The organism is Acinetobacter sp. SFB (assembly GCF_001647545.1).
Lineage (GTDB): Bacteria > Pseudomonadota > Gammaproteobacteria > Pseudomonadales > Moraxellaceae > Acinetobacter.
The window spans coordinates 387,157-490,102 of the sequence record NZ_LSZH01000001.1; the positions used below are offsets into that span (position 1 = coordinate 387,157).

The window sequence follows — 102,946 nt, forward strand, 5'->3', positions numbered from 1 at the left end:
TGATCACATCAAAATGATGCGTAGTGTTTAAATTAGACATGTCCATCAGCTAATTCGAAAAAAAAGTTCGCTAATAACACCGCTTTTTTGATCAAAAAACAAGAGCTAATATGCTAATGTATGATGAGAAAAAGTAATAAACCAACAAACTTTTAAGAAATCTTTAAGCTGTTGTTTATACAAATATAATCAAACATCTTATTACACCAGATAGACAAGGTTTATGCTAAAAAATGTCTACACATATTTATAACGAAATGGAGCGAAGGCTTTATATGAATAATCGCTATGTACAAAAAGGAATTTATGCTGTGGTATTTACCATGGCGACAGTGCAAACCCAAGCAGCATCGACAGTCGACTTTTCTAATTTAGTTGAACAGGTCAGTCCTGCAGTGGTCAGTGTAAATGTCGTTAAAAAAATGACAGAGCAAGAATTGCTACAGCAGCAAGTTCCTGAAATATTGAAACGTTTCTTTGGCAATCGAGTGATTATTCCTCAACAACAGGCACCACAAGAAAAAACTGGATATGGTAGTGCATTCTTTATTAGCAAAGATGGTTATTTGTTGACCAATCACCATGTGGTAGAAGATGCATCTAAAGTCACGATCATGCTGAACGATCGCCGTGAAATTGATGCTACTGTGGTTGGAAGTGATGAGCGTACCGATGTTGCACTTTTAAAAGTCAATGGCTCGAATTTTCCTGAATTACGTACCGGCAATGTTGATCGCCTCAGAGTAGGAGAGCCGGTACTGGCGATTGGTTCACCCTTTGGCTTTGATTATTCTGCATCAGCTGGCATTGTCAGTGCGAAAATGCGCAACATGATGGGAGAAACTTCAGTTCCTTTTATCCAAACCGATGTGGCTTTGAATCCAGGGAATTCGGGGGGGCCATTGTTTAACCAAAATGGTGAAGTGGTTGGGGTGAATTCGCGGATCTTTAGTGGGACTGGAGGATATATGGGCTTATCCTTCTCTATTCCGATTGATGTGGCCATGGATGTGGCAGAGCAGCTGAAAAAGAACGGCAAGGTGACACGTTCATACTTAGGCGTAATGCTGCAAGATATCGATCGTACCCTTGCGGAATCTTATAACCTGTCCAAACCTGAAGGTGCGCTGGTGACACAGGTGGCACCAAATTCTCCAGCCGCCAAAGCCGGCTTTAAGTCCGGCGATGTCATTTTGAAATATAATGGGTCACCCATTTCAAGAACTTCGGATTTGCTTAATTACCTAAACCGCACTACACCCAATCAACACATTCAATTGCAAGTTTTACGCGATGATAAAACCCGGAATATCTCCGCAACATTGACCACTGCCCCAGATGATACTCCAGCAAAAGTGGAACAAACTGCTGAACAAAAAGGTCCAGTTATCGGCGTGAGTATTCGTAACCTCACTGCCGCGGAACAAACGCAGCTGAATGTCAAGGGCGGTATTTTGGTCGAGGAAGTGAAGCGAGGGGGAGTTGCTGCACAAGCACGTATGACGGCAGGGGACATCATTACTCAAATCAATAATAAAACCATTTTGAACAGTAATGATTTTATTAAATCTGTGTCTGAGTTGAAAAAAGGCTCAATTGCACGTGTTTCGGTAATTCGTCAAGATCAACGCGCAATTTTGGGCATGCGGATTGAATAGTCTCAATAAATGAACAGCAAAACCACTCTGAAAATGAGTGGTTTTTATATTTTGCAATTTTACTCGATCTTAAAATTACGTAGACTGTGTTTCCTTGAACGAAATTTTTGCAACGAGTACGGGTTTAAAGAATATATGAGCACAGTTTTTGATTTGGAAATGACCGTTCAAGCAGAGCATATTGACAGTTTGGGACATGTCAATAATGTGGTGTATATGCAATGGATACAGGACGTTGCTACTGCCCATATTGACGCTTTGGGTTTGGGACTCAAGGAGTATCTTGAGCTGAAGCATGCGATGGTGGCAATTGAACATCATGTGCAATATCGAAAAGCTGCGTTTGAAGGCGAAAAAATTATCTTGCGCACCTGGTTGAATGATCTCAACGCACTCTATTCTTTTCGCCAGTACGTTTTCTATCGTCCTCAAGACCAAAGTGTTTTATTCACGGGAAATACCAAATGGGCGTGTATTGAAATCGCAACAGGTCGTCCAAAACGCATGTCACCGACGTTTACCCAAGCCTATCAACCGATAGCAGCTGATATTAATCCGCTAGATTTCACCAATATCCATTTAAAAGGTGAAGATTGATAGCTACCTTCCTGTCGAGAAAAGCTTAAAAGATCGGATTAAAGTGCTGTCATTACATTTATATATCAATACTGGGATAAGGCGGATTTATCGCAAAGTTTTGCAGAAGAAAGCGACTATTTTTAAAAGCTCACTGTATTTTTAACTATCTACTGCTTATACTGTGCAACATCTTCGGAATATCCTTTTTTGCACGTCATAAATACTTTGTTCATTCAAGTATGTGATTGTGTGTTTTGATTTAGAGTAGTTTATGGCAGTTGCTAAAAAGTCAGTTAATATCAATAATATACGAAATTTTTCGATTATTGCGCATATCGATCATGGTAAGTCGACACTTGCCGATCGATTTATTCAAACTTGTGGTGGTTTGCAAGCACGCGAAATGCAAGCACAAGTCCTTGACTCTATGGACATTGAACGCGAACGCGGAATTACCATTAAAGCTGCTTCAGTAACCTTGTATTACACTCACCCCAATGGTCAAGAGTATCAACTGAACTTTATTGACACTCCAGGACACGTGGATTTTTCATACGAAGTTTCTCGCTCTCTTGCTGCCTGTGAAGGTGCACTACTGGTTGTCGATGCTGCACAAGGCGTTGAAGCTCAATCAGTTGCGAACTGTTATACCGCTCTTGAACAAGGTCTTGAAGTCCTTCCTGTTTTAAACAAGATTGATTTACCTCAGGCTGAACCTGAGCGTGTCATTCAAGAAATTGAAGATATTATCGGCATTGAGGCGACAGAAGCACCGACCTGTTCTGCAAAAACAGGATTAGGCGTTGAAGGTGTTTTAGAAACACTAGTGAATGTGATTCCACCGCCAGTAGGTGATCGGGATGCTGCTTTACAAGCCTTAATTGTCGATTCTTGGTTCGACAACTATTTGGGCGTTGTCTCGCTGGTTCGCATCAAACATGGTCGTATCCGTAAAGGCGATAAAATGCTGGTCAAATCGACTGGTCAAACCCATATCGTGACCTCAGTCGGTATTTTCAACCCTAAACACACTGAAACAGGTGAGTTAGAAGCGGGTGAAGTGGGCTTTGTCATTGCCGGGATTAAAGATATTTTTGGTGCGCCAGTAGGTGATACCCTTACTTTGTCTACGACCCCTGACGTTGCTGTATTACCTGGTTTTAAAAAGGTTAAACCGCAGGTCTATGCAGGTTTGTTCCCAATTGATGCCAGTGATTTTGAACCATTCCGTGAAGCACTGCATAAATTACAAATTAATGATTCAGCCTTGTTTTTTGAACCAGAAAGTTCTGATGCCTTAGGTTTTGGTTTTCGCTGTGGTTTCTTGGGTATGCTGCACATGGAAATTGTGCAAGAGCGTTTAGAGCGTGAATACGATTTAGACCTCATCAGCTCGGCACCAACGGTAATTTATGAAGCGTTAATGAAAAATGGCGAAACCATTTACATCGACAGTCCATCGAAAATGCCTGATGGTTCAACGGTTGAAGATTTACGTGAACCGATTGCTGAATGCCATATTTTGGTTCCTCAAGAATACTTGGGTAACGTCATGACTTTATGTGTTGAGCGCCGTGGTGTTCAAAAAGAAATGAAGTTCTTGGGTAAGCAAGTCTCCCTGACTTTTGAAATTCCTCTAGCTGAAGTAGTAATGGATTTCTTTGACCGACTCAAATCATGTTCACGTGGGTTTGCCTCGCTCGATTACAACTTTGTCCGTTTTGAAAGCTCATCTCTAGTGAAAGTGGATGTGTTGATTAATGGTGAAAAAGTTGATGCCTTGGCAATGATTGTTCATCGTAATGATGCACGTCATCGTGGTATTGCACTGGTTGAAAAGATGAAAGAACTGATTCCACGTCAAATGTTTGATGTCGCGATTCAGGCTGCAATTGGTGCACAAATTATTGCGCGCTCAACTGTAAAAGCAATGCGTAAAAACGTATTGGCTAAATGTTATGGTGGTGACGTTTCACGTAAGAAGAAACTGTTGTCTAAGCAAAAAGAAGGTAAGAAACGCATGAAGCAAGTGGGTAGTGTTGAAATCCCGCAAGAAGCGTTCCTGGCTGTATTGAAAGTAGAAAGATAATAAAATTGAGGATATATGCCCATGGATTTTGATTTTAATTTAATCCTTGTACCAGCGACACTAATTTTCTTTTTGGTGTGGTTGTTGGATAAGTTTGTCTTTAAACAAAGACAGACTCGAGGCAAGGATAATGAGAATTTCATTATCACCTGGGCGTATGACTTTTGGCCGGTGTTGGCCGTTGTGCTGATCCTACGTTCATTTTTCTTTGAACCTTTTAATATTCCATCCGATTCGATGGTTCCAACCTTGGAAACCGGCGATTTTATTCTGGTCAATAAATTTGATTATGGAATACGTTTACCTATTGTAAATACCAAAGTGATTGACGTGGGTGAACCTGAACGTGGTGATGTAATTGTATTCCGTTATCCACCACAACCGACCATTAGTTATATTAAACGTGTAGTCGGTTTGCCCGGCGATCATATTGTTTATGATCACGGACAACTTTCTATTAACGGTAATAAGGTTGCTAAAGTTCCAGTTGAATTTAGCCGTGAAAAAGATATTTTAGATACGCCTACCTCGATTTATCATCAAGAAACGCTGGGTAAACATACCTTTAAAATGCGCGAGCTTGAAGATGTAAATGTTGCACGCCAAGCACCATTTATTAATTATGTTGAAAATGGTAAATACTCGGCCGAAAATGGTTTATATTGGGAAGTCAAAGTTCCACAAGGTCATTACTTCGCGATGGGGGATAATCGTGATCAAAGTGCTGACAGTCGTTTTTGGGGCTTTGTACCGGAAGAAAACTTAACAGGTCGTGCATTCTATATCTGGATGCATAAAGAACCTGGTTTTAAATTGCCGTCATTTAATCGTAACGGTAAAATTGATTAAGCATGATTGGAAAAATAACAAATGCATAAAAATCAACAAGGGGCATCGTATATTGCAATTTTGATTGCAATTATTGGTTTTGCTTTTTTAGTGAAAATTGCTATTGCAGTGTGGGGACCGTATGTAGATGATCGTCTTATTGATAGTCAGATTACGGAGTTAATGCAAAGCAGTCCAAAAAATATTTCTCCTTCTGAATTTGAAAAACAGATGGGGCAGCGTTTTGATATGAATGGTATTCGTGACCTCAAGTTTAAAGATGTTGCACAAGTCATCAATACCGATGGTCTGCAAGTGAAAAAAGATTATGAGATAAGAAAACCGTTCTTACTCAATATAGATTTAGTGTTAAAGTTCGAGAAAAGTTTTGATCAAAGGTCAGTCCAAACTAAGTGATATGCACTTAGTCAGCCGTATCGGTTATCAGTTCAAGCAGCCTGAATTATTGCAGCTGGCACTGACACACCGCTCGGTGAGTCATAAATCTAATTATGAGCGTCTGGAATTTTTAGGCGATTCGTTATTAGGGATGATCATTGCCCATTATTTGTATCAAGCCTACCCTCATGAAAATGAAGGGCGTTTAACGCGTATGCGTGCCACATTGGTTCGTCAAGAAGCATTAGGCAAAATTGCAAACGATTTGAAACTTGGTCCGTGTTTAATCTTAAGCACAGGTGAGTTGAAATCGGGTGGACATCATCGAGAATCTATTCTTGCTGATACTGTAGAATCGATTATTGGTGCAATTTATGTCGACTGCAATGATTTAAAAGTCTTGCAAGAGATCGTACTGAAATGGTACGTGCCATATTTAGACCATATTGAGCCTACAGACCAACTCAAAGATCCCAAATCACGCTTACAGGAATATTTACAAGCGCGTAAAAAGCCTCTCCCTATTTACGATGTTGTGGATATTCAAGGCGATGCCCCGAATCAGCATTTCAAAGTGGAATGCATTATCGAGGGCTTGCCTGTATTATATGGTGAAGGATCCAGTCGTCGTTTTGCTGAGCAAGCAGTAGCGGCAGATATCTTAAAACAATTGGAGCAGTAATCTGCATGACCACACATTCTGATCACATCGATGCTGATCACGAGCCGCAAAGCAACGGCAATGACCTGATTAATGATTTTTTCAGTTCACAAGGCACTATTATTCCTACAGATTTCAAAAGTGGATTTGTGGCTATTGTTGGACGTCCAAACGTAGGTAAATCTACGTTGATGAATCATATTTTAGGTCAGAAACTTTCCATTACTTCACGTAAACCGCAAACCACTCGTCATAAAATTGTCGGTATTGATACGCGTGAAAAGTCTCAAGCGGTTTTTGTAGATACGCCAGGGATGCACAAAAAAGAAGTCCGTGCCATCAATAAAATGATGAACCGTGCAGCAAGCTCTGCATTACGTGATGTAAATCTGGTGCTGTTCGTTGTTGATGCTCAAAAGTGGACTCAAAATGATGAGCTGGTTTTGGAAAAACTGAAAAATGCTGAAATGCCTGTTATTTTAGTGATCAACAAAATTGACACTTTTGAAAATAAAAATAGTGCTTTGCCATTGATTCAAGAACGAGCGAAATTAATGAATTTCGCAGAAATTGTTCCGGTTTCAGCGTTGCGTGCTTCAAATCTTGATCACTTGCGTGACACCATTGAAAACTATTTGCCATTTCAGCCACCTTTGTATGCATTGGATCAAATTACCGATCGTTCAGAGCGTTTTCTGGCATCTGAAGTGATTCGTGAAAAGATCATGCGTCAGTTAGGTGAAGAACTTCCGTATGATTTAACCGTGCAGATTGAGTCATTTAATACTGAAGAGGCAACGATTAATGAAAAAACTGGTCGTCCAAAACCAGCCTGTACCTATATCGATGCGACGATTTTCGTTGATCGCCAAGGCCAGAAAGCCATTGTAATTGGTGAAAAAGGTGCGAAGCTGAAAAAAATCGGTATGGATGCGCGTGCGGATATGGAAAAAATGTTTGAGCAAAAGATCATGCTGACACTTTGGGTTAAAGTGAAAGGCGGTTGGTCTGATGACGAACGTGCATTGAAAAGTTTAGGTTATAGCGATATCTAAGCATATAGATAAGTAACGCTTTTATAGGGAATGGTGATGATCAAAGTATTGGCAGTTGTAGCATGTATTTTATTTATGCAAGGCTGTATTCATAAACTTGTCACTGTTCCTGTAAAAGTCGCTTATAAAACGACGAAGGGCGTGGTTAAAGGCACTGCAGCTGTCGTAGGTGCCGTCATTCCTGATGGGAATGATGAAGAAACAGACTCTAAAAAGAAAAAAGACTAGATTTGATTATTCATGCGAAATGAAGAGTTGCATGGTTATTTAATCCATCACCGTAAATACCGTGAGCGCAGTCATATCGTGCATTTGTTTACGCAGGAGCATGGGCGCGTTGATGGAATATTGAGACAAACGCCACCTCCACAATATCAACCGATTGGCTTGCAGGCTTCAGGAAAGTCGGATCTTAAAAATTTTACTAAACTTGAAATTGTCAATCAGCCGGTTTTTTTCTTTGGCGATGCCTTCTTTTCTGGTTTCTATTTGAATGAACTTATTCTTCGTTTATGTCCAGTTGAAGTCGAAATGCCTCAGACTTTTGTGCAATATCATCTGACCTTGCAACAACTACAGCAATTGGCACAGCACCAAAATCCTCATATTTTTCTCCGACAAATTTTGCGTCAGTTTGAGCATGCACTGTTAGAAGAGCTCGGCTATGCACTCGATTTTAGTATTGATGCCCAGCAGCATGAAATTCAAGAAGCGCAGCATTATATATTTCAGCTTAATGAGGGCTTTATCCCCACCATCCAACAGTCACGCTCAACTTTAGCGGGACAGCACATTCTGTCGATGCGTGATTATGAAAAGGGTAGGGATTTTAACCCGGAACAGTTACAATTGTTGGCGCAACTGTACCGGCAGATGATTACTTCTCTGTTGGGAGAGCGACCGCTGAAAAGCCGTCAATTGTGGGTTCAAAATACTCAATCTAAATCTTAATTTTTAATCTTGGTTAGGAAATTGTTATGGCTGCTTTGCTTGGGGTAAATATTGACCATGTGGCGACATTGCGACAGGCGCGCGGAACCACTTATCCAGATCCAGTCAATGCTGCATTGATTTGTGAACAAGCTGGCGCAGAAGGGATTACCTTGCATTTGCGCGAAGACCGTCGTCATATTCAAGATGATGATGTGCGTCGTATGCGTCCGTTACTAAAAACGCATATGAATCTGGAAATGGCAGTGACCCCTGAAATGGTTGAATTTGCTAAAGAAATCAAGCCGCATCATGTTTGCTTCGTTCCAGAAAAACGCCAGGAAGTGACCACTGAAGGTGGCCTGGATGTTTTGGGACATTTTGAAGAGGTCAAAGCCGCAACCCAAGCCTTAACTGCCATTTGTTGTGAAGTGTCTTTGTTCATTGATGCCGATATTGCACAAATTGATGCAGCAATTGCCTGCGGTGCACCGACCATTGAAATTCATACCGGTGCTTACGCAGATGCAAAAACACCAGAAGCACAACAGCATGAACTTGAACGTATTGCTCAAGCTGCAGAATATGCGGCATCTAAAGGTTTATTGGTGAATGCAGGACATGGTTTAAATCTTGACAATGTCACACCCATTGCAAAAATCCCACAAATTCATGAACTTAATATTGGTCATTCCATTATTGCCGATGCTGTATTTGTCGGTTTGGCCCAAGCCGTTCAACACATGAAAGCTGTCATTAAATCAGCAAGATAAGTTTTTAGAATTATGTCGTCAATAAATTATGATGATCTCATGAAGCCCGTTTTGGGCTTTTTGGGATGTGAAACCCCACAAGCATGGTTAGATGAAGCAATGAATAACCTCGAGTTACTCATGCAGGATCATGCCAATTGTGAAAAGAAAGCAGCAGGTACAGCCATGAACCTGATGTTTCGCTACACCTTCTTTACCGATTTGCAGATTAAATTGGCACAGTTGGTGCGTGAAGAAATGCTGCACTATGAACAAGTACTTGAACTGATGACCAAACGCGGACAGGAATGGCAATCCATTAGTGCCGGCCGTTATGCCGGTGGATTGCGTAAAGAGGTAAGGACGTATGAGCCTGAAGCTTTAATCGACATTATGATTATTGGTGCGTTTGTAGAAGCACGTTCCTGTGAACGTTTCTATGCACTTTCACCGCTTGTAGATGAAGATTTAGGTAAATACTACCGTTATCTGCTGAAGTCTGAATCTCGTCACTTTGAGGACTATTTGGCACTGGCCTTGGATGTCGCCCAAACCTCAAAGTTAAAAAATCCTAAAGAAGATATTCAGCAGCGTATTGCGCACTTTCGTGAAGTTGAAAAGAATCTGATTTTAACTCCAGATAATTTATTCCGCTTTCATAGTGGTGTGCCAAATAAAGCGGCTTAATTTTTAGTCCTTAGACGTGTTCTTTAAAAAATCCTCTATTTCAAATGGAGGATTTTTTATATGTTATTTTTTAACGTTGAAATAACAATGCCAATCTAAATGGATTAGATTGGCATTGTTAAATTAGACTAAGTTTTTATTTAAAATAAATTAAGCTTCAATGGTTTGAACCGCAATTTTCTTGGCAGGATCGGCTCTACGACGTACAGCCGGAACTGGTTCGCCATAATATTGACGGTCGGCAAAGTAACTTGAACGAACCATCGGTGCAGCCCAGATATTTCTAAAACCCAGCTTATGACCATGTGCGGTATAGCGTTCGAATTCTTCTGGAGTAACGAAGCGGTCAATCGGTGCGTGTTGCTTAGAAGGCTGTAAATACTGGCCAATAGTGATGTAATCCACATCATGTGCGCGTAAATCATCCAGTAGAGCCAACACTTCTTCTTCAGTTTCACCCAGGCCGACCATCAAACCACATTTGGTTGGAACCTCAGGGCAGTACTCTTTAAACATTTTTAGCAGGTCTAATGAATGCTGGTAGTCTGAACCTGGACGCATGGCTTTATACAAGCGTGGCACAGTTTCAATGTTATGGTTAAATACGTCAGGCGGGCATTCCGTCATGATGCGTAACGCCACATCCATACGACCACGGAAATCTGGGACTAGAATTTCAAGTAATGTTTTAGGACTTAAATTACGTGCTTCTTTAATGCAGTCTACAAAGTGCTGAGCACCACCATCACGAAGGTCATCACGGTCAACAGAAGTAATCACTGCATATTTCAGACCAAGATTGGAAATCGTTTCTGCCATATGACGTGGTTCATCAGGATCAAGTGCATTTGGACGACCATGTGCAACATCACAGAACGGGCAACGACGGGTACAGATATCACCCATGATCATAAAGGTTGCTGTACCGCCACCAAAACATTCTGGCAGGTTGGGACAAGCCGCCTCTTCACACACTGTATGCAATTTTTGTGCGCGTAAAGTAGTCTTAATGCGCTGAACTTCATCAGGAGCCGCCATTTTGACGCGAATCCAATCCGGTTTGCGTGGCGTTTCAACCGTAGGAATAACTTTTACAGGAATACGAGCGACCTTCTCTGCGCCACGAAGTTTGACACCCTGTTCTGGTTTACGGTTTTCAGACATATTGAACTTTTCCACTGTTTTGACGGGGGAGATACTAGCCATAATAGCGCTTTTATTATAACGGACTTGAATCTAAATGGGGCAAAAAGGATATTCATTTAATAAATGTTGTCATCATTTAATATATGCAAGGTAAATACAGCAAATTACTCCTAATTACGTCATAATATACTGAAGATAGACTAGGTTTGAAGATAGGAGCGTTGAATGCCACGTAAGAAAGAGGTCGTTAGTGGAACTTTCGTCAAGTATGATGCGGTAGTTCTCGGTTCGGGCCCTGCGGGTGAAGGCGCGGCAATGAAACTTGCCAAATCTGGCAAGCGTGTTGCAATTATTGATATACGTGAGCAGTTAGGTGGTAACTGTACGCATGTAGGAACTATTCCAAGTAAAGCATTACGTCAAACAGTATCGAGTATTTTACGTTACCAGCGTGACCCGATGTTCCAAAAAGTGGGCGACTGGAAACAGTTCACCATGAAGCAAGTGTTGCGTAATGCACATAAAGTGATTCAGCAACAGGTTGAAACACACTCTCGTTTTTATGATCGTAATAAAATTGATATTTATCATGGTCGTGCTTACATTCAAGATAAAAATACCGCACTGATTTTCAGTGAAGACGGTATTAAAGAAACCATTATTTTTCAGCAATTGGTGATCGCGACAGGTTCGCGTCCATACCGTCCAGCGGCGCTTGATTTTAATCATCCACGTGTATTTGATTCAGACAAAATTTTGGATCTTGATTTCTCAATCCAAAAAATCATCATTTACGGGGCTGGGGTTATTGGTTGTGAATATGCCTCGATCTTCATTGGGCTGGATCATAAAGTTGATTTGATCAATACACAGCACAAATTATTAAGCTACCTTGATGACGAAATTTCTGATGCTCTGTCTTACCGTTTGCGTGAACAGGGTGTGTTGATTCGTCATAATGAACAACTGGATCATCTTGAAACATTTGATGATCACGTGGTGATGCATTTACAAAGTGGTAAGAAAATTAAAGCCGATGCCATTTTATGGTGTAACGGCCGTTCGGGTAATACCGATGGTTTGGGTCTTGAAAATGTAGGGATTCAACCAAACAGCCGTGGTCAGTTAACGGTGAATGAGCATTACCAGACTGAAGTAGAAAACATCTATGCTGCCGGCGACGTGATTGGCTGGCCATCACTTGCTTCTGCTGCTTATGACCAAGGTCGTTGTGCAGGTTCAAATATGAGCGGTGAAGATGTTGCACCAGTAACGGATATTCCGACAGGTATTTATACTATTCCGGAAATTTCATCGATTGGTAAGACTGAACAGCAATTGACTGAAGAAAAGATTCCTTACGAAGTCGGGCAAGCGTCTTTTCGTCATTTAGCGCGTGCACAAATTACTGGCGATACTGTGGGTGAATTGAAGATTTTGTTCCATCGCGACACGCTGAAAATTTTGGGTGTGCATTGTTTTGGTAATAATGCTTCAGAAATTATTCACATTGGTCAAGCGGTGATGAACAGTGGTAACAACACGATTAAATATTTTGTTGAAACCACATTTAACTATCCGACTATGGCGGAAGCCTACCGTGTAGCAACTTTAAATGGTATGAACCGTTTGTTCTAAGATGGGTTTAATTCTTAGATTTTAAAACCCGTAAGTGAGCTTGCGGGTTTTTTTATGGAGAATATAAAGCCAAATTTTAACAACTATAAAATGAGTAGGATAAGAGTGAATATATCTACTCTATAAACTGTATGAGTTTTGACCATCAGCAGTGAAATCAACTCAATCTAGTTTGGTTAGTGGATAACAATATGCTTAAATTTTTAGTGTTTTTTGCTCATTTCAGATAATAAATCGAGTTGTATTTCTTGGATCTGAGCCAATCTATCCCACTGGTGCATTAACAGATGATCTAATTTTTCATGCAAATGTTGAATTTCAAGCTCGGCTTTTAAGTTAATTTGATAATCATTTTGTGAACGCAATCGGTCTTTTGCTTCCTGTCTATTTTGGCTCATCATAATCACCGGTGCCTGTATAGCCGCTATACAGGACAGGATTAAATTTAACAGGATAAAAGGATAAGGATCAGCAGGATGTGAAACCATAACCACAGTATTGACAATAATCCACAGGGCTAAAAAAATAGCAAAACAAATCAGAAAAGACCAACTTCCCCCGAAAGACGCAATTTTATCTGCCAGCCTTTCCCCCAATGTCCAGTTTTGATCTAGCTTAGTTTCAACATTTTTCGTGATAAGTTCATGCTGTTGCATACTGTTAATCACTTCATACTCAAGATCAGTCACTTCACCTTTTTCAGACTTTAACAATGAGTGAACATACTGTATTCGATACTTGGTTAAATCTGCCTGGCAAATATAGCTATGAGGTGACCATTCTGGAAAATCATGTGAAATTGCTTCTGTAATGACCTTGCGTACTGTACCCATCGGGATGAGATTTTTTAGAGGGTAATGTTTTCCACAAACCATGCATTTATAGCATTCATTTTTTTCATTCATAAGCGCGCTCTTTTTAATAATCCTGAAATAATTGAATAAATTTTTTATCGATTGTATTTTAACCATCTTTAGGGTTTTACACTGCTTATATTATTAATTTTTTTTATGCCAAATATAGAGTTCAGTAAGTTCTTGATAATGTGACTGAGTCATTTTTGCGGCAAGGGGTAAATTTACCCAAAGCTGAACCATATTTAGTACAGCATTATTTTGAGCAAAATCTTTGCAATATTGAATTGAGCAATTTAAATGCTTAAACGTGCAGAATAATTTTTTTTGAACATCTTGAATCTGTTGTCTGCGCACAAAGGGGTTGTAGGTGATCAGTTGCAACTCATCAATATTTTTTTGAGTATCAATATCTAAAGCTTCATAAGCCTTAATGGTATTAAATCATGATGTTTGAGCACCATCTTCTGGAAGTTCTATGGCATAGAGTAATGAACCGAAAGAAAGTTGTGGGGTCCATTGATGATCGGCATGCGGTGAAAGCTCACCATGCCCAGTATAATCGTCTTGTCCCACTGCATTAGACACAGGAACGACATCAGGTGGAGTACCAGTATCCGATTGTGTTGCCAGTACAGGATTGTCTGCACATAGATGAGTGTTAAACTTTTAATATAAACAGCAAAAGAAAGCAGTTTTTTTGCTGTTTAAGTACTGATTTTTACACATTAATGTGGACAGAACGCTTGATTGAAATATTCAAACAGTTGCGGTGTTTTAAACCACAACAGTATCGCTAAACTGAGTAAACCTACCACTGCTAGGCCAATCAGGCTTTTTAAGCTACGTAAAGAATCAGTCATGTATTACAGCCTCCTCATTGACAAAGAAATGTACCAGCACACCCACTAGACTCAGCACGATCGAAAAGATCCAGACCATATTGTAGTTACCGGTCATGTCGTGATTGAGACCACCGAGCCATCCGCCAAAGAATGAACCGACTTGATGGGTAAAAAAGACCAGACCGCTGAGCATGGAGAGGTATTTAACCCCAAACATATTGGCGACAATACCATTGGTGAGCGGCACCGTAGATAGCCAGAGTAATCCCATAATTACCCCAAAGGCATAAATTGTCCATGTGGTTAAAGGAAGTGCCAAAAAGCCAATAATCGCGATGCCACGAAGGCCATATAATCCCATCAATAATTTTGGCTTGGAATATCTTCCACCCAGCCAACCTGCGCTGTATGTACCGACAATATTAAATAAACCGATTAAAGCCAGGAAAATGGTTCCGGTGGTTGCATTGAATCCGTGATCAATCAGATAGCCGGGTAAATGAATGCCAATAAACACCACTTGGAAACCGCAGACAAAAAAGCCCAAGGCTAAGAACCAAAACGGGGTATGGTTTTTGGCAATCACCAAGATTTGTTTAAAACCTAAAGCGGGTTTATTGACATCTGATGATGCCTGAGGCGCGACATACATCGGTGCTTTTAGCATCCATGCCAAAGGAATAATCAGGGCAATGAAAATGGCGCTCACTACCAAGGCGGCTGACCACCCTATGTTTTGTAAAAGCAGTAAGGTCGATGGCAACATAATAAATTGCCCAAAAGAGCCTGCGGCGCTGGCAATCCCCATTGCGAGGCTACGCTTTTCAGGATGAGCAGCACGTCCCACAGCAGAAAGTAATATCGGGAAAGATGTTGCAGATAAGGCCAAGCCTAAGATTAAACCCACGCTTAAATTTAGCATTAAGCCTGTGGAGCTGACTGCCATGAGCAATAAGCCGATGCTGTATAAAGCGCCGCCTACAGCCACCACAATCTTACTGCCATACTTGTCCGCAAAAGCACCGGTGATGGGTTGTACCGCACCCCAGATTAAGTTCTGCAGCGCAATGGCAAGGCTAAAGACATTATGTCCCCAACCAAACTCATGACTCATGGGTACCAGATATAAACCAAAAGCATGTCGTACACCCAGTGATAACGCCAGAATCAGCGCACTTCCAATTAACATGTAAATAAGAGGTTTGGAAAAACGGGTATCTGACATAACTCATCCATGAAGCAATTGCGGTTGTCGCTATGGTATTAGATTCTCAATAATGAAGCGATTAAATAAAATTTAAACAAAAGATAAAATTAAGTTATAGAACGTTTTATGAAATCAAAAAAAGACGACATAAAGCCGTCATTTTTTCAAAGATAAACTTAGAAGCGAATACCCACACCTGCATAAGCCAAGATTGGGTTTATTTCAATATCGGCTTTAGAGCGGATTAATTCACCGCGGGTCGCATCTGTCACGGTAATTGTGGTTTCATTTTTCATGTGCGCGTAGGAAACTGAACCGACCGCGAACCACTTGTCATTAAAATCATAGGTAAAACCAAGTGTGGCGATAGGCGCAATGGCATCGGTTGCTTCCAGATCAACTTTGGGATTGGCTTTGCTCAGTTTACCCTCTAGAGAAGCACCTGCATTACCTTCTTTAATATTGGCAATCATATGACCTGCCGCAATTAAATCTTGTTCTGTACGCGGATTAATTTCCAGTTCGTTAAAATAAGCATACATGACGCCTAAACCGACATAAGGGCGGAATTTATTCACACCGGTTTTACCAAAATGATATTGCAATTCAAATGCAGGCGTCCATGCACGGGCGGTAGCAGCAGGACCATTGGCTTCTAAATCCGTAATAAAGATATCATTTTGCAGATCGATATTCAGAAATTCCAGAGGTAACTTGCCAATTTGTGGGGTTGCTACTGCAGAAAAAGGTGCATAAATTTTGCCTTTACCTTGCAAGTCGACTTTAGGGGGAATGCCGGCTTTCATTTCGAAGGAAATATTATCGGTAAAGAAATAGTTGGTCAAAATGCCGAGAGTCGTGACATCATCTGCCTCTAAGCCTGTCCCGGGGTTATTCCATTCCTCTAAGCCTTGGATCTTTGCACTACCACTGAGTTCGCTGTCTAATTGACCACCTGTAAGAAAACCTAAACCCTTTAATACGGTCGCCAGTGCTTTTTGGTCTACTGCGGGATTTAGGTTATTTAATACGGTATTGACTTGAATATCGCCATTTTTGGAAACTTCACCATTTTTAACCGCAGTATTGACTTGGAAGGGTTGAGCCTTCCCTTGTGGCATGACATGCAGTGCACCGACAGATACAGAAAAGCGTTTAAATCCATCGCCATCTTTTAAACTAAAATAGGGTGAATCGGCATAACTGATCGCAGGTAGAGCAGCAAGAGACGAGATAATACAAAGTAAAGACTTGTTCATTTAGGGACTCCATGTCCATTTTACATTTTTAAGTTTTTTTCTAATGTCTATTATATGGTTGAAAAATCACCTAAATGTTACTTAAAAATATAATTCTGGTTGTGTTCCTGTAATATTTTTGCTTATTTGTTATCAATAACATAGAGAAGAATAATTTTTTGTAACTTTATTTTTTGCTAATAGGTAAAGTAATAAGCCGTTTGAATGAAAGATAATAATGCGAATATTGGGATATTTTTAAAGCATTTTAATCACTAACTTAAAGCTGATGCGAAGTCAGACCCCACTATTTAGGCCGTTGGTGAAGCATTGAATAAGGCGAGGATATGAAGGATCTAAAATCGTATCTCGCACTTGGAGACATTTTTCCGTACAATATGTCTCAGAAATCCTTGAGTGAATCACATGAGCACCCAAAATACTCCCAAGAAAAAACCATTGGTCAATTTGCCTTTCCCAATTAAAAAAGAGAATGGGCAAAATGCTGATGAAGTATTAGATGACCTGCGTCCACGTCCAGAGCGTTATGCTGATCGTACCTGGATGCCACCTCGCGGTACACGCCGTTCGATGGGAAAGCGCTAAGCTTTCAAATAAGAAAAGCCATGGTTTTTGCCATGGCTTTTCTTATTTAACTAACGCGATACATGTCACTTAATCAAATCTCATTAAATGTTGGTTTTCTTGCTGTTCAGATAGTAATTTCTTTTATTCTGATACATCGCCATGTCAGCACGTTTTAGCATCTCTTCCATACGTTCATCCGCATAATTGGTGGCATAACCGATGGATAGACTGATCTGTTGAGTGGAATAAAACTGGTTGTCTACCAATAAAAGTTCTTGCAGGCTTTGCAAACAGTTTTGTAGCGCGGCTTCATCCGCACCCGGCAACAGAATGACAAACTCGTCGCCGCCAATTCGGCAGGCAGAATACAGGGTTTGCTGAACCACCTGATTCAATACATTGCCCATACGTTGTAATAAACTGTCACCGGCATCATGACCTAAACTGTCATTCAGTTCTTTTAATCCATTTATATCCATAAAAATACAGGATACGGGGCGTTGCATATTACGTTGCAAGCGATTTAATTCAGTTGTATAAAAAGAACGGTTATACAGTTTAGTCAGCACGTCATGCTTACCCAGATATTCCAGATATTTTTCAGCTTTTTTGCGCGCGGTGATATCCGTGAGCGCAACCTGAACCATTGCCCAATTATTCAGGTAATCAGGGAATACCGTAAATTGCAGCAGTACGTGGCGGATGCTGCCATCAAGTGCATAATTCACCGCTTCACGTTGATGATGAATATTGCCATTCCAGAGCTCGATTAATTGCTCTCGAAAGGTTTGGGTCATTTCTTGGGCAAAAACTTTGTGCATATTTTTAAACAAAACGTCTTTGTTGGGCGCACCAAATAATTCAAGCGTGGCCTGATTGACATCAATAATCACAATATCTTTGATACATTCATTGATGAAATCATTATGCACATCCAGAAAAGTACTGAAATCTTCAATGCCTAAATGGCGTAATTGATCTAATTTAATTTTGATGCGGCTGAAATCTTCCACCCAAAGTGAAGTGGGTGAATACGTAAAACGGGCTTCGGCAAGATGTCGGCTTTTCTCTTCAAGACGACAGGCTTCGGTATAAGAGGTAATATCTTCAGTGGTAATTAATAGTAACGATAAATCATGTTCATGTTGCGGCAGGACAATCCCCTTAAGCTGAATATCCAGACGCTCTCCAGCTAGGGTGTAGTTCACTGCAGAATTGGAGAAATGGGTTTCACCATTCCATAAAGCAACCAGCTCCTTGATATGGGTCTTGCTCATATCTTCTTTAAAAATTAAATCAAGATTTTGATGCAAATGTTCAAAGTCTTTGGCTTGATACAGTTCCAGAGTTTTAGAATTTACTTTTAATAATTTAATTTTTCTTGCACATTGCAGAATACGCGATTCATCTTGCTGGAGAAAACCTAACAAATCTTCAACCCCCTGACTGCGCCAGAGATCAAATTGCTTTTTGACTTCACTAAAGTCTTCTAGCCACATGGCAATGGGGGACAGTTCAAAAAAGGGAGAATCCAACATTTCCATTCCAGAAGCTCGACATTTTTATTTAAATTTAATAATGCAGTATAAGGGTAGGAAAATGATTTTAAAATAACGTGATAGGTAAAATAATATTTTTACTAATGATGATTAAGCCACGAAATATTCTATTTCTTTAGTAAAGAAGCCAACTTATAAATTGGCTTCTTTTATGGAAATTAAAAATTAGCGGTTTTTTCTGCGTGCTTTATTTTCAGGTTTTGGGGCAGGAATTTCCCGTTCGCCCAGCCATACATCAATAAAATCTTTTTCATTAATGTTGTATAGTTCAAGTAAGGCTAAAATTACGCCGCCAAACATCATCGAACCTTCAGAGTTACTTTGCCATTCAAATATTTTCCCGTTTAACACATGCAAAATATCTGAAACTTCAAAGCTGCGATCACGACCGTTACTATCGGTTGGGTAAATTTCTGTATTTAAAATAATTCTTGCGGCACTTTTTTCACTTTCTGACAAATCTAGACGAGTAACCACGTCATCATCACGGGTGGAAAAAATCACGTCATCGGTAAAAACCGTTCTTAAGAAATGACGGGTCAGTTTGGGTAAGGCTCTTTCTACAAAAGGGCGGAATGAACTTGGGAAAATCACATTATGGGAAATGCCCTTAAACATCGGCGCAATCTCTTCAGTTTTATAACCGGCAATCCCACAACCCACCGAGGTGATGAAATAAGTGATCTTGGGATGATTTTTGGTATATATCTTGAAATCATCAATATAGTGCTGAATTTGTGACAACGGCATTTGTTGCAAATGCTCATTCATGGTCGGAATAGCATAGCTTTGACCGGACCAACCGCGACCAACGCCGGTAATCGCACCAAAGTGCTCAAGCGCAGTACGTGCAGCTCCACCTGAGTGCAGTCCTGCCATATTGCTGCCAAAAACAAATACCGTATCTTCAGGTAAGCTTTTTATAATATTTTCATCGTGATAGTGATATGACATAGGTGAATACAATCGTGATGGTCTTTCTTCATGTTGCAATTGAAAGAGCAGATGGTCAAGTGAAAGAATCAGTATTTTTAAATTTAGTCTACAGATCATAAATGAAGAGAAAATTTTCAACCTGTTTCAAACATATTTGCTTATAAAAACTGATTTAGGAACCAAACTTTATTCTGGTGGTTTAAAACTGTTAAGAGATAAAAAAGAAAACGGAAAATATAAAACATCTAAAGTGGTGAAATATACAAATATAGATATCCCGATATTGCATGTTGAGCTTTAGCCCTCATATTATTGGAATTGTATTATTGTATAGAAGCTGAAAAACATGTCGGATAGTCAACAACCTTTTGAGTTAGTGACCAGCTATCAACCTGCGGGTGATCAGCCGCAAGCCATTGAAAAACTGGTCAGTGGTATTGAAAAAGGCTATCACGACCAGTTGCTATTAGGGGTAACAGGTTCGGGGAAAACCTATACCATGGCCAATGTCATTGCCCGGACCCAACGTCCCACCATTGTCATGGCGCACAACAAAACCTTGGCTGCACAGTTGTACGGCGAATTTAAGTCATTTTTCCCGAATAATGCGGTTGAATATTTTGTCAGTTATTACGACTACTATCAGCCAGAAGCTTATGTTCCATCTTCCGATACTTTTATTGAAAAAGATTCGGCCATTAATGATCATATTGATCAGATGCGTCTTTCAGCAACGCGGACATTATTAGAACGTCGCGATGCCATTATTGTGGCTTCCGTTTCTGCAATTTATGGTTTGGGTGATCCGAATGCCTATATGAGCATGTTGCTGCATATTGTGCAGGGCGATCGAATTAGTCGTGATGATATTATTCGCCGTCTGGTCGAGATGCAATATACCCGCAATGAACTCGAATTTTTACGTGGTACTTATCGTATTCGCGGTGAAATCATGGATATTTTTCCGGCCGAATCGGATCAGAATGCAATTCGTATCGAACTGTTTGATGATGAAGTTGATTCCATCCGCTGGTTCGATCCCTTAACCGGAAAAATGGTACGTAAAGTACCGCGTGTCACCATTTATCCAAAAAGTCATTATGTGACACCGAAAGATAATTTGCAGCGTGCTATCGGTACGATTCGTGAAGAACTTAAAGAGCGCTTGGTGTTCTTTCGCGAGCATGACAAATTATTAGAAGCACAACGGATTGAACAGCGCACCCGTTATGATCTGGAAATGATGCAGCAGTTGGGCTATACCAACGGGATTGAAAACTATTCACGTCATTTGTCCGGTCGCCCAGCGGGTGAAGCACCGCCGACCTTGTTTGATTATATTCCTGACGATGCTTTACTGATTATTGATGAATCACATGTGACGGTTCCGCAAATTGGCGCGATGTATAAAGGTGACCGTTCACGTAAAGAAAACTTGGTCAATTATGGTTTCCGTTTGCCGAGCGCTTTGGATAACCGTCCAATGCAATTTGAAGAATGGCAGCGCATAGTTCCGACCACCATTTATGTCAGTGCCACGCCGGCAAAATATGAGCTGGAAAGATCTGAGCAAATTGCCGAGCAGGTCGTCCGTCCTACAGGTCTGATCGATCCCGAAATTGAAGTTCGTCCGGTACTGACCCAAGTCGATGACGTGCTTTCAGAAATCAATCTGCGTAAGGATATCGATGAACGTGTCTTGGTTACGACGCTAACCAAGCGTATGGCGGAAGATTTAACTTCGTATTTAAAAGAATATGGAATAAAAGTCGCTTATTTACATTCGGATATCGATACCGTAGAACGGGTAAAGATTATTCATGACTTGCGTTCAGGTGTGCATGATGTACTAGTCGGGATTAACCTGTTACGTGAAGGTCTGGATATGCCGGAAGTATCTTTGGTGGCGATTTTGGATGCCGATAAAGAAGGCTTTTTGCGATCAGAGCGTTCACTGATTCAGACCATTGGTCGGGCCGCGCGTAATGTGAAAGGTAAAGCAATTTTATATGCTGACCGTATTACTGATTCTATGCGAAAAGCGATTGACGAAACCGACCGACGTCGTGCTAAACAAATCGAGTTCAATACGCTACATGGGATTACGCCGCGCAGTACTAAGCGTCAAAACAATAAAGATATCGATACCGGTGAAGTACTGACGGATGATCAGATTGATGCAAATATCTCGGATCAGGCCCGTGCTTTAAGTGCAGATGAGTGTCATATTCTGGCCGATCCTAAGTTGCTGGCGAAGCACATGTCCAAACTGGAAAAAGAGATGCTGAAAGCATCGAAAGAATTACAGTTTGAGCAGGCAGCACGACTCCGTGATGAGATTGTCCGCCTAAAAGCACAGATGCTAAGTTAAGTAGGAATGAAGTAGAAAATTAATTTTTTACTGCAAAATCATTACATAACACTACAGTATCACTCAGCTGGAATGGTTATTTTTAAATTGAGATTCACTTTATAACTCTTAAATTTTGACTTGAAAGGTAGCTTTATGACAACGAATGATCTTCCTAAAGCCGGCTTTAAACTGGCTAAAATTGCGTTAGGCGGAGCCGTACTCATTGGCTTGGGTATGGCAACAATGGCTTATGCACAAACCAAGCCTTTGCATACTGTTGAGAAAGTCGAATTAGATAAATATTTAGGCGTTTGGTATGAAGTTGCGCGTAAGCCGATGTACTTTCAAAATAAGTGTGATCGCGATGTAGCTGCTACTTATACCTTAAATGAAAATGGCAATGTTGGGGTAGATAATCGCTGTTATAGTAAAGATGGAAAATTAAACCATTCTGTCGGTGAGGCATTCATTCAAAATGCGCCATTTAATACCAAGTTGAAAGTCAGTTTCTTACCGGAATCTGTTCGCTGGTTGCCGGTAGGACGTGGTGATTACTGGATTTTAAAAATTGACGATGCTTATCAAACGGTATTGGTCGGTGAGCCACGCCGTAAATATCTGTGGGTGCTGTCTCGTTCAGCACATCCAGATCAAGCAGTGGTCAAGGAATATCTGGATTATGCCCAATCAATAGGCTATGACATTAGTGATGTGATTCATACTAAACAAACCCAGAAATAATCTAAAATATTGACGAATAAAACCATGCTTCGGCATGGTTTTTTATTGCATGGTTAAATTGAAGGGTGAATTATAAAGTTTTCTTGGAGTGTAATGTTTATAATGCCTGCGAGATAAATCCAGAGATACAAGATGTATAAAGGCGTAGCTTTGTCAGTATTGGCATCGGTCACTTTTGGGGTTTTGTATTTCTATACCCAATTCTTGAAACCGCTTGATAGCGAGCAGACTTTTGCTTGGCGTATGTTGGCTACACTACCATTTTTAACGTTATTTATGTGGTGGACAGGTGATTTAAAACATATTACAGAAATTTTTAAACGAATTTTCAAGCAACCAACTTTATTGATCTGGCTGATCATCAGTTCACTTTTATGCACCACCCAGCTTTGGTTGTTCTTATGGGGACCAATAAACGGACGGGGTTTGGAAGTCTCTTTAGGGTATTTTTTATTGCCCTTGATAATGGTGCTAATAGGATGTGTACTTTATAAAGAAAAACTCTCCAGATGGCAGATTGCAGCAGTTCTTTTTGCCAGTCTGGGTGTAGGACATGAATTGTGGCGTATCGGTGATATTGCATGGGAAACGGTATATGTGGCCGTGGCCTATCCGATTTATTTCTTTTTAAGACGTGCTTTTAAAACTGACCATTTGGGTGGTTTTTGGTGGGATTTATTTTTAATTCTTCCCATCGCTATTTATTTAGCCACAGTGTATAGCGACTCTTTGGCTTTAATGAGTCAATTTCCTTACTTAATCTGGGTGGTTTTAGGGTTAGGTTTTTTAAGTGCCTTGGGGTTGGGAAGTTATATTCTGGCAAGCCGATATTTGCCCTTTGTGATATTTGGATTGCTAAGCTATTTAGAACCGGTATTGCTGGCCTTTGCCTCCATTGCATTAGGTGAAAGGTTAGAAACGGCAGAATGGTTAACCTATATTCCAATTTGGTTTGCAGTGTTACTGCTGGTGATCGAAGGTGTAATTCATCTGTGCAAACAACAGCAAAAGCAAAAGGCTTTAGCGCAAAATCTGGAAAATTATCCCGATCGTTTAAAGTAAGTGCGCTGTATTTTTAAATTCTGTTTGATAAAGCAACATTTGAACCCGATGTAGGGTTTTACAAAAAAATCGGTGATGTATGGCTTTCGGTATGAAAATCATAAAAATAATTACAGCTATTTCGTCAATTTATAGTGAATATAGAGCAAAATATGCGGGCCAGAATGAGCTTTTGATTCAAACTTACCGATAATTCCTTTACAATTGTGGGGTTTTGAAATTTATGCCTAGATATACAATTAATTAGAGGACGTATCTGTGAGCAAAGAGACTATCATCGCCCTACATGCAGATCACCAAGGTCGCTGGAAAAACCGTGAAGAAATCGCGGAACATATGATTGCCTTAATTGGTCAGTTGTATCGTGAAAAAAATATCGTGACTTCTGTATTCGGTCGTTCTTTAGTTAACCGTTCAGTTATCCAGATTTTAAAAGCACACCGTCGTACCCGTGTGATGGATGTTGAACTTTCTGTGGTTAACACTTTCCCAATCTTAGAAGCATTGGCTAAAGTTGAGAAAATTGGTTCTGCTGAAATCGATCTAGGTAAACTGGCTGTTGAATTTAAAGAAAAAGGCGGCGACATTGATGCATTTGTTGCTGATGCTGTTAAATCTTTAGAAGGTAATCCTGCAACTGTTGAACCTAAGGATGTTGTTCTTTACGGTTTTGGTCGTATCGGTCGTATTCTTGCCCGTTTGATCATTAGTCAATCTGGTTTGGGTCGCGGTTTAAGCCTTAAAGCAATTGTTGTACGTAAATCATCGGATGGTGATTTGGAAAAACGTGCATCTTTACTTCGTCGTGACTCAATTCACGGTCCATTTGCAGGCACCATTTCTGTAGATGAAGAAAATGAAGCAATTATTGCCAACGGTAACTTCATTAAAGTCATCTATGCTTCAAGCCCAAGCGAAGTGGATTACACTGCTTATGGTATTAATAACGCTCTAGTGATTGATAACACAGGTAAATGGCGTGATGCAGAAGGTCTTGCTGAACACTTGAAATGCCCGGGCGTTGCTCGTGTAGTATTGACTGCACCAAGTAAAGGCGAAATGAAAAATGTGGTGTATGGCGTAAACCATACTGACATTTTAGATGAAGACAAAATCATTTCTGCTGCAAGTTGCACTACAAATGCAATTACACCTGTATTAAAAGTGTTAGATGACAAATACAAAGTGCTCAATGGGCATGTTGAAACTGTTCACTCTTTCACCAATGACCAGAACTTGATCGACAACTACCACAAGGCGGATCGCCGTGGTCGTGCTGCGACTTTGAACATGGTGATTACTGAAACTGGTGCTGCGAAAGCGGTTGCTAAAGCACTTCCTGCACTTAAAGGCAAGTTGACTGGTAACTCGGTACGTGTTCCAACGCCTAACGTATCACTTGCTATTCTGAACTTAACTCTTGAGAAAGAAGTTGATCGTGAAGAAGTGAACGAATACATTCGTCAAATCTCAATCAACTCAAGCCTTCAAGGTCAAATCGGTTATACAAATTCGACCGAAGTTGTGTCTTCTGACTTTATCGGTTCACGTACTGCAGGTGTATTTGATGCGCAAGCAACAATCACTTCAGGTACTCGCCTAACAGCATATGTTTGGTACGATAACGAAGTAGGCTATAGCTGCCAAGTATTGCGTATCGCTGAACAAATGTGTGGCGTAAGCTATCCAAAAGTTCCTGCTGAAACAAATGCATAATTAGTATTTAGTTAAAAAAGAGCCTCATTTGAGGCTCTTTTTTTTGTCCTGATAAAATGAGAAGTTTGCACTGTAAATGGACTTCACTTTTCAATATCTAAATTGAACTGAGCGACAAGCAAATTGGCATAAGCATGGATTTTATTTATTAAGCTAAGGTCGCTTTTACTTGATCTTTAATGGCTGTGCTTTGTGACCCTTGATATTTTCTAAATCTTTGCTCTTACTGAACATTGTACCTTTTTAGTTTGAATATTTGCATCGACAATGACATCCACTAACCGACAGCTAATCCAGCTTGTAATAATGCTTAACTGTAATCTTCAGTATTTAAGTTTTGATAAGCGACAGCTTTGCCTGAAACTCCAGTAATGTCCTTTGCAAGATTGGCCAGGGTGAAATTGCCAGAGCCTGCAAGCTTATAAGTTGTATGGTCATAAGCTTGCAAGACTAAAACTTTTGCTACGGCTTCTGCATCATTTTGAGGTCAAGATGGACAAAATTCTCAAATCTTCCCCATATAAGGTGTCGAATTCTAGAGCATTAGCTATTGCATTTAAATAGTTCTGGCTATACCGGTTTTTGCGTAAAAATATATTTTAATCCGCTGCCTTCAATCAGTGCTTCTGTCTCTGAGGATAAATCTAAAGCTGATATTACTATTGAATAAGCTGGTATAAGCAAACCCTGACTGGTTGGCAGCCTCAATTAAGGCTTGATGCTTTGTTGTGCGAGACCTATTGCATTGGCTTAAATATGTAGCAGTTTATCAATCCGCGACCATGCCGAAGAGAGCGTTTTAGGTGCATCATAATCAGAGTAACTTAGTTCAGCTTTTGCTTTTAAAGGAGTTGTCTTAGGTGCATTTCGAATCAGTATCACTATGTTTAGCGCCACTATATGGTCTGTAGCGGTATTTTTAATAACCAAGCAATAGCCCATTGACCTGTAGCACAGGTAATTATAATTTTCATTCTAAAAAGCGCTACATTGTTTATTTTATATACTTGATGTTTATATTTTATTATATTGACATTACTTATATATAAGTACATGCCTAAAAGTAAGTTAATTGCGGTCTGGAGAGAGTTGATGAGTAACTATGCAACGAGTCATTTGCTTGGACAGGTTTTATCCAAGGAGTGTCCATCGCGTGAAATATTGGAACACTTAACCACCAAATGGTCTGTGTTGGTTTTACGCTGTTTAAGTGACGGTGTGCATCGTTTTAGCGAGTTAAAACAGCGCATAGAAGGGGTAAGTGAGAAAATGCTGGCGCAAACCTTAAAATTATTGGAAAAAGATGGTTTTTTGATTCGTACGGTTTATCCGGTTGTACCGCCGAAAGTGGAATATCAGTTGACGCTTCTGGGAGCGCAGGCAGCTGAAAAAATGACAATGCTGATTGGTTGGATTGAACGAAATTTACCTGAAATTTTAGAAAATAAACAAGGTGTTGCTCAATGATAATGGTGAGTCATTTAAATGGCTTATAAATATTTAAGCACAGGGGCTTTTATTTGAAACTGGCTGTTTATTGAGAGACATCCAAGAATAAATTTATTTAAAATTCAACTTTTTTAAAGTTTAAACTACAATTTGATGTTTTAAAAAATCTAAGAACGGAAGCTTAGACGCAGAGAGAATGTATTTAAGGAATAATTTAAGTGAAAATATCCCTGCATTATTTTATTAATTTTTTTGAAATGCATGAGCGTTAATTTTGGACTGACGTTTATTTTAATAATTAAAAAATAAAGTAAGTGAAATTTATCTGAAAAATAAGTTTTACTTAGCTAAGTGGATGGTTCTTTTTAATTTTCTGGTTGGATAATTAAACTAAATTATGCAATATCATCCCCGTTCAAGCCAAATCTGTCTTAACAAGACTAAAATTCATGTAATGCTGAATAATTCTATTCGAGAAATTTTATAAAATATGGCAGAATATGCGGTTTTAAAGTATTTAGAGGATTGGCAATATGCGCTTTGTTGATGAAGCAGTCATTACCGTAGAGGCTGGCGACGGTGGCAATGGCGTAGCCAGTTTTCGCCGTGAAAAATTTGTACCATTTGGTGGTCCAGATGGTGGTGATGGTGGTCGTGGCGGTAACATTTATGTTGAAGCCGGTAACGACACCACCACTCTTGTAGATTATCGTTATACACGTCGATTCCGTGCAGAACGTGCTAAAAACGGTCGTGGTGCGAACTGCGCAGGCCGTGGCGGTGAAGACACCGTATTAAAGGTTCCAGTAGGAACCACAATTGTTGATACAGAATCAGGCGATATCATCGGCGACTTGGTCACTGATGGTCAACGTGTATTGGTGGCAGCAGGCGGTGACGGTGGTTTGGGTAATACTCACTTTAAATCATCTACAAATCGCTCGCCACGTAAATGCACAACGGGTACCAAAGGTGAATACCGTGAAATTCGTTTAGAGCTTAAAGTTCTTGCGGATGTGGGTTTACTGGGTATGCCAAATGCAGGTAAATCTACATTTATTCGTGCAGTATCAGCAGCAAAACCAAAAGTTGCAGATTATCCATTTACCACCATGGTTCCAAACCTGGGTGTGGTAGATGCAGATAGCCATCGTTCATTCGTAATGGCCGATATTCCCGGGTTAATCGAAGGTGCGTCGGAAGGTGCAGGACTGGGTATTCGTTTCCTTAAACATTTGGCACGTACCCGTATTTTGTTGCACATTGTAGATGTTCAACCAATTGACGGTTCAGATCCTGTTCATAATGCCAATGCAATTTTACAAGAGTTGAAGAACTTCTCTCCAACTTTGGCTAAATTGCCAGTGGTGTTAGTGCTGAATAAAGTTGACCAGCTTGACCCAGATACCAAAGAAGAATGGTGTAACCATCTTCTGGAAGAAATGCAGTGGGAAGGCCCGGTATTCCAAACTTCTGGCTTGATGTCTGAAGGAACGAAAGAAGTTGTTTATTACCTGATGGATCAAATTGAACAACAACGTGAACGCGAAGTTGAAGATCCTGAATACGCAGCAGAAATGAAAGCATTCCGTGATCAGCTTGAAGCTGAAACACGTGAACAGACCATTGCAGCGAAAGAAGCTTATCGTGAAATGCGTCGTCAACAACGTCTTGCTGGTCTGTTGGCTGAAGAAGACGATGAGGACGATGAAGCAGACGACGATAACGATGTAGAAGTGTTTTACGTACGTTAAGCTCTTAGTAGAGTAACTGAGGACAAGATGATAGAAGTGGTAGATGGGCAACGTCAGCTCAAGGGTTGTAAACGAATCGTTGTTAAAATCGGATCATCTTTACTCACAGCAAATGGGCAAGGTCTAGATTTGGATGCAATTTCGCATTGGGCGAAACAAACTGCAGATCTATACAAGGCAGGACACGAGATCATACTCGTGTCATCAGGTGCTGTGGCTGAAGGTATGGTTCGGATGAAATTGTCGAATCGACCCACTGATTTACCGAGTCTTCAGGCGTGTGCTGCTATTGGTCAAATGGGTCTGATTCAAACTTGGTCGAGTGTATTGGAAAAGCATTCCATTCAAACGGCTCAAGTTTTACTGACGCATGATGATCTGGCAGACCGTCGTCGTTATTTAAACTCTTGCGATGCTTTGCAGCATTTGATTGATTGGCATGTGGTTCCGGTCATTAATGAAAATGATACGGTATCGACTGACGAAATCCGCTTTGGTGACAACGATACTTTGGCCGCTATGGTCGCAGGTCAGGTTCATGCAGATTTGTTGATTATCTTGACCGATCAGCAGGGTATGTTTGATTCTGACCCGCGTTCTAATCCAAATGCAAAACTGTTCCATACGGTTCGTGCTCTGGATGAAAGCCTGTTTGATATGGCCGGTGGTGGTGGAAAATTTGGTCGTGGTGGTATGTTGACCAAAGTTCGTGCTGCACGCCTAGCTGCAAAATCAGGTTGTCCAACACTCATCGCCAGTGGCGAAAGTGACAATGTACTAGCCCGCTTGATGTCTGGTGAATTGCTCGGAACCTTGTTTATTACCGATAATGACCGTATTACTGCACATCAGCAATGGTTGGCTGCACATTTGCAAACAGCAGGGCGTTTAGTCTTGGATGATGGTGCGGTGAAAGCGATTAAAGAAAACCACCGTAGCTTGTTGCCTGTTGGTGTAAAAGCTGTGGAAGGGCATTTTGACCGTGGTGACGTGGTTGAATGTGTCGATTCACAGGGTGGTCGTATTGCTGTTGGTCGTGTCAATTTTAGTTCGCGTTCAGCTGAAATTGTGAAAGGTTTATCTTCGGATAAAGTGTATCAGGTTTTAGGTGAAGCACGTTCATTGGAAATGATTCACCGCAATCATATGGCGATTTATTAATTGATTAAGTTATTGAATTTTGTGAATATTTATTAATATTGTGATTTATTAACTACCTATTTAACTACTTCTAAAAAGCTCATTTATATTGTGAGCTTTTTGCTCTTAGCATTATTTAAAATAGTGCTCTTGGTCAGTCAATTCATGACAGCGTATTTATAAATACCGTATCTAGACTGCCGCAAAGAGGCAATAGCAACTGCTTATATTTTAGGCAGAAAGGCAGTACCCACAGCCGTAGTTGGGGTGATTTCGGGAATTCAAATACAGGTAGGGGTTTATTGAATGTATCAGTTTTCGGGTAGATCAATACTACATTACCGTTGCCGTCGAGATAGTTCTGTCCATAGGCGTGAAGCTGATAGAAGTCCCCTTGACTCAACCCATATTTCTCTGAACCTTTGGTCTGTTGCCTGTCAATCAGCTTCCATTTAGTATCTAATACTAAGAGATTCACTTTCGATTTCTGCACTAGCAGATCAGGTATGAGACGGAACCAATCTTTCTCAAGATGTCTGACCAGAGACAGGCTTCGAGCCTGTGTGCGAATTGTGAATTCCTGCTTAAGTTGCGTGGCAAGGTGTTGGGCAACGAAGGCTTCGAATACTGCTTCCATAGGGAATAGTAGGGATGGCGCACTATGACTACCTACGCCAGTGAGTGGCGATTCATCTTCTAGAATTAACTGTGCCCACGCAAGAGCTCCGGCATAATGCGCCATGCCGCGATCCAAGCGTATCCGCTGGAAGTCCGCACAGGGATGTTTCGATGCGGGTACCTCGGCAAACACAAAGCATAGCTCACGTGCCAGTTGCTGATGTGGTTGCGAGTTTGTCCAGACGAGTACACGTAGCAATGCTGTGTGCAACAGGCGATTTTCAGGTCGATCAGGCGAAAATTCATCAAATTCCGAAAAGAAGCGATCACGGCGACATATGTTGCGTTGCAGGTGCGTAGCTATCTGTAACTTACCACGTAAGGCGAATAGGTTATCCTGTTGCAGGGTATAATCACTACGTAGGCCGCGTTTGACTACGTGCTCAACCGCATGCAGGAACTCACCAATGAACACCTCGAGCAACGGCATGCGAGTAGCCACTAGCTTTGCGCTTTCGGTCTTGATATGACGAAAACCACCCAAGCAACGAAGCATTTCGATTAGCAGGGCACGAGCCTCAACATCCCCACCACCGATGGCTTTAGCAACTTTGGGAAGTATTTCGATCTGATATCCATTTGGTGCCCGAATCACGCCCACAAAGCTGGTAACCTGTACAGCTCGCCGACCTCGTCGCTGAGATAGTCTTAGCCACGCAGTTTTGCCCACTTCTGTCATCTGCAGTGCTTGGGATTCCAGCCAGACAAACACTTGCGGTGGCACCGAATGCAGGCCTACAGTATCAGATACCCCAGGTGTGGCAGCTACCAAAGCATCGAATTCGTAGATCGTGGTGCCTGGCATTTCTTCGCTCCTCAAGCATAAGGCTGGTAGATGCCAAGATATGCGGCAGGGTTGGCAAATGCTGAATACTGAGATTGATAGCGGCGCTTAGTGTCATAGCTATCAAGACCATGGTTATTGCCAAACAAATCATTCAAATCCTGTTCATGTGCATCACTCTCAGTAATGAATTGAGCCGTCTCAGACTTTTGATTGTCGCCCAATACTAGTCGAATCTTGTGCCAATCCTCAAAAAAGTATTCTTCAAGTAAGGGTACGATACGATTGCGGAAGATGTCAGCCAATTTTTTAAAGCGAGCCTGTCCATCATTCACATCCGTCAGTACCGTAAGATAGGCATGGCCGATGCAGTGATCGCGGTCGTACAGAGCTTCTATACGTTCATTGATGCGTTCTAGCATCCTGCGCACATCAATCGTGCCGATTGCAGTGGTAACTATCAATCCAGCTAGCGGTGCGCTGTGGGGGTCATTTGTATCTTTCACAGCGCGGGTGTCAGGCAGTAGTGGTACGAAGTCGAATCGTCGGCGCAAGGCCGTGTCTAATAGAGCAAGTGATCGATCCGCCGTATTCATTGTGCCGATAATGTCTACGTTTGCAGGGACTGAAAACTTTTCACCCGAATAGGCTAGTGTCAGTTCAATAGGGGGCTTACTGCCATTGAGGGGATCGCGCTTGTCTGGTTCAATTAGAGTGATCAGTTCACCAAAAATTTTGCTGATGTTACCTCGATTGATTTCGTCGATCACCATAGCGAAGCGTTGGTCAGGAACTTGACGGGCTTTATTGCAAAGTTCCTTGAAAGTTCCGGAGCGAATTTCGTATTTCACTTCGCTGGTTTCATCATCGCCATTCAAAACTGGGCGCAATCCTTCAACAAATTCTTCGTAGCCGTAGGATTGATGGAATGTTACGAAGCTGTAGCGCTGCACCATGGTAGTATCCTGGTGACCTGTTTTGAGCTGCTCGACTTGGTTTACTTTGAGCTGGTCGACCAGCGTGATCAAGTCGGCACAAGCATCCAGCCAATCACCGGCGAACTGCCAAACCGAGTCAGCTGTCTTGTCAAATACGGCAGGGCCTCGGCGTGTTTTCACTTTCACGGTGGTGGATTCATCTACGGTGTGGTCTTGGAGGGTGCGCCACACTGTTTGCTGCACTGTATTATTTGATCCATTGGCTATGAAAGCCTGAATAAAATGATGCTGAGAAATCTCAGCCACCTTCGCCTTGCCACCCATATCGTACAGCGCAGCTGCTACGCGTTCCCACCACTTCAACACAGCAACTTTCTCTGTAACGATCTGAGTGCGCAACTCTTGAGTGGTAACGGATGCAGCCTGCTGCTCGTAATCACGCTTGAGTAGTTGCATCAGTGTATAGGTTTTACCTGTTCCGGGTGGGCCGTAGTAGATGCGGTTGAAGCAAGTGATTGTGCGCATTTTTTTGCCTATAGCATTGGTAGGAAAGGTTGCTAGTGTAGCTCCATCGCTCATGCTAGCATCTTCAATTGGCTCGCCGGCTAGCGCAGCGAGTTCTGCCAAGTCCGTGCTGAAAAACGGCGTGAGCAAGGTGGACTCGAATTCAGGTAGGTCATGCGCGGCTACTTGCCAGAAGGTCGAATTGCCTTGTGGCGACCAGTTTTTGGAGTTGGCAGTGTAGCGGTCAGTACGCTGGGCAGGTTTAAGGATGCGATAACTACGTTGCAACCAACCATCACCTTTATCACAACGTATGACAGGCGATGTGAACTGAGCAATACGCTGCGGGCTGTTACCATGGCACAGGAAGAACAAGGTGCCTACCGGTGCCTCTGCGAACTTTTTGCCTTGCTCTTTGCCTGTGTTCCTGTGCATTACCGCTAATTGATCGACCAGATACTGTCGACGCTCCGTATCGGTGAAATTGGGTGGGTTACCATGAGAGAGTTTCCATATCACTAGATTCTTCTGGCTCCACGCTTCCCATACCTGTTGGCCGAACTCCAGAATACCAAGGTCGACCGGACGTCTGGTTATTGTTGCCTTCTGTAGCGCGGCCATGTTTTGGCTTATGGTTTCGCCAACGAACATTGCTAGCGGTGCACGCTTGAAGATGTCGACAATCATTGGAGACTGGCGATTCTGATAGTGGAAAGCAATTTTCCATTTGAAGGCCTCACCCAAATATTCGAATGATTCAATGGCATCCAAATTACCTTCGGCTGCCCAATTTGCAACCTGTGCCACGAAACCGCGTACCTGCTTGAAGGCGACTTCTGCAGTAGTACCCAGCGATGAATACCAGCCATGGGTATCGGAATAGGAAAGTTTGTTGTCAGATTTTTTATCTTCAGTGTCCTTGCGCGAAAAGACACCAAATTTAAACGATGAACCACCCCAGATACTGCCCAATTCGTCAAGGTGTGACTCGATCCAGTAGGTGAAACTTTCCTTTGATCCTGCTTGACTATAGTCATCCAGCGTCATTATGGATAACCGAGAGGCAGGCCAGACAGACAGGAATTCATCCCAGAGTGTATATTGCTTTTGGAAATCGCTCATCTCAGTCGTTCCTTAGATGTACTTTTGCATGACGACCTGCTTGGAAATGGCTGCGCCATCGATAAGCGCCTGTACTTCTGTATTCATTGTATTGATATTCAAATATAATTTAAAAGTCACCTTAAATCGTTTGAAGTCTATCATCGGCGATCTTGTAATGTAAACTGAGTTAGATTTATTTTAAGATTTTATAAAGTAGACCTGTAGAACTATACTAAACACGGGCTAGAGCTTCCGAATAATGCGGAATTCTTAGGATATGTGATTCACCTTTACGATCACGATGAGTTTGTTGGAAAAATTGAAGAAAATGATGTAGCTATTAATCGAGTCTATATAAAAATTCCTGATTTAGCTCATGTTTTGACTCTATATTGAAGAGGCTTTAAAAATTGATAAGTACCGGTTGTTGGTTTGTCTATTATTCGAAGTTGATAATCAACATATGATCCATGATGTATGGGCTAATTTTGATGATTAATGTAACGGAAAATTTGCCCGTTTTTTGTGAAGTATAAGAATGTTGTCTGATGGTTAATTTTTATGAATGGTATCCATAGAGTGTTTCATTTAACTTCTAAGACTTCGCTCCGAAAATACATGCTAAATACTTTGAGCAAATTTATTTTTAGTTAAGTTTTTAGTCAGAATGCTAAAAAGAAAGATGTTAAGTTTTGACCTTAAATAGGTTAAATTAGGGTTAAGTAAATGTTAAGTTTTCATCCTGTATATACTCTATTAATAATGTATATAAGTTATTAGGCAGATGAAGTTTAATTATTTGGCTGTAAACCTTTAGTTACAAGGTTTACAGCCAAATAATATTTTTCAACTACTGACAGTAAAATTGCGAAAACTAAATCGAACTTAACTCAGTTAGTGGAATGTTGAATCTAAACATTATCCTTAGCTTCTTTCCACCAAACTAATAGTGTCTCTAGATGTACGCTCGAAAAATCGACACCTAATTTAGATGCTTTACTATAAAGGTAACTAGTTCGTTTTTCATATTTTTGAATGGCAATATCTAAAGCCACATTGCTATCGAGATTTAATCTGCAACCAATATTGATTAATGAAAATAGACAGTCTCCATATTCTTCAAGAAGACGATCGTGGCTTTCGTCATGATCGATGGCTTCTTTTAGTTCGTTGATTTCCTCTTGATGTTTAGCAAAAGCATTCTTATGTGTACTCCAACTAAAGCCGGAATCAATTAGGGTCTGCTGTAGTGTTTCCGCTTTCTTTAACATCATTTTCCTTTAATTCGCAAAATTTAGAATAATGATATCTTAAGTAGTTAATGGTTTTACTTAACATATCAGGATTTTTTTCAGCAAAAGGGAATTCTAATTTGTTCTCAATATAAGGAGACATAATTTCTTGAACTTCAGAATCATTACCGGTTTCAATTAATAAGGTTTCAGGGTTAATAGAAATAAGCTTTCTATCAAAAAGTCTGTCGATGTTTGCAGATAAGGGCAAGAGGCTGAATAGCTTCAATTTGCTTTACGGTGAGCATATTTATCAGTATAAAGAAGTAAAAAAATATTTAACTACCAATTTAACTACTTGATAGTTGGTTTTGGATTGTTATTGATGGTAATTGTTAACACTGCATATTTCAATAAAATATATTTAAAATAATAACTTATGATTAATTTTTGACTTAATGTTTTTGAATGTTTGTTAAAGTAGATCGCAATCATATGGCGATTTATTAGTTTTATAATTTTTTGAAATATAAAGTTTTATTTTTTAATTTTAGCTATTTAACTACCTATTTATTCACTTTAGAAAAAGCTTACTTAAAAAGTGAGCTTTTTTTGGGTCAGTAATTTTAATCTTTTAATTTTGAGTGAAATGATTAATTATTCTGAAAAAATTCAAAGCTTGCATTATATATTTAGTTTTCAATGTGATCGCGAAAAGATCGGATCTTGATTTGTAATCTTCTAAACTATCTTTGCGATGGCGAACGGGGAAAGATCTAAAACTCGAATACGATCGCTCCTTATAAAAAACCGTACAAATGTACGGTTTTTTTATTTTTTGCTTAAAATCTTATTTAAATTGAATCGTACCATTGGCGTTCACGGTAATTTTAGATTCACCTGCTGCTACGTCTTGAGCATCAGCAGCTTCAGCACCTGAAAATTTCGCCATACTGGCACGCATCATGACCGGTTGTGGATATTGATTGCTGGTATTCAAGTTGAGATTAACCAAGTTATAACCCGATTTATTCCATGCCTGGCTCAGCATTTGTGCACGCTGCTGAAAGTTTTTCGACGCTTCAACCATCAACTCATTTTCAACTTTTTTACGTTGTGCATCTGAAACGCTAAAATTAATCGATTGCGTCTGGAAGTTTTGTTGAAGCTCACCAATCAATTGGCTGGCTGCTTTAAAGTCAGTACTTTCAATCTGAATTTCTGCACGACCGCGCCATTCTTTTAGTTTGCGATTCTCGTTATCATAAATTGGATAAGTGGTTTGAGAGCCTGTTTCTACTTTGACTTGCGGATATTTCTTCGCTAAAGCCATAGCTTGATTCATTAGTTGCGTGATTTGTGATGCAAGTTCGGCGGGTTGTTTGTTGCTTTTCTCAATGTATAAAACCGCATGCATTTCATCATTCGATACTTTGCGTGCTGCTTCTGACTGTACATTGATGACGTTGTAATTAAGTTGATCATTTTGTTGAGCAAATGCAGATGTACTGAGAGCAGAAGCTAAAACCACAGTAGAGAGAGTTAAATAACGCATTTTTTTTGCCTGTTTTTGTAAGTAAAATTTAAATTTATAGAAGTGATATTAAAGGGTGTTTATGGTGAATTTTAGTAGAGTTTGTGGTGGGATTGTAAAAATAAGCTGATAAAAAACTATTTATTTTTAATCATAAAATTAAAGAAAAATTATACACTTATAAATTAATTTGCAAGAAGTTTTACTTTATTACACGACTTTATTCATAAAAGCATAAGAAAATAAGGTTTTCTTTCCTCTGTCACAATGTAAGATGATAATACAACCTATAGATTAGCTTGATATTTTTTTCGATGAATTAGGGCAGATAAAGTACCGAAAGTTGTTTATTTTTCAGAAAAAGTCGGTATCATCCGCCCTTTAGTTATGACAAACAAATTCAAGTCTAGCTAGATTCTATAAAGCACCGAGTCAAAGGACCGCAAGTCACCCGACTTATTTCTATCAACCCATATCAGAGATGGTAATTCGATATGAGCGTTTCTTCTGTAAATCCTGCCCCTAATTCTACTAACGAATACTATTTGACTCGCCAAAGCCAGATGGAATCCAATGTTCGTAGCTATCCTCGTAAATTACCGTTAGCGATAGCAAAAGCTTTAGGATGTTGGGTTACTGATGTTGAAGGTACAGAGTACCTCGATTGTTTAGCTGGGGCAGGAACATTGGCTTTGGGCCATAACCATCCTGCGGTCATTCAAAGTATCCAAGATACACTTGCAAGTGGCCTCCCATTGCATACTTTGGATTTAACAACACCCTTAAAAGATGCTTTTACTGAAGCTTTACTTGAGCAATTACCAGGTGGTAAGGCTGAGTATTGTTTACAGTTCTGTGGCCCGTCTGGTGCAGATGGCACAGAAGCAGCAATTAAATTAGCAAAAACCTATACAGGTCGTAGTTCAGTGATCAGCTTCTCAGGCGGCTATCACGGAATGACGCATGGTGCTTTGGCCATGACAGGTAACTTATCTGCGAAGAATTCGGTAAATGGCTTAATGCCTGGCGTACAGTTTATGCCATATCCGCATGAATACCGTTGCCCATTGGGTATTGGCGGTGAAGCAGGTGTAGATGCCTTAACTTACTACTTCGAAAACTTTATTGAAGATGTAGAAAGTGGTGTAACCAAACCTGCAGCAGTCATTCTTGAAGCGATTCAAGGTGAAGGCGGTGTGGTTACAGCACCAACCAAATGGTTAAAGAAAATCCGTGAAGTGACTGAAAAGCACAATATCGTTTTAATTCTTGATGAAGTTCAAGCCGGTTTTGCCCGTTCTGGCAAAATGTTTGCCTTTGAACATGCAGGGATTGAACCTGATGTGATTGTGATGTCTAAAGCCGTTGGCGGTAGTTTACCGCTTGCAGTACTGGGTATTAAACGTAAGTTTGATGCTTGGCAGCCTGCTGGTCATACCGGTACGTTCCGTGGTAACCAATTGGCAATGGGTACGGGTCTTGCAACCATCAACACCATTAAAGAGCAAAATCTTGCGCAAAATGCCCAAGAACGTGGTGATTTCTTACAGGCTGAATTTAAAAAATTAGCGGTAGAATTCCCATGTATCGGTAACGTACGTGGCCGTGGTTTGATGATTGGTGTTGAAATCGTGGATGAACGCCAAAAGGCAGATCACATGGGTTCATTGCCAGGTGATTCGCAATTGGCTGCTGCAATTCAAACCGCATGTTTCGACAACAGATTGTTGCTTGAAAAAGGCGGTCGTAACGGTACAGTGATTCGTTTACTTTGCCCATTGATTATCACACATGATGAATGTGTTGAAGCTGTTGCTCGCTTTAAGAAAGCAATTGCTGAAGCTCTTGTTGCAACTCGAGGCGCATAATACATGGTAGATTTTGCAGAACACCGTAAAGCGTTACTTTGCAATGATGCTCAATCTATTGCTGACTATGAGTCCGCAATGGGTGAGGCTACAAAAGCTGTAGCAGCATGGTTGCATAACGACAAAATGTACACTGGTGGGAGCATTAAAGATTTACGCAGTGCGATTTCTTTTAATGCCACTAAACAAGGCTTGGGCGTACATAAATCGCTTGAGCGTATGGTTGAGCTTTTTTTAAACAAAAGCTTGAAAGTACATCACCCACATTCTTTGGCACATTTGCACTGCCCAACCATGGTGGTGAGCCAAATTGCTGAAGTTTTAATTAATGCAACCAACCAGTCAATGGACTCATGGGATCAAAGCCCAGCCGGTTCATTGATGGAAGTTCAGTTGATTGACTGGCTGCGTCAAAAAGTTGGTTATGGTACAGGTCAGGCAGGTGTATTCACCTCTGGCGGTACGCAATCGAACTTGATGGGTGTGCTACTTGCACGTGATGCCTGCATCTCGAAAAACTGGAAAGACGAAAACGGTAATCCTTGGTCTGTTCAGCGCGATGGTATTCCAGGCGATGCAATGCGTAATGTCAAAGTGATCTGTTCTGAAAATGCACATTTCTCTGTGCAAAAGAACATGGCGATGATGGGCATGGGCTTTCAGTCTGTAGTCACTGTCCCGGTAAAGGACAATGCACAGATGGACGTTGCTGCTCTTGAAGCGACAATGGCTCGTCTGCAAGCGGAAGGCAAAATCGTGGCTTGTGTGGTTGCGACCGCGGGTACCACCGATGCCGGTGCGATTGATCCATTAAAAGAAATCCGTGAAATCACCAACAAATATGGCGCGTGGATGCATATCGACGCAGCATGGGGTGGTGCGCTGATTTTATCGAATGACTATCGTTCGATGCTGGATGGAATCGAGTTATCTGATTCGATTACGCTCGATTTCCACAAGCACTATTTCCAAACCATTTCGTGCGGCGCGTTCTTGTTGAAAGATGAAGCCAACTACCGTTTCATGCATTATGAAGCAGAGTACTTAAACTCGGCTTATGATGAAGAACACGGGGTGCCGAACTTGGTGTCTAAGTCACTCCAAACCACGCGTCGTTTTGATGCGTTGAAATTGTGGATGACGGTTGAGGCACTCGGTGAAGAGCTTTATGGTTCGATGATTGACCATGGCGTGAAGTTGACCCGTGAAGTGGCTGACTACATCAATGCCACGAACGGTTTAGAGATGCTGGTTGATCCGCAGTTTGCGTCTGTATTGTTCCGTGTGATTCCGGCAGGCTATCCGGCAGAATTACTGGATACATTGAACCAGAACGTTGCAGATGAATTGTTTGCACGTGGTGAAGCGAATATTGGTGTGACTAAAGTAGGTGATGTTCAGTCATTGAAGATGACCACTTTAAGTCCAGTTGCGACTTTAGATAACGTGAAAAACTTACTTGATCTGGTATTGGCTGAAGCTGATCGTATTAAAGGTTCAATCGCTGATGGTACATATGTGACTGCGCTTGATTAATGAGTTTTTTCAAAAAAAGGGAGATCAATAGATCTCCTTTTTTATACTTGAAAATAGTAGAGAAGATATGCGTTTAGTGCATAAATACATACCTTTTTAGTCCTTGATCTTCTTATCTGCAGTTTCTAAAGTAGGAAAGATAAGAGAAAAAGGAAGTATCACATGGAGAAGGTTGAACAAGGAAAGTCGTTAATAAAAGAGGTGATCGATCAGAAAATATCGCCTTATCAATGGATGGTCATTTTACTCTGTTTCACTATTGCTTTATTTGATGGTTTTGATACGCAGGCGATCGCATTTACAGCACCAGCCTTGTTAGAGCATTTTAATTTACAACCGGGCGCATTAGCCCCCATTCTGACTGCCGGAATTGTTGGAATGACAGTCGGCGCTATGTTATTAGGGCTGTTGGGCGATAAATTAGGGCGCAGAAAAACCTTACTGTTTTGCACAGCCATTTTTTCTAGTGCTACGCTTCTCACGGCTTTTGTAAGCAATGTTGAACAAATATTTATATTGAGAGTAATTGCCGGTTTAGGCATGGGAGGCGCAACACCTGTATTGTTGGCACTCGCTGCAGAATATTCACCGCAACGCTTTAAAGGCACAGTAACTACAGGCGTTTTATTGGCTTTACCTGCAGGAGCAATGTTTGGCGGGCTACTGGCGGCGAAAATGTTACCGGTGGTAGGGTGGCAGGGAATTTATATTATTGGGGGAGCTTTGCCCCTTGTTTTACTGATTGTGTTGTATTTTGTTTTACCTGAATCTTTAGAATATATGGCACAAAAAAACAGTGTCTCTAATGTTGCTACTATACAAAAAATTCTGAATAAAATTTCTCCTAAAGCTGTCTCATTCACACAGGCAGACCTGATCACAGCCAGTCTGGCAGATCAAAACCAAGCAAAGTTAAGTGTCCTGTTTCAGAATGGATTAGCGCGTACCACAGCTGGCGTATGGGGAACCTATTTCTTTAACTGGATCGCTTGGTTCATGTTGTTATCATGGTTACCTACTATTTTAAAACAGGCAGGCTTGGCACCTGAACAAGCGCCTTATGCTTCCGTTACAGTAAATGCAGCCTTTATTATTTTTGCTATTCCTTTGGCGTATTGGTTACCTAAATTAAATACAGCCAAAATATTAACTTTTATGCTGGTCACAGGAATGGCTGTGGTCATAGGGCTAGGATTACTCATCGAAACGCAGCAATGGGGCTATATTTTTGCACTGATTGCCTTGGCTGGATTTGGTATTGGAGGCCAGCAACTTGCATTGAATTATTTGGTGGTTGCCGCATATCCAACCGAAGTTCGAGCGACAGCGACAGGGTGGGCCATTGGTATGGGCCGGATGGGAGCAATTATTGGTTCAGCCATTGGCGGGATTGTTTTAACCAGCTATGGCGTGACAGGTTATTTTTATGCATTGGGTGTTCCTTTAATTATCGCATTATGCTGTGTTTTCTTAATTAAGTATCAAATGCCACTTCAAAAGGGTCAAACTGATTTTGCAGAAATTTCCCACTAGGCATGAGGCGAAATTAAAATATTTAGTTCAAGTTAATGAGGTCAGATCTGGCCTCATTGACTATATAGCCTATTTTTTTAAGCTAAAAATAGCGTGCTAAAACCCATCGTTCTCACAATTTTCAGATATATACGCGAACTACAATCCACAGGGGAATATGCTTTTATTGATGAATCAAGCAGTAAATTTCAGGTTTCTGAGTTTCAGCGATAGGTGGATTTTCCTCAAAAATTTTTAAGTTAAAGTCATATGCATTTTCAAGCGGTAAGTCTTTGTCATAATTACGGCAAGTTGGGGCAAAATTTATTTTTGAATATATGACAAAGTAATGTTCTCGGAGATTTCAATTAACTGGATTTGGGATTACAAAAAATAGAACAGGGATACAATGTTAAGATGAGGGAGTTAAAAAAGTCGTCATGGTTTGATTTAGGCAGGATCTATGCAGCAGCAATCGACTAAGGTTCTGGTGTTATTCAAAGAGGTTTTCTTAGACTTCTTCTTTGGCAGTAAAAATTTAATCAGAGACTATTTGTAAGTTCAAAAAATAAAATAGATATGAAGCAAATTGATAAAAATGATGAGACGCACAAAGCAAATGATTAAATAACAAGCAATGCGTTTTAATGATGGTAAATGAATTATTACAATTATAGTGAGGTGGGAATAATAAATTAATCAGATTAAATGTAATGTTAATTACTGATTTATATAAATTTATAATTATAAAAAAACTGCTATTTCAATTATCATTAAAACGTCACATAGCTGTAACTTCTTTGTCATATTATAAAATCACAATGCAGTTATCGAAAAAGTACAAAACTTTATAAAAAAGTAGCGTACTTCAAAATTGCATCTAATGAAGAGAGAAAAGAATGCGCTTAAATTACATCGCACTTGCTTTAGCAGTTTCAGGGGCAGCTGTAGCAACAACAGCAAATGCAGCTCGTGACACCATCCAAATCGCTGGTTCTTCAACTGTTCTACCTTACGCAAGTATTGTAGCAGAAGAATTTGGTAACACTTTTCCGCAATTCAAAACACCGGTTGTCGGTTCAGGTGGTACATCTGGCGGTTTGAAGCAATTCTGTCAAGGCGTGGGTGACAACACCATCGACATCGCCAATGCTTCTCGTAAAATTAAAGATTCTGAATTAGCAGCATGTAAAAGTGCTGGCGTGAATCAAGTGATTGAAGTTAAAGTCGGTTATGACGGGATTGTATTTGCGTCTAATTCAAAGAAAGCCTCTTTTAAATTACGCCCACAACATGTATTTGCAGCGCTTGCAGCAGAATTACCTTCAAATGGTAAACTGGTTGCAAATCCGTATACACGTTGGAATCAAATTGACAAATCACTTCCAAATGAACCGATTACATTGGTCATTCCAGCATCTAACCACGGTACACGTGAAGTGTTCCAGGAAAAAATGGTTGAAGCAGGTTGTGAATCTTACGCATATTTCAAAAATTTAGATAAAGATGCACAGAAGAAAGCATGTTCTACTTTCCGTAAAGATGGCAAAGTGATTGAAATCGCAGGTGACTATACTGAAACACTGGCACGTTTAAAAACTTCGCCAAGTGCCGTAGGTGTATTTGGTCTAGGTTTCTATGATCAAAACCGTGACAAATTACGTGTAGCGACAGTGAACAATGTGGCTCCCTCAGAAAAAACGATTCTGAATGGTTCTTATCCAGTATCACGTCCATTGTACTTCTACGTGAAAGGTGAGCACCTTAAATCAATCAAAGGTTTACAACAATATTCTGAATACTTCTTAAGTAAGAAAGTTTCAGGTAAAGGTTCCAAGCTGGAAAAAGCTGGTCTGATTTCTATGTCTGATAAAGAACGCGCAAACACTCTTGCAGCTTTGAAAGCTGGTAAAGCGGTTAAGTAATTAGGATGAACGAGCTGATGCTAGATAATTTTTAGCATCAGCTTTTTTGCAAAGACAAGGTTTTTCAAAGCATGAAAATTGAAAAAATGCCGGAGAATACATGAATCTGCTACTTATAGGTGTGTTATTGGCATTGATTGCCGTAGCCTATCAAATCGGGTTATCTAAAAGCCGTAGCCTAGCAGGTAAGGGAAATAACTCAGCGAAGCTGCACTCTCGTCCTGGATATTATGGTGCGTTGGTGGCTTTATGGTGTGGTATCCCTGCTTTTTTAATTTTACTGGTTTGGAATATTGTCGAACCGAGTATTTTGCGACATGTGATTTTAGATAATGTCCCTGCAAATATTGCAGCAACATTAGATCGATCTGGCATGGAAGTTGTAATTGACCGTGTTCAAGCGATTGCCTCTGGTTTTGGCGTGAGTGATCAAGCGGCCGCCTATGAAATCGCAGCAGCACAACAGTTATCAAGAATTGAAACGATAAGCTCTTTTGCCAAATTGGCAGTGGTAATCTGTGCCGCACTAGCAGGGCTGGTTTTGGCAAAAAAACGTGTAGCCCAACAATTTCGTGCACGTAATCAGGTCGAAAAAACCATTAATATCGCTTTAGCCTTATGTTCTGGTGTGGCTATTTTAACCACCATCGGTATTGTGATGTCGATGTTTAGTGAAGCCATGCGCTTCTTTCACTTCGTCAGTCCACTCGATTTCTTCTTTGGAACTGAATGGAACCCCGGTTTTAGTACATCAGGAAATGCGGAAGGTAGTTATGGCTTGTTGCCGCTGCTTTGGGGCACGCTGATGGTTAGTGGTATTGCTTTATTAGTGGCAGTACCAGTCGGTTTGATGATTGCAATTTATTTAGCTGAATACGCATCATCAGGCTTTCGCTCTTGGGCAAAACCCGCGATTGAAGTTTTAGCCGGTATTCCGACCATTGTGTACGGTGTGTTTGCACTGATGATTATTGGCCCATTCTTTAAAATGCTTGGAGCAAGCGTGGGGCTGGAAATCAATGCCACCAGTGCCTTAACTGCAGGTTTCGTGATGGGGATTATGATTATCCCGTTTGTATCTTCACTCTCAGATGACATTATTACTCAGGTGCCTCGATCGTTACGTGATGGCTCTTTAGGACTCGGTGCAACCAAGTCGGAGACCATTCGTCAGGTGGTGTTGCCTGCAGCCTTGCCGGGTATTATTGGCGCATTTTTACTTGCGGCATCTCGTGCGATTGGTGAGACCATGATTGTGGTTCTAGCCGCAGGGAATAGTCCATTACTGCATGCCAATCCACTCGAAGCGATTTCCACCGTGACCATTACTATTGTCAATCAACTTACAGGTGATACTGACTTTGCCAGTCCACAAGCATTGGTAGCATTTGCTTTGGGATTAACCTTATTTGTGATTACTTTAGGTCTGAACATTGTTGCACTGTTTATTGTGCGTAAATATCGCGAGCAATACGAATGAGTACTTCTAATACACCTTCCATGGATCAGGCAAGTGATCCCCGCATTGCCGCTGAATTACGCGAAAAACGTAAACAAAGAATTAGTAATACTTTAGCCAAGCGTCATCGCAAAGAAAAAATGTTTCGGGTGTTTGGCTTCTCTGCCGTTATCACCGGTCTGTTCTTTGTGGTACTGCTATTCGGAAGTATTCTGGCAAAAGGCTTACCCGCATTTTGGCAAAGCAGCATGACTGTTCCGGTCTATTTTGATCCGAATATCATTAATGCGGGCGCAAAACCCACCCAAAAAGAGGGCGAATCTCCTGCGCATTTTCAGGAGCGCTATATTGCCTGGCAAACTGAAATGGGAATGGTCGACTGGGATGCTTTAATCGTCAATGGATTAATTGCCAAAGATCCAAGTATTGCGTCTAAACGCGATGATCTTGGAAGCCTGTATACCAGTTCAGAAGCCTACCGTTTGCGTGATTTGGTGCTTGCAGATCCAGCCTTGATTGGTCAGAAGAAAGACTTAAATATTTTGGCCGATGCCAATGTCGATGTATGGTTAGCAGGAAATATTGACCGTTCATTGCCTGATGATCAGCAGCAATTAAGTCCGGAAGTTCGCCAGTTAGCCGATGATTTAAAAGCCAAAGGTGTGATTGAAAATACCTTTAATACCAATATCTTTACCAATCCAGACTCGCGTAGCTCTCCAGCAACATCTGGTTTAGCTGGCGCAATCATGGGCTCGCTGTTCATGATGCTGATTGTAATTTTTATCTCGATTCCAATCGGCGTAGCATCTGCTATTTATCTGGAAGAATTTGCCCCTAAAAACTTCATTACCGATGTCGTGGAAGTGAATATCAATAACCTTGCAGCAGTACCATCGATTGTCTTTGGTTTGCTTGGTGCTGCCATTTTTATTGGCTGGATGCATTTGCCGATTTCTGCACCTTTGGTCGGTGGTCTGGTACTTAGTTTAATGACTCTCCCAACCGTGATTATTACCACACGTGCATCGCTTAAAGCTGTACCACCATCCATTCGTCAGGCGGCATTGGGCTTGGGAGCTTCCCGTGTGCAAACTGTATTTCACCATGTTCTACCGCTTGCGATTCCCGGAATTTTAACGGGTGCCATTATTGGGGTTGCTCAGGCATTAGGTGAAACAGCGCCATTACTCCTGATTGGTATGAGTGCTTTTGTGGCGAGTGTTCCGGCTACACCATTAGATCAATCGACTGCTTTACCGGTACAAATTTTCTTATGGCAGGGCAATGAATTACGTAACTTCTTCGAAGGACGTACCGCTGCTGCAATTATTGTCTTACTTGCACTGATGGTCGGCTTAAATAGTCTGGCAATCTGGTTACGTAAGAAATTTGAAGTGCGCTGGTAAGAGGAACAATATATGAATACTGTAACAGCGATGTCAAAAACAAATTCCTTAGAACAGGATCAAACCGTGAACCAAGATCAGAAGCAATTTACCTCTAACGAAGTAGATAAAAAACATCAAGGGACTTCATTTGTTTCTCAATTTGATACCCATCCTTCGGCTAAAAAAGAAAATCAAACAGCCAGTGTGAAAATAAGTACTTCGGATGTGCATGTTTACTATGGCGAGGCAGAAGCGATTAAGGGTATTGATTTAAATATCTACGAAAATGAAGTGATTGCCTTTATTGGGCCGTCTGGTTGCGGTAAATCGACTTTTCTACGCACGTTAAACCGTATGAACGACACGATTGATTCATGTCGTGTGGCGGGTAAAGTAATGCTGGATAATCAGGATATTTATGATCCAAATCTAGATGTCGTATTACTGCGTGCGCAAGTGGGTATGGTGTTTCAGAAACCCAATCCTTTCCCGAAATCAATTTTTGATAATGTGGCTTATGGTCCAAAACTGCATGGTTTGGCACGTGACAAATATGACCTTGAAGAAATTGTTGAAAATAGCCTGCATAAAGCTGGTCTTTGGGATGAAGTCAAAGATCGTTTAAACCAGCCGGGAACCGGTCTTTCCGGTGGTCAGCAACAGCGTTTATGTATTGCACGTACTATCGCCGTGAGTCCGGAAGTGATTTTGATGGATGAACCATGTTCAGCACTGGATCCAATTGCTACGGCAAAAATTGAAGAACTCATTTCAGAGCTTTCAACCCAATATACCATTGCGATTGTGACACACTCAATGCAACAGGCTGCGCGTGTTTCTGACCGTACAGCATACTTTCACTTAGGTGATTTGATTGAAGTCAATGCAACTGAAAAAGTATTTACCCAGCCGGATCATCAATTGACTGAAGCATATATTACCGGTCGTTTTGGTTAATGAAATGACAGTATTAAAAAGAGCCGGAAGGCTCTTTTTTGTTTAATCTTCAAATATTTTTATCTTGAGAAGACATGCGACCTATCCAAATGACATAATTTAACCTTTATTTATATTGGGTTATTATGTTTAGGCATCTGTTTTATGCTGAGAAAATGACTAAATTTAGTAAGCATTTAAAGTGTAAAGAATCTATGTAATGAGATGGTTAATAAAATTCATATTGAATTTTCAATGGATTGGCCTCATGTTAAAGATAACTGCACATACAATTAGAGAAATCATTTTCTATGCTATTCCATACTCCGAAACTACCCGCAGAAATTCGAATCAGCCATTTAAATGCGCGCCTAAACGAACAACGTAAAAAAGTTGCGCATACCACAGCATCTAAATTTGAACTTTTGCAACTCACTCAACAGCTTTCAAAGGAAGCGCGTTTACGTAAAAAGAATAATCAAAAAATTTATGTCCTCGATTTTAAAGGTGATACGGCTGCATCTGCGGTAGAAAGTTTACGTGAAGAAATCACCCTGATTTTAGCGACTGCTAAAGCGGGGCATGATCGTGTGGTGGTGCGTTTAGAAAGTCCGGGTGGTATGGTGCATGGCTATGGTCTGGCTGCTGCACAGCTGGTGCGTCTGCGTGATGCCGGTTTTAACCTGACGATTTGTGTTGATAAGGTTGCGGCAAGTGGCGGTTATATGATGGCATGTATTGCCAATGAAATTGTTTCTGCGCCGTTTGCTGTCGTGGGTTCAATTGGTGTGGTTGCTCAAGTGCCTAACTTTAATCGCCTGTTAAAAGAAAAGCATATCGATTTCGAGCTTTATACCGCAGGTGAATTTAAACGTACTGTAACCATGTTTGGCGAAAATACCGCTGAAGGTAAAGCCAAATTTGAAGAAGAGTTGCAACAAACGCACGAGTTATTCAAGCACTTTGTGGAAAAATATCGTCCACAACTGAATGTTGAAAAAGTTGCAACAGGTGAACATTGGTACGGGAAGGATGCACTAGCATTAAACTTGGTGGATAAACTGCAAACTTCAGATGAATATCTGCTGGGTTTATTGGCTCAGCATGATGTGTATGTGATTGATACCCGTCGTAAACCAACGTTGGGTGAAAAACTGGGCTTACAGGCCGCTCAAATGGCAGATGGTCTAGTGCCAGCAGTAGTGAATAAAGTGATGGAAACTTTGTCAAAAGCGAGTGCGAATGTCATTCAACTGCGTGATCCTAAGCTTTAATTTAAAATGATCTTCTGATTTTAAAATTGCGTTCTAATGAGCGCAATTTTTTTGACTGTATGTTGATTTTCAACTCGGCATGAGTTGCTTTGCCGTAACTAAAATACAGATCGTGATCATTGTGAGTTTTAGTGGGAATACTCTCATGAGGAGAGGCAGAAGAATAAAAGCAAGTGCAAGCCAGGGTTTGAACCTGAATGAATGTTCAATTATTCTTTTTTATATGTGCAAAATTTTTATTGTGCATATTGAATTGTTATGAATTGCTGGTGTTATCGCAAACATAGAGGAATTATTCACAGATTTTATTGTAATAAAAAAGCGAAGCCGTAGCTTCGCTTTTTCTGACTAAAATTTAATTAGATTTTCGCAATTAAATCTTTAATTTGTTTGGCTTGTTCAGCTGCATTACCTGTATACGTTGCAGGTGTCATTGTCGCAAGACGTGCACGGTCCGCAGCAGGAACAGCTTCAAGTTCATTACCGTTTACGAAGTTCACCATCATTTCGCGCGTCATTGCTTGACCACGAGTCAGGGCTTTTAATTTTTCGTATGGTTTTTCTACGTTATAACGACGCATAACGGTTTGAATTGGTTCAGCCAATACTTCTTGAGCATGGTCTAAATCTTCAGCAATACGCGCAGCATTAAGCTCTAATTTACCAATACCTTTTAAGCAAGCATCAAAAGCAATCAAGCTTTGCGCAAAACCAACACCCATGTTACGAAGCACAGTAGAGTCGGTTAGGTCGCGCTGCCAACGAGAAATCGGAAGTTTTTCACCCAAGTGAGCCAGTACTGCATTGGCCAAACCTAAGTTACCTTCAGAGTTTTCGAAGTCAATCGGGTTGACTTTGTGCGGCATGGTTGAAGAGCCAACTTCACCTTCTTTCAAGCGTTGTTTGAAGAAACCTAAAGAGATATAACCCCAAACGTCACGGTTAAAGTCGATCAAAATTGTATTGAAACGACGTAACGCATCAAAAAGTTCCGCCATGTAATCATGTGGCTCAATTTGAGTAGTGTACGGGTTGAACGCCAAACCTAAAGATTCAACAAAAGCTTGCGAATGAGCAGGCCAGTTAATGTCCGGATATGCTGAATAATGAGCGTTGTAGTTACCTACAGCACCATTGATTTTACCCAGTAATTCAACATTGTTAAATTGTTTGATTTGGCGTGCAAGGCGGTAAGCCACGTTTGCCATTTCTTTACCCAAAGTGGTTGGGCTCGCAGTTTGACCATGTGTACGAGACAACATTGCTTGTTCAGCGTGCGTTTCAGCCAAAGTCGCAATGGCATCGATGATGCTTTGCATTGAAGCCACCAGAACATCACGACCATTTTTAAGCATTAATGCGTGAGACAAGTTATTGATGTCTTCAGAAGTACATGCAAAGTGAATGAATTCACCGGCATCTTTCAATTCATCAATGTGTGCAATTTTTTCTTTAAGGAAATATTCAACCGCTTTAACGTCGTGGTTGGTGGTACGTTCAATGTCTTTAATGCGGTTTGCATCATCTTCAGAGAAATCAGCCACAATTGCATCTAAAGCAGCATTGGTTGCTGCTGAAAAAGTTGGGACTTCAGTGATTTCAGGACGGTTTGCAAGCGCTTGTAACCAGCGCACTTCAACAGTCACACGAGCATGGATTAAACCAAACTCAGAGAGGAAAGGACGTAGAGCATCACATTTGCTCGCGTAGCGTCCATCTAATGGAGAAAGTGCGGTTAAAGCGTTCATAGCGATTCCTTAAACATTGGAATTAAACGTAAAACAAAACCCGCACAGCATCAGTTAAACCACCTGATACTGTAAACGGGCAAGATCTTGAATATCTTGGAGCAGCTTACGCTTGCTGAAAATCATCCCCCATGAACTGCCACCCATTTGGCGCCATAAGTGCGCCAGTTGCAGGCCAGTAAACAGGGAAGCGCGAATACGGTTGGTATGAGAAGTATCTTTAAACGCTTGGGCGTTGCCTTTAACCATAATACGCGGATTAATTTGTCCTGCAGTTTCGACATAGGTTTGGGCAAGATTGGCAATAATACTGGGATGTAGATAATTATTATCAAAAAATGAAAGTTGCTTTAATATTTTCTGTTGTGATTTTTCAATGATTTCAACAAATTTTGGATTGCTATAGACTTTTTTCTCTAACTGTAACAAGGCCATGGCATAGCTCATCGGTAACTTGGCGCTAGAGAGTTTGGGTAAACGAGATTTTGGGGAGGGGTTAAACGGTTGGTTAATACTGCTTTCTAAAGTTTTCAAACCGAGGGAAATATCGGCAAGTTGATTAAAGAAGTGGAGGGTTTGACAAGATTCATTGGAAGTGGGACGGATATTCAGGCTGGCTTTAATGAGTTGTTCTAGATAGAAACTACCGCTTTCCCCAATACTCTGCTGTCCCGACATGGCGGTCATATGGGTCAGCTGTGTCGATTGAAACACAGCCGCCAACGCCAAAGCACGGTTTTGGCGTATATTCAAAGTTTGAGGCTGTTGAAAGGGTAACTCAGCCATGCCTATCGCTTCCTTTTAAATAAAATCAGGTTTTGGAGCATTGGTATGATGAATCACACCGCCACCTAAACAAACTTCATCTGCGTAGAACACTACACTTTGTCCTGGAGTCACCGCACGTTGCGGTTCGTCAAATTCAACCCGTACACCATTTGGCATATCGGCATCTTTATAAATAACACAGGCTTGATCGGGCTGGCGATAACGCGTTTTCGCAGTGCAGCGGAAACCAGTCTCTGGAATATCTTGCTCACCTGCAACCCAGTCAATCGCTTCACTCCAAAGTATAGTACTTTGCATTAGTGGATGCTCATGACCCTGACCAATGACCAGACGGTTATTTTCAATGTCTTTATAAAGAACAAACCATGCACCTTCAGATTCGCCCTTAAGACCACCTAAACCAATGCCGCCACGCTGACCGAGCGTATAGTACATTAAGCCGTGATGTTCACCAACCTCTTTACCGGTATCTAGGTAAATTTTTCCAGCTTGGGCAGGTAAATACTGTTTCAAGAAGTCATTAAAACGACGTTCGCCAATAAAGCAAATACCGGTTGAATCTTTTTTCTTCGCTGTAGCTAAACCCAGTTCTTCAGCAATACGACGAACTTCCGGTTTTTCAATTTCACCCACAGGGAACAGGGTCTTGTTAATTTCGCGACCATGTACAGCATGCAGGAAATACGTTTGATCCTTATTCTGGTCAAAACCGCGTAATAAAGGGGCGTATTCTTCACCACGCGAGTTGGTCATGGTTTCACCGCGACGGCAGTAATGACCGGTTGCAATAAAGTCTGCACCCAAGTTTACGGCATGGTCTAAAAATGCACGGAACTTGATTTCTTTATTACACAAGATGTCCGGGTTTGGGGTGCGACCCGCAGCATATTCAGCCAGAAAATGCTCGAATACACGATCCCAATATTCCATGGCAAAGTTGGCAGTGTGTAATTTGATGCCAATCTTGTCGCAGACGGCTTGCGCATCTGCAAGGTCTTCCATCGCCGTACAATATTCCGTGCCGTCATCTTCTTCCCAGTTTTTCATGAAAAGTCCTTCAACTTGATATCCCTGTTGAAGAAGAAGTGCTGCAGAAACAGAAGAATCTACACCACCGGACATACCGACGATGACACGTTGTTGCATAGGATTAAGCATCCAAAGTTGAAATTAAGGGAGAGTTTTGGTGCTCGTAAATGAGCGATAAAGGGTATTTTTTGCCTGAAAGGGCATCTTCAATGGCTTTGATCACCAAGGGGCTACGCGCACGAGCCGACTCGATCAGTTCATCCAAAGTCATCCAGACTGCGCCAATGATTCCTGTATCTAATGTTGCGTGTTCATCATGCGCAAGCGATTTTGCTAAAAAGCAGAAACGGAAATAGGTACGATCTGGAAACATCGGCGGGGTATAGGTATAAATACCCAACAGTGATTCAATACTCACTGTATGTCCGGTTTCTTCCATGGTTTCGCGAATGGCAGCATCCATAATGGTTTCGCCACATTCGACATGACCTGCAGGCTGATTAAACACAGTATGTGTTACACCTTCTGTATGTTCTTCAACAAACAGAAATTTTCCGTCTTTTTCGACAACAGTTGCAACAGTAACGTGAGCAGTCCAAGCGGTCATTGAAAAGCACCAAGGAATAAAAAGGCTATTCTACAAAATTTAGGGCGTAGTGGCTATGTTGATTTATGTTTATAACTAATATCTATATATTTAAGAGTAAATGACATTTGAAGATCAAATAATTTTAAGTTTAGTCTTCTCGTAGCTTAAAAATATTTCATTATCAAATATTCTTCTTTCTCTTATTAAGCTAATTACTTCATCTTGAGATTTATCTGGAGGAATAAGGGTTTCAAGTTTGCGAATTGCAGAACTAGGAATGCTGTACTCAGTTAAAATAGTAAGATTTTCTCTTAAAAAATCATTTTCAATTTGATTGGCGAAATGACTATAGTTTCCAGGCCTTAATCCTTGTTCTGAACAAACAAATCTTTGAAGACTATCAATGACTGATAACCATTTAGGAATTTTGTACTCAAACCAGTGCTTTAAAATTTGAAAACTATTTCTTATTGCTTCATCCATTAGATCAGAATCACTTGTATCCTTGTACTTACTTAAGGTTTTATAATAATTAAAGTTACTGTTGATTAAATCCCAAATGTTATGATTAGAGCTATAAATTTTTGTCACAGTAATAAGGCTATTTAATGTCATAGGTTTAACACTTTCGCCTTCTTTTAACAGATGATGCCAAGCTAAGGCAAGTGTGTAGGCTAATTGTTCTTTTTTAGGGAAACCACTCCAACAAACAAGTTCATAGTTATTACTAATATCTTTTCTTAATTGATTAATAATACTGAGTTGTCCGGTTACTTGAACACCATTTTTACGAATGACATATTTTTCTTCATTTGAAATACCATTGATAAACTTATATTGTTCTGATGATTTATCTTTAATTTCAGATTCATCAAGTTGAATCAGAATTTCATTTGAAATTGGATTTTGTTCAAAAAAAGGGATATCTATTTTAATAATTTCATTTTTTGGAATTGGATTAAAATTATATATAGTTCCGGTATAATGTATCATTAGGCGTCCTGCACGGCCTTTAATATTTGAATAGTCAAAATAATCAATTTTAGTATTCATTCCTTTTGTGCTATCAAAGAAGAATATATTTTTAGCACTGGTATTAACACCTTCAATGATAGTGGTGGTACAAAAAAGGTAATTTAATAATCCCTTATTAAAATAGTCAATTACAGATGTTGTAATGTGTTTTTGTAAAGCTCCATCATGAATTCCGATTCTTTTTTTAAAAATCTCTATTAAGCTCCATTGTGGAGAAATATTTTTTTCAATCCATTCAAAAATTTCGAATTTTACTTCATTAAATGAATTTATTTTTGATTCGATAAAATTTGAAAATTTCTTAGCAAGATATCTAACTCTAGCAGGAGAAGAACAGTAAATTATATTCTGTTCATTAATTTTTTCTAAAAGAAGATTAAATAGAACCTCTTCCTTATATTCTTTATATTTTCGTGGTTGTTGGAACTTTTGTTGATGTTGAGAATAAATATCGATGCTATTAGTATCGACTAATGAGGTTTTTGTTTTATAAAAAAAAGCATTATATTTTTCTTCAAAGCCATCTGATATCTTGTCTATATTAGGGCCTAAAAGATAAAACTTACTGTTATATTTTTTTAAAATGTAGTGAAATGCATTATTTAAGGAATCAGCTCTTTCGTCATCACGTTGAGAACTGAGTTTATAAAATTCATCAACAATAATAAAATCTATATGTCTAAAATCTTGATATTCATTTACGCGTTCTGCAGTAAATAAGTAAATATTGCCTTTATCATCAGATGAATTTTGTGAAGTTTTAACAATCAACTTATATGAATCATCGTATTTTCTTAATTTTTGTCTAGTTTCATCTAATAAGGCTAAGGTGGGTTGTATGATAATTATATTTTTAAATTTTCTTGAAGCTATAAACTCTTCTATTAATAAGCTTTTACCAAAACTTGTGGGTGCACTGACAATAATATTTTTATCAGTATTAAGTAATGATAATAAATATTTTTGATCTTCGTGTAAGAATTTATTTATGTTTTCAGAATAATGATAATTTTTTCTGATTTGAGAATCAGTGGAATCTAAAGTGAATTTTTCTTTTACTAAATAAGGATAAAAACCAATAGATTCTACTAAATTAGTTAAAATGTTGTGTAGACTTTTATCAAATTTAAACAGATTGTCTAGAATATTAATTACTAGTTTTTGTGCTGATATCTTATCTTTAAAAATTAAAGACGAACATTTTTTATATATTGAAAATGTTTCATTAAATGAAAATGAGTTTTTATTTTGTATTTCTAAAATTAGATCTTCCATTATTCACCTAGCTTCTGTAATAACGAAAGTTTATTGTGTAATCCTTTTACTAAATGAACTTTATTTTGGACAGGAAATAAAAAGAGAACGATATTTAATTTTGATTTCAAAGGATGATCGTAGTGTTCATCAAAATATTTTTTTAACTCCAACATTTCACTTCTATAATCATTTATAAATTTTTCTGTGGTTTCATCTTGATGATCTGTAAATAGATTACAAGTATATGTACATAGTAAAGGGATATTAATCGCATTCAATTTATCACTTAGTTTGGTTTCTTCTGAAATTAGATCAACCCAATAGTCTTTGTCAGGGATATTATCAAAATGTTTAATTTTTTTTGAAACTAACATAAATTCAGAATTTAAATAATCAGACTTAAAATGTTCGTGTATATCCTGAATTAAAGCTTTTACTCCATTCTTTCCATTAGAATAAAGTTTGGATTCCCCGAGCCACAAAGTTTTAGTCTCTGGTTCTATATGAACTGCATCAAATCCATGAACAGTGTGACCTAATGAGTCCTTGAAATATATTTTTGATAGTAAAGGCGTTGTTTTGTGAAAATCTCTAAGTAATAAGTGAAGAATTAACTCTCCAAACTCTCCTCTTCTTAAATATTTATCTTCAACTGTATCAAGAATTGAACCATCATTTTCATATATATCTTTTACTTTTTGAAATTCATCAATCTTATAAATAGATTTGGCTGCTTCAGTCAATTTAGAAAAAATTTGGGTATTGTTAGTTTCAGTCCCTTCGTGAAAGCCAAAAGCAAATTCATGAATAACTTCCAATAATTTATCAATTAGAGGCTTTAACCTATATTGAGCCTTACCATCATCTGTCAAATCAAATCCTACTAAGAAAGTACTTAGTTCAGCTTCTTTAATCGAATGTGATATGATTTTTTCAGATTTAAATGGACTGCTCATAAGTTGTACTTTTATTCAATTTATTGAATATACGAAATATTTTATATCATCGCAATCTTATTTTTCTAAATAATTATTCGCCACTTTCACATAATGTCGTGCTGAATAAGGCAAAAACTCTTTTTCTTTATCGGTTAAAGGGCGGACTTTCTGTACAGGACTGCCCACATATAAATAACCGCTTTCAAGACGTTTACGTGGTGGAACTAAAGAACCTGCACCAATCATCACATCATCTTCAATAATCACATCATCCAAAATAATTGTGCTGATGCCCACCAATACACGATTACCAATGGTACAGCCATGTAGTTTTACGTGATGACCAATGGTGACATCTTCGCCAATAATCAGTGGCGAGCCTTCAGGTTTATCTGCTTTTTTATGACTGACATGCAACATGGCATGATCTTGTACATTAGAATTTTTACCAATATGAATATGATTGACATCACCACGAATCACAGCAAAAGGCCACACCGATACATTTTCAGCCAAAGTCACCTCACCAATCACCACGGATATTTCATCAATGTAGCAAGTAGCATCAATTTTAGGATGGTGATCTAAATAAGGGCGAATATTCTTTTTCATCATTCGTCTTCAGTGGCAATGGTGTGAGTCATTATAAAATAAAAAAGCACCCATACCGAAGTAAGAGTGCTTTATCTTTAGTTTAATGCTTAATTTAAACTTAACGTTTCATTAGAATAAATTACTAAAGAATTGTTTGATATGGTCGATCATTTTTGCAAAGAAACCGGCTTCTTCAACATCTTGAAGTGCAACAAGGGGTTTTTCTGAAATGACTTTACCATCAATGCTTGCGACAAATTTACCAACCACTTGACCTTTTTTAAGTGGTGCAGTGAGTTTTGGTTGAACAACCAATTGGGTTTTGATCGCGTTAGCCTGACCTTTTTGCATGGTCACGTTGAAGTTTTCAGCTAAACCAATTTGAACGTCATTGCTTTTGCCGTACCAAACTTTAGCTTTTGCTAAAACCTGATTGGCCGGTTGTACTTTAACAGTTTCAAAGTTTGCATAACCCCAAGCCAAGATTTCACGTGTCTGAGATGCACGATCGTTCATGCTTGGCGCACCAAAAATCACTGAAATTAAACGCAGGGGGCCGCGTTTAGCTGAAGTGGTTAAGCAATAACCTGCTTCGTCAGTATGACCAGTTTTTAAGCCATCTACACTTGGGTCAGTATAAAGCAAGGCGTTACGGTTACCTTGTTTAATGCCGTTAAAGGTAAATTCTTTTTCAGAGTAGATCGGGTAATACTTTGAGCTGTCATGAATAATATGTTGCGCAAGCGTTGCCATATCTTTTGCAGTCGAGTAGTGACCTTCAGCAGGCATACCGGTTGAATTGATGAAGCTGGTATTGGTCATGCCAATACGTTTTGCTTCTTCATTCATCATGTGAGCAAAAGTGCCTTCGTTTCCGGCAATATGTTCCGCCATGGCTTTAGAAGCATCATTACCTGACTGGATGATAATCCCACGCAGCATTTCCAGTGCTGTTGCAGTACCGTTGAGTGGTACATACATACATGATTCCGTGCTACTGCCACGACACCATGCTGATTCGTTCATACGAACTTTTTCATCTTCCGTGAGATCACCACCCAACAACTTCTGTTCGATGATGTAACTAGTCATCATCTTGGTCATTGAAGCCGGTGCTAATTTTTCGTTTTCATTTTTAGATGCAAGGATTTGCCCAGTCTCATAGTCCATTAAAACATAAGATTTATTATTGAGTTCTGGCGGTGCAGATAAGACAGATGCTGCGAATGTGAAACTAGGTAATAGTAATAATGCAGCAAGGGCGCTTTTGTGGGTCATTCTAGGTGGTTCCAATATCTTGATATAAGCACAAAGAGCCTAGCATTCTAGGATAAAGCTAGACCGACTTCTACGGAGAAATCGGCTTATTTCAAAAGTATTGTAACCAATTGGTGTTAATTACTGTAAGTCGTCATTTCTTGGCAAATTTCTTTGTTTTTCGCATCACCGGCTTTTTTTGCATCACTACGTGCTTCAGTTAAAATTGATTTAAATTTTTTCTCTTTGCTCAGCTTAGATAAGGCTGAAACCGCATCTTTTTCTTGAGGTAAATATTCTTGGGCAAGTTTGGAATATCCTTTTTCAAACTGAGCATCGTTTTTCACCAGACTTGGGCAGACTTCTGACAATACATAAATTGCAGCAAGTTCTTGTTGGGTGATTTTTTGAGTAGGAGTAACTTCAATATTTTCTTCTTGTTGTGTTGCGGCGTGAGTCACTGAAAATGTCATTGCAGCGGTGGTCAATAGACCTAAAGATAACGATTTGAACATAGATGATTTCATTTAAGCAGACCTAAATTATTTAAAAATATAATAATATAAATAAGCTTAACGATATTTTTGGTAATTGTAAGTACACAAATGTATTGAAGCTGTTGAAAGTTGAAGAAACAATGAATCGACTTTGAGAGTTAAATCTGACTTGTATTTATTTTATGAAAATGGGCATGAAGGTCAATAATCTTCATGCCCATTTTATAGAACACTCAATCGGCTGAATATTCTCTAGCTTTGGTCTGTTTTGAATTATGCTTCGTAATTGACTACGTCATCACAAACAGATTTTTGTTCATCTTTGCTGGTTTCTTTGGCCGCCTGACGTGCTTCATTTAAAACAGCCTTATATTCTGTATCTGCCTGAAGTTTATCGTAAGTCATAGATTTATCTGAATAATCTTGTAGATAAGACTGAATAAGCTGATGGATATTATGATCAAATTTTGCGTTTTTACCCACAATTGCAGGACATACTTCAGCCATGACTTGAGTTGAAGCCAGGTCTTCTTTGATAATGGTATTTGCTTCCGCTTGAGTTAAGCCGTCATTGGCTAGAACAGCTTGTGATAATAATGCAGCAAAACCTAAACCCAAGAAGCCACGCAATGAGATCATTTTAATCATTTGTTAGTCACATATTTTGAATGGATGTCGAGCGTTAAATATATATAATTCTTTGTATTATTCAATCAAATGTTCTGACCAGTCATTTTTCAAACCCTTTCGAGATTTTTAAGTGAATATATTAATTGCCAATGATGATGGTGTTTTTGCTCCCGGTATCCAAGCGCTTGCACATGCTTTAGCCCCTTTGGGGCGTGTAGTGATTGTTGCACCAGAAAGCGAGCGCAGTGGTTATTCCAGTGCTTTGACGCTAGATCGACCATTACGTCCCATCCAGATTTCCCCCGATGTTTGGGCCGTCAATGGCACACCGGCAGATTGCGTTTATCTGTCTATGAATGGGCTATTTGATTTTGAATTTGATCTGGTGGTCAGTGGTATTAATAGTGGCGCGAATTTAGGTGATGATGTGCTTTATTCGGGAACAGTCGGTGCAGCATTTGAAGGTCGTTTAATGAAACAGCCTGCAATTGCCGTGTCTATGGCAGGACAAAATGTCCGTTCTTACGAAAATCCACAAGATTATGCTGTGGCTGCGCAATGGGTGCATGATTTTATCGCTTCAGGTTTGCCGGTTTTACCTCCACGTCACATTTTTAACGTGAATATTCCTGATGTGCCTGAATTAAAAGGTTCAAAAATTACTTACCAGGGCCGACGTCGTCAATCAAAACCCATTACCAGTCATGTAGACCCACGCGGTCGTCAAGTCTATTGGATTGGGCTTTCAGGCGAAGCTGTGGCAGACCCGAAAAAAGGTTTAACTGAAATAGAGTCGGACTTTTTTGCAGTGGCGAATGGCTATGTCAGTATCACACCTATTCAAATGGATGCGACCAATTACGAGATTTTGAACACATTGCATGCACAGTTTTCTAATTAGGCTGCAGTAGTGTTATAACTTTGTGAAAATGTAGTGTTGAAATAATTTTTTATATACTTTTTTGCTAATCTTAGCGCAATTCAATAAATACTATTTATATGTAGAGAGGAAGAGTAATGCTCTTGGTGTCATCGTATCGCTTATTTGCTACGCCTTCAGCCTTGCTGAAAACCATTGTGTTGTCTACAGCTGTTATTTCCACTGTTATTTTGAGTGGTTGTGCTTCAAAACCACAAATTCATAATTCAACACGTTATGCAACTGCACCAGACTACTATACGGTTCGGTCTGGAGATACTTTAAGTGGGATTGCTGCACGTTATGGTTTAGCCTATACCAGTGTCGCGGATATGAATGACATCACGCCGCCGTATCGCATATATGTGGGGCAGTCATTACGTTTAAAAGATTCAGGTTCACGCCGTACCACGACGACTCAAGCCGTAACACAAGCTGCGCCGATTCAACGTCAAACCGTACAACTCCCAACAAATCCAGTTAAAACCAGCGCACCTGTTGTCACCAATGTTCCGACTGTGCCTGTGGCATCTTCTAAAGCATCTGCATTACGCTGGGTTAAACCAAGCAATGGTGCAGTTCTGCAAAATTTTAATTTAGCCAATAATATTAAAGGGATCCGCTATACCGGAAATGTAGGTGATGCAATTTATGCGGCCGCAGATGGGCAAGTGGTATATGCAGCAGACGGTTTAAAAGAATATGGTAATCTGATTCTGATCAAGCATATTAATGGTTACATTTCAGCGTATGCACATAACAGTAAAATGAACGTGAAAAGTGGAGAAAATGTGACGGCTGGGCAGAAGATTGCAGAGATGGGTTCATCAGGTACAACCCGCACCATGCTTGAGTTCCAGGTTCGTCTAGACGGTAAGCCTATTGATCCGATCCAGGTATTACCTATTAATTAAATAAGTTAATGCATTACTTAAATTTCACCGTATAATACAATGAGTTGCTTTTATCGAGAGATAAAGCATCTCATAAGTTCAGAGGGAAATTTATGTTAGATCAACTTCGGGCAATGGGTGTTTTTGCTTGTGTTGTCGAAAAAAACTCGTTCAGTGGTGCCGCTCGCAATTTAGGCATCACCACCAGTGCTGTAAGTCAGCAAATTCGTTCTTTAGAACATGAGATGGAAGTTACACTTTTACATCGTTCTACCAGGAAGTTGAGTTTAACTGAAGCAGGGCAAGCTTTTTTCCACAGCTGTCAAGAGATGCTCGCTGCTGCAGAGCGCGGAAAGGTACGGATTAATGAACTGCGTGATGACATTGTTGGCGAGTTACGTATTGCAACTACACCAGAGTTAGCTGCAAATCATGTCATTCCAGCATTATCACATTGGATGTCTGCTCATAGAGGGTTGGCCGTTCATGTAGAAGCTGACAATCAATATATTGACCTGATTGAAGGTCGGATTGATATTGCGTTGCGCATAAGTTCAAAAATTGAAGATAATAATTTGCATGTCGTGCCGCTTGCTCGAGTTGAGCAGGTTCTGGTGGCTTCACCGAGTTATTTGAATCAGTCGATACCCATTTCACGTCCTGAGGATTTAAAGCATCATGATTTAATTCCGATGAATGTGATCAAGAATTATCAATATTTGTCATTCCAACATGTCGTGACAAGTGAAGAAATCAGTTTAGAAATGCGTTCGAGATTGACCTCAAATAATGTTTTGGTTGCCAAAGCATTATGTCAGCAAGGGCATGGGATCGCTCGAATTTTATATCTAGATGCACAAAAAGATTTAATCAATGGTGCTTTGGTTGAGGTTTTACCAGAGTGGAAATTACCTAGTTTCACCTTATATGCCATTATTTCAAAACATGAACAGCAGCCGATGAAAATTCATCGTTGTTTAGAAGCATTAAAACAATATTTCTGCCAATTACCCGGTGGCAGAAATTATCAAGAAGCTTCATAAAAGCTAAGCAGTATGAAAAAAAGCCGCTATCAGCGGCTTTTCATTTTTTGAAGGAAGAAAGAATTAAGCTAAAAATGCTTTAATCAATTTTACCAGGCGAGCAATCAGTTGATCGGCTTGTTCTTGAGTGATATTAAGTGTTGGCAATAAACGAACCACGGAACCTGCAGTTACGTTAATAATCAAATGATATTCATCACGTGCGATATTCACCAGTTCACCACAGTCTTTCGGTAATTCAATCCCAATCATTAGACCGAAACCACGTACAATGACATTTTGATCAGCCAGTTTGTTGCGCAGCTGATCAACAATATAGGCACCTTTTTCGGCAGCATTTTCAACCAGATTTTCTTTCTGCATAATATCGAGAACTGTATATACCACACGCGAACCGAGCGCTGTACCACTATAGGTTGAACCATGGTTGCCCGCAGTCAATACACCCACACCACGACCTTGAGTCATCACCGCACCAATCGGGAAGCCGTTCCCTAAGCCTTTTGCCGTAGTTAAAACGTCTGGAATGATGTTGGTATGCTGGTAAGCAAAGTATTTACCGGTACGACCATTACCTGTTTGAACTTCATCAAGCATCATCAACCAGTTATGCTGATTACAGATTTGACGAATTTCTTCAAGGTAGCTAAAACCTTGAGGTGCAGTATTTACACCGCCTTCACCTTGAATCGGTTCAACAAAAACAGCCACGATGTCTGGGTGGTTAATTGCTGCTTCTTGAATGGCTTCAATGTCACCAAAAGGTACACGGATAAAACCTTCAACCAGAGGTCCAAAACCTTCCTGAACTTTTTTGTTGCCGGTTGCAGCAAGGGTCGCCATGGTACGACCATGGAAAGAACGGTCTGCAACAATAATTTTTGGATTGGCAATGCCTTGCATTGATCCAAACTTACGGGCAATTTTAATGGCACCTTCATTGGATTCTGCACCGCTGTTCGAGAAGAAAATTTCTTCCATGCCTGAAACTTCAGCAAGTTTTTGCGCTGCAGCCGTTTGCCAAGGTACTTCAAATAAATTGCTGGTGTGAATAAGTGTTGCGGCTTGCTCGGCAATGGCTTCGGCAATAACAGGATGAGCATGACCTAGACCACATACTGCAATTCCTGTAAGTGCATCAAAATATTCAGTGCCATCTTCTGTATAAAGATAAGAACCTCGACCGCGAACAAAGCTGATCGGCTGACGGCCAAAGACTGGCATCAAGTGTGAAGGTTGATCAGATTGCACTGGGGCAAGGGTAATGTTATTCATGACTTACTCTTATCTGTTAGGTGGGAAAATAAAGCTTTATCTAAGCAAAAACTGCTACAGAATAACAGCCCAAATGGAAATAAAAATGGAAATATTGCTTTAGTCATACTGTTTTGTTAAGTTTTGGGTATAATGCGAGGCAGATGAGTTGAGGATTTATCAATGACTGAACAAGCACGCGACACTGAAGCGTTAATTCGCGACCAAATTGCTAAACATGCAGTACTTCTTTATATGAAGGGTACGCCGCAATTCCCACAATGTGGTTTCTCTGCACGTGCGGTAGAAGCACTCAGTCAAATTGGTCGTCCATTTGCTTATGTAAACATTTTGGAAAACCAGGATATTCGCGCGACTTTGCCACAAATTGCAAATTGGCCGACCTTTCCACAATTGTGGATTAATGGCGAATTAATTGGTGGTAGCGATATCATGCTAGAGATGTTCCAAAAAGGTGAGTTAAAAACCTTGGTAGAACAATACAGCCCAGCATCTGAAGCTTAATTCAGTTGTGAAGCCATTAAAAAAGCGCCTTGTGGCGCTTTTTTAATGGCTTGGTTTAACATCGCTTTATAAAGAAGCAGATTACTCTGCTTCTGACTTGTCCTTGTTGGCCTTTTTAGATTCAAGGACATCAGACGGAACAGGTTGTTTTTCGGCTTCTTCTTTTTTCTTTTTCTTGGCTTTTTTCTTTTTCTTTTTTTTCTTCGAGTCATCTTCAAACTCTGCACCATCTTCAATGGCTTGCCAATACTCAAGTTGATCCATTACCGCAGCATAAATTGAATTTTTGCTATAGCGACCTTTTTTGTTTAGAGTGCCGACCGGGCGAGCCATCAGAATTTCCAAAGCCTGATCGATGGTTTGAATGGCATGAATATGGAATTGACCTTTTTCAACCGCTTCAATGACATCGTGTCTCAACATCAAATGTTGCATGTTTTGGCGTGGAATAATTACGCCTTGTTTGCCAGTTAAGCCTTGTAATTTACAAGCATCAAAGAAACCTTCAATTTTGGCATTCACGCCGCCAATCGGTTGAACTTGACCGAGTTGATTCATTGAGCCAGTAATTGCCCATGACTGGTCAATCGGCAATTGGCTAATCGCAGACAATAGTGCAGATAGTTCAGCTACGGTTGCACTGTCCCCATCCACCTGACCATAGCTTTGCTCAAAAGCGAGGGCAGCAGAGAAGTGCAAAATCTGTTCACGGCCAAAATGCGCTTTGAGGAAACTCGACATCAGTAACACGCCTTTGGCATGTAGGGAGCCACCCAGTTCAACACTGCGTTCGATATCCAGAATATCACCACCGCCTTGATAAACCGAAGCGGTTAAACGCGAAGGCAAACCGAATTCAACATCTGCATATTGAATTACAGACAGGGCATTAATCTGTCCTAAACGGTGTCCTTTGGTTTCAATCAACTGTGTGCCACGTGATAAATCTTCCCAATACAATTCACGTAAATAACCGAGACGGTACTTACGATGATCGAGTGCGGTATTGATATGTTTATCACTAACGATTTTATCACCCGATTTTTCCGCATGATGATGGGCTTCTCGAATCAAATCACCTAAAGTTAAAGCATGTAATGACAATGAACTCTGGTCTTCTGCCTGCCGACTTGAATCAGTCAGTAATGCCGCTAAGGCAGAGCGCTCAAAAGGTAATAATTTATCTGCTTGCACATAATCGGCAATCAGCTGCATATACGCTTGCTCATTAGTGTCATTACGTTGTAATGTATCGGTAAAGTCAGCACGGATTTTAAATACACTGCCGAGTTCCGGTTCAACTTCTAAAATTTGATAATAAACTTCAGGTTCTGCCAGTAAAATGACTTTCAGATTCAAGGGGATAGATTGAGGTTCAATCGAAATACTGCCGGTTAAAGTCAGCATATGTTCCAGTGAAGATAGTTTTATCTGCCCTGATTTTAAGGCACGTTTTAAACCTTGCCATGCATAAGGTTGTTCGAGCAGTTGCTCCGCTTCGAGCATTAAAAAGCCACCATTGGCTTTGTGCAATGTACCGGGGCGAATCAGGGTGAAGTCTGTGGTAATGGTGCCATTTTGGGTAAGCTGTTCGACATGACCCAGTAAATTGTAATGCGTTGGGAAGTCTTCAAAAATCACCGGTGCGCCAGAATTTGGCTTATAGGACACAATGATATTGACCTGATAACGTGCAGGCACTCGGCTAAATAGGCCTGGGGTAAAGTCATCTTCTTCTTGCTCAAGCACAATTTCGACATTGTTAATAATGTCTTCAGCATAGTATTTGAGATAGTCTTTTAAGCCTGCAACCTCACCAAACTTATTTAAAATTTGCTCAATACGTGGCATCACCACCTGTTTTGCGATATCACGATTTAAGCTTTGCACTTTGTCGCGTGCATCATCTTCTAAATCGCCTAAATGTAGGCCTAAGCGTTCCAGTTTTTTATCCATGTAACGCATATTGGTTGAAATTTCAGCGCGCTCTTTACTGTTGAGCGCATTAATGTCTTCTGCTGTCATTTCTTCCGCAGAATCATCAATGAAATGTACCGGAACAAAGCAATGTTCTTCATTACGGGTAATCAGTTTTAGATCAAGTTCTTCACCTTCTTTGGTGAGATCAATTAATGCCTGGCGTTGCTCATCCCCAATTTGCTGGCGAATTAGTTCAATACGATTGTGATAAATTTCGGCGGTAAAACGTCGTTCTAACTGCTTTAAGATGGTTTGCCAAGTTTGATGCAACAGTGTTTGAAATTTCGCTGCTTGACCAGATGGAAGTTCGAGCGCAATCGGTTGGCGTGGCAGTTTAAAATTATTGACATAGACCCAGTCATTTGGTGTCGGCATGGTTTTGGCGTGTTGTTGTAATAAACGCTTGATCATGGTGCGTTTACCGAGGCCCGCTGTACCCACAGCAAAAATGTTATAGCCTGAATAAGGTAAAGCAATACCTGCTTCTACAGAGGCACGTGCGCGATCTTGCCCCAGAAAATTATTTAGCGGTTTAAGGCGACGTGTTGATGCAGGAATTTTATCGTAATTAGGAATATGCGTCAGTTGTTCAGATTTCAGTTTGGTTTTTTCTAAAGTGCTTTGTATTTCTGGTTGTTCAAATGCAGAAGTTAAAATGTTTTGGCTCGGTTGTTCAATGTTGCTGATAATATTGGCGGATAAAGAAGAGTTCATTTGCTCGAGTCTTTGGGTCACTGTGAAAATCCAAAACGAAATATTGCGGTAGAGTGTTAAAGGTATACAGGTTTGCTTGAAAAATTCAAGCGGACATGATGCTTTAAACGATAAAATAAAATAATGATTTCGTAAATATTGTTGAAACCTATCGCATTACGCGTTTGAATAGCGACATTGAGTTTTTGCAGAACATAATAAATTAATGACAACACAATCTACTGGATGGAAATCGGCCTTTACGGCATTTCTTGATCGCCGTGCCCTTATTATGCTGTTTCTTGGTTTCTCCGCAGGTATTCCAATCTTGCTGATTTTTTCAAGCCTGTCTTTATGGCTGGGAGAAGCCGGAATTGATAAAAGTGCGGTGACTTTTTTTAGCTGGGCGGCGCTAGGCTATTCTTTCAAGTTTGTGTGGGCACCTTTAATTGACGAATTGCCAGTTCCAGTTCTGACGAAAATACTCGGTCGCCGCCGTGCATGGTTGCTGATTGCGCAAGTGCTGATTATCTGCGCCATTTGTATCATGGCATTTTCAAACCCTGCTTTAGGGCAAAGTTATTTGTACCAGATGGCGGTGGGTGCAGTATTGCTGGGCTTTTCTGCGGCAACACAAGATATTGTCATTGATGCTTACCGGATTGAACTGGCTGAAACTCAAATGCAGACCGTTCTGGCCTCGACCTATAATGCCGGTTATCGCATCGGGATGATTGTAGCGGGTGCAGGCGCGTTGTTTTTAGCTGCTTCCCTCGGTACAGCGAAAGGTAACTATATTTATAGTGCATGGAAAATCACTTATTTAGCTATGGCTGCGGTGATGGTGGTGGGTATTATCACCACATTGGTGATTCGTGAACCGCAAGTGAGCCGGATTTATAAGGATTATAAACGTACCGATTACTATCGTTTGGTCGCAGTATTCTTTGTGGCAGTAATCAGTTTTGTACTGAGTTATATTTTCTCTGGAAATTTAACAGAAGCGCTTAAATCACAATTTGAAATTTCAGATTCTTTCTTACTATTTTGCTTTGAAGCATTACGTTTTATTGGCTCTGCTGCTGTTGCCGTATTGGTCGGTACATTGCTGGTGAAAATGGGTGCCGTAAACAAACAAATGGCCTTTGAAACCTGGGTCAACCCGATTGCAGATTTCTTTAAACGTTATGGCGTTAAACTGGCATTGGTGTTGTTGCTGTTGATTGGTTTTTACCGTATTTCCGACATTATTGCCGGTGTCATCTCGAATGTGTTCTATCAAGACCTGAACTTTACCAAACAGCAAATTGCTGAAGCAGTTAAAATTTACGGCGTGATTTTTAGTCTGGTTGGCGGTTTCTTGGGTGGTCTGCTGGCACAGCGTATGAACATTATGAAGTTGATGTTTGTCGGTGCAATCTTGGCCAGTTCAACCAATCTGATTTTTATTGGCTTGGTAAAATCTGGACAGCAACTAAATGATGTCAATGTCACAGTCGGGCAGCACAGTTACAAGGTTCAGTCTGATGAAGTGGGATATTGGAAACTCAAGGTGCCGAGTCAGATTTTAGCACAAGCAGATGAAGTGCAAGTCGTTGCCCAATATTCGGATGGGTCTAAAAATACCGCAATTACAACATTGCCTTATTTAAAGCTGGATGAAAAACAATCCAGTATGCAGATTCTGCCCGTAACCAGTGACAATATCATTGCTTTATACGAGAAAAATAACAGTCTGGTGATCCGTGGACAGTATTATGGGCAACCTTTATCTGAATCTCAAAAAATTGTCTTAAGTTTAGACAAGCAAACTTTTGATGCAAATCTGGATAAAACGGGTGTGTTTAGTGCGGCAATTCCGGCTGAAATTTTGATCAATTCAGCTTCTAAACAGCTGGTTGCTGAAGTGATTGAAAATAATCAAGTCTTATCAACCGCTCAACGTCGCTATACGACCAATATGAAGTTGAGCACCGCCAAAGATTTAGATGTAGATGTTCAGCCTTTACCTGTCGTAAATGCTCAATCGACTGATGAAGTTGAAATTACTGGCAAGGTGATTAAACCCTATAGTTCAGGTTGGTTGTATTTTGCCATTATTGTCGATAATTTGGCATCAGGGCTTGCTGGTGCTGCGTTTATTGCCTTCTTGTCTAGCTTGACCAGTGTGTCATTTACCGCAGTGCAATACGCGATTTTTAGCTCCCTCATGACTTTAACCCCCAAGATTTTAGGCGGTTATTCGGGTACTATAGTCAGCAATATTGGTTATCCGAACTTCTTCCTCATGACCACCCTGATTGGTATTCCCATTCTAATTTTAGTGGTGTGGGTAGCGAAGTTATTGGGTGAACATCAACATACGAAGAGTCAATAAGGATGAAGAATATGCGCATGCTGCATACCATGTTACGTGTAGGCGATTTGGAACAATCTCTAAAGTTTTATACTGAAGTACTCGGTATGACTTTGCTTCGTAAGCGTGATTATGAACAAGGTCGTTTCACTTTAGCCTTTGTGGGTTATGGTGATGAAGAAAACAATACTGTTTTAGAATTAACGCATAACTGGGATACTGCAAGTTATGAGTTGGGCAATGGCTATGGTCATATTGCTATTGCTGTAGACGATGCATATAAAGCATGTGAAGAAATTAAAGCGCGTGGCGGTAAAGTTGTGCGTGAAGCCGGTCCGATGAAAGGTGGCAGTACGGTAATTGCTTTTGTTGAAGATCCAGACGGTTATAAAATCGAGCTGATTCAGCAAGATGTCAATGCCAGAAATAACTAATAGATTTCTTTATAAGTGCTGCTGCCCTTTTTATTTTTCTTCTAGTAAGTGGGATAAAAGGGGCTTGCAAAGAAATTTAATTATAAAGTGATATAGATAAAATAAATATTGATCATTGATTTGAAAAACTAGCTTTATTTATTTAGCCCATTAAGATGAAACTTTACTATTAGGTAAAATTGTTTAGTGGGCTTTTTTATATCTTAAAATTATTATAAGGAATGAATAATGTTGAAATTATTGGCACTGGATCGCTTTACTATTTTACTGATCGTGATGGTCATTCTGGCGACTATTATTCCAGTATCGGGTTGGGCAGAAAACATCTTCAGCGTAATTACCACAATTGCGATTGCCATTTTATTTTTTTTACATGGTGCAAAAATTTCCAGAGAATCGCTCGTTGATGGGATTATGCATTGGAAATTTCATGTGGTGGTGTTTGCTTTTACCTTTGCCTTATTTCCACTTTTAGGTTTGCTGGCTAAACCCTTGTTGTTGCCAATTTTAGGAAAAGAATTGTATTGGGGCTTTTTGTTTATGTGCTTTTTGCCCTCGACGGTGCAGTCCTCTATTGCCTTTACCTCGGTTGCCAAAGGTAATGTGGCCAGTGCAGTGTGTAGTGCTTCATTTTCTAATTTAATTGGGATGTTTATTACTCCGATACTGGTAAGTTTCTTTATTTTAGGCCAGTCTCAGCATGATTTTGATCCCACGTCAGCCGTGATTAAAATTGCCTTATTGTTATTGGTGCCTTTTATTTTAGGGCAAATCTTACGTCCTTATGTCTATCCTTATATGCTAAAAATACCCGGTCTGGTTAAAGGCTTTGATCAGGGTACGATTTTAATGGTGGTATATGGGGCTTTTAGTAGTGCGGTGGTAGCAGGCTTATGGCAACTGGTCAGTTGGCAGACCTTACTGATTTTAACGCTGGTGTGCTCCGTATTTTTAACGATTATTATGCTGTTGGCTTTTTACATTCCAAAATGGCTTGGTTTTAATAAAGCTGATCAAATTGCCATGTTCTTTTGTAGCTCTAAGAAAACGTTGGCCAGTGGTGTACCCATGGCACAGATTTTATTTATCGGACAGCCGTTAGGCATGATTGTGTTGCCGATTATGATTTTTCATCAAATTCAGCTGATGGTATGTGGGGTTATTGCCAATTATTGGTCCAAGAGCATGGACGATGAGTCTAGTATAGGTGGTGAAATTAAAGAATAATTCGCTATCTGATATTTTTTGCCGTATAATTATGCCGACTTGTTGTGCTTAGCCCTGGCGGTATCCGTCTCGGTGGGCCAAAAGAATGGTCTGTTATGGTGTTGATCTCGCTTTTCTTTTGAAGAAGCTTTTTTCCTCATGAATCATGAGAGTGATCAATTGCGATGACAGCATAAGCCTTTCTTAACTTAGGAGTAATCGACGATGCGCGCCGATATTCACCCAAAATATGAAACACTAGTTGCTACCTGTTCATGTGGTAACGTAATCGAAACTCGTTCAGCGATTGGTAAAGAAACTCTTTACCTTGACGTATGTTCAGCTTGTCACCCATTCTATACTGGTAAACAGAAGAATGTTGACCAAGGTGGTCGTATCGACAAGTTCAAACAACGTTTTTCTGGTATGTCACGTTCTATCAAACGTCCTGACTAATACTGTAAAATGTAAAAAACGGGCATACTGCCCGTTTTTTATGCCTGAAATTTATGTATTTCGCAGCAACACCATATGTACAAGACCTATTGGTCTTGTACATCAATCAGGTGATCCAGTTTTTTCTGGAAATAATCGCCTTGGATAAAGCGTGCATCTACATTCCAAGCATTGGCGAAAAGCGTCATATCATTTAATTCGCGTAGCATGATTTCAACAGGTTTAATTTCATGGAAAATTTTGATTTTTTCCTGTAATTCTTCTGTGGATTGTTCTGTATCTAACATTTTAGTTAGCGTATGGTGCAATGTTAAGCAGTTGATATCCAGTTGGCGTATAGCAGATTCACTATAAATAGTATTGCCAAAGTCTCTTAAGGATACTTCAGCGCCAAACTGACGTAGCTGAGTAATATGCTTTTGTGCCTCTGAAATATTGTGAGTAAGGTCTTCTTCTGAAAATTGTAAAATCAGTGGATGAGTTAATTTACTACGTACAATCGTGATTAGTTTGGAAATAAATTCCGGGAAGGTTCGATCATGGAATAATACTTCTTTATTTAAATTCACAATCAATTTTGCTTCAGGATATTGTGTAATAAAATTATGTAATTGTTTACATGATTCAACCAAGATCCAGCGATCCAGTTTAATGGATAATTCTGGATCTTCTGCCAATTCTCTTAAGCTGGATAAGTCTTTCCAGGAATTTTCAAAAATGAAGCCAGTGGTGACTTCATAGGTGTATAAATTCGTATCTTGTTTATCATAAAGTTGTTGATATTTAAGATGGATCTCTCCGCGATCTAAACTTTGTTCTAGCGCTCTGATTAATGAAGATTCAGGCGAAGAATTTAAGGTCTTGATATCTGGATGATGAATCTCCATCGTTGGAATATCTAAATCCATCTCTAAATCAAGCGCAGGCGTTGGTTCATTTCGGGGTAATGCTGTCTTGTATGCTGAATCAATCAATTGTTCAAATTGGCTTTCATCACCAATTTCACTACCTAAAATTACATAACCAATTCTTAAGTTCAGTGGATAGCTCGTGTGGTTTACTGTCAATAATTGCGGCTTGGTTAATGAGCTTAAGCCAATCAGTTTAGATTTTAATTTTGCTTTTGTTTCTGCCTGAAAAAGCCCGGTAAAGATACCCGGAGAGACTTCAAATAATGCAACGTGAGTCTGTTCTTTTAAAAATTCTTTGATTTGACGGAAATAATTTTTTGAAGTGACCCAATTCCCTTCAAAAATAGTTTCAGGACAAGAAGCTAAAGAGAACAGTACCAGTGCATTAATATCAGAAGGCTGTTTGGTAATGGTCCGGTTAATTAACTGATAGGGAGTGGCTTTCTGAGGGTTTTTATCACTTGTTGCAGAGGTTACACTCGTTGGTTTAGATGTTTCAATATCAATGGTAATTTGTAATGTATCTTCATCTGTGGCGGGTAGAAATTCGATTTTCAGCGGATTCGGCACTGAAACCTGATCATTTAATGTGACGATTTCTAATCGACCTAAATCAACCTGACCTTGCGTAATTTTTTTAAAGCGTAACTTAAAGTCGTTTAAGTCTTTCGGTTGTAACAGGTCAAGCACAGGAAGGCCTACAATATCTTCCTCATTTTTAATCCTAAAGAGTTGTAAATATTCAGGATTGGCTTGAATGTGAATGCCTTCTTGAATAAGTGCAACGGCCTTGTTGCTATCCTGTACCAAAGATTGTGCTTGGCTTTGTGCAGACTCTAACTCATCCATTAGATGCTGTTGAGTCATGAGTAGGTGACTGGAGGAAAGTGCACGAAGTAAGCCAAGGTAAAAACGATCTGGATAATCCAGATTTAAAATGTCGTAAATGCCTTTACGAATATAACTGGCATATTGATCTGCCTGATAATCTTCTGGTTTAAGAAGGAGAATTGGTAAATTCGGTTGTTTTGATAGCTGGATTAAGCTTAAGGCCTGTTCGTATTTTAAGTCGTAGGCACGGCCAAAAATGACCAAGTCCCAATTTTGATGGAGTTGTTTTTCAAAATTTTGTAAATCATCCAGCAATGTTGCCTGTATGACATGTCCACTCGACGTTAAAAGATCACAAATTTGGTTAAAACGTATTTGATTATCATCGATAATGAGTAAACGTGTCTCGGTACGTTTTAACTTTTTAGACAATAATGGATTTCTCACTTCAATGCTTCCCATAAATCTTGATTCTTTATTTCATTCATTTGTTTGTTGATGAAGTTTTTGATCAGGCTTTCTTGTTGATCATTTAGTAACTCAAACTCAAAACGAATAAAACTTTGCGTAATAAGCTGTGCTTTGGTCAGATAAATTTTTAGTTCTTCTTTTCCTAATCGCAAATGAATGGTTTGTTTTTCTCTAAACATGTGCGAGCCCGATACAATTAAACTGGTTGAAACATCATTGAGTTGAGAAGTTTGAACAATAAGAGCAGGTTGGTAGTTGCTACTGTTACGTTCAGTTTTCACCATGACTGAGCAGGGGAATAAATCTTGAGCCAATACTTCAAGCCCAAGTTCCAAACTTTTTTCTGTCGATTGTTTAATCCAGCGAACCACACCGCCACGCCAAGGACTATTGGTATTTTCCTGAATTAAAATAAATTCCCCGGTTTTTAAATTTGAGGGTGTAGCACCGGTCCATTTAATTCTGTAACCATTCACACTAATATCCAGAACTTCGGCTGGATAAATCTGTTTTGCTTCCCGATCCAGAACTTTAGCTGTGGTGATTTCAGCAGGAATATTGGAATTCATGGAATTAATAAAGCTACTTTCGTTTTGGAACTGATAATTATTTTCCACATCCAAAGTTTCGTGAAAATTTTTACCTTTAGAGAGGTAAAAGTGCGCCACAGACAGACTAAAACAAATCTGCAATTGTGCCGAATACTCATAGCGCTCATGGCGACGTTCGACATTGGTTGTAAGCAAGTTATGAATATGAAAGTGTAGGGCTGGAGTCAGGAATAACTTTTCATTACGAGACAGATAACCTGTTTTTTTGGTTTGAGTTTCAGACAAATGATCTAATAAATTTTGCGTTGCAATATAGATGGTCGGTTTATACAAACTGGATTGATTGATATTGAAAACCGGTGGATAATCTTTATTAGTATCAACAATATAACGAGAAAGCGTGGTTTCTTTCGGCAAAATGTGAACCAATTTTGCCCAGTCAAAGCTACATAAATATAAGCCTTGCATTTCCGATGGGCGAATTTGATGGGTATTGAAAATATCCAATAAAATAAGTTGTGAATAAGCGTGAGCAATCGTTTGTAATTGATGCTGTGTATCTAAAATTTGATTGATATTGGTTTGATAAAAATTATTCTTGATTGAACATTCGAGCAGTTGATGCGCGATCAACCATTGACCAAATAATGGAGTGCTATACAGCAAATTCTGTTGATAAAGTAATAACGAGAGTTGCTGCAATGCGTAATAAGTCGAAACAATTCTGGCAGTCTGTAAACTCTTCTTTTGATTAAATGCAAAGATAGAAAACTTTTGCAAACTTAATTGGGTATTACAGCGTTTTGAAATATCAATATAAATTTTGGCGAAATGACTACGTAAAAGCATAGCCAATTCAATAATTTGATCACTACGATCGGTGGTGATGAGGCTCTGGTTAAAAAAATGCTTTTCCAGACTGGCGAGTACATTGTCAATAGTCGGGTGCAAGATTTGAATTAAATCAAAACGTAGCATTTCTGGGCATTTAAGTTCTGATATCTCCAATAACGCATTGAAAAGTTCTTTTGAAGAATTTCCAAGTTGCAGGATAGATAAATTAGACACCCATTCTTGCAGCCCTTTTGCATTCGATGGACAAAAGCTCAGTTGTTCCAACTTTAATTCTGTTGGTGTTTGGAAGATATCAGAAGTACTCATAAGCATCGTTATTATTTAACTCAAAAAGTTGAAACTCCAAAAAGCGGTGTTTTATTTTTTTCGCCCGCTATTTCCCTAACGAGTTTAGGAACCAAATATCCTGGAAGGTTCTCTAAAACATCTTTATATATAAGATTGATCTGCTCAGGACTCAAGTCAAAATGATGCGCACCTTTTACTTTATCTAATACATGTAAATAGTATGGCATCACGCCTGCATCAAACAGACGGTAACTTAAATCCACTAAAACTTGTGCAGAATTATTGACCCCATTTAATAAAACTGCCTGGTTAAGCACGGTGATTTGTTGTTGAACCAATCCTAAAAGTTTAGCGCAAGTAAAATCATCAAGCTCAGCCGCATGATTTGAGTGTACCACTAGAATAATTCGTAGCCTACTGTTTTTTAATAGGGAAACCAGCTCTTCATCGACACGGTTGGGGATTACGATAGGAACCCGTGAGTGAATTCTCAAAAATTTAATTTGCGGTAGTGATTCTAAGCGTTCTATCCAGAGTTTTAATTTTCGATTGGAGAGCGTAAGCGGATCTCCACCACTAAAAATGACTTCATTAATATCGGGCTGGCTTTCGATATAGCTTTTAATGTTGAGCCAGTCTTCATTTTTTGGCAGATTTTCCTGATAAGGGAAATGGCGGCGAAAACAATAACGGCAATGCACCGCACACGCACCAGTCAAAGTGAGTAAAAAGCGTGATTTGTATTTGTGTAATACACCGGGTTGCTGATTGGCTTGCTCTTCACCTAAAGGGTCGGTAACAAAGTCCGCATGATCTTCAAGTTCTAGATGATGCGGCAACACTTGTAATAGAAGCGGGTCAAGCGGGTCCCCAATGTTCATTTTCCCAACGAATGCACGAGGAACACGTAACTTAAACTGTTCAGAAGCAAGGATTGCGCCTGATAATAATTGATCAGGTGAGAGCTGAAGCGTCTCCAGAAGCTCTAATGGATCTGTAATCAGGTCACTGAGTTGAGATTGCCAGTTTTGCTCTTGATATAAATAGTTTATCATGCCGCATGTAAAAAATGATGCTAGTCTAGCATTAATAGATTTAAGTTAGTAAGTTTGGAGCGAGCCTTTCATGGCCAATTATTCGACAAATGATTTTAAAGCAGGCCTTAAGGTCATGCTTGATGGTAATCCATGTACAATTCTAGAAAATGAGTACGTAAAACCAGGTAAGGGTCAAGCCTTCAGCCGGGTAAAATTACGTAATCTTAGAAGCGGAAAAGTGCTAGAAAAAACGTTTAAATCCAATGAAACACTGGAAGGTGCGGACATTGTTGAAGTTGAAATGGAATACCTCTACAACGATGGCGAACTTTGGAACTTTATGGATCCAGTGAGCTTCGAACAAATCGCAGCTGATAAAACTGCGATGGGCGATGCTGCCAAATGGTTGAAAGACGATTCAAACGAAAAATGTACAATCATGCTTTTCAATGGTGTTCCATTGTCAGTAAGTGCACCAAACTTCGTTGTGTTGAAAATCGTTGAAACTGATCCAGGCGTACGTGGTGATACTTCGGGCGGTGGCGGTAAGCCTGCCAAACTCGAAACGGGTGCTGTAGTACGTGTACCATTATTCGTACAGCAAGAAGAAAGTGTTCGTGTAGATACCCGTACAGGTGACTATTTAGAACGTGCATAATGGTTTTAAAATAGACTATTATCGAAAGGGATGATTTAAATCATCCCTTTTTTTATGCCAAACTATTAGATGAAAAGTAAATAATGAGGAGTAGAGTCGCAAAGGAAGAAACAGCAGTATTTCCAACAATAAAAATGAACGCTGATTTATGCAGAAGATATGAGGGAATTACATGGAAAAAATTCAACCGAAGTTAACCATGACTTCAAAAATAGTGTGGCTTCTGGTCGCGATTTTAGGTGCGGTATCATTCGGGATACTGGCGATCAGCAGAGGAGAGCATGTGAATGCAGTTTGGCTCGTATTGGCAGCCATCTGTGTATATAGCATTGCTTATCGCTTCTATAGTTTATTTATTGCCAATAAAGTCTTTGAACTAAATGCCCGACGTTTAACGCCAGCGCATCGTTTAGCCGATGGTCTGGATTATGTTCCCACCAATAAATATGTCCTGTTTGGTCACCACTTTGCCGCTATTGCAGGTGCCGGGCCATTGGTCGGTCCTATTCTTGCAGCGCAGATGGGTTATTTACCTGGAACCATCTGGTTGTTGGTGGGTGTGGTTCTTGCGGGTGCTGTTCAGGACTTCTTGGTGCTGTTTATCTCCACCCGCCGTGATGGGCGTTCGCTCGGTGAAATGGCCAAGCAAGAGCTGGGTTCTTTTGCGGGTGTAATTGTAATGCTAGGCGCCTTAGGCGTCATGATCATTATTCTGGCAGTGCTTGCGCTGGTGGTGGTGAAAGCCTTGACCAACAGTCCATGGGGTGTGTTCAGTATTGCTGCCACCATTCCAATTGCATTGTTCATGGGCGTATATATGCGTTATATCCGTCCGGGAAAAATTGCCGAGGTTTCGATCATTGGTTTTGTGCTGATGATGCTGGCGATTGTGTACGGTGGAAATGTCGCAGCTGATCCTTATTGGGGGCCGATCTTTACACTTTCTGGCACGCAATTGACTTGGTGTTTAATCATTTACGGTTTCGTTGCTTCAGTCTTGCCGGTATGGTTGCTGCTGGCGCCACGTGACTACCTTTCTACCTTTTTGAAGATTGGTGTGATTGCCGGTCTTGCAGTCGGTATTATGGTGGCATTGCCCGAAATGAAAATGCCTGCGGTAACGCATTTCATTGATGGCACAGGTCCCGTATTTGCAGGATCTATGTTCCCATTCTTATTCATTACTATTGCCTGCGGTGCCATTTCAGGTTTCCACGCTCTGGTTGCTTCAGGAACTACACCAAAACTCATTGAAAATGAAGTCGATATTCGTGTAATCGGTTACGGTGGTATGTTGATGGAATCTTTCGTTGCTGTCATGGCAATGATTTGCGCCACCATTCTTGAGCCAGGTGTCTATTTTGCAATTAATGCACCTGCTGCCGTATTAGGTACCACAGTTGAAAGTGCTGCTGAAGCGGTGCGTAATTTAGGCTTTGTGGTGACCCCTGAAGCATTGACTTTACTTGCTCAGGAAGTCGGTGAAAGCTCGATTCTCTCGCGTACGGGTGGTGCGCCAACATTTGCGATTGGTATGGCTCACATTATTACGGAAATTTTTAACAACCGTTCTATGATGGCGTTCTGGTATCACTTCGCAATTCTGTTTGAAGCTCTATTTATTTTAACTGCGGTAGATGCGGGTACACGTGCTTGCCGTTTCATGGTTCAGGATACTGTTGGTATCGTGATTCCTGCGCTGAAAAAATCACATAACTTCTTTGGTAATCTGGTGGGAACCGCCGTTGCTGTTTCAGGTTGGGGTTTCTTTGTTTATCAAGGTGTGATTGATCCACTTGGCGGTATCAATAGCTTATGGCCTTTATTTGGTATTGGTAACCAAATGCTTGCTGCAATGGCCCTGATTTTGGGTACTGTGATCTTATTCAAGATGAAGAAAGAGAAATATGTTTGGATCACTATTTTTCCAACCATTTTCTTATTTATTACCTGTATGACGGCAGGTTGGCAAAAAATGTTCCATGAAAATCCAAAAATTGGTTTCCTGGCACAAGCCAACCGTTTCTCTGATGCAATTGCACGTAATGAAATTTTAAAACCAGCCAAAGATATTGCTGAAATGCAAACGATTGTGTTCTCAAATCAAATCAATGCTGTGCTTTGTGGTTTCTTTATGATTGTGGCGATTGTAATGTTGGTGGCTGCCATTGGCGTGATTCGTCGTGCATGGGCAGATCCTAATCCAAGCGTACATGAGTCAGAAGCTGTTTACAGTGATGAGATTAGTCCAAGTGAAGTGGCAGGAGAGCTGAAATGAGTCTAAAAGATCAGATTCGCCAAAAACTGGCTTTAGGCAAAATCATTAAATTTACAGTGCTGGCACAGCCGAAAAAGTTTTTGATGTTGAATGGCATTAAAACCATTCAATTGATTTGGCAACGTCTCCAGCAGAGTTTTCGCTTGATGGTCGGTGTGCCGGATTATCAGACTTATCTAGAGCATATGAAAAAGAATCATCCAGACTTGGTCGCAATGGATGCCAAAACATTTTACCGTCACTGCGTGGATGCACGTTATCCGAGTGCAGCTGGGGGAATGAAAAAGTGCCCTTGTTAATCTGAATCAGTCTTTTCAAAAATCTTTTGATTTCTTTGGGAAAACGATAAAACGGTGTATGTTAATTATGCACCGTTTTTTATTGGGGGAATGAATTGTGATTTGGGGTATGAGTAAGGTTCAAAAACAAGAACTCACACACGAACAGCTACAGCTGAATGAAAAAGTTGAATCTTATGCGGCAAAAATTCAAGCCTTCTTAACGCAAATCAATAGCATTATTTTAGATAAAGAACATCAGACCAAACTGGCTTTAACCAGTTTGCTAGCGGGTGGACATGTGTTGTTTGAAGATTTACCTGGACTTGGTAAAACGACATTGTCCAGTGCCTTATCCCATATTGCAGGGCTAAAGTTTCAGCGTATTCAGTTTACCAATGACATGCTTGCCAGTGATGTCATTGGCGTAAATATGTTTAATCAAAAGCAGCACCAGTTTGAGTTCAAGCAAGGTCCAATTTTCACCCAAATATTACTCGCAGACGAGATTAACCGCTGTAGTCCGAAAACCCAGAGTGCGTTGTTAGAAGCGATGGAAGAAGGTTTGGTGACGGTAGATGGGGTGCGTTATCAATTGCCGCAACCTTTTTGGGTGATTGCCACTCAGAATCCATTGTTTCAAAGTGGCACTTATAGCTTGCCAGAATCCCAGCTGGATCGGTTTCTGATGCGTTTGTCACTGGGCTATCCATCACGTTCTGCAGAAAAACTATTGTTACAACAGGCCTCCCGCTATGCCTTGATTTCAACCTTGGAACATGTTTTTAGCGAGTACGAAATTTTAGATATTCAACAACAGGTCATGCAGATTCATATTGCTGACGTGGTGCTGGATTATATGCTGGATTTGGCCAGTGAAACACGTAAAAACCGGCATGGATTATCCACGCGTGGACTATTGGCTCTGAAAAAAGCTTCACAAGCGCATGCCTTTATTGAACAGCGTAGCTATGTAACACCGAATGATGTTCAGGCCGTGTTTGTTGCCGTGGTTTCGCATCGGATTGGATTGAGTGAAGCAGAAACTTTGCAGTTGATGCAGCAAATCAATATTAGCTAAAGGAAGATCAAATTGAGCAAGCCTTGGCAAAAATGGTTAGCAAAACGCTTTCAATTTGAAAAAGTAAAACAGCTTTCGCAAAAAGACATTTTGATTTTTATCTATCAGCAGGGTTATCTGTATTTAGTATTGATCTTGATTACTTTTATTGCCGGAATCAATTATGCAAATAACCTGATTTTGGGTTTTTGCTTTCTGATCAGTGCAATTTTATGTATTAGTTTTTATGTCACCTTTAAACAATTACATGATTTAAATATTGAAATTTCAATAAATGAGATAGGGCAGGCAGGCGATAATCTTGATTTACAAATCCATTTTCAACAACGACAAAAGCAATCGCGTTATCTGTGGATTAAAACCGATCAGCATTTAGAAAAAGTCTCTATTGTCGAACTCAAGCAAAAAATTACCCTGTCTTTTTTTATGGATAAACGCGGCAAATTTTGTTATCCAACTGTGCAGATTTATGCTGTATATCCATTTGGGCTGGTTCGTGCATGGACCTATTTTTACTTAACCGAATATTCGTGGGTGGCGCCTAAAGCTGAATTTTATAATGCAGAAAACAAACACTATCAGCATAGTTTTGAACCTGATATGGATGAGTTTCGTGAACTGCGTAATTTCAAGTTGGGTGATTCCTTGCAGGCCGTGTCCTGGAAGCAGGCAGCACGTGGGCAAGGTTTATATATTAAGGTCTTTGAGCAACATAATGATCAACCGAGTATAGAAATCCATTATGCAAATATGCCAAGTACCGAGCATGAAGAAAAACTCAGTTTAATGATGGGACTGATTGAGCAATGTGAGCAACTGCAATGTAGCTATGCAATATTTTTACCTCACACTGAATTAAGCACAGGAAGTGGTACAAACCAGTTGCTTCAGGCAAAAAAACTTTTGGCACAGGCTTAAATTATGATTCATGCTGACGTTAGAACCTCGATTTTAATTACTTTATTATTACTACTAATTGCACAAGTATTTTTTAGTCCTGTTCTGTTAAGTGCAATTTTTGCCGTGATTATGCTCTATTTGTTTTTTAGCTTCAGACAGGACTCTAAAGCAGTATCCAAAATCTGGACATTTGCCCTGACAATTTTAGCATTGGCGACTATCTATTTTACCTATCAGAGTTTTATTGGGATAGAAGCCGGGGTTGCGGTTTTATCCACTTTTTTGTTTGCCAAAGCTTTGGAAGCCAAAAGTAAACGTGATGTTATTATCTTGTTTAATTTTGCCTTGTTTGTCGGAGCGAGTTCATTTTTATATAGTCAGTCCATCTGGATGGCCATTATCATTCTGCTGTGTTTATTCAGTTGCCTGATCGGGCTTTATCGTTTACAAACCAGTGACTTTAAACACGCATCCAATCCATCAGCGGCATTAAAAACAGATGCCAAGCATGTGGGTAAATTTCTGCTTTTGGCTTTGCCTTTTTTTATCTTGCTGTTTATCTTTTTTCCGCGTTTACCGCCACTGTGGCATATTCCAATTCCAGAACAAAAAAGTGTCACGGGGATGAGTGATAGCATGTCACCCGGTGATATTGCAGCGCTTTCTCAATCTAGCAGTTTGGCTTTCCGCATTATTGGCAATATTAGTAAACTCCCTTCCCGAAATGAGCTTTATTGGCGAGCAATGGTTCTGGACCAATATGATGGCAGGACATGGACCAGCAGTTTTGTGAATCAGCAACCTGTCTTTACGAATACGAATACGATTACGAGAAAAACAAATCAGGGTTTTGATTACCAATATTTAGCTGCAGATCCACGGGTAATGTGGGTAATGGGCTTAGAAAAATCCATTCCCAAAGACCCCGAATACCGTTTAAAGCAGGATTGGGGTATTAACCCGATCCGTTCCATCACCCGAAATCAGCCTATTAATTTGCATTGGTTAGGCGATGTACAGCTACAAGAACAGGGATTATCCCAAAACAATGTACTGAAAAAAATCACTCTTCAAACTCCTGCACAACTTGATGAAAAATCACGTCAATTCGCCTTGGAAATGTTTCAGCAAAGTGGACAGTTACCTGATCAATATGTCCGTAATATTTTACAGTGGTATAAGAAAAATGATTTTGTATATACCTTAACCCCGGGTTTATTGGGTGAAAACCGTATTGATGAATTCTTGTTTCAATCCCGGCAGGGCTTTTGTGAGCATTATGCTTCGAGTTTTGCCATGTTAATGCGATATGTCGGAATTCCTGCACGTGTGGTCATTGGTTATCAAGGCGGACAGCTTGCGCTGGATCGAGCTAGTTGGGAAGTTCGTCAACTTGATGCTCATGCATGGACAGAAGTGCAATTAAATGGAAAATGGCAACGTGTTGATCCCACTGCAATCATTGCACCGCAACGTATAGATGGGGGAATGCAAAATTATATTGAAAATGATCGAACGATTTTGGGAAATAAAGAGCAAAAGTGGAAATATCGCCAATTTGCAGTGATGAAAAACATGCGAATATGGAGTGATTATGCAAGTTATCAATGGCAAAGCAAAGTCATTGGATACGATGCTGAAAAGCAGCAAAGTTGGTTGTCGAAATTAGGTCTAAAAACTGCTTATGCCAGTATCCTGATATTGCTCTCCAGCATTTTATTAGTGGTGATTTTTTATTTTGTTTGGATTTATTATCGTAACAGACAGTACGGTTCGGCATATGAAGGTGCGATTCAACAGTTTTCTAAGCAACTCGAAGAACCATTACGTAAGCAGCCTGCTGAAACTTTTTTTGCCTGGATGCAACGATTAGCCGATGGAATTGAAGAAGATCAGCATAGGATATTTATCCAAACGGCAGAATATTATCAGCAGCAACAGTTTTCTGTAGTGCCAAGTGATACAAGGGTAAAAAAATTCAGGGAAATGCTGAAAACTTGTGCATATGCGTTAAAAAAGAGAAGAAAGCACTTGTCTTAAAAAATAAAAATGAATATGATTCACAGCACTTAGGTGTATAGCTCAGTTGGTTAGAGCGCTACGTTGACATCGTAGAGGTCAGCAGTTCGAGTCTGCTTATACCTACCAAAATTCAAAGCGGTATGATATAAGGGTTTTAAGCGAAAACAGTAGCTTAAAACCCTTTTTTAATGCCTGTCGTAAAGTTTGCTCTAAACCTTACATTCTGCAAAATCGGTATTTTATGCAGTTATTGCCGTTAAATTTACGTCAAGTTTACGTCAAGAATTTTGGAAATTACGTCATGAAATTACCTAAGCCTAGAAAACGCGGTTCGGCCTATTACATTGAATTAATGATTAACGGTAAGCGCTCATCTGCAACTCGTGATACTGCAAAAGAATGTGAGCAATGGGCAGCTCAAAAAATGCTTGAGGCAAAAGCAAATCAACTTGCCGAAGATTCAGGTGTAAAGCATCACTTTCCCTTCAAAACACTTTTTCATAAATATTATGACGAGCAGGGCCGGAAGCTTCGCGGATCCAAATACGTCAAAGAACAATTAGCGCCGTTTGATGAGAAATTTGGTGCACTGGGAGATATGTCTATCCATGAAATTACACCAAAGCATTTAACCGCCTGGCGTAATAAACGTTTAAAACAGGTTGGAGCAAATACAGTGCTTCGTGAGATTGCGCTGTACTCGTCAGTTTTCAGCTATGCAGTAAAAGAACTATTTCTATTAGATAACAATCCATGGATGGGCATTAAGAAGCCTGCCAAACCTAAAGCGCGTAATCGCCGTATTCGTGATGAAGAGATTCAGCTCATTTTAGAGGGATTGAATTATCGTGAAGGGCAAACATCCACCTTGCCAGAACACTACGTTGCATGGGCATTTCTATTCGCTCTAGAGACAGCAATGCGCCGTGGTGAAATCCTTGGCATTGCCATGTCAGAAATTTATGATCGGCATGTGCATTTACCTAAAACAAAAAATGGCGATGCTCGTAATGTGCCACTGACAAAAAAGGCTTTAGCTTTGTTGGATCTGATCGATCACGAGGGAGATAAATTAATTCCACAGTCTGAGAATGCTTTCCGGTTAATGTGGGAACGTAGAAAGGAAAAAGTGGGATTAGCGGACATTCATTTCCATGACACGCGACATGAAGCCATTACTCGTTTTGTAAATAATCAAAAACTACCGGTAGAAGTGTTGGCCAAGGTGACAGGGCATAAAAATATTAAAGTCTTGGTGAATAGTTACTACAACCCGGACGTTGAAGATATTGCAGATATGATGGATGCATAAATGAATCCCTTTTCAAAGTTCAATTGAATGGGAGCTGGTTTATTGTTGGTCTAAGAAAATTCATTGAGCGACTACTTAACGACTATGGTTTCGATCTCTTTATACTCGATAATTTTAAAAATAGGTTCTTTTGTGTTTTTCTTTAAGAGAACTTTGTCACCACTCATTTCTATCAATAACCAATTAGAAGAATTATCTTTAAGGGTTACCTGATTAAGATTGCCTCTATTAATCAAGACTCTTTTACCCGCATCCATACCAGAAAAGTAAGGCATCCCTGTAACCCCAATAATAAACAATAAAGGCATACAGTATCTTAAGATACGTTCTAATTTATCTATTTTTGGTGGTTGAATATTAATTAAAATAGACTTCTTTTTAGAAGCCATTAAAATCTCTGAATTAATTAAAAACATGGCGACTAGAAAGTTTAAGAAAAATAAATAAAACCAATCCATATTTAGATTTCCAAAACTTAAGCCGATTTTTTCTCCATAAAAGGATAATAAAATATAACCAGGGAAAGTGACAAATAGTACTATATTCACTTGCCTTTCCGATATTTTAGCTCCTATCCAAAACCCCACTAATACACCTGTAATAGAGCTAATAATTAGTTTAATTGATGATATGAATAATTGTTGAGGTGTTAAATTATTAATGTACCAATTGATACCAAGTGAATTATAAAATCCCATCTTGTAGATTAAGGAAATACCTACACTGATAGAAAATAAAATAGTTAGAAGCTCAGCAATACTTATTCTTTTAAAAAAATTATTGATCAGCACAATTAGTTCATTCTTCTAGAGTAATGATGTCATCATATCAATAAAATAACTCTTTAATGAATAAAGCCCCAAAAATGGGACTTGAATTAATTCTTGCGTAGGCGACCACGTTTTGCCACAGGCTTGGCAGTTAAAATTAAATTTGCCTGTTCTGGATCATAAAGGCATTTACCGCGAGTACCTTTATTAATCTCTGCACAGCGATCGCGGACAGCATCCACACTAATACCGTAGTGCTGAGCCAATTCAGCAGCTGATACCAGTTTTGGGCTTATATCCTTGATTGATACGATCTTCGCACCGCCAACCTCAGCACCTACAAATAATTGAGGTGCTTCACCTTGAACAGTGATTTGAAAAAATCCCATTAAGATATCTCCTGCAAATTTTCCATCTTCATAAAAGTAATCCAGTGCGTATTTGCACGTTTACCACTGATATGTCCAAATACTGGCTTCTGATCAGTTAGTTCTAAAATTTCTGAAACCTTAATTTGTGTTTCATTCCATTTGAAAATTAGAACACCACCGGTGGCCAACACACGAAAGCACTCTGAAAATTCCTTTCTAATATCTTCACGCCAGTCTTCATTTAATTTTCCATACCTCAAAGCAAGCCAACTTTGTTTACCGGCTTTAATTAAATGCGGTGGATCAAATACAACTAAATTGAATTGGTTATCTTTAAAAGGCAGATTGCGAAAATCCATTTCAATGTCTGGTGCCACTTCAAGTGAACGACCATCACATAAAATATGGCTTTCTTTTCTAATATCACCAAACACCACATTTTCATTGTGATTATCAAAGTGCATCATGCGAGATCCGCAGCAGGGATCAAGAATTTTGGCGTTCATGAAACTTCTCCCAAACTTAGAATCACATCAAAAGGCAACTTCACATCAACGCCTTTCACCTCATTCCGCATCACATAATCGTTAAAAACTTCATATGCCAGTTCAACTTCTTCACCACTCAATTCGTAGCCAGTGTCGCCAATTTTACGAGCTGCTAACGATTCAAGAAGGTCTTTGGCTTGTTCAAGATTGATCATTGGCTGGCTCCTGAATTTCATACTCTCCATTTGCCCAACCATCTTCGTAATCAACATCTGCCCAGCCTATTTGCTTGGCAACATGCTTAACATCACTGAAATTCAAATTGTTTGCGGCCCAATCATGAATTTCATAATCATCTTCATCAAAAAGAGGAACGGTATCTTCTTCAAGACTTTCTTCTAGAAGAACCCCGTCTTTTTCCGCAAAATATTTAGCACGGTGTTCGGCAATAAATCGAACAGGAACAGCCCATTTGCTACCGTCTTCCATGGTGACAACATAATTTTTAGTTAAAATACTCATCCCTTTTGCTCCTGTGCTTCGATCACTTTTGGAAGCGGCATCCAATGTACGACAGTTCAAATCATAAATAAAAGCTTTGCTGAGATACTGATTGAATAGCATCAGCAGTCTGTTAGGGAAGATCTGATCAATGTCGATTTTAGACTGTACCAATAGGGTGACAAATTCCCGAGTCAGCTGAACATGGATATCCTCATACTCCAGTTTTTCTGCATGGCCCAGAATTTTTTTACGTGCGGTAGTGAATGATTTGATGCCTGGATGAACAGGCAGCAAGGATGGCATGGCTTTGGTCACTTCATAGAGACAAAGATCAAGGCCTTTCGCTATTTTTATCAGCTCAAGAGTTTTTTCTTTGGATAATCTCGAGGTAATTGTCGAAGTGGGTAACTTTCTTTTCATAGAGATTTCTTATTATTTTTATGCGATATCTCTATGATAAAAGCGAAATGTACCTTACGAACGTATGATCAAAAACTAGGGAATAAGGAGAAAGGTTTTTGTTGAAAGAACAGAGATTTCTTAAACTATTTGATATAAGCTAAATTGGTTTTATTTTTATAAGTAATTAAAAAATAATGTTTTTTGATAAATTAAATCTCTATGGTTTTTATTCATATTGTATTTTCCTGATAAGCCTATGAGCTCTAAGCAAGGGGGGTGGCACTAGTTCCTTAAATTGAAAATTTAGATTGGATCATAATAGGGTCTATAAATATAAAAAATTTAGAATGAACTATTATAAATCAAAATATTATATTCTTGGTTCAACTGCCACCATCTCCACACTAGAATTAAGATCATTTTTACTAAATCCTCTATAGGGAAATTTGAATAAAGAATGAAATTATTTGTTAATATTTGTTAGTTACTGTTTAATCATTGTTAAGATTAAGTTAACTATTTAATTTTATTAAAAAAAAATAAAATAAATAGTTTGAAAGTACAAAAAAGTGTCTAGAATGTTGCAAAATAAACTCAAAATATGGGGTGTGTCTTGATTCATAATCAGGATAAAGCAGTGTGGAATTTATCATCCGGAACTTGGGTTCAAGATGATAAAGTCGGTTTTACCTTAAAAAACACACCGAATTTAAGAATAGCAAATCATGTGAATCCTCAATTTGTTAAGCAATTACTCAATTTGCCAAGTTTGGGTACGAAAATGTATCCCTCTGAATTTTTGTATGATCCTGAAACAGGCAAGCGTCTAGAAAAAGTACAAATCAATTCAGATTCATATTGGCTTGCACCTTATGGGCAAAGTTTACACTATGAGGATGGTCGTCAATATATAGATAGTCATGGTCTACAATTGAGTACCCAACTCAAAGAATTAGAAAGTAAACCTGATGTCAGTAATGATGCACCACTTAAAATTAAAATGCCGCCAAGAGGGATTTTTGAGTTCGTATCTATTAAAGTGGGTACAGATATTCCTCAACTCATTGCATTAAATAAACGCAATGGTGATTTATTTATTTGGACTCAACACAATAATGAATGGCTAAATTTAAAAGCCCAAGGGCAAAGCTTGCAAGGTTCTCCAAAGCAAATAGAAGAGTCTTTTCAGCTTTTAGGTGTTGTGAGTGGAGATGGAACACCTCATTTATATATTCCGACAAAAGCAGGTTTGGCACGAGTCATTATTGATGGTTTAGCTCAGACTTATCATGCTCAGTATGTGACTGAACATAACCCATGTTTGGGGATGCCTGTATATTGGAATAAAAAAATATTACAACCAATGTTGATCAATAATCAGGTGCAGATTCTTGATGTGCTTACTCGGCAGACATCAGTAGTAGTAAATAATCCCGCATCAGAAATTTATTTTGAAAAAGTAGTGTATGACAACAGACGTATAATTTGGGTCGGTAAGTCAGGCCAGTTGATTTTAAAATTTGAGGGTCTTGATGATCAAGAGCTAAGTGTCGTTTACGAGATGTGGATACCGGGATATAAGCCTGATTTTCGTTTTGGCGCACCTTATGATGATAGGAAAGGAAATTTCTACCAATTCTGTACAAATCAGAATGCTGAAAAAGGACCTTGGTGTTATATCGAGCTCGATGCAGAAAAACCACATGTAGAACCTTCTTTGTTTCGTTTTACCACTGGCTTTTCAAAATTCTACCTTGGTGACAAACTTGACGTAAAAGATATTTGGAAAGAAAAATTTGGTCTTGAACCAACACATCGTTTTACGGTTCCGCTTATTGAGGATGAAAAGCACCAATTAATTTTGGGTTTTAGTTTTGATACAGATACAAATATAGGTATTGAGCAAAAACTTGAAGATGATTCTAAACAGGACATTATGCTATTTATAGATACACATGATGGGCTCATAGATTTTCATCGTGTTCAAGTGGAAAAGCCATTACAGTCAAGATTTTTTATTCATCAAAATGTTTTGTATTTTTATAACCCTAGCTTAAATGAAATCTTAGGTTGGGAGCTTGCTGTATGAAAAAAATAGGATTGATAACTATATTTAGTCTTGCATCATCTTTGACTTGTGCAGGACAACATGCGTTTTTAGTCCAAAACTCTGGTTGGATGGAACCCTTTTACCAAGATCAAAACTCACAATTAAAACCCCTTGTAAATGCTGTAGTTCAAACCGTCACGCAACCAAGTGACACTATTGCAGTAGCAATGTTTAACCAAAGTAATGCTGTATCTAAATCACCTACGGTGATTTATCAAGGCGCTGGTAAACAAAATGTTAGTCAGCAACTAAGCCAGCAGAGCATTGCGAAAAAATCTGATAAAGCCTATGCAGATACCGACTTTAAAGAAGCGGTCGTTGCTACGATTACAGGTCCATTTTCGAAAAAATCAGGCATTATTTGGATTTTTACCAACAATAAAAATAGTCCAAATAATGATGCAGCTACGGCTGAACGTAATAAAGAATTCTATGAGTTGGTGCACTTAGATCCTGCCATTAACAAAGTTATGGCATATCCATTAAAAATGCCTGTACAAGGTCAACATTTTAATGCATCTGGCTTAATGGTTTATGCATTGGCTTATGGCGAACAGGCTGAAGCGGAATTAAATCATTTGGTTCAATCAGGTCAAATGGAAAAGGTTTTCACACAACAACCTGCGTTGTTAAAGCCTTTAGACAAAGAACCAGTTCAACTCATTCCAACAGGTGTGAAAAACTCGTCTACGATTCACGCCTCTTTAGCATCTGATCAAAAAACCTTGGTTTTTAATTTAGAACCTAAAGATGTTATTCCTGAACTCAAGCTAACAGCAGATCTAAAAAATAAATTTTATCCGTACAACATTGCTGCAACACGTGTTGAATCAAAGTTGAGATTAGCCAATGGTATGCAAGCACCGATTCAGATTTCTGAATCAGATATTAATTTGATGACCAAAGACAACACGAAGCTAGAATTTCAAGTGCCAATTCCTTCGCATTTAATTGTGTCTCCCTGGTCTTGGGAAGTGTTTAAGGCAATGGGTAAGGCAGTTACGATTCCTGCAAATATTGATGTAACCTTATATGAGCAGAAGCTGAGCTTATCTGAAGATTTTAAACAGAATTTGCAGAATTTATTTCCTGGTGATCCATTATCGGATGTCTTTGTTGCACCACAAAGTATTCAGTCGTCTACAGCAACAATTCCTGTGCAATTCCGTTTGCAATATCCCTTATGGCCGGTTGTAGTCATGATTGCAGGGATTTTATTGGCACTTGTACTCGGAATTTTGGCTTTGGCATTGAGTTCAAAACGTAAAAAATACGATGTTTGGGTGAATGGCTTGAAGAAACAAACTATCCAATTAAAACCATTTTCCAAGTTGAGTGTTTATGGTGATTCTGGGGAAGAAATTGCGATTGTAAAACGTGGTATTTCAGACGCATCTGTTCAAGTTATACATAAAGAATTTAGTGTGACACTTCGTTAAATATTAAAGATTAATTTTAAAAAAGCATCCAGGGGGATATATGTCAGAGTCAAATACAAATAACGGTTTTGTTTTACCAACAGCAGATGAGCAAGCTAAAACTGAAACAGGTACAGCAGCGCAAACTGTTCAAGAAGTGAATGTCCCAACTGTTCAAGAAGAAAGTGGTTCTCGTGATCTCATGATTGCTGGAGGAATTATCCTTGTTCTTCTCATCGCTTTCTTTTTTGCAAAACGTGGTTTCAGCAATAGTTTGGTAAAAAAACGTATTTCTCCGAGCAAAGCAAGTATGGCAGGTTGGTGGTTGTTTATTTTCCTTGCTGCAGTTGCCATCGGTGCAGTCTTGGCAGCAGTCAATCCAGTGAAATTCTTATCTCTGCTTATTTTGGGGCCCTTAGGTATTGTTGCATTGGTAAGTGCTGTTCTGACATTCACATCAAGCCGTGCTTAAGCACTGATTATAAGCTAAGTAATTAAAAATAAGTGAAATAGAGAGAAGAAGATGACAGACGCACAAAATGTCAACACAAGCACTGCAGCCAAAGCAGCAGAGCAGACCGTAAAACTCCGCCCAACACTTTATATTGGGGTGGGTGGTACAGGTATGGAAGTGATGATGCGTGTGCGTCGTCGTATTCTAAATGCAAGTTGGGGCAGTGATAATGTTCGCTTAGAAAACTTATCACAGTTTCCAATTGCACAATTTATCCATTTTGACTTAGATCAGGGTGCAATTATTGATAGCGGTCGTGCACAAACTGAAGATTTGCAATATAACTTAGTCAAGTTCACGGATGATGAAAAAATTGTAGAGTCTTTTGATATCGAGAAATATAGCCGTGATGATGCATCACTGAGTCGTTATCCTCATATTCAAAATTGGTTACCGTTAACACCAAGAAAAATTCGTGAATTGGGTATTGACCCGGCAAAAGGTGCGGGACAGATTCGATCTGTATCGCGCTTATATTTCTTTGATAAATATCCAAAAACACGTGACAAAATCCGCTCAAAATTAAATACATTAAAAGCGGGTTTATCACGTGATGACATGCTGAGAAAATTAAATCTACAGCTGGATACAAGTAAATTCCGTATCGTGGTTATGGGGTCTGTTGCTGGCGGTACAGGTTCGGGTTCATTTTTGGATATGGGGTGGTTATCTAAATGGGTAGCAAGTAACGAAGTTGAAGCTGCTGACGTAGAACTTATGTTGTTCTTGCCGACAGGTTATTCAAGTGCGAATAAATCACGTACTGAAGCGAATGCTTATGCAGCGTTGATGGAAGTTGAGTCTGCAATGGTAGGTCATTCTAAGTATGTTGAAAAATGGGATGATTATGATCGTCCACAGCTTGCATCGAAGCCGTATGATGAAGTCCATTTAATTGATTCCGGTAACCTTGCACGCCAGCATACGGATAATATGAATGATGTATATTCAATGATTGCGGATACTTTGTTTGAGGATTTTCGTTCTGCTGACTTTGCCAACCGTAAACGTTCAGTTGCTGTGAACCAACGCCAACATAAAATTCATATGTTTGCCCCACCTGTACCTACGGGGCGTTTTGGTGACATGAAGCTAAACTATTCATGTGCATATTCAGCATTCGGTCAATCCACTTTGGATACGCTTGGTCGTGCTCGCTATGATGAATATGCCTATAGTTTGGCATCGGACATGCTTAAAGCCTTCTTTGGTGTAGCAAGCGCTAATCCTACTGCAAACCGTGCAAGTCAAAAGCAATGCGATAACTTTATGTCTGAATATATGTATTCAGCTTTAGTTCCATTTAATAACTTGCCAGAGTTTTCTGCTTCAACACTGAAAAATCCTGAAATTCGTGAGTTAAATACAGAATTTATGGATTTGACGATTGTTGAAACATTGCTTCGTGCAGGTCAATCTGGTGTGGAAGTTGATATTGTGGATGAAACACGCCAACGTGTCAGCAAGCGTATTAATGAAGTCAGCAATGTAGATCGCGATCAATGGCCAGTACAGGTCCGTCTTGCAATGGATAATTTACTTGAGCAAGTGATTCGTAACCCGAATACAAAAGGTGATACTGCTGAAGATCAGGTAGTACGTCGACGCAAAGTAATTTTTGATGCATTAAAGAAAGATATCGAAAAGCGTTTGTATCTTTATATTGATAACCAAGATTTAGGTGGATTTGAATACGTTATTTCTTTAGTTGAACAAATTAAAGGACGTATCGAAAATGCCAATACAGGTATCTGCGTATATTTAAAGAATTCTGCAAATCGTTATACAGCCATTAAAGATGCAGTACAAACCTATGAGTATGAAAAACAGCTCAGAGATTTAGAAGAAACCAAGGGTACAGGTTTTCTTGGCTTTAGTGCATCTTCTCGTGAAGAACAAGCGAGAAATATTTTAGATCATTTACGCAATGATATCTCCAATGTTTTAGCTTTCCATTTGCAGGCGAAAGCTGCAGTTGAAGCAATTGAACTAATGCAGGATATCTCTAACTGGCTTGGCAACAGTTTGGGTGTGGATGAGAGTGGCAAGACAATTTGGAATGGTGTGATGGGTGACCTGCAAAATGGTCAAGAGTCCGTTATGGATATGATGAAGCGTCTGGATCATGACAAGGAAGTGATTCATCAGCAGATTCGTACCAAACATGCAACTTTGCAAATTATCGAAACAGATGATGTAAAAGAGCGTGATATTGACCCAAAACAGCTTTGTGAATGGGCCGCTGAAGCATTTAAAGATTTTGGTGGTTCAAGAGAGCTATTTAAAGCCCTTGTCGATCCAGATCAGCAGACACCATTATTGCTTAAAATTATTCGTATGGCTGAGCGTCGTCTGGTTGATTTTGAAAAAAATGATCAAGAAGAAGATGCACTATATAAAGCACTTGAAAACATGAGTGTGATTGAACGTCAGAATGTATTCACTGAGTGGTTACAACGTGCCATGCCTTGGATTGATGCTAAAATGGGTGGCGATTTCACCCCACCACCAGACCGTTTCAAATGTTTCATTGGTGTTAATGGGGCCGATCAATTCAGTAAAAAGTACAAACACGAATTAACTGGCTGTATTCCAAGTGGCTTAGGCTTAAATGCTCAGGCATTGTCGATTGTCGAAACCGGGGAACCTGGTCGAGCAGTATGCTATGTTGAGTTGTCAGGTATTCCTCTTACGATTTTACGCGGTATTGAAACTTGGCGTACGAGTTATCGTAAAGAAAGCGAAAGAACTCCTTTACATACCCATATTGACTCAACACGCTTCAAGCATCCATATGCACCAACACCTGATGAATTAAACAGTTTAGCTGATGATTTTAAATGCTACTTGAAAGCAGTGATGCTGGGTATTTTAAAGCGTTGTGATGTTCCAGGCTTGATTCCAAGTGGGCAATATGAATTTGCAGTAGCACGAGGTGATATTCGCCGCTTAGGTAATGAACGTGGTTTCCGTTTAAATGGTTTACCTCAGACTTACCGTGACAACATTTATGATCAAGTTCAACAAAAATTTAAATCTCTGAGTGATGCAAATTTAACAATGCTAATTGCATTAGTTGATCATTATGAACGTGAAGTTTACACGCCGCGTTTGGTACAAAATGAAACTGGTGCTCAGGTTGAATATGTTGGTTTTGCATGTGCCATTGCGAAAGAATTGAAGAAAGAACTTATTGATTTAGCTCAGCGTAAGGAAATTTCACAAGAATTGATCGATCTCGCATATGAATTAACTGAGTATCGGGAAGAAATGGAAAAATGGGCTGAAGTGCTCAAAGATTCAGACGAGGATGCATATCAGGACGAAATTCGTGAGCCCAATAAGGATCGACGTCTTAAATGGGTAATGAACATGTCACCAAGTATCTTAAAAACACATCAGCAACTTCTTGTGAAAAAAAGTGTGGCAGAAGTAGTCATACCAATAGCGGCTGTTGCAATGCCTAGTATGACTCCACCACCACCTCCGGGTGCGATGCCACCACCAATTCTGCAGCAACCACAGTATCAATATCATATAGCGATTAATGGGCAAAACTTTGGACCATACTCACATCCTAAACTGGTTGAAATGTTGCAACAGCAACAAATTAACATGGCAACGATGGTATGGCGTGAAGGTTTAGCTAATTGGATCGCAATTGCCCAATGCCCTGAGATTGCAATACCTGTGCCGCCACCAATTCCTAGTATTCCGCCAATTTTACAATAATTGCTCATGCAGTATTGTCCTTGAAAAGGGCAATACTGCCAGCGCTCAACACAAAAAAGAAGTAATAGGTTAAATAACATGGCTAAGCAGAACGAAGAGATTGTTTGTATTGAATGTGAGCGGAAGCTACAGCTCAAAGTAAAATATTGTCCTTTTTGTGGTACTTTGCACGACGTTCAACTCCAAACTCCACCTGTAGAGTCAAAGGAAATACCAATCATTCCAAAAGAGTCATTGAGTGAAAATCAAGATTCAATTGGAAGTCAAAGCCTAAATGAAACTCAAATCAAAGACAAACCAAACTCATCGGCCGTAGTTAAACACCTCACAAAGCAGGGCAATAAAGAGCTATTAGGTGTCATCATTGTTGGCTCGACCCTTGAAATCATGCGAACTTATGATCGTTATGCCTTTAAAAAAGATGAAGGGATTTTTGTACGTTTAAAGCATTTAGCAAATATTCCAAATGAATATTTAAGTTTGGAACAATCTCAACTCAAGTTTCAAGGTGATCTGTCAGTCTTAGATGCTGAACCAGATGAGCATCTTCTTGAACCGATACAGCCTGCAGCACCAATCGTAACGCCTCCTCAACCACCATTAACGAGTCAACCTATACCCTTAGAGACACCACAGCAAAAAACCTCGAGTTTTAAATATATTGCGATTGCCTTTATCGTACTTTTGGTTGTGATTTTCTTTATGTTCAGTGGTAAAGAAGATACAGAAAAAGCTGTGGTTGTACATGAGGGCACCCAGCTCGATCCTTGCGAAAATGCAAATGCAGAAATTAGTAGTTTGCTAAGTGAAAAAATGCCGACACGTGCATTGAGTATCATCAACCTCAATCAAGCAGAATGTAAAACCAATGCAAGTTTTGTTCAGTTGGTTGTATCGGCAGAAGCGCAAGCGACATCTGCAAAAGAGAAACTCGCTTTAGCCAAAGAATATCTTCAAGCTGAAAATCTAGAGTTGGCACATCAGACATTGCTTGCTGCATTAGAGTTAGATGCTGAACTTGTCGGTGGTATAGAGCTACTACCGCAAATCGAATCGAGGATTGAAGAATTTAATCTTCAACAAGAACAAGAGACAGATGAAGTTTCATTAGAAAGTGAGGATGTACAAGATGCTGTTCAAAGTATACCTCAACAAAATACCAATCATGAGGTTGAACAAGCACAACGTCTAACCCAAGCAGAACGTGAGCGAGGAGAAGCACAACGCCAAGCTGAGCAAGCACAAAAAGAACGTCAGCAAGCTTTTGAAAAGGAGCGTCAAAAAGCTGAGGAAATGGCACGTAAACAAGCAGAAGCAGCACGTCGTCAGAATGAAGCACGTTTTGATGCCCAGCTCAGTCGTGCAGAGCGCGCATTAAATGCAAATAATTATGGTTTAGCAAAATCTTTAGTTCGCGAAGTGTTATCCGCTTCTCCAAGCAATGGTCAAGCAAAACGGATTTTACGTCAGGCAGAAGCTGGTGAGTCTGCAGCTTTTGACGATATGGTGATTCAATAATCATTTGAAATGTGAAGAGGGGAATAGAATGAAAAAATCAATGTCTATCGCTATGCTCAGTTCAGCCTTAGTTTTTTCAGGTTGTGCAAGTACAGGTGGATTGGCAACGTCAGCCAATGGTGGATGTAATACAGGAATGTCTACAGCAGTAGGTGCATTACTTGGTGCAGCAATCGGGGCATCTGTAGGTGATAGTACTTATGCTGCAACAGGTGCTGCCATTGGAGGGGCGGTTTTTGCAGCAGGGTGCTTAATGATTAATGCACACACTATTCAAAAAAAATCCGCTGCTGAAGTTGAAGGGGCATATAAACAGGCTAATAAAGGGCAATTGCCACAACAAACACGTATACAACAATACTCAACAGTTGTTCTTCCTAATCAGACGATTCAGGCAAACCAAAGCATTACTGTGAAGTCTGATCTAACAGTTGTAGAAGGCATCGCAGAACCTTTGCAACGTGTACAAGAAAAGCTTGTTCTAAAAAATGCAAGTGGCAAAGTGATACGTGAACTGGTGAAAGATGTTCAAGTGACTAATGGGCAAGATTTTGGTTCTGGTTTGTTTGAAAATTCATTCAGTTGGAAATTCCCTGCAAATGTGTCGAAAGGGCGCTATGTCTTAGATACAGAAGTATTGGTGAATGGGTTAAAAGTTGCAAATAACTCACGTGTAATTACATTGATTTAAATAAAAATTTGATCTCCGCTATGGCTAAAATAATTTGGAGATCTTTAAATAGATTAATACTGGAGGATTATATGAAATTAAAAATGTTGTTGTTAGGCAGTATTGTTATGCTGAATGGTTGTGCAATTATGTCTAAAAATGAGTGTTTATCTGCCAATTGGGGTTTAATTGGTCAAAATGATGGTTATAACGGTAATGGTTCATTCATGCAAAAGCGTACTCAAGCATGTATGAAGCACAACGCGATTTTAGACACAGGAGCCTATACCACTGGTTATAAAAAAGGTCTAAAAAATTTTTGTAATCCACAAACGATTTTTGATTACGCACTACAAGGTAGGGGGACATATCAGAGTTGTCCAATGGAAATGCAAAATAGTTTGCGCCCATATTATAACGTTGCACATAATTTCTATAATGCAAACAAAAACTTAAAATCTATCGAAGATACAATGGTTACAGCAAAATCCAATATGTATAACTCTGATCTTAAGGAAGAATCACGAAAGTATTATCGTGAAAGATATGACGAAGCCAGCAATAAGTTGGGGCAAGTTCAGCGTGAGTATAATATGGCAGAACGAGAAATCCTGCAATTCAAGCGAACGGCAAGTTTTGAATAATAAGAGTTAGTTATAACATTGAAAAATGCAGTTTCTGATTTAAAAAGAGACTGCATTTTTTTATTTTAGATCATAAAAGAATTTTCAAATTATTGGTTTATCTATATGAAATATTTAAAGGCAAAATTACTTCTTTCATCACTCGTATTAACTTTACCTTCTTATGTGACAGCTAATACAAAAAGCGAAGAAATTCATTCAAAAGTTTTAGGTGGTATTGATAAGGCTGGTGAAATTGCTACCCTTGGAATTGAAAAAATGTTTTCACCATTACATAAAGGGGTTGAAAAAGTTGTCAAACCTCGTATTGATAAAATTAATGGTGAGTATTATTTTAATCTCGGTAATGCTTACTATAAGGGAAATGTCTCTTTTAATAATAAATACATCCTAAAAGATGATGCTAAAGCATTGGAAGCATGGACGAATGCTGCATATCACAATCATAAATCTGCGCCATTTAATTTAGGGATTATGTATTACAGAGGTGAAGGAACCCCTGTTAGCAAACAAAAAGCGTGTGAATGGTTTCTGCGCGGGGCTTTATTAGGTGATACAGGGGCACAAGCAAATGTGGGTACTTGTTATTATACTGGTCAGGGGATGCAACAAGATTTACCTGAAGCATTAAAATGGTTCTCACTAGCTGCAACAGATGGAAACAGAGCAGCTCAATTCTTACTTGGTGAAATGTATTCCGACGGTCAAGGTACAGAGTTAAATTTAACTTTAGCCAAAGAGTGGTATGAAAAAAGTGCAGTACAAGGCCATGAAGGAGCTCGAGAAAAATTAGATAAACTTAAAAGCTCATGGGATATGCCATATAAGCAACTGACAGTGGCAAATACAGCAGGAAAAGTGATTGATGGGGATGCGTATTTTGTATCTGCTGTAAATAGCGCACAATCAGGGGATACAAAAGCACAATTTGAGCTTGGAGTCATGTACTTCAAAGGATTCGGTATGCCGCAAGATTATATAAAAGCTCTAGATTTCTTTGGAAAAGCTGCTGCTCAAGGTCATGAAAGAGCAAAAGACTACATCCCAAGAACGTATTTTGCCTTGGGATCGGATTATTTCAGTGAAGATGCGGGCGAACGTCAAGATGATCAAGAAGCATTTAAATGGTTTTCAAAAGCAGCCGAGCTAGGTCATGCTCAGTCACAATATATTGTTGGTCTCATGTATTATTTTGGAGAAGGCATTCCAAAAGATGAATCTAAAGGGGTTCAGTTGATAAAACAGTCCGCTCAAAACGGTTTTGAAGAAGCCCGAAAAGTGATTGATGAATATAAGCTTTAAACCTAACTTTATATATAAAATGAGATTTTTTATTTTAAATCAGGAGGATGAAACAGCATAAAATACTGTTTAATCCTCCTGATAGGAAATCATTGGCCTATTAGTGCTAAATAGCAAGCCTATGCTTGAAATTGATCTATCTAAGATTTAGAAAAATTTTTCGTAGTCATAAAGCTACTCCTGATTAGGCAACTCAGAAGTATTTTCTTTTTGAATTTCATGGTTAAGGCTCATTTTAGCCTGAGAAGGCAGAGATGTTACGGCCTTATTAGGTGAGTAAAAGTCATAAATTGCATAACCGATACCACACAGCATGATGAATACAAACAATATGAGAATCGGAGTGAAGTTGAAGCCTTCTTTTTTCTTTATACGAGCACGAGGTATACGCTGACTATTTTGATTAGACTGATTTGCTAGTTGTGGCTGATCATTTTGACCGTATTGGGAGAAAGGGTTGCGCTTTGGTTGAAGAATGTCTTTATCAATTTCCGTCTGCACAGAAGAGACTTTTTCCTGAGTGACTTGAGTCGAGTTGATTTCAAGGGGATCAGGAATTTCAATTTTAAAGCCTAACTTAGGAAACGCTGAATTTGTTTCAGCTCTTCCTTCAGTAGGGGCAGATGAGGTGGGAGTGATCCCTAAACATTCACTGTAGCTATTTTGGTAGTCTTGCAAAGCATCTTTTAATTTATTCAAGGACATTATTTACGAATCCTTGTATAGAAGATGCCTTGTACACGATCTCGTGGTGCAACAAGATTTGAACGCTCATGTAAAGTCACGGTATAACGGCATTGAGGATATTTGATCAATACATTGTGCCAACTAGAGCTAAATCCCCGTAGTGACCATTGTTGGTGGTTACTGATCGGTTGATTAATTTGCTTGGCTAATTGTTCAAATTCAGGCTGCCAAGAAATCAAACGAATCGAACTATTTGTTGCTTCAAAGACTGCAACAGTTTTTGCAACTTTTAGACCATTCTCCATTGCAAAAATACAAGGTGGTTTACCTTGACCATCCTTGAATTTTTCCACCATGGCATTGACTTCTTTTAAGCCCCCATTAGCATCCATAAAATCTTGTGCTTTTTTTGCATCTTCTAAATTATTGATTGGGGCGAGGGTTTGTAAACGGTCAATGAGTTCCTGAACGCTATCTACTTTATATTCTTTGGCAAGATCAAGAAATTGTTTCGCTTCGGCATTATGACGGCGTTCGACATAAATATAGGCCAACAATGCAATCATGACAAGAAAAAGCATTTGTAGGAAAAAATCAATCAAGGTGAGATATAAAACATCTTCTCTTCTGTTCATTTACTTAACCTGCGACTTGATCAAGATTTTTTGGTGTATTCGTATTTGCTTTACGCATGGTTTTAGACGTATTGTTTGCAACTTCAATTAGAGCATCATTTACAGCCTCTACCGAAGCTTTTGTGCTTTGTAATGTATGTTGGAGTTGCAAATGGTGTTGCTCATGTAAGTGGGTATATCGCTCTGTCATATTTTGAAGCTGAGTATTAAAATGCCCAATATTTTGTTGCATGTCACTGTATGCACCAACCAGCTGTTGAGAAGCTTTTTTTGCAGAATCTGCAACGCTTGGAAGAGCTAAATCATGAATCGCTGTGCCAATATTGGATGCTAAATCTATTAAATGTTGTTGTGATTTTTCTACATATGCAAGATGTGATTGATTCGCTTGTTGCATATTGCTATAGAGTGAATCATTCATCCCTTGCATCTGTTCATATAGATTTTTTTGTAGTTGTTCTTGATGCTCAATTAATTCAAGATTTTTTTGCTTTTGGTGCTCGATTAAAGCATTTTGTACATTGATCGACTGTTCATTAAAAGTCAAAGTCGCTGATTTTAAACTCTCAATAATTTCTAGATTAAGTACTTTCTGTTGATTCTTTAAATTGACATTAATATCCTTTAATTCACTGGCAAAACCAGTAATTTCTTTTCTCAAGTCGATGATGTCATTAATGAGTGCATGGCGTTCATTTTGTTCCTCATCTGCGTTTTGTTGATTCATGGATGCCAATAAGAACAAACGTAAGATCAAACCAAGACAGGTTACTAATAATCCAACACCAAATTGTGAGAATACAAGATTTAAGTTTTGTAGGTCTTCAATATCAGAAGAAAGACCAAAATGAATAATGGCTGAAGTTGCAAGCGTGACAATAGTTAAACTAAAACCAAAGTAGTACACACTATCAACTGCGTTATAGTCAGGTTTTTTTAGTAGGTCTCTTTTAACAATATTAAAATAAATAATAAGTGGGACTGTTACTGTGAAAGCTAGTAATATAATGTGTAAATTAAACCAAATGATAATCATTGAGACTAATGCTGCTCCACCTAGAATTGGTAGAAAGCCGCTTGGAAGCCCTTTTTTTGCTGTGAGTGTCATAATGAATTTCCCCTTAATAAATATTATGAGCCTGGTAGATCGTGACGTTCCAAACCATATGTACTTCTATCTCCACGCATATCTCCAAAAAACCAAATCCAAAAACCATCGCGAATATTGAGTAGGTTCTCAGTGAGTTGTTCATGCGGAATAATGTGTAAATATGCAGTAGTATTGACAAAAGTTGGACGTTGTACACCACCAAGGCGGCTTAATTTGAATTGATTAATCGCTGTCTTTAGATCTGTACTCTGTATAAATGACAGATTTTGTGAATTTTGTAAGAAATTAGAAAAAATAAATAATCGAGTTTGCTTTGGCTGAAACTGGTGTTGACTCAGTTCGATATCGAGTAATGCTTCAGCAAGCGGAATGGCTGTTGAATGCTGTGGCTGAGCATAGACCGCATGCTGTATAGATTTCAAAAATAATTTTTCAAAGTTCGCATCGGTGTGACATGCTTTAAATACGGGTTGCAATTGACTCATGGATTGACCATTCATCACATATACTAAAGCTAAATCTTCACGTTTGATGTTGCGGGCTTGCTGTGTAATTCTAGATAGAATTTCAGATTGTGTTTGAGTGCTATGAATCGATGATGGATCAATAACAAAAACATGTTTTTGTTCAATTTTATTAAGGCAACCTGTAAAGCGGTCACGTTGATTTTTTTTATCGAATTGGTAGAGAATAATACAATTAATCAGTACTGTAGAACAGAATATCATCCATAAAAGTGACCAAAGCTTCTTGGGGTTTTGACTTAAAAGCATTTATATTCTCTCCGCCTGAGCAGTATCAAATATTTCAAACTGTTGTTGTAGAGATGATGCATCTTGAGAGAGTAGTTGTAGGGTACTCAGTAAATGTTGAATGCGCTCAAGTTGATGTTGTTGTTCTAGATGACTGTGATCAATAGACAGATACGTCACTTTCTCTTGTATCTTTTGAATAGGATCAATGAAATTAAGAGTGGAAGATGAGTTTAGATGTTCAAGAATTGGATCATTTTCAAATTCTGAAATTAACTTTGCTTTAAAGCGCTCAAATGCTCTTAGGTTGCTGTTAGCTTTATTAATTTCTTGGACTAAGTCTCGTTTTTCTTGTTGCAGTTTATGTGGATTCTCAATATGGAAAATATCGGGGTAGCGCCGAACAATATTGGCTATTTCAGGGGATGCAGAAAATAAATGTGAGCTTACATAAAATACAACGACCCCAATAATACAATATAAAATGAATAGAAATTGAGTCCCCGTGTTTGTAGGGATTTGTGTAAATAAATGGAAAATTTGTTCAGGAATTAAAATTTTATGCAAACTAAATACAATTAAATTATCAGCATAAAAAAATAAACGTTGGGCAGAACCAAATGCCAGAACAAGTCCTATTAGGGACAAAATACTCCAAAGAATTTCATCTACTCTACGTGTTACACGCGTTGCTCTGAGCATTAAGCCTGAACCTATGCAAAGAAGGAAAAATATGGTGAATTCAATATAGGCAGGAACAAGATTTACCCAATGAGATGCAGTTTGAAAAAGGAGTAGATGGAGTAAAATGAGTAAAATAGAAAGTAAGTTGAACAGTCCAAAGCCGATCAAACCAATTGATGGTAACTGTTGAACATTTTGAAAATTAAAACCTAAGATATGTACGGTGTTTAAATCAGTTTGAGAAATATGTTGAAAAGTTTGGGTAGGGTGATTGATTTTGAATTGTTGTAAATGCTCAGAAATTTTTTTTTCAAAAAAATGAACTTTGATTTCATGACTTAAAATCTTTCCGCATAAGGTATCAATATCATCGGAAGTTAGCAGTTTTGATTCCATAAAAAATCTGAGTTCATTGTGTGAAAAAGAAAGTAAATCATGAGCTTGTATTAAACCATGAATTCGAATTGAAATTTTAATTTGTTCATAATTTATAAGTCCTA

Annotated in this window: 90 protein-coding genes, 1 tRNA gene and 2 pseudogenes (1 of these 93 cut by a window edge); 52 read left to right on the forward strand and 41 right to left on the reverse strand. The window is 39.5% G+C overall.

All coding sequences use genetic code 11. From position 1 onward, the window contains the following. Positions 1–46 carry the 5' end (the start) of an L-aspartate oxidase gene (gene nadB / locus AY606_RS01810; RefSeq protein WP_171255336.1) on the reverse strand. The gene continues 1,592 nt to the left of window position 1, outside the view, so 46 of the gene's 1,638 nt are visible here — the first part of the coding sequence; its start codon is at positions 44–46; the stop codon falls past the left edge of the window. A gap of 229 nt (positions 47–275) precedes the next feature. Here nadB and AY606_RS01815 point away from each other — a divergent pair, with 229 nt between their 5' ends. The 11 genes from AY606_RS01815 to AY606_RS01865 all read left to right on the forward strand — a co-directional run bounded on the left by AY606_RS01815 (position 276) and on the right by AY606_RS01865 (position 9,638). Beyond that, positions 276–1,658 carry a Do family serine endopeptidase gene (locus tag AY606_RS01815; protein WP_067863826.1) on the forward strand — a complete coding sequence of 461 codons (1,383 nt, stop codon included), beginning with the start codon at positions 276–278 and terminating at the stop codon, positions 1,656–1,658. A gap of 135 nt (positions 1,659–1,793) precedes the next feature. After that, on the forward strand, positions 1,794–2,255 hold the full coding sequence (locus tag AY606_RS01820; RefSeq protein ID WP_067863828.1) for an acyl-CoA thioesterase: 462 nt from the start codon (positions 1,794–1,796) through the stop codon (positions 2,253–2,255). Between the two features lie 253 nt (positions 2,256–2,508). Beyond that, positions 2,509–4,326, forward strand: coding sequence for a translation elongation factor 4 (lepA, locus tag AY606_RS01825; protein ID WP_067863831.1), 1,818 nt, complete (start codon positions 2,509–2,511; stop codon positions 4,324–4,326). A 21-nt stretch (positions 4,327–4,347) separates the two neighbouring features. Next, a complete protein-coding gene (gene lepB / locus AY606_RS01830; RefSeq protein WP_067864504.1) occupies positions 4,348–5,175 on the forward strand; it encodes a signal peptidase I in 828 nt (275 codons plus the stop codon). Positions 5,176–5,196: 21 nt separating this feature from the next. Then, a complete protein-coding gene (locus AY606_RS01835; RefSeq protein WP_067863834.1) occupies positions 5,197–5,571 on the forward strand; it encodes a DUF4845 domain-containing protein in 375 nt (124 codons plus the stop codon). Further along, positions 5,543–6,235 (forward strand): ribonuclease III, encoded by a 693-nt coding sequence (gene rnc / locus AY606_RS01840; RefSeq protein WP_067863837.1) that lies wholly within the window; start codon positions 5,543–5,545, stop codon positions 6,233–6,235. Before AY606_RS01835 ends, rnc begins: the two co-directional genes overlap by 29 nt. A gap of 5 nt (positions 6,236–6,240) precedes the next feature. After that, entirely contained in the window at positions 6,241–7,269 is a 1,029-nt protein-coding gene (era, locus tag AY606_RS01845) for a GTPase Era (protein WP_067863840.1), read from the forward strand. 36 nt (positions 7,270–7,305) lie between these two features. Beyond that, positions 7,306–7,497: an NF038104 family lipoprotein gene (locus AY606_RS01850; RefSeq protein WP_067863843.1), complete on the forward strand. Its 192-nt coding sequence runs from the start codon at positions 7,306–7,308 to the stop codon at positions 7,495–7,497. A 12-nt stretch (positions 7,498–7,509) separates the two neighbouring features. Then, positions 7,510–8,220, forward strand: a complete 711-nt coding sequence (gene recO / locus AY606_RS01855; protein WP_067863846.1) for a DNA repair protein RecO — start codon at positions 7,510–7,512, stop codon at positions 8,218–8,220. Between the two features lie 26 nt (positions 8,221–8,246). Beyond that, entirely contained in the window at positions 8,247–8,972 is a 726-nt protein-coding gene (pdxJ, locus tag AY606_RS01860; protein ID WP_067863849.1) for a pyridoxine 5'-phosphate synthase, read from the forward strand. Positions 8,973–8,984: 12 nt separating this feature from the next. Further along, positions 8,985–9,638, forward strand: coding sequence for a MiaE family protein (locus tag AY606_RS01865; RefSeq protein ID WP_067863851.1), 654 nt, complete (start codon positions 8,985–8,987; stop codon positions 9,636–9,638). 150 nt (positions 9,639–9,788) lie between these two features. Here AY606_RS01865 and lipA read toward each other — a convergent pair whose 3' ends face one another. Beyond that, positions 9,789–10,802, reverse strand: coding sequence for a lipoyl synthase (gene lipA / locus AY606_RS01870; RefSeq protein ID WP_067863854.1), 1,014 nt, complete (start codon positions 10,800–10,802; stop codon positions 9,789–9,791). Positions 10,803–11,009: 207 nt separating this feature from the next. Between lipA and sthA the strand changes: the two genes are divergently transcribed. After that, entirely contained in the window at positions 11,010–12,422 is a 1,413-nt protein-coding gene (gene sthA, locus AY606_RS01875) for a Si-specific NAD(P)(+) transhydrogenase (RefSeq protein ID WP_067863857.1), read from the forward strand. 203 nt (positions 12,423–12,625) lie between these two features. Here the strand turns inward: sthA and AY606_RS01880 are convergent, their stop codons facing one another. The 5 genes and pseudogenes from AY606_RS01880 to AY606_RS01895 all read right to left on the reverse strand — a co-directional run bounded on the left by AY606_RS01880 (position 12,626) and on the right by AY606_RS01895 (position 16,587). Then, on the reverse strand, positions 12,626–13,327 hold the full coding sequence (locus AY606_RS01880) for a DUF1003 domain-containing protein (protein WP_067863860.1): 702 nt from the start codon (positions 13,325–13,327) through the stop codon (positions 12,626–12,628). Positions 13,328–13,621: 294 nt separating this feature from the next. After that, positions 13,622–13,924, reverse strand: a pseudogene (locus AY606_RS01885) (TauD/TfdA family dioxygenase); the annotation flags it as partial. A gap of 80 nt (positions 13,925–14,004) precedes the next feature. Next, positions 14,005–14,139, reverse strand: coding sequence for a hypothetical protein (locus tag AY606_RS16740; protein WP_283234608.1), 135 nt, complete (start codon positions 14,137–14,139; stop codon positions 14,005–14,007). Continuing rightward, on the reverse strand, positions 14,132–15,346 hold the full coding sequence (locus AY606_RS01890) for an MFS transporter (RefSeq protein WP_067863863.1): 1,215 nt from the start codon (positions 15,344–15,346) through the stop codon (positions 14,132–14,134). The genes AY606_RS16740 and AY606_RS01890 overlap by 8 nt, the downstream gene beginning before the upstream one ends. Positions 15,347–15,504: 158 nt before the next feature. Then, complete coding sequence (locus AY606_RS01895) at positions 15,505–16,587, reverse strand: OmpW/AlkL family protein (protein WP_067863866.1); 1,083 nt, start codon at positions 16,585–16,587, stop codon at positions 15,505–15,507. Between the two features lie 405 nt (positions 16,588–16,992). Here AY606_RS01895 and AY606_RS01900 point away from each other — a divergent pair, with 405 nt between their 5' ends. Beyond that, positions 16,993–17,172 (forward strand): hypothetical protein, encoded by a 180-nt coding sequence (locus AY606_RS01900; protein WP_067863869.1) that lies wholly within the window; start codon positions 16,993–16,995, stop codon positions 17,170–17,172. An 83-nt stretch (positions 17,173–17,255) separates the two neighbouring features. Here AY606_RS01900 and AY606_RS01905 read toward each other — a convergent pair whose 3' ends face one another. Together AY606_RS01905 and AY606_RS01910 are read right to left on the reverse strand one after the other, a co-directional pair. After that, a complete protein-coding gene (locus tag AY606_RS01905; RefSeq protein ID WP_067863872.1) occupies positions 17,256–18,698 on the reverse strand; it encodes a sensor domain-containing diguanylate cyclase in 1,443 nt (480 codons plus the stop codon). 180 nt (positions 18,699–18,878) lie between these two features. After that, on the reverse strand, positions 18,879–19,667 hold the full coding sequence (locus AY606_RS01910) for an A1S_2505 family phage non-structural protein (RefSeq protein WP_067863875.1): 789 nt from the start codon (positions 19,665–19,667) through the stop codon (positions 18,879–18,881). Positions 19,668–19,995: 328 nt separating this feature from the next. On the opposite strand from AY606_RS01910, the gene uvrB reads away from it, so the two are divergent. The 4 genes from uvrB to AY606_RS01930 all read left to right on the forward strand — a co-directional run bounded on the left by uvrB (position 19,996) and on the right by AY606_RS01930 (position 25,521). Beyond that, positions 19,996–22,020 carry an excinuclease ABC subunit UvrB gene (uvrB, locus tag AY606_RS01915; protein ID WP_067863878.1) on the forward strand — a complete coding sequence of 675 codons (2,025 nt, stop codon included), beginning with the start codon at positions 19,996–19,998 and terminating at the stop codon, positions 22,018–22,020. A 135-nt stretch (positions 22,021–22,155) separates the two neighbouring features. Continuing rightward, positions 22,156–22,743 carry a lipocalin family protein gene (locus tag AY606_RS01920; RefSeq protein WP_067863881.1) on the forward strand — a complete coding sequence of 196 codons (588 nt, stop codon included), beginning with the start codon at positions 22,156–22,158 and terminating at the stop codon, positions 22,741–22,743. A gap of 132 nt (positions 22,744–22,875) precedes the next feature. After that, positions 22,876–23,805: an EamA family transporter RarD gene (rarD, locus tag AY606_RS01925; protein WP_067863884.1), complete on the forward strand. Its 930-nt coding sequence runs from the start codon at positions 22,876–22,878 to the stop codon at positions 23,803–23,805. A 258-nt stretch (positions 23,806–24,063) separates the two neighbouring features. Next, complete coding sequence (locus AY606_RS01930) at positions 24,064–25,521, forward strand: glyceraldehyde-3-phosphate dehydrogenase (RefSeq protein WP_067863887.1); 1,458 nt, start codon at positions 24,064–24,066, stop codon at positions 25,519–25,521. Positions 25,522–25,831: 310 nt separating this feature from the next. On the opposite strand, the gene AY606_RS16470 is transcribed toward AY606_RS01930, so the two are convergent. Beyond that, positions 25,832–25,969 carry a hypothetical protein gene (locus tag AY606_RS16470; RefSeq protein ID WP_249409199.1) on the reverse strand — a complete coding sequence of 46 codons (138 nt, stop codon included), beginning with the start codon at positions 25,967–25,969 and terminating at the stop codon, positions 25,832–25,834. Between the two features lie 644 nt (positions 25,970–26,613). Between AY606_RS16470 and AY606_RS01940 the strand changes: the two genes are divergently transcribed. The 3 genes from AY606_RS01940 (at position 26,614) to proB (ending at position 29,885) form a co-directional block, all read left to right on the forward strand. Next, positions 26,614–26,988 carry a winged helix-turn-helix transcriptional regulator gene (locus AY606_RS01940; protein ID WP_067863890.1) on the forward strand — a complete coding sequence of 125 codons (375 nt, stop codon included), beginning with the start codon at positions 26,614–26,616 and terminating at the stop codon, positions 26,986–26,988. 515 nt (positions 26,989–27,503) lie between these two features. After that, positions 27,504–28,724: an Obg family GTPase CgtA gene (gene cgtA / locus AY606_RS01945; protein WP_067863893.1), complete on the forward strand. Its 1,221-nt coding sequence runs from the start codon at positions 27,504–27,506 to the stop codon at positions 28,722–28,724. Between the two features lie 27 nt (positions 28,725–28,751). Further along, positions 28,752–29,885, forward strand: a complete 1,134-nt coding sequence (proB, locus tag AY606_RS01950) for a glutamate 5-kinase (protein ID WP_067863896.1) — start codon at positions 28,752–28,754, stop codon at positions 29,883–29,885. Positions 29,886–30,027: 142 nt separating this feature from the next. Here the strand turns inward: proB and AY606_RS01955 are convergent, their stop codons facing one another. From AY606_RS01955 to AY606_RS01975, 5 genes are all read right to left on the reverse strand, one after another. Beyond that, positions 30,028–31,347, reverse strand: a complete 1,320-nt coding sequence (locus AY606_RS01955) for an McrC family protein (protein ID WP_067863899.1) — start codon at positions 31,345–31,347, stop codon at positions 30,028–30,030. Positions 31,348–31,358: 11 nt separating this feature from the next. After that, positions 31,359–33,890, reverse strand: coding sequence for an McrB family protein (locus AY606_RS01960; protein WP_067863902.1), 2,532 nt, complete (start codon positions 33,888–33,890; stop codon positions 31,359–31,361). 893 nt (positions 33,891–34,783) lie between these two features. Continuing rightward, positions 34,784–35,143: a MazG nucleotide pyrophosphohydrolase domain-containing protein gene (locus tag AY606_RS01965; RefSeq protein ID WP_067863905.1), complete on the reverse strand. Its 360-nt coding sequence runs from the start codon at positions 35,141–35,143 to the stop codon at positions 34,784–34,786. Then, positions 35,103–35,375 carry an HNH endonuclease gene (locus AY606_RS16025; RefSeq protein WP_067863908.1) on the reverse strand — a complete coding sequence of 91 codons (273 nt, stop codon included), beginning with the start codon at positions 35,373–35,375 and terminating at the stop codon, positions 35,103–35,105. The genes AY606_RS01965 and AY606_RS16025 overlap by 41 nt, the downstream gene beginning before the upstream one ends. Positions 35,376–35,954: 579 nt before the next feature. After that, positions 35,955–36,659 (reverse strand): SIMPL domain-containing protein, encoded by a 705-nt coding sequence (locus tag AY606_RS01975; protein ID WP_067863911.1) that lies wholly within the window; start codon positions 36,657–36,659, stop codon positions 35,955–35,957. A gap of 473 nt (positions 36,660–37,132) precedes the next feature. Here AY606_RS01975 and AY606_RS01980 point away from each other — a divergent pair, with 473 nt between their 5' ends. The 3 genes from AY606_RS01980 (at position 37,133) to AY606_RS01990 (ending at position 41,575) form a co-directional block, all read left to right on the forward strand. Then, on the forward strand, positions 37,133–38,506 hold the full coding sequence (locus tag AY606_RS01980) for a diaminobutyrate--2-oxoglutarate transaminase (RefSeq protein ID WP_067863914.1): 1,374 nt from the start codon (positions 37,133–37,135) through the stop codon (positions 38,504–38,506). A gap of 3 nt (positions 38,507–38,509) precedes the next feature. Then, the gene (locus tag AY606_RS01985) at positions 38,510–40,042 is read left to right on the forward strand and encodes a pyridoxal phosphate-dependent decarboxylase family protein (protein ID WP_067863917.1); all 1,533 of its coding nucleotides are present in this window, start codon (positions 38,510–38,512) and stop codon (positions 40,040–40,042) included. Between the two features lie 162 nt (positions 40,043–40,204). Next, positions 40,205–41,575 carry an MFS transporter gene (locus AY606_RS01990; RefSeq protein ID WP_067863919.1) on the forward strand — a complete coding sequence of 457 codons (1,371 nt, stop codon included), beginning with the start codon at positions 40,205–40,207 and terminating at the stop codon, positions 41,573–41,575. Between the two features lie 77 nt (positions 41,576–41,652). On the opposite strand, the pseudogene AY606_RS16475 reads toward AY606_RS01990, so the two are convergent. After that, a pseudogene (locus AY606_RS16475) lies at positions 41,653–41,876 on the reverse strand (aromatic ring-hydroxylating dioxygenase subunit alpha); the annotation flags it as partial. Between the two features lie 577 nt (positions 41,877–42,453). Between AY606_RS16475 and AY606_RS01995 the strand changes: the two are divergent. The 5 genes from AY606_RS01995 to sohB all read left to right on the forward strand — a co-directional run bounded on the left by AY606_RS01995 (position 42,454) and on the right by sohB (position 48,539). Continuing rightward, on the forward strand, positions 42,454–43,479 hold the full coding sequence (locus tag AY606_RS01995; RefSeq protein ID WP_067863922.1) for a substrate-binding domain-containing protein: 1,026 nt from the start codon (positions 42,454–42,456) through the stop codon (positions 43,477–43,479). A 100-nt stretch (positions 43,480–43,579) separates the two neighbouring features. Further along, on the forward strand, positions 43,580–44,959 hold the full coding sequence (pstC, locus tag AY606_RS02000; RefSeq protein WP_067863925.1) for a phosphate ABC transporter permease subunit PstC: 1,380 nt from the start codon (positions 43,580–43,582) through the stop codon (positions 44,957–44,959). Next, the gene (gene pstA / locus AY606_RS02005; RefSeq protein ID WP_067863928.1) at positions 44,956–46,347 is read left to right on the forward strand and encodes a phosphate ABC transporter permease PstA; all 1,392 of its coding nucleotides are present in this window, start codon (positions 44,956–44,958) and stop codon (positions 46,345–46,347) included. Before pstC ends, pstA begins: the two co-directional genes overlap by 4 nt. Positions 46,348–46,359: 12 nt before the next feature. Then, the gene (gene pstB, locus AY606_RS02010) at positions 46,360–47,286 is read left to right on the forward strand and encodes a phosphate ABC transporter ATP-binding protein PstB (protein WP_067863931.1); all 927 of its coding nucleotides are present in this window, start codon (positions 46,360–46,362) and stop codon (positions 47,284–47,286) included. 290 nt (positions 47,287–47,576) lie between these two features. After that, positions 47,577–48,539, forward strand: a complete 963-nt coding sequence (sohB, locus tag AY606_RS02015) for a protease SohB (RefSeq protein WP_067863934.1) — start codon at positions 47,577–47,579, stop codon at positions 48,537–48,539. Positions 48,540–48,898: 359 nt separating this feature from the next. On the opposite strand, the gene purB is transcribed toward sohB, so the two are convergent. From purB to AY606_RS02065, 10 genes are all read right to left on the reverse strand, one after another. Next, positions 48,899–50,287: an adenylosuccinate lyase gene (gene purB, locus AY606_RS02020; RefSeq protein ID WP_067863936.1), complete on the reverse strand. Its 1,389-nt coding sequence runs from the start codon at positions 50,285–50,287 to the stop codon at positions 48,899–48,901. 54 nt (positions 50,288–50,341) lie between these two features. Continuing rightward, positions 50,342–51,073: a high frequency lysogenization protein HflD gene (gene hflD / locus AY606_RS02025; protein WP_067863939.1), complete on the reverse strand. Its 732-nt coding sequence runs from the start codon at positions 51,071–51,073 to the stop codon at positions 50,342–50,344. Positions 51,074–51,088: 15 nt separating this feature from the next. Beyond that, complete coding sequence (mnmA, locus tag AY606_RS02030; RefSeq protein WP_067863942.1) at positions 51,089–52,222, reverse strand: tRNA 2-thiouridine(34) synthase MnmA; 1,134 nt, start codon at positions 52,220–52,222, stop codon at positions 51,089–51,091. 4 nt (positions 52,223–52,226) lie between these two features. Further along, positions 52,227–52,712, reverse strand: a complete 486-nt coding sequence (locus tag AY606_RS02035; protein ID WP_067863944.1) for an NUDIX hydrolase — start codon at positions 52,710–52,712, stop codon at positions 52,227–52,229. A gap of 114 nt (positions 52,713–52,826) precedes the next feature. Next, entirely contained in the window at positions 52,827–55,004 is a 2,178-nt protein-coding gene (locus tag AY606_RS02040; RefSeq protein WP_067863946.1) for a DEAD/DEAH box helicase, read from the reverse strand. After that, positions 55,004–55,942 (reverse strand): HamA C-terminal domain-containing protein, encoded by a 939-nt coding sequence (locus AY606_RS02045; RefSeq protein ID WP_067863949.1) that lies wholly within the window; start codon positions 55,940–55,942, stop codon positions 55,004–55,006. The genes AY606_RS02040 and AY606_RS02045 overlap by 1 nt, the downstream gene beginning before the upstream one ends. 57 nt (positions 55,943–55,999) lie before the next feature. Then, positions 56,000–56,536, reverse strand: coding sequence for a gamma carbonic anhydrase family protein (locus AY606_RS02050; RefSeq protein WP_067863953.1), 537 nt, complete (start codon positions 56,534–56,536; stop codon positions 56,000–56,002). 111 nt (positions 56,537–56,647) lie between these two features. Continuing rightward, positions 56,648–57,796, reverse strand: a complete 1,149-nt coding sequence (gene dacC, locus AY606_RS02055) for a D-alanyl-D-alanine carboxypeptidase PBP5/6 (protein ID WP_067863956.1) — start codon at positions 57,794–57,796, stop codon at positions 56,648–56,650. Between the two features lie 116 nt (positions 57,797–57,912). Then, positions 57,913–58,302, reverse strand: coding sequence for an MCR_0457 family protein (locus tag AY606_RS02060; protein WP_067863960.1), 390 nt, complete (start codon positions 58,300–58,302; stop codon positions 57,913–57,915). Positions 58,303–58,545: 243 nt separating this feature from the next. After that, the gene (locus AY606_RS02065) at positions 58,546–58,920 is read right to left on the reverse strand and encodes an MCR_0457 family protein (RefSeq protein WP_067863963.1); all 375 of its coding nucleotides are present in this window, start codon (positions 58,918–58,920) and stop codon (positions 58,546–58,548) included. Between the two features lie 112 nt (positions 58,921–59,032). Between AY606_RS02065 and surE the strand changes: the two genes are divergently transcribed. The 3 genes from surE (at position 59,033) to AY606_RS02080 (ending at position 61,757) form a co-directional block, all read left to right on the forward strand. Then, positions 59,033–59,803, forward strand: coding sequence for a 5'/3'-nucleotidase SurE (gene surE, locus AY606_RS02070; protein ID WP_067863966.1), 771 nt, complete (start codon positions 59,033–59,035; stop codon positions 59,801–59,803). A gap of 116 nt (positions 59,804–59,919) precedes the next feature. Next, positions 59,920–60,735 carry a peptidoglycan DD-metalloendopeptidase family protein gene (locus AY606_RS02075; protein ID WP_067863969.1) on the forward strand — a complete coding sequence of 272 codons (816 nt, stop codon included), beginning with the start codon at positions 59,920–59,922 and terminating at the stop codon, positions 60,733–60,735. Between the two features lie 92 nt (positions 60,736–60,827). Further along, positions 60,828–61,757 carry a LysR family transcriptional regulator gene (locus AY606_RS02080; RefSeq protein ID WP_067863972.1) on the forward strand — a complete coding sequence of 310 codons (930 nt, stop codon included), beginning with the start codon at positions 60,828–60,830 and terminating at the stop codon, positions 61,755–61,757. A 63-nt stretch (positions 61,758–61,820) separates the two neighbouring features. Here the strand turns inward: AY606_RS02080 and AY606_RS02085 are convergent, their stop codons facing one another. After that, positions 61,821–63,032 (reverse strand): aspartate aminotransferase family protein, encoded by a 1,212-nt coding sequence (locus tag AY606_RS02085; RefSeq protein WP_067863975.1) that lies wholly within the window; start codon positions 63,030–63,032, stop codon positions 61,821–61,823. A 162-nt stretch (positions 63,033–63,194) separates the two neighbouring features. Here AY606_RS02085 and grxD point away from each other — a divergent pair, with 162 nt between their 5' ends. Beyond that, positions 63,195–63,536, forward strand: a complete 342-nt coding sequence (gene grxD / locus AY606_RS02090) for a Grx4 family monothiol glutaredoxin (RefSeq protein ID WP_067863978.1) — start codon at positions 63,195–63,197, stop codon at positions 63,534–63,536. A gap of 81 nt (positions 63,537–63,617) precedes the next feature. On the opposite strand, the gene AY606_RS02095 is transcribed toward grxD, so the two are convergent. Further along, positions 63,618–66,230 carry a Lon protease family protein gene (locus AY606_RS02095; protein ID WP_502692100.1) on the reverse strand — a complete coding sequence of 871 codons (2,613 nt, stop codon included), beginning with the start codon at positions 66,228–66,230 and terminating at the stop codon, positions 63,618–63,620. A gap of 205 nt (positions 66,231–66,435) precedes the next feature. Here AY606_RS02095 and AY606_RS02100 point away from each other — a divergent pair, with 205 nt between their 5' ends. From AY606_RS02100 to rpmE, 4 genes are all read left to right on the forward strand, one after another. Continuing rightward, complete coding sequence (locus AY606_RS02100) at positions 66,436–68,586, forward strand: AmpG family muropeptide MFS transporter (RefSeq protein WP_067863984.1); 2,151 nt, start codon at positions 66,436–66,438, stop codon at positions 68,584–68,586. A gap of 11 nt (positions 68,587–68,597) precedes the next feature. Continuing rightward, positions 68,598–68,999 (forward strand): lactoylglutathione lyase, encoded by a 402-nt coding sequence (gloA, locus tag AY606_RS02105; RefSeq protein ID WP_067863987.1) that lies wholly within the window; start codon positions 68,598–68,600, stop codon positions 68,997–68,999. 228 nt (positions 69,000–69,227) lie between these two features. Next, positions 69,228–70,226: a bile acid:sodium symporter family protein gene (locus tag AY606_RS02110; RefSeq protein WP_067863990.1), complete on the forward strand. Its 999-nt coding sequence runs from the start codon at positions 69,228–69,230 to the stop codon at positions 70,224–70,226. 204 nt (positions 70,227–70,430) lie between these two features. Beyond that, a complete protein-coding gene (gene rpmE / locus AY606_RS02115; RefSeq protein ID WP_067863993.1) occupies positions 70,431–70,661 on the forward strand; it encodes a 50S ribosomal protein L31 in 231 nt (76 codons plus the stop codon). A gap of 86 nt (positions 70,662–70,747) precedes the next feature. On the opposite strand, the gene AY606_RS02120 is transcribed toward rpmE, so the two are convergent. Genes AY606_RS02120 through epmB form a run of 3 tightly spaced genes read right to left on the reverse strand, consistent with a single transcriptional unit; the run spans position 70,748 to position 75,623 of the window. Then, positions 70,748–72,865, reverse strand: a complete 2,118-nt coding sequence (locus AY606_RS02120; RefSeq protein ID WP_067863996.1) for an EAL domain-containing protein — start codon at positions 72,863–72,865, stop codon at positions 70,748–70,750. After that, the gene (locus tag AY606_RS02125) at positions 72,847–74,592 is read right to left on the reverse strand and encodes a cyclic-di-GMP receptor FimW-related protein (RefSeq protein ID WP_067863999.1); all 1,746 of its coding nucleotides are present in this window, start codon (positions 74,590–74,592) and stop codon (positions 72,847–72,849) included. The genes AY606_RS02120 and AY606_RS02125 overlap by 19 nt, the downstream gene beginning before the upstream one ends. A 14-nt stretch (positions 74,593–74,606) precedes the next feature. After that, positions 74,607–75,623 carry an EF-P beta-lysylation protein EpmB gene (epmB, locus tag AY606_RS02130; protein WP_067864002.1) on the reverse strand — a complete coding sequence of 339 codons (1,017 nt, stop codon included), beginning with the start codon at positions 75,621–75,623 and terminating at the stop codon, positions 74,607–74,609. Between the two features lie 70 nt (positions 75,624–75,693). On the opposite strand from epmB, the gene efp reads away from it, so the two are divergent. From efp to AY606_RS02170, 8 genes are all read left to right on the forward strand, one after another. Beyond that, a complete protein-coding gene (gene efp / locus AY606_RS02135; protein ID WP_067864005.1) occupies positions 75,694–76,263 on the forward strand; it encodes an elongation factor P in 570 nt (189 codons plus the stop codon). A gap of 172 nt (positions 76,264–76,435) precedes the next feature. Continuing rightward, the gene (locus AY606_RS02140; protein ID WP_067864008.1) at positions 76,436–78,541 is read left to right on the forward strand and encodes a carbon starvation CstA family protein; all 2,106 of its coding nucleotides are present in this window, start codon (positions 76,436–76,438) and stop codon (positions 78,539–78,541) included. Then, positions 78,538–78,840, forward strand: coding sequence for a YbdD/YjiX family protein (locus AY606_RS02145; RefSeq protein ID WP_067864011.1), 303 nt, complete (start codon positions 78,538–78,540; stop codon positions 78,838–78,840). Before AY606_RS02140 ends, AY606_RS02145 begins: the two co-directional genes overlap by 4 nt. A gap of 109 nt (positions 78,841–78,949) precedes the next feature. Beyond that, positions 78,950–79,900, forward strand: coding sequence for an AAA family ATPase (locus AY606_RS02150; RefSeq protein WP_067864507.1), 951 nt, complete (start codon positions 78,950–78,952; stop codon positions 79,898–79,900). Positions 79,901–79,912: 12 nt separating this feature from the next. Then, complete coding sequence (locus tag AY606_RS02155; protein ID WP_067864014.1) at positions 79,913–80,818, forward strand: DUF58 domain-containing protein; 906 nt, start codon at positions 79,913–79,915, stop codon at positions 80,816–80,818. A 3-nt stretch (positions 80,819–80,821) separates the two neighbouring features. Next, complete coding sequence (locus AY606_RS02160) at positions 80,822–82,840, forward strand: transglutaminase TgpA family protein (RefSeq protein ID WP_067864016.1); 2,019 nt, start codon at positions 80,822–80,824, stop codon at positions 82,838–82,840. Positions 82,841–82,871: 31 nt separating this feature from the next. Then, positions 82,872–82,948: transfer RNA gene (locus AY606_RS02165), tRNA-Val, on the forward strand. Between the two features lie 175 nt (positions 82,949–83,123). Further along, positions 83,124–84,134 carry a tyrosine-type recombinase/integrase gene (locus tag AY606_RS02170; RefSeq protein ID WP_067864019.1) on the forward strand — a complete coding sequence of 337 codons (1,011 nt, stop codon included), beginning with the start codon at positions 83,124–83,126 and terminating at the stop codon, positions 84,132–84,134. A 71-nt stretch (positions 84,135–84,205) separates the two neighbouring features. Here AY606_RS02170 and AY606_RS02175 read toward each other — a convergent pair whose 3' ends face one another. The 5 genes from AY606_RS02175 to AY606_RS16480 all read right to left on the reverse strand — a co-directional run bounded on the left by AY606_RS02175 (position 84,206) and on the right by AY606_RS16480 (position 86,687). Further along, complete coding sequence (locus AY606_RS02175; protein WP_081408345.1) at positions 84,206–84,925, reverse strand: hypothetical protein; 720 nt, start codon at positions 84,923–84,925, stop codon at positions 84,206–84,208. A gap of 86 nt (positions 84,926–85,011) precedes the next feature. Further along, positions 85,012–85,293 carry a hypothetical protein gene (locus AY606_RS02180; RefSeq protein WP_067864025.1) on the reverse strand — a complete coding sequence of 94 codons (282 nt, stop codon included), beginning with the start codon at positions 85,291–85,293 and terminating at the stop codon, positions 85,012–85,014. Then, positions 85,293–85,781, reverse strand: a complete 489-nt coding sequence (locus AY606_RS02185) for a TRM11 family methyltransferase (RefSeq protein WP_067864028.1) — start codon at positions 85,779–85,781, stop codon at positions 85,293–85,295. The genes AY606_RS02180 and AY606_RS02185 overlap by 1 nt, the downstream gene beginning before the upstream one ends. After that, positions 85,778–85,978 (reverse strand): hypothetical protein, encoded by a 201-nt coding sequence (locus AY606_RS02190; protein ID WP_067864031.1) that lies wholly within the window; start codon positions 85,976–85,978, stop codon positions 85,778–85,780. Before AY606_RS02190 ends, AY606_RS02185 begins: the two co-directional genes overlap by 4 nt. Next, a complete protein-coding gene (locus AY606_RS16480; protein WP_249409201.1) occupies positions 85,965–86,687 on the reverse strand; it encodes a hypothetical protein in 723 nt (240 codons plus the stop codon). Before AY606_RS16480 ends, AY606_RS02190 begins: the two co-directional genes overlap by 14 nt. A gap of 595 nt (positions 86,688–87,282) precedes the next feature. Here AY606_RS16480 and AY606_RS02200 point away from each other — a divergent pair. From AY606_RS02200 to AY606_RS02235, 8 genes are all read left to right on the forward strand, one after another. Continuing rightward, complete coding sequence (locus AY606_RS02200) at positions 87,283–88,758, forward strand: hypothetical protein (protein WP_249409202.1); 1,476 nt, start codon at positions 87,283–87,285, stop codon at positions 88,756–88,758. Further along, on the forward strand, positions 88,755–90,218 hold the full coding sequence (locus AY606_RS02205; protein ID WP_067864037.1) for a hypothetical protein: 1,464 nt from the start codon (positions 88,755–88,757) through the stop codon (positions 90,216–90,218). Before AY606_RS02200 ends, AY606_RS02205 begins: the two co-directional genes overlap by 4 nt. A 40-nt stretch (positions 90,219–90,258) precedes the next feature. Continuing rightward, positions 90,259–90,669: a hypothetical protein gene (locus tag AY606_RS02210; protein WP_067864040.1), complete on the forward strand. Its 411-nt coding sequence runs from the start codon at positions 90,259–90,261 to the stop codon at positions 90,667–90,669. 51 nt (positions 90,670–90,720) lie between these two features. Further along, a complete protein-coding gene (locus AY606_RS02215) occupies positions 90,721–94,443 on the forward strand; it encodes a tubulin-like doman-containing protein (protein WP_067864043.1) in 3,723 nt (1,240 codons plus the stop codon). A gap of 78 nt (positions 94,444–94,521) precedes the next feature. Continuing rightward, complete coding sequence (locus AY606_RS02220) at positions 94,522–95,961, forward strand: hypothetical protein (protein WP_067864046.1); 1,440 nt, start codon at positions 94,522–94,524, stop codon at positions 95,959–95,961. Between the two features lie 28 nt (positions 95,962–95,989). Beyond that, a complete protein-coding gene (locus AY606_RS02225) occupies positions 95,990–96,652 on the forward strand; it encodes a YMGG-like glycine zipper-containing protein (protein WP_067864049.1) in 663 nt (220 codons plus the stop codon). 20 nt (positions 96,653–96,672) lie between these two features. Beyond that, the gene (locus AY606_RS02230; RefSeq protein ID WP_249409203.1) at positions 96,673–97,275 is read left to right on the forward strand and encodes a DUF2799 domain-containing protein; all 603 of its coding nucleotides are present in this window, start codon (positions 96,673–96,675) and stop codon (positions 97,273–97,275) included. 105 nt (positions 97,276–97,380) lie between these two features. After that, positions 97,381–98,577 (forward strand): tetratricopeptide repeat protein, encoded by a 1,197-nt coding sequence (locus AY606_RS02235; protein WP_067864055.1) that lies wholly within the window; start codon positions 97,381–97,383, stop codon positions 98,575–98,577. 174 nt (positions 98,578–98,751) lie between these two features. On the opposite strand, the gene AY606_RS02240 is transcribed toward AY606_RS02235, so the two are convergent. The 5 genes from AY606_RS02240 to AY606_RS02260 all read right to left on the reverse strand — a co-directional run. Beyond that, a complete protein-coding gene (locus AY606_RS02240; protein ID WP_067864058.1) occupies positions 98,752–99,282 on the reverse strand; it encodes a hypothetical protein in 531 nt (176 codons plus the stop codon). Next, positions 99,282–99,899 carry a hypothetical protein gene (locus AY606_RS02245; RefSeq protein WP_067864061.1) on the reverse strand — a complete coding sequence of 206 codons (618 nt, stop codon included), beginning with the start codon at positions 99,897–99,899 and terminating at the stop codon, positions 99,282–99,284. Before AY606_RS02245 ends, AY606_RS02240 begins: the two co-directional genes overlap by 1 nt. A 4-nt stretch (positions 99,900–99,903) precedes the next feature. Further along, on the reverse strand, positions 99,904–101,007 hold the full coding sequence (locus AY606_RS02250; RefSeq protein WP_067864064.1) for a hypothetical protein: 1,104 nt from the start codon (positions 101,005–101,007) through the stop codon (positions 99,904–99,906). A 23-nt stretch (positions 101,008–101,030) separates the two neighbouring features. Then, positions 101,031–101,783, reverse strand: coding sequence for a hypothetical protein (locus AY606_RS02255; protein ID WP_067864066.1), 753 nt, complete (start codon positions 101,781–101,783; stop codon positions 101,031–101,033). Continuing rightward, on the reverse strand, positions 101,784–102,946 hold a 1,163-nt coding region (locus AY606_RS02260), incomplete at its 5' end, for a hypothetical protein (protein WP_171255337.1).

What these genes read in the sequence shown, in the direction of transcription:
- AY606_RS02045 (WP_067863949.1), bottom strand. Translation starts at nt 55,942, where the DNA reads ATGAGCAGTCCATTTAAATCTGAAAAAATCATATCACATTCGATTAAA.
- AY606_RS02145 (WP_067864011.1), top strand. Translation starts at nt 78,538, where the DNA reads ATGAGTCTAAAAGATCAGATTCGCCAAAAACTGGCTTTAGGCAAAATC.
- AY606_RS02255 (WP_067864066.1), bottom strand. Translation starts at nt 101,783, where the DNA reads ATGCTTTTAAGTCAAAACCCCAAGAAGCTTTGGTCACTTTTATGGATG.
- AY606_RS02035 (WP_067863944.1), bottom strand. Translation starts at nt 52,712, where the DNA reads ATGACCGCTTGGACTGCTCACGTTACTGTTGCAACTGTTGTCGAAAAA.
- AY606_RS01955 (WP_067863899.1), bottom strand. Translation starts at nt 31,347, where the DNA reads ATGCCAGGCACCACGATCTACGAATTCGATGCTTTGGTAGCTGCCACA.
- AY606_RS02125 (WP_067863999.1), bottom strand. Translation starts at nt 74,592, where the DNA reads ATGCTTATGAGTACTTCTGATATCTTCCAAACACCAACAGAATTAAAG.
- AY606_RS02100 (WP_067863984.1), top strand. Translation starts at nt 66,436, where the DNA reads ATGACAACACAATCTACTGGATGGAAATCGGCCTTTACGGCATTTCTT.
- AY606_RS02080 (WP_067863972.1), top strand. Translation starts at nt 60,828, where the DNA reads ATGTTAGATCAACTTCGGGCAATGGGTGTTTTTGCTTGTGTTGTCGAA.
- AY606_RS02205 (WP_067864037.1), top strand. Translation starts at nt 88,755, where the DNA reads ATGAAAAAAATAGGATTGATAACTATATTTAGTCTTGCATCATCTTTG.
- hflD (WP_067863939.1), bottom strand. Translation starts at nt 51,073, where the DNA reads ATGGCTGAGTTACCCTTTCAACAGCCTCAAACTTTGAATATACGCCAA.
- AY606_RS01850 (WP_067863843.1), top strand. Translation starts at nt 7,306, where the DNA reads ATGATCAAAGTATTGGCAGTTGTAGCATGTATTTTATTTATGCAAGGC.
- mnmA (WP_067863942.1), bottom strand. Translation starts at nt 52,222, where the DNA reads ATGCAACAACGTGTCATCGTCGGTATGTCCGGTGGTGTAGATTCTTCT.
- AY606_RS02215 (WP_067864043.1), top strand. Translation starts at nt 90,721, where the DNA reads ATGACAGACGCACAAAATGTCAACACAAGCACTGCAGCCAAAGCAGCA.
- AY606_RS01880 (WP_067863860.1), bottom strand. Translation starts at nt 13,327, where the DNA reads ATGAATGAAAAAAATGAATGCTATAAATGCATGGTTTGTGGAAAACAT.
- AY606_RS01985 (WP_067863917.1), top strand. Translation starts at nt 38,510, where the DNA reads ATGGTAGATTTTGCAGAACACCGTAAAGCGTTACTTTGCAATGATGCT.
- AY606_RS02245 (WP_067864061.1), bottom strand. Translation starts at nt 99,899, where the DNA reads ATGAACAGAAGAGAAGATGTTTTATATCTCACCTTGATTGATTTTTTC.
- proB (WP_067863896.1), top strand. Translation starts at nt 28,752, where the DNA reads ATGATAGAAGTGGTAGATGGGCAACGTCAGCTCAAGGGTTGTAAACGA.
- AY606_RS02160 (WP_067864016.1), top strand. Translation starts at nt 80,822, where the DNA reads ATGATTCATGCTGACGTTAGAACCTCGATTTTAATTACTTTATTATTA.
- AY606_RS02240 (WP_067864058.1), bottom strand. Translation starts at nt 99,282, where the DNA reads ATGTCCTTGAATAAATTAAAAGATGCTTTGCAAGACTACCAAAATAGC.
- AY606_RS02220 (WP_067864046.1), top strand. Translation starts at nt 94,522, where the DNA reads ATGGCTAAGCAGAACGAAGAGATTGTTTGTATTGAATGTGAGCGGAAG.
- recO (WP_067863846.1), top strand. Translation starts at nt 7,510, where the DNA reads ATGCGAAATGAAGAGTTGCATGGTTATTTAATCCATCACCGTAAATAC.
- AY606_RS02180 (WP_067864025.1), bottom strand. Translation starts at nt 85,293, where the DNA reads ATGGGATTTTTTCAAATCACTGTTCAAGGTGAAGCACCTCAATTATTT.
- AY606_RS02225 (WP_067864049.1), top strand. Translation starts at nt 95,990, where the DNA reads ATGAAAAAATCAATGTCTATCGCTATGCTCAGTTCAGCCTTAGTTTTT.
- AY606_RS01975 (WP_067863911.1), bottom strand. Translation starts at nt 36,659, where the DNA reads ATGCGTTATTTAACTCTCTCTACTGTGGTTTTAGCTTCTGCTCTCAGT.
- purB (WP_067863936.1), bottom strand. Translation starts at nt 50,287, where the DNA reads ATGAACGCTTTAACCGCACTTTCTCCATTAGATGGACGCTACGCGAGC.
- AY606_RS02065 (WP_067863963.1), bottom strand. Translation starts at nt 58,920, where the DNA reads ATGATTAAAATGATCTCATTGCGTGGCTTCTTGGGTTTAGGTTTTGCT.
- era (WP_067863840.1), top strand. Translation starts at nt 6,241, where the DNA reads ATGACCACACATTCTGATCACATCGATGCTGATCACGAGCCGCAAAGC.
- AY606_RS02210 (WP_067864040.1), top strand. Translation starts at nt 90,259, where the DNA reads ATGTCAGAGTCAAATACAAATAACGGTTTTGTTTTACCAACAGCAGAT.
- dacC (WP_067863956.1), bottom strand. Translation starts at nt 57,796, where the DNA reads ATGACCCACAAAAGCGCCCTTGCTGCATTATTACTATTACCTAGTTTC.
- AY606_RS01890 (WP_067863863.1), bottom strand. Translation starts at nt 15,346, where the DNA reads ATGTCAGATACCCGTTTTTCCAAACCTCTTATTTACATGTTAATTGGA.
- gloA (WP_067863987.1), top strand. Translation starts at nt 68,598, where the DNA reads ATGCGCATGCTGCATACCATGTTACGTGTAGGCGATTTGGAACAATCT.
- AY606_RS01895 (WP_067863866.1), bottom strand. Translation starts at nt 16,587, where the DNA reads ATGAACAAGTCTTTACTTTGTATTATCTCGTCTCTTGCTGCTCTACCT.
- AY606_RS02075 (WP_067863969.1), top strand. Translation starts at nt 59,920, where the DNA reads ATGCTCTTGGTGTCATCGTATCGCTTATTTGCTACGCCTTCAGCCTTG.
- AY606_RS01820 (WP_067863828.1), top strand. Translation starts at nt 1,794, where the DNA reads ATGAGCACAGTTTTTGATTTGGAAATGACCGTTCAAGCAGAGCATATT.
- rpmE (WP_067863993.1), top strand. Translation starts at nt 70,431, where the DNA reads ATGCGCGCCGATATTCACCCAAAATATGAAACACTAGTTGCTACCTGT.
- AY606_RS16740 (WP_283234608.1), bottom strand. Translation starts at nt 14,139, where the DNA reads ATGACTGATTCTTTACGTAGCTTAAAAAGCCTGATTGGCCTAGCAGTG.
- AY606_RS01905 (WP_067863872.1), bottom strand. Translation starts at nt 18,698, where the DNA reads ATGGAAATGTTGGATTCTCCCTTTTTTGAACTGTCCCCCATTGCCATG.
- AY606_RS01920 (WP_067863881.1), top strand. Translation starts at nt 22,156, where the DNA reads ATGACAACGAATGATCTTCCTAAAGCCGGCTTTAAACTGGCTAAAATT.
- rarD (WP_067863884.1), top strand. Translation starts at nt 22,876, where the DNA reads ATGTATAAAGGCGTAGCTTTGTCAGTATTGGCATCGGTCACTTTTGGG.
- AY606_RS01900 (WP_067863869.1), top strand. Translation starts at nt 16,993, where the DNA reads ATGAGCACCCAAAATACTCCCAAGAAAAAACCATTGGTCAATTTGCCT.
- AY606_RS01965 (WP_067863905.1), bottom strand. Translation starts at nt 35,143, where the DNA reads ATGTTAAAGAAAGCGGAAACACTACAGCAGACCCTAATTGATTCCGGC.
- AY606_RS01960 (WP_067863902.1), bottom strand. Translation starts at nt 33,890, where the DNA reads ATGAGCGATTTCCAAAAGCAATATACACTCTGGGATGAATTCCTGTCT.
- AY606_RS02230 (WP_249409203.1), top strand. Translation starts at nt 96,673, where the DNA reads ATGGCTAAAATAATTTGGAGATCTTTAAATAGATTAATACTGGAGGAT.
- AY606_RS01815 (WP_067863826.1), top strand. Translation starts at nt 276, where the DNA reads ATGAATAATCGCTATGTACAAAAAGGAATTTATGCTGTGGTATTTACC.
- sohB (WP_067863934.1), top strand. Translation starts at nt 47,577, where the DNA reads ATGCTATTCCATACTCCGAAACTACCCGCAGAAATTCGAATCAGCCAT.
- AY606_RS02150 (WP_067864507.1), top strand. Translation starts at nt 78,950, where the DNA reads ATGAGTAAGGTTCAAAAACAAGAACTCACACACGAACAGCTACAGCTG.
- AY606_RS01835 (WP_067863834.1), top strand. Translation starts at nt 5,197, where the DNA reads ATGCATAAAAATCAACAAGGGGCATCGTATATTGCAATTTTGATTGCA.
- epmB (WP_067864002.1), bottom strand. Translation starts at nt 75,623, where the DNA reads ATGATAAACTATTTATATCAAGAGCAAAACTGGCAATCTCAACTCAGT.
- AY606_RS02050 (WP_067863953.1), bottom strand. Translation starts at nt 56,536, where the DNA reads ATGAAAAAGAATATTCGCCCTTATTTAGATCACCATCCTAAAATTGAT.
- AY606_RS02120 (WP_067863996.1), bottom strand. Translation starts at nt 72,865, where the DNA reads ATGGGAAGCATTGAAGTGAGAAATCCATTATTGTCTAAAAAGTTAAAA.
- pdxJ (WP_067863849.1), top strand. Translation starts at nt 8,247, where the DNA reads ATGGCTGCTTTGCTTGGGGTAAATATTGACCATGTGGCGACATTGCGA.
- sthA (WP_067863857.1), top strand. Translation starts at nt 11,010, where the DNA reads ATGCCACGTAAGAAAGAGGTCGTTAGTGGAACTTTCGTCAAGTATGAT.
- AY606_RS01980 (WP_067863914.1), top strand. Translation starts at nt 37,133, where the DNA reads ATGAGCGTTTCTTCTGTAAATCCTGCCCCTAATTCTACTAACGAATAC.
- AY606_RS02190 (WP_067864031.1), bottom strand. Translation starts at nt 85,978, where the DNA reads ATGATCAATCTTGAACAAGCCAAAGACCTTCTTGAATCGTTAGCAGCT.
- AY606_RS01910 (WP_067863875.1), bottom strand. Translation starts at nt 19,667, where the DNA reads ATGTCATATCACTATCACGATGAAAATATTATAAAAAGCTTACCTGAA.
- AY606_RS02095 (WP_502692100.1), bottom strand. Translation starts at nt 66,230, where the DNA reads ATGAACTCTTCTTTATCCGCCAATATTATCAGCAACATTGAACAACCG.
- pstC (WP_067863925.1), top strand. Translation starts at nt 43,580, where the DNA reads ATGAATCTGCTACTTATAGGTGTGTTATTGGCATTGATTGCCGTAGCC.
- grxD (WP_067863978.1), top strand. Translation starts at nt 63,195, where the DNA reads ATGACTGAACAAGCACGCGACACTGAAGCGTTAATTCGCGACCAAATT.
- cgtA (WP_067863893.1), top strand. Translation starts at nt 27,504, where the DNA reads ATGCGCTTTGTTGATGAAGCAGTCATTACCGTAGAGGCTGGCGACGGT.
- AY606_RS02060 (WP_067863960.1), bottom strand. Translation starts at nt 58,302, where the DNA reads ATGAAATCATCTATGTTCAAATCGTTATCTTTAGGTCTATTGACCACC.
- lepB (WP_067864504.1), top strand. Translation starts at nt 4,348, where the DNA reads ATGGATTTTGATTTTAATTTAATCCTTGTACCAGCGACACTAATTTTC.
- AY606_RS02235 (WP_067864055.1), top strand. Translation starts at nt 97,381, where the DNA reads ATGAAATATTTAAAGGCAAAATTACTTCTTTCATCACTCGTATTAACT.
- pstB (WP_067863931.1), top strand. Translation starts at nt 46,360, where the DNA reads ATGAATACTGTAACAGCGATGTCAAAAACAAATTCCTTAGAACAGGAT.
- AY606_RS01995 (WP_067863922.1), top strand. Translation starts at nt 42,454, where the DNA reads ATGCGCTTAAATTACATCGCACTTGCTTTAGCAGTTTCAGGGGCAGCT.
- AY606_RS02250 (WP_067864064.1), bottom strand. Translation starts at nt 101,007, where the DNA reads ATGACACTCACAGCAAAAAAAGGGCTTCCAAGCGGCTTTCTACCAATT.
- AY606_RS02110 (WP_067863990.1), top strand. Translation starts at nt 69,228, where the DNA reads ATGTTGAAATTATTGGCACTGGATCGCTTTACTATTTTACTGATCGTG.
- AY606_RS02185 (WP_067864028.1), bottom strand. Translation starts at nt 85,781, where the DNA reads ATGAACGCCAAAATTCTTGATCCCTGCTGCGGATCTCGCATGATGCAC.
- AY606_RS01940 (WP_067863890.1), top strand. Translation starts at nt 26,614, where the DNA reads ATGAGTAACTATGCAACGAGTCATTTGCTTGGACAGGTTTTATCCAAG.
- AY606_RS01990 (WP_067863919.1), top strand. Translation starts at nt 40,205, where the DNA reads ATGGAGAAGGTTGAACAAGGAAAGTCGTTAATAAAAGAGGTGATCGAT.
- lepA (WP_067863831.1), top strand. Translation starts at nt 2,509, where the DNA reads ATGGCAGTTGCTAAAAAGTCAGTTAATATCAATAATATACGAAATTTT.
- uvrB (WP_067863878.1), top strand. Translation starts at nt 19,996, where the DNA reads ATGTCGGATAGTCAACAACCTTTTGAGTTAGTGACCAGCTATCAACCT.
- efp (WP_067864005.1), top strand. Translation starts at nt 75,694, where the DNA reads ATGGCCAATTATTCGACAAATGATTTTAAAGCAGGCCTTAAGGTCATG.
- lipA (WP_067863854.1), bottom strand. Translation starts at nt 10,802, where the DNA reads ATGTCTGAAAACCGTAAACCAGAACAGGGTGTCAAACTTCGTGGCGCA.
- AY606_RS02085 (WP_067863975.1), bottom strand. Translation starts at nt 63,032, where the DNA reads ATGAATAACATTACCCTTGCCCCAGTGCAATCTGATCAACCTTCACAC.
- AY606_RS02170 (WP_067864019.1), top strand. Translation starts at nt 83,124, where the DNA reads ATGAAATTACCTAAGCCTAGAAAACGCGGTTCGGCCTATTACATTGAA.
- AY606_RS02040 (WP_067863946.1), bottom strand. Translation starts at nt 55,004, where the DNA reads ATGGAAGATCTAATTTTAGAAATACAAAATAAAAACTCATTTTCATTT.
- pstA (WP_067863928.1), top strand. Translation starts at nt 44,956, where the DNA reads ATGAGTACTTCTAATACACCTTCCATGGATCAGGCAAGTGATCCCCGC.
- AY606_RS02140 (WP_067864008.1), top strand. Translation starts at nt 76,436, where the DNA reads ATGGAAAAAATTCAACCGAAGTTAACCATGACTTCAAAAATAGTGTGG.
- AY606_RS01865 (WP_067863851.1), top strand. Translation starts at nt 8,985, where the DNA reads ATGTCGTCAATAAATTATGATGATCTCATGAAGCCCGTTTTGGGCTTT.
- AY606_RS16480 (WP_249409201.1), bottom strand. Translation starts at nt 86,687, where the DNA reads ATGAAAAGAAAGTTACCCACTTCGACAATTACCTCGAGATTATCCAAA.